This is a genomic window from Bacillus sp. 3a, from assembly GCF_017161885.1.
Classification (GTDB): Bacteria; Bacillota; Bacilli; order Bacillales; family Bacillaceae; genus Bacillus; species Bacillus safensis.
The window spans coordinates 1,899,358-2,013,195 of the sequence record NZ_CP067376.1; the positions used below are offsets into that span (position 1 = coordinate 1,899,358).

Sequence of the window (113,838 nt, forward strand, 5' to 3'; positions counted from 1 at the left end):
CCGATATCTGCTTCACGCGCTTCACCTGGACCATTTACAGCGCAGCCGAGAACTGCTACTTTAATCGGAGCTTTGATTTTAGAAATATATTCTTCGACTTCATTTGCAATGCTGATAAGGTCAATTTCAATTCGTCCACAAGTTGGGCAGGAGATTAGTGTTGCTGCATTTGATGCAAGACCAAATGATTTCAACAATTCACGTGCTACTTTTACTTCTTCAACTGGGTCAGCACTTAATGAGATACGGAGTGTGTTCCCAATCCCCATATTCAAAATAGCGCCAAGTCCAGCTGCACTTTTGACTGTACCTGCAAATAACGTACCTGATTCTGTAATCCCAAGATGAAGAGGATAATCAAAGGCTTTCGCCGCTTTTTCGTATGCCTCAATTGCAAGGTTTACATCAGATGCTTTCATACTGACGATGATGTCATGAAAGTCTAGGTCTTCTAGAATTTTAATGTGATGCAGTGCACTTTCGACCATACCATCTGCAGTTGGGTAGCCGTATTTATCAAGAATCTTTTTCTCTAATGAACCAGCGTTTACCCCAATACGAATTGGAATGCCTTTTTCTTTTGCTGCTTTGACAACAGCTTCAACTTTTTCTCTTCTTCCAATGTTTCCTGGATTGATTCGGATTTTGTCTGCGCCTGCTTCAATCGCTTTCAGTGCAAGCTTGTAGTCAAAATGAATATCCACAACAAGCGGGATGTTAATTTGTTTTTTAATGTCCGCAATTGCATTTGCTGCACGCTCATCTGGACATGCGACACGCACGATTTGACAGCCTGCCTCTTCTAAACGTTTAATTTCAGCGACTGTCGCTTCGACATCATGTGTTTTGGTTGTTGCCATACTTTGAATGACAACCTCATTATTTCCACCTATAGTTAAAGGTCCCACTTTGACGGGACGCGTTTTAGTACGATGTGTGACTTCACTCACTTGTCAATCGCTCCTTAGTGTACAAGCAATTCTTTGCCGTGTACGTCGTGTTTTACAGTTCATATTGTAACAGTCTCTTCGTATGAATGACAAGGAATTAACGTTTTATCTCTTATAGACAGGAAACTTATATGTACTGCCTGCTCTGATTTCGTTCGCTTTCACACCTTGATTCAGCTCCTCGAAATCTTTAATGACATCATCAAGTGGCTTGCTTGTATGTACGATGGAGAGGACCGTTTCACCTTGTTTTACCGTAACGTTCTTATATGTCTTTTTCTCAGCTGTTTGAAGGGCACTTGCTGGAACGGCTGGGTTTTCCTCAACAGGAATGGTTCCATTTTTTAAATCAAAAAAGATAATAAAGAGGACAAATAAACTGATTAGTAAAAAAAGAATTCGCCGCATTTTACTCACCGCTTTTAAGAGTTTACTTCAGTCTATGCATGTCCTGAAATGATAGAACCAAAAAAGAGGAGAAAAGCTGGAAAGGATGGTTCTAGTTCGTTCTAGTATGTCTTGTAATAAAACTGCTTGGGTCGTTGGTGTAAATAGGAGAGCAATCTCATATGGCGATTATGATAAAATAAGAAAGGGGGAGATTTTATGAAGAAAGTTAGTCAGCATATATATGTGAGAACACTGACAGAAAATGATGCAGAATCACTGTTAACATTAGAACTTGAGAATCGCTCATATTTTCAGGAATTTACACCTTTGATCAAAGATGATTTCTTCACGTTACCTCGTCAAATTGAACGAATTCAGCGGAGTAGGCAAAGAAGAGAACAAGATGAATCATACATGCATGGTATCTTCTTAAATGAAACAGGTGACTTAATTGGGACGATCTCTTTAAGTTCTGTCGTAAGAGGTCCGATAGAAGGAGTTTGACTCGGGTATGTACTCGATCAAAGGCAGGGCGGAAAAGGATATATGACAGAAGCCATTCGTTTAATCATTGACTATGCCTTTTTTGAGTTGAATCTCCACCGGATTGAGGCTGGAGTAAAGCCGAGTAACAGGGGTTCCATTCGTGTGCTTGAAAAGACAGGTTTTGAAAATGAGGGACTAAATCGTAAAAAAGTAAAGATTAACGGAGTGTGGGAGGATCATTATTTATTTGCGATCATCCATCCAGATGAGTCCTAGCGTATGAACATACATAAAAAGCTCCTCCGAGACGGGGGAGCTTTCATTGTGTAGACAAATCCTTGTTGGATGGATCATTTGCTTTTTTTTGCAGGTATTTCTTTTACAACAAGATATAAAAAGATAAAGTTAATGACCCAATTCAATAAAAATGAGTTTGCAACAGGTGTGTTTAATGCACTCATGATGGCGAAAAAGACCGTGGTTAATGTGAGTGAATAAGCGGAGAGCTTCCAAAGCATTTGGAAAGACAGCTCTTTTTGCTGCATTCGTTTAATAAATGTACCAAGCATTGCAAGGAATGTTGCGCTAATAAACATGAGCGCCGCAGTTGATAAATATAGCAGTACACAGATGACAGGGATAATAATCGCTTGGTTCTGATTTGTGACGCGAGCAAGTTCGTCTTTTGTCAGCGTTCCGCCTAGGAGCTGGTATGGAATATCTGTCATTTGCCCATCAATCGCAATCACTGCTTTTTCCTTTAATAAAGCAATGGCTGTTTGCTTTGATTCAAGTTCACTTGCTTTTATTTTTTCAGCAGGATCAAAGATGATCGTAATGCCGTTTTCTTCTTTTTCTATTGGTGCACTTTGATTCGCTTGAAGCTTTCCTTTTTCAATTGAAAAGTCGGGTAAATCTTTTTTGATCACGTGCTGAAATCCTGACATCGCATTCGAGATCTCTTGACTCATGTGATATCCCTGAGGAACTGCTGCGATAATTGAAAGGATAAAAATGAATAAAATCGCTTTACCGATCCCTGTAAAACGTGCTTTGGCAACATCTTTTGGTGAATAAATTCCTTTTAACAATAGATTAAATACGTTCAATACCCATTCACTTCCTACATTCTTTTCTATTTCTCATATTGTATCAATGTCTATCCATCAAGTACAAGTATGGCCTCATCACTGGTTAAGATAGAAGGAATGAGGCATAATGTATACAGCATATAAAAAGGAGGCGGCAGGGTCTTGGACGTGCTTTATTGGATACTGATTGGCTGTGCATTTATCATTGCGTTTGTTGGACTGGTTTATCCAATTATTCCGAGTGTGGTCTTTATGGTACTCGGATTTATTCTATATGGCTTCTTCTTTAGTTTCGAGCCGCTTACACTGACGTTCTGGCTCATTCAAGCGATGTTTACTGCCGTCTTATTTGCGGCGGATTATGTTTCAAATCTTATAGGGGTCAAGCGCTTTGGCGGCAGCAAGGCAGCTATTTGGGGAAGCACCATTGGGTTATTAGCTGGTCCTTTTGTGATCCCCATTGCAGGAATTATTATTGGTCCATTTCTCGGGAGTGTCATTGCAGAGCTCCTTGTTCATCAAAAAGATTTGAAGACGAGTGTGAAAGTCGGATTAGGCTCATTAATTGGATTTGTATCAGGTGTTTTTGCAAAAGGATTGATTCAGGCGCTAATGCTGGGCATCTTTTTATTTTATGTCCTTCGCTAAGTTGAAAAAGGGTGTTTAAAACTTTTTCTAAAGGGCTAAATACAAAATAAACACTGAAATGTTTCAGAACATGAGCAATAACGTTGAAACAAGCTGTTTCTTTTGATACTCTTTGAGTAGGGTGAATTGCTGACTTACAAAGGAAGCATTTCAGTACATACATTTTAAGGAGGAAATTAACCATGGCTTTTAAACTTCCAGAATTACCATATGCTTACGATGCATTAGAACCACATATCGACAAGGAAACAATGACGATTCACCACACAAAACACCACAACACATATGTAACAAACTTAAACAAAGCAATCGAAGGTGTATCAGCTCTTGAAGATCAATCAATTGAAGAGCTAGTGGCTAACTTAAACTCAGTGCCTGAAAACATTCGTACAGCTGTACGTAACAATGGCGGAGGACATGCGAACCACTCATTATTCTGGACGCTTCTTTCACCAAACGGTGGCGGCGCACCAACTGGTGAACTTGCAGATGCAATCGAAAAAGAATTAGGCGGATTTGAAAAATTCAAATCTGATTTCGCTGCAGCAGCTGCAGGACGCTTTGGTTCTGGTTGGGCATGGCTTGTTGTGAACAATGGAAAACTTGAAATCACAAGCACGCCAAACCAAGATTCTCCTTTAACTGAAGGAAAAACGCCAATTCTAGGACTAGACGTTTGGGAGCATGCTTACTACCTAAACTACCAAAACCGTCGTCCTGATTACATTTCAGCATTCTGGAATGTTGTGAACTGGGATGAAGTAGCTCGCCTTTACAGCGAAGCAAAATAATGATTTGATTCTAAAAGACCTGCTTTCAAGAGAAGCAGGTCTTTTTATATTTTCCCTCCTTTTTTTACATATCTGCCTTTTGATGAGACAGACTATTGTGTAGAAAAGGAGAATGAATGGTATGAGCAGATTAAAGAAAATGTTCGGGGACATGGATGTTACAAAAGATTTATTGCTCCTCCTCACGATTGGCGGGTTATATGCACTTGCCATTGCGCTTTCAAATACGTTTGTAAATGTGTACTTATGGAAACAGTCTGGGAAATTCACGGATCTTGCGATTTATAACTTGGCCATTGTGGTGCTTCAGCCCATTACGTTTTTATTCGCTGGCCGGCTCGCAAAAAAAATAGACCGGGCGTTTGTCCTTCGTTTCGGTGTCATCTTTTTAGCCGCTTTTTATTTAATTGTCTTAATGGCAGGAGAACAAGCGGCCGCACGGCTAGTTTTATTGGGAAGTGTCCTTGGGATCGGCTATGGTTTTTACTGGCTTGCTTTTAATGTACTCACCTTTGAGATCACCGAGCCTGAAACAAGAGACTTCTTTAATGGATTTCTCGGGGTGCTTTCCTCAACTGCCGGCATGATCGGTCCTCTCATTGCGGGGATTGTCATTTCTCAGTTAACGGATGATACAGGCTACACAGTCATTTTCACATTATCGCTTTTTTTGTTTTCACTAGCGGTTGTGATGAGCTTTTTCCTCAAAAGAAGGCAGTCTAAAGGCAAATTTATGATCAAACAAATTTGGAAAGAACGTCATGCAGACGAGAATTGGCGTAGGATTACAACAGCTCATTTTTTTCAAGGGCTTCGTGAAGGGGTCTTTGTCTTCTTAATCAGTGTCTTTGTGTTTATTGCAACAAATAGTGAGCTTGCTCTCGGGACGTTTGGTTTAGTGAATTCAGGTGTTGCCTTTTTTGCTTATTTCTTCGCTACCCGTTTGATTAAGAAAAAGTGGCGGAAGAAGGCCATCATGCTTGGCGGGCTGATTTTATACGGCGCCTTGTTTTTAATCGTTTTCCACTTGTCCTATGTATCACTTCTGATGTATGCGGTAGCCATTGCAATAGGATATCCGCTCCTGCTTGTTCCTTATGTATCCTTAACATATGATGTCATTGGCCATGCAAGGTATGCCAGAAAGGCCCGAATTGAATATATTGTGGTCAGAGAGCTATTTTTAAATGCCGGCCGTATTTGTTCGATTGTTTTGTTCCTGCTGTCTGTCACCTTACTAGGTGATGAGCTCGGAATCCCGGCATCACTTGTTGTGCTCGGAGCGGGGCACACCCTCATTTATTACTTTGTAAAAGATATTCATTTGAAAGAAAAAACAGCTGATATGAAAGAGGCTGACGGTCAAAAGCCAGTTTCTCAAACGAACCTTATTAAGGGAGAAAGGTAAAATTTCTTACCTATGGAACATCAAATTTCTAGATAAATGATAGAAAAACGGCTAAAATGATGATGGCACCTTTTATACACAAAAAGGGGTGCCATTTCTTTCTTGATAGAAAAGGTGATGTGATGAGAAACAAGAAAAACAAAAAAGACGCGAAGGAAGGGCGTAAAACACTTCCGATCCGGCTGAATTTATTATTTTTAGCTGCCTTTATTATTTTTACCGGCGTTGTCGTTAGACTCGGATTTGTGCAAATTGTCAATGGAGAAGATTATAAAAAGCAGGCAGAAAAACAAGAGGATGTGAATGTCAGCTCATCTGCTCCGCGCGGAAAAATTTATGATCGAAACTACAATACGATTGTCAGCAATAAAGCGCTAAATGCCATTACATATACGAGAACCTCGACGACTTCACAAGAAGAGCGGCTCAAAGTGGCATCAAAATTAGCGGATATGATTCATGTGAGTACGAAAAAAATCACAGATCGTGACAAAAAAGATTTCTGGATCTTAACGCATCCAAATGAAGCGAAAAAGCTTGTTCAAAAGGAATCAGAATTAAAGGGTGACGATAAGGTCTCTGATGATAAACTATATGAGCTTCAGCTAAAACGCATCACAGACAAGGAATTAAATCAACTGACGAAAAAAGATTTACAAGTGCTTGCCATTAAAAGGCAGATGGATGGAGGCTATGCACTTACGCCTCAATTTATTAAAAATGAAGATGTAAAGCCAAGCGAAATTGCTTACGTCTCTGAGCATTTGGACGAGCTGCCAGGTGTTGATGTGACGACAGACTGGTCACGCAGCTATCCGTATAAAGGACTGCTCCGCAGTATGCTCGGCAGTGTTTCTTCGAGTGATGAAGGTCTTCCGCAGTCACTTCTTGAGCATTATCTATCACTCGGCTACAGCCGAAATGACCGTGTAGGAAAAAGCTATCTCGAATATCAATATGAAGATGTCCTGCAGGGCCAAAAGGAAAAAGAACAGAGCACAACTGATAAACAGGGCAATGTCACAAGCTCTAAAGTGTTAACAGAAGGTAAGAGCGGGAAAGACCTTGTGCTTACAATTGATATTCAGCTGCAAAAAGCGGTTGAAAAAATTATTGAAAAGAACTTGAAAAGTGCGAAACAAAGAGGGGGAACTGAGCTTCTTGACCGCGCATTTGTTGTCATGATGGACCCGAGAAATGGAGAGGTTCTCTCTGTTGCGGGTAAGCAGATTTCAAACAAAAACGGAAAATACAAATTCGATGACTACGCATTAGGAACGATGACCTCCTCATATGCGATGGGATCAGCCGTAAAAGGGGCAACGGTACTGACTGGATATAAAACAGGCGCTATTCATATTGGAAGTACCCAATACGATGAACCTCTTTATATCGCCAATTCACCGCCGAAGAAATCCTATCAAAATATGGGACTTATTAATGATTTAACAGCACTAGAGCGTTCATCAAACGTATATATGTTCAAAACAGCGATCGCCATTGGGAAAAGCGAATATCGTAAAAAGCAGCCGCTCCCAATTGATCCGAAAGCATTTGATACGTTCCGCTACAATTTCAGTAAATTTGGCCTTGGCGTCAAAACCGGTATTGACCTGCCAAACGAAGCAACGGGCTACAGAGGAACGTCTACACAATCGGGTCTCTTACTTGACTATGCGATTGGACAGTATGATACGTTTACACCGCTGCAAATGGCGCAATACGTTTCAACCATTGCAAATGGCGGGTATCGTTTACGTCCGCAGCTTGTCAAAGAAGTGAGAGAGTCAGACCCGCAGCGAGGCATTGGAGCTGTGACGGAATCCGTCAAACCGGATGTATTGAATAAGCTAGACATGACAAGTGATGAGATCAAACGCGTTCAGCAAGGCTTCAAGCTTGTCATGCAGAACCCAAGAGGGACAGCCTATTCAAACTTTGGCAACAAAAAGTATAATCCAGCCGGCAAAACAGGAACCGCTCAATCATTCTATGACGGTCCAATTAAAAGCAAGCGCGGTACATCGACGTATAACACAACTCTTGTTGCGTATGCGCCAGCTGATAATCCAGAAGTGGCTATTTCCGTTGTCGTGCCATGGGTGTATCAAGACTACAACCAGCGCTATCCAATTACAAATGATATTGGTGAACAAGTATTAGATAAGTATTTTGAACTGAAATCAAAACAGGAAAGCAATGATACACAGGCGAAAAACAAAAACAAAATTGAAAATGAAGCAGAAACAAATAACTAGACCTTTCATAGGTAAAAACGCTCACTTTTTGTGGGCGTTTTTTTACGTTTTCTTCAAAAATTCCGATATAAATTGACAAAATTCATAAAAAACGCCGCAATTTCTCTACAAAACTTCGACATTTACAAAACCTTAACATTCCATTTAAACGAAATTAATAAAGAACCTTTAATGTATTACTCGTAGGACAAATTATTCAGGGGGTATTCTTGAAATGAAAAAGAACAAATTATGGCTGCTTACTTTCCTTACTATCGCATTGTTAGCATTCGTCACAGCATGCGGAAACAGCAGCTCAAGCGGAGATTCAAAAGACAGTAAAGGAAATGCTTCAAACAAAGATGAGGCATCAGGTTCCATTACCATCTCAGGATCATCTGCGATGCAGCCTTTAGTTCTTGCGGCAGCAGAAAAATTCATGGATAAACATCCAAAAGCCGATATTCAAGTACAAGCCGGCGGTTCAGGAACAGGACTTTCTCAAGTTTCAGAAGGATCTGTACAAATTGGTAACTCAGATGTATTCGCTGAAGAGAAAGACGGAGTCGACGCAAAAGCTTTAAAAGACCACAAAGTAGCAGTTGTTGGAATGGCCGCAGCTGTAAACCCTGAAGTGGGTGTCAAAGACATCACAAAGGACGAATTGAAAAAAATCTTCACTGGTAAAATCAAAAACTGGAAAGAGCTTGGCGGGAAAGACCAAAAAATCACGCTTGTTAACAGACCTGATTCTTCAGGAACACGTGCAACATTTGTGAAATATGCACTTGATGGTGCAACACCTGCAGAAGGAATCACAGAAGATTCTTCAAACACAGTGAAAAAGCTGATTGCAGAAACACCAGGTGCGATTGGATACCTAGCATTCTCTTATTTAACAGATGACAAAATTACACCGCTTAGCATTGATGGTGTGAAACCAGAAGAAAGCAATGTAGAAAGCGGTAAATATACAATTTGGGCATACGAGCACTCTTATACAAAAGGTGAGCCGGAAGGTCTAGCAAAACAATTCTTAGATTACCTTATGAGTGATGAAGTACAAAAAGAAATCGTCAAAGACCAAGGCTACATCTCAGTCTCTAATATGAAAGTAGAAAGAGACGCAACAGGCAAACAATCGGATAAGTAAGAGGTCTTGAATTGCTGATGAAGGAAAAGTGGAGCATTTCACTTTTCCTTTTATGACATTCATAGGAGTGTAGAAAAAGATGAAGCAGATAGAACATACAGAAGCGAGCGATCGGCTGATCAGCTCGAAGAAAAATAGGCAAATGGATGAAGTAAGAGGAAGTATTTTGGTGAAATTCTGCGCATTCTTAATGATTGCAGTATCCATCGCCATCACAATATTCCTTGGCATTAAGGGTTTACAATCTTTCATCGTAAATGGTGTAAGCCCAATTGAGTTCTTAACCAGTATCAATTGGAACCCAACAGCAGAAAACCCGGAGTACGGCGCATTTCCTTTTATCTTTGGATCGATCGCCGTCACGCTTCTATCGGCACTTATTGCAGCGCCGCTAGGCATCGCAGGAGCGATCTTTATGACAGAAATTGCACCTGCATGGGGCCGGAAAATTCTCCAGCCAGTCATTGAATTGCTTGTAGGGATTCCATCCGTTGTTTACGGATTCATAGGTCTTACAGTATTGGTGCCGTTTATCGGACATTTCAAGTCAAGCGGCTCAGGGCACAGCGTGTTAGCAGGAACGATTGTCCTGTCTATTATGATTCTGCCAACCGTTACATCTATTGCAACTGATGCAATGGCTTCACTTCCAAAAAGCTTACGTGAGGGATCCTATGCACTTGGCGCTACAAGATGGCAAACGATTAGACGTGTGCTTGTACCGGCAGCTCTTCCAACATTAATGACAGCAGTCGTTCTTGGAATGGCAAGAGCATTTGGTGAAGCCCTTGCCGTTCAGATGGTCATTGGAAACACGCGTAATTTACCAGAGAGCATTATGGATACAGCTGGTACATTAACAACCATTATTACGTTAAACATGGGTCACACAACGTATGGAAGTGTTGAAAACAATACACTTTGGTCAATGGGTCTTGTCCTTCTAGTTGTATCGTTTATGTTCATACTCATTATCAGATACTTGTCGTCTAGGAGGAAGATTTAATGAATAGCAAAATGACCGATCGTTTTGCCACGTTTGTTTTTGGATTATGTGCCGCCATTATTACGGCGATCCTAGTTGGTTTGTTTTCTTATATCATCTTCAACGGTGCAAAAGAATTAAATTTTGACTTTTTGACAACCCGCTCAAGTGCAATTGGCTCTGGCGGCGGTATTAGGGATCAGCTGTTTAACTCATTTTACATTTTGTTTATAACAATGCTGATCACAGTGCCACTTGGTGTCGGCGGTGGAGTGTACATGGCTGAATATGCGCCTCAAAACAAAGTCACTGATTTTATTCGCACATGTATTGAAGTGTTGTCTTCACTTCCTTCTATTGTCATTGGTATGTTTGGTTTACTCATGTTTGTCAATTTAACAGGCTGGGGCTATACGATCATCGGAGGAGCTCTTGCGCTCACGGTGTTTAACTTGCCAGTGATGGTCAGGGTGACAGAAGATGCGCTTCGCTCTGTACCAAAGGATCAAAAGGAAGCATCACTTGCGCTCGGTGTGACGAAATGGCATACAGTGAAGACAGTCCTGATTCCAGGTGCGATTCCTTCTATTATTACCGGTGCGATTTTAGCATCAGGAAGAGTCTTTGGGGAGGCAGCAGCGCTTCTTTTCACAGCAGGTCTCACCACACCGCGTCTTGATTTTACAAACTGGAGTCCATTTTCTGATACGTCACCGCTGAATATTTTTAGACCGGCAGAAACATTAGCCGTTCATATATGGAACGTCAATACACAAGGAATCATTCCAGATGCAGAGGCCATTGCAAATGGTGCATCAGCCGTACTTGTGCTTTCAGTTTTAGTATTTAACTTAGCAGCTAGATGGCTTGGTTCATTTATTCATAAAAAGCTTACGTCAAAATAATGTGAGAGAGGTGTGAAGGGGATATGGTTCAAATGCTAGCAGAAAAAAAAGAGATTGCAGCAAAAAAGGCTCCACTTCAAGCGGAACAGATTTTACAGGTGCAGGATTTAAGCATTTATTATGGTGAAAAAAGAGCGGTCAATCACATTTCATTTGAAATTGAGAAGAACGCAATTACCGCATTAATCGGCCCATCTGGCTGCGGGAAATCAACCTTTTTACGCAGCATTAACCGCATGAACGACTTGATCCCAGGTGCGAGAAGTGAAGGGGCGATCATGTACGAAGGACTCAATATTTTGGATGACCGCATTAATGTGGTGAATTTAAGAAGAGAAATCGGCATGGTTTTCCAAAAACCAAACCCATTTCCTAAATCGATCTACAATAACATTACCCATGCGTTAAAGTATGCGGGTGAAAAAAGAAAATCAGTGCTTGATGATGCAGTAGAGGAAAGCTTAACAAAAGCAGCGCTGTGGGATGAAGTCAAAGATCGTCTTCACCGCTCGGCTTTGTCATTATCCGGCGGTCAGCAGCAGCGCCTTTGTATTGCGCGTACACTTGCGATGAAGCCCAGCGTTCTTTTGTTAGATGAACCCGCTTCTGCCCTAGACCCGATCTCAAATGCAAAAATTGAAGAGCTATTATCAGATTTGAAAAATGATTATTCGATCGTCATTGTGACACACAACATGCAGCAAGCGTTACGTGTATCTGATCATACGGCCTTTTTCCTGAACGGTGATCTAGTAGAATATGATGCCACTGAACGTATCTTTACACGTCCTGCGCAGCAAAAAACAGAAGACTATATCAATGGTCGATTTGGATAAGGCGGGTGGATTTTGATGAATGCAGTAGCAACTGAAACAGCAAAAAAAGAAGTGTTTCGTGTGAATGATATGAACCTTTGGTATGGACAGCATCACGCACTGAAGCATATTGATTTAGACATTAAAGAGCATGAAGTCACAGCAATTATCGGTCCGTCAGGCTGCGGAAAGTCAACGTTTATCAAGACCTTAAATCTTATGGTCAAAACAGTGCCAGGTGTGAAAATCACCGGAGATATGATGTATAACGGCGACAATATTTTAAAAGGCCGCGTTGATCTAGTGGAACTGCGTAAAAACGTCGGGATGGTCTTTCAAAAAGGAAACCCATTCCCTCAGTCTATCTTTGATAATGTCGTCTACGGACCAAGAATTCACGGCGTGAAGAGCAAGCAGCAATTGAAAGAAATCGCTGAAAAAGCGCTTCGTGATGTTGCCCTTTGGGATGAAGTGAAAGATCGATTAAATGCACCAGCATTAGGTCTTTCCGGCGGTCAGCAGCAGCGTCTTTGTATCGCAAGAGCTATTGCTACAAGCCCAGACATTTTACTAATGGATGAACCAACATCAGCGCTTGATCCTGTCTCAACATTAAAGATTGAAGAATTAATTATGAAATTAAAAGAGAAATACACGATTGCCATTGTGACACATAACATGCAGCAAGCGGCGAGGGTATCAGATAGAACAGCCTTCTTTTTAATGGGAGAGCTTGTTGAGGTCAATGATACGAATGTGATGTTCTCAGAGCCAAATGATCAAAGAACAAATGATTATATATCTGGTCGATTTGGATAATAAAACCCCCTGGAGGTCAGCGCCGCCAGGGGGTATTGTTGTTATTTTGTTAAGGCTTTGACGATTTGTTTGAACGTCATCCCTGTTTTTAAATTGAACTTGCCTGCACGAATTTCTTTATGGTAGCCGGCGTCAATCACGTAATCATTAAAATCTTTAGACGAGTTGATGATTCCGTCCTTTTCAAGCATGTCTGACACATCACTTGTGCTCATCCCGTTTTTAATAACAAATTTGACCGATTTGCCTTTAGGCTTGTCCGATGTTTCTTTATCATTTTTAGAATCGCCGTCTTCATTTGCTTTCAGTGCTTTTTCTTTATAATCAAGAAGCTGCTGATATGTTTCACGGCTGACAGAGACTTCTTTTTTAGAGTCTAAATAGTTTTTCACATCGGTGTCTGTTACTTTCGCTGCAAGCGTTTCTTTTGTGGTTGTATCAGCCGCCGCTTCATCTTTTCCAGTGAGGAAAAAAACGATCGCCAGAACACCAGTTGCAAGAATCATACCTGCCGCAAACGTTTGGATGCTTTTTTTCGTCATACAAGCACCTTCTCATTGTCTTTAATGATCATGTTGACCTCATCTACAGATACATGTTCAGCGCGCGCAATGGCCTCAGGAGACATGCCATTTTGATGCTTTGAAATGATTTGTCTTGCGATAGATGGATCAATTTCTGAATGTTTGCGGACGACAATGTTTGTTTCAAGCAATTCTTCTTCAAGAACCTTCATTTTCTTTTTCAGTTTATAGATTTCTTGCATTGCAGATAGTTGAAGTGTTTCAAGTTCCTGCTCGACTTCTTTAATCGGCTCTCTTTGAAAATATGAGAATGCGATCAGTACGATACTGACAACAAGCAATCCGATAATTGCAATTTCCATGTTTCATCACCTTTTATTCATATTTTAATGCTGAAAGCCATAAAAGGCTTTCATGATTGTTTCAGACAGTTTTCGACCCTTCTTTTTTATACCATAAAAAAGCTAGTTTCAAAAGGAATTGCTGAAAAAATCACCTTTTTTTCATCTTTTTTCTTTTTATATGAAAAACGAGTATGAAAATCTTGCTCGCTGTCAAAATAAAAGAGGGTTTCTCATGTATACAGTACGACAAAGATTGAGGTTTTATAGGGGAGCAGGCTATTTTTCATGAAATGATCGTGCGATATGGATCAGAACGCGGATGGATTGCACTGAAATTCAAATTGGTGAAAAAACATTCTAGCATTCCTAAGCTAGAAGTGGTATTATAGTTAGGTCTGAATGTGAATTGATTTTAGTTTGGAGGGAAAAACATGCGCGTAAATATTACTCTAGCTTGCACTGAATGCGGTGAGCGTAACTATATTACTAAAAAGAATAAGCGAAACAATCCAGATCGCGTTGAATTCAAAAAGTATTGCTCACGTGATAAAAAACAAACTTTACATCGTGAAACAAAGTAAGCAGCAGGGAATTTTCCTGCTGTTTTTTTATGATGGGAGATGATCTGTGTGAAAAAGGAACTTCGCCTTCAAACATTAGCCAAGCTGGACCAGATGAGTGCCGAAGAATTCAAGCGAAGCACCGCTTTACTTCATGAGCGCTTGTTTCAACTGCCAGCATGGAAACAAGCGAATACGGTTGCACTTACCATGTCTAGAGGAAAAGAGGTACCGACAATGCCTCTCATTGAAAAAGCATGGCGGGAGGGGAAAACAGTATGTGTACCCACCTGTTTTCCGGAAACAAAAGAGATGACGTTTTATGAATATACACCAGAAACGAAAATGATCTCCCGCTACTTTGGGCTATTGGAGCCAGATCCTCTGACGTCGGCCACTGCATCTAAAGAATCAATCGATTTGATCATTGTGCCTGGTGTGTGCTTCGATCGAAAAGGCTACCGTATCGGATATGGGGGCGGCTATTATGACCGCTACTTAGCTGACTATCACGGCGAAACGCTTGCCCTTTGTTTAACAGTACAGCAAACCGAGCATATTCCGGCTGAAACGCACGACATCCCGGTCTCAATCATGGTCAGTGAGAAGGGTACCATATATCTAAAATAAAGTCCGCTGCATATACATATGAACGGGCTTTTTTTGTTGAGCGAAGGTGCTTGCTTATGATCAAAAGTCACATGCACGATAGCGATCAACATTCTTCATTAAAAGGCATTTTAGCTGACGGGGGATATGTTTTGAAAAAATTTCGTGGAAAGAAAAGATACTTCCGTAATATGTGGGAGGAAGTGAATACTTGTGACTTAAAACTTGATCGTGATTTATGGTATTTTGGCATACGCACCTTGATTTTTTTGGAGTCGGGGAAATAGCTTAAAAATAAGAAGAGAGCATATCAAAGCTCATATCGCTTTATATCATAGGCGGCTAAAACAGCTTGAAAGCTTTGAAAAGCCATACCAAACTTGGATTTGTATTCACGAACATGCCCCTGGTTTAGACGCTGTATATGTTCATACACCAAATCCATACGACAGTTACTTCCCGCACAAGGTGAAGGAGTTATAGCCGAATTGTAAGCTGCCTCATACCTTCAAGGATTTAATCGACCTTCATCCATTTGATGTTTCTTATGATCAATCAGAGTGCGGAGAGGTCTATTATATTCAATCAAAAGAACAAGGGATTAGATTGTGAAGGCCTCTTTATGAAAGGAACCTTTTAAGCGATAAAAACGATGGTTCATGCATAAACAAATCCTATTTAAGCCACGATACGAACATAGGAGGGAATATGATGAATAAAATGATTTGGAGCATTGTGTTCACACTGTTTGCATTCGTTCTCGTGCAAAATCGTTATCGGCTCATGAATTTGGTTTTAGGGCAAAATCAAGTCCGGCACTTTTTGATTAAATGGCTGATGAAAATCCCATATTTTCGGACGAAATTTATTCGCCAAGCATTCTAATCCCGCAAAAGCCGGGATTTTTTTGTTTAGAAATGCGGATAAGAACGATTCTTGCTATAATAATGTAAAAAATGGAGCGCGAATGTATGAATGTCATAGATAGTTTATTTTGGCGAGTTGTTGATGAACTTAGACAAAAAGGATACGAGATGATTCAAAGTCCGTACCCAGAAGATGAAATATTTTTTGAAGCACCACGAAACTCAGGTTATGATCTCATCCGTCTATATAGAAAAGATGTGAATTTCAGGCAGGAGATCGTTCGAGATATCGAGGAGCAAACATATCGGATCAATCAGCTGAGAGAAGCTATGCGTAAACGATCTCTTCATCTCCTGCAGCTGCAATTTACAACTGATGTTCCAGTAGATGATTGGGAAGACCTAAACGGTCAGCCGCAAAAAGAGAATAAGGTGACAGTTACTCCTGTATTACTCAATGCAGACACGCTTCAAAACGATGTAAACGAACTGCAAAAATGGCTGAATACATCGCTTGCAGTAGATGTAGAAGAAGCGAAGAAAGATACAGCTGAGGATGCAATGCAGCTGAAAAGGAACGTGCTTCAGGCATTTGATGATCAGGAAAAGCAGCGAGAACGAGAACGGGCCGTGTTTCAAAATGGGAGACCCATTTTTACCTACTTGCTGATCGCTGTCCAAGTGGTGATGTTTCTTTTACTTGAGCTGTCAGGCGGAAGTACCAATACCGCAACTTTAACAGCATTTGGTGCTAAAAATAATGTGCTGATTTTAGAGGGTGAATGGTGGCGCCTGATGACACCAATGTTTTTACATATTGGCTTGACGCACTTACTCTTTAATACTTTTGCTCTTTGGTCCGTTGGAGCGGCTGTTGAGAGAATTTATGGGTCGGGAAGATTTTTGCTCATCTATTTGATTTCCGGCATTTTTGGCTCTATAGCGAGCTTTGTGTTTAATACGGCAATTGCAGCCGGTGCATCTGGCGCGATCTTTGGCTGCTTAGGCGCACTGTTATATTTAGCCATCTCAAACCGAAAGCTTTTCTTTCGGACGATGGGGACAAATATTATTGTCATTATCCTCATCAACCTAGGAATAGGCTTCACTGTATCAGGTATTGATAACGCAGGGCATCTTGGCGGCCTGGTTGGCGGTTTTTTCACCGCATTAGCTGTCCGTCTGCCTAAACAGATCCAGCCTGTCAAAATGCTTCTTGCGAGTGCTGCTTTGCTCTTTATTGGCGGTTTTGGATTGTATACAGGGTTTCATTCTGACGATCAAAAGGAAGCAGCGGCAACAAGTGAGGCAGCAAGTTTATTTGATGAGAAAAAGTATAGCGAAGCAAGTGAACGACTAGAGGAATATGTGCACGATAAAGATGCATCAGCTGAAGCACTTCATATCTATGCACTATCGGAAGCGCAGCAGGGCCAACTTGATAAGGCTATTCAATTTTTACAAAAGTCGCTTGAAAAAGATCCAGATGATCCAAATAAACTGTATCATTTATCGCTTTTATACGTAGAAAAAGGAGAGACAGCGAAAGCAGAGGATCTATTAGCGAAAGCGTTAAAACAAGATCCTCAAAATGATCAATTTTTAAAGCTGAAACAATATATCGAAAATAGTCAAACACGTTGAATGACTTGACTGAAAGCGCATTTATGAATACGCTTATCCTATCTGTTGATGAAAAGAAATGGTGGAAACAATGAAAACGTTATATGATGTACAGCAGCTGCTCATGAGATTTGGAAATTATGTGTATTTCGGAGATCGTGAAGTAGAATTAGAATTTATGGCAGACGAATTGAAGGAAATGTATACATCGGGCATCATTGACCGGACCGAATGGTCAAACGCAATGACGATTCTTCAAATGGAGCTAGCCAAATTAAATCGAAAAACAATGTGAAGGTGGAGGGCATATGACAGGGGATTGGTTTGTAGGTATTGATCTTGGCGGTACGACAATTAAGCTTGCGTTCATTAATCTATATGGTGAAATTCAGCATAAGTGGGAGATTCCTACGGATAAATCCGGGCAGACGATCACAGTCGATATTGCCAAATCAATTGACCATAAACTGGTTGAGATCAGTATGCCGAAATCAGCACTTATTGGGATCGGAATGGGTGCACCTGGACCTGTAGATAAAGTATCTGGCATTGTCTATAAAACAACGAATCTGGGCTGGACAAACTACCCCTTGAAAGATCACCTAGAGGCAGAGACGGGACTTCCATCTGTCATTGAAAATGATGCGAATATTGCTGCACTCGGTGAAATGTGGAAGGGTGCAGGCGATGGCGCAAAAAATATCCTGATGGTCACACTTGGAACAGGGGTTGGCGGCGGCATCATCGTCAACGGTGAAGTTGTTCAAGGGGAGACAGGTGCTGGCGGAGAAATTGGCCATATTTGTGCCGTTCCATTTCAAGGAGCACCGTGTAACTGCGGAAGAACCGGCTGTATTGAAACGATCGCATCTGCAACTGGCATCGTCCGGATTGCAAAGGATAAATTAGAAACCGAGCAGCATACATCTTCACTTGGCAAGCTCGCTTCGCTATCGGCAAAGAATGTATTTGAAGCGGCAGAAAATGGAGATGATCTTGCAATGCGTGTCGTAGAAGAAGTGACGACACATCTTGGACTTGTCCTAGCAAATCTTGCTAGTGCTTTAAACCCAACAAAAATTGTAATTGGCGGCGGTGTTTCAAAAGCAGGTGAGCTTCTTCGCAGTAAAGTAGAGCGCATTGTGAAACAACATGCTTTCCCGCCTTGCGCTGACGATGTTGAAGTGGTAATTGCATCACTCGGAAACGATGCGGGTGTTATCGGCGGTGCATGGATGGCAAAAACCAAATGGCTGTCTTGAACAAAAAAGTCATAATGATGTCATTTTTATTAAAAAAAGCGATAGATAGGCATGAAATTGGATGTTTAGCATATTCATAAGTTTGTCATGAGGAAAAAGACATTGATTTTCCATCATATACAGGATAAGATATACTTTAGTTATTTTTCTAGAAGCACCAATAATTAGGGTATATCTAGAGCCTGGGTGCGCGCTTAGCATAAGGAGGTTACAATGCGAAAGAATAGATTAAAGGCGATTTCATTTTTACTGATTGCGACATTGCTGATGTGGGTCAAAACCTATGTTATCTATAAATCTAGCTTCAATATTAAAATTGAAAATTTCATGCAGGAGTTTATCCTGTTTATTAATCCGCTTAGCTTTCTCTTGTTTATCTTCGGTATCGGTTTATTTTTCAAAGAAAAAAATCGCAATCGATATATCATCGTGACAAGCTTTATCCTAACATTCGTTTTGTTAGCCAACATTGTGTTTTATCGATTCTATAGTGATTTTCTAACCATCCCCGTCCTATTTCAAACAAACAATATGGGTGACCTCGGGTCCAGTATTACCTCTTTAATTGAACCAGTCGATTTACTGATGTTTGTTGATATCATCATTTTAATTTGGCTCTATAAAAAACAGCCTTCCTTTAGAACAGATGTCACCGTTTCACGAAAAGAACGAGCAGCATATTACTTATTTGTGGCAGCTACATTTTTCTTTAACCTTGGTTTAGCTGAAACAGAAAGACCAGAACTGCTTACTCGCTCATTTGACCGTGAGATGCTGGTGAAAAATATCAGCTTATATAACTTCCATATTTATGATGGGGTATTGCAATCGAAGCAGTCCGCCCAGCGGGCTCTTGCTGACAGCAATAGCTTAACTGAAATTGAAAACTATGTAAGCGCAAATCAAACGGACCGTAATGAAAAGACATTTGGTCAAGCAAAAGGACGAAATGTCATTCTTGTATCACTTGAATCTACACAGAGTTTCGTGATCAATGAAAAATTAAACGGGAAAGAAATTACTCCGTTTTTAAACAAATTGATCAAGAAGAGCTATAACTTTACTAATTTTTATCATCAAACAGGTCAAGGGAAAACATCTGATTCAGAGTTTATTGTAGATAATTCTCTTTATCCACTTGGAAGAGGGGCTGTGTTCTTCACAAATCCAAGTAATGAGTTTACAGCGACACCTGATCTGTTAAAGGATGAGGGCTACCACTCTTCTGTTATTCATGCGAATAACAAAAGCTTCTGGAACCGTGACCTTATCTACGATAGCTTTGGCTACGATAAGTTCTTTGATATTAAATCATTTGATGTGAATGAAGAAAACTCAGTTGGCTGGGGACTGAAAGATGGTCCGTTTTTTGAGCAGTCCGCTGAATTAATGAAATCGATCCCGCAGCCTTTCTATACGAGATTGATTACATTAACGAACCATTTCCCTTTTGATTTAGATGAAGAAGATAAGCTCATTGATGAATATGATTCAAAGAGCAAAACACTGAACAAGTACTTCCCTACAGTGCGTTATCAAGATGAAGCCCTTAAGCTTTTCTTTAAGAAGATGAAGGAAGCTGGGTTATACGATAACTCCATTTTTGTTTTGTATGGGGATCACTACGGAATTTCTGAAAACCATAACGAAGCCATGGGACAATTCTTAAATAAAGAGATTACGCCATTTGAAGAAGTGCAGCTTCAAAAAGTCCCGTTTGTTGTACACATTCCAGGGGTAACGGATCAACATCCAAAAGAAATTGATACGGTAGGCGGTCAGGTCGATATCCGTCCAACTGTACTCAATCTTCTAGGGATTGATACAAGTAAACAAATTCAATTTGGTCATGACCTTTTATCAAAAGATACGAATGACTTTACAGTACTCCGTGATGGAAGCTTTATTACGAAGGACAGCATTTTTACAGATGGTGTTTGCTACAATAAAGAGACAGGCGAGCCAGCAGATGATAAAAATGTGTGTCAGTCTTATGAAGAGAAAGCGAAGCAGGAGCTTCAATTCTCTGATCAAATCATCTACGGAGATCTCCTTAGATTTTATGATCGAAACAGCCCGGACCATTCACCATCCAAAAAAGAAGGTGAAACGGAGCTGAAAAAGGCGTCCTAATAGATGAAAAAACCTCTGGTATTTTAGAAGCAGAGGTTTTCTTTTTTTGTCTGACGGCTCATATAGTATGAGAGGAGGGATGTAAATGAAGACAACGTCGTTTGGAAAAATTGAATGGCAGCTGGATGAAGCAGGGAGGGATGCTGTGGCAAAGCAGCTTGGTATTGGTAAAGCTGCTTTTCATTTATCTAATCAATCAAGCACTGATAACCTTCTTTTACCGGGATATAGACTTCCAGAAGGAGTCCATGTATTTGATTCGATAGGTGATGTGCAGAGATTTATTGCACCTTACAGACTGCAGCAATCCGATGATTGGATTAATGGAACATTTGAATATGATAGCGCTCGATTAGAAGAAGAGCTGAGCCGCTTGAAAGCCGTATTTCCTTTTCTTCATATCAGCGTCATTGGCCATTCAGTGCTTGATACACCTATTTATGAGATCCGAACAGAGCCTGTTCAGCATTTACATTCTATTCATCTCAATGCCTCATTTCATGCAAATGAATGGATCACGACGTCTGTTTTATTAAAATGGTTGAAATCGCTTTGTTTAGCAGCGTCAGATCCGGTACAGGCAAGACATTATGAAGCGGTTCATATCCTGCAGACCACCGCTTTATCCATCGTGCCAATGGTCAATCCAGATGGAGTGGATTTGGTTCGTAATGGACCGGAGTCACTAGGTCTTCATCGTGAAGAATTCACACTGCTAAACGAGGGATATTCCGATTACCGGGAATGGAAAGCAAATATTCGAGGGGTGGATTTAAACAATCAATTCCCTGCTTATTGGGAGATCGAGTACTATCGTCATCAGTCGAAGGCACCATCCTACCGGGATTATCCTGGGCGCGAGCCATTAACAGAACCAGAAGCGAAAGCGATGGCCAATCTTGCGTTGCGAAAACGATTTGACCGGCTGATTGCCCTTCATACACAAGGAGAAGAGATCTATTGGGGGTTTCTTGGCCATGAGCCAGCCATCTCAAAAGAAACGGTCAAACGATTCGAACGAGTGAGCGGCTACAAACCGATCCAATATCTCGACAGCTATGCAGGCTATCGCGATTGGTTTATTTATCAATTTCATAGTGAGGGCTATACAGTCGAGCTTGGTCTAGGGAAAAATCCTCTTTCCATGGATCAATTTGATTCGATCTATGAAAAAACAAAGCGGCTTTTGTGGGAAGCGTGTAAGTGTTAAAAGCACCTGTCTGGTGCTTTTTCATATTTTGAGAAAATCAATTGCTTATAGTCAATAAAAACAATGTTGAAGCAATTGACGAAGGCCTCCTTGTAAGCTATTGTGAAAGATATGGATGTAAAAAAAAGGATATGATTTAGGGAGATGTCGACCATTGAGTGCTCAAAGCCTGTGGAAAAGAAATTTTACTTATTTATTTGTTTCTAAAATGTGCAAAATTACGGCTGATAGTTTATCTTTCAACACCATCTTGTGGCTTTTAGTACTAGGAGGGAAAGGGGCCATAGGGACAGCTTTTTTTATTGCAGTCAGCTTTGTTCCTCAAGCGATTGTTGGACCATTTATTACGCCTATGATGAAGCCGCATCAATTGAAATTTTGGATGTGTTTTGCTGATTTAACACGAGGAGCAATTATCCTTGTGATCGTGGTTAGTTACTTTTATGGTTTCACACCATTAGTCCTCATCATTGGCTGTATGCTGCTGCATTCGGCGACAGGAGGCTCCTATGAACCGGCATCTGTATCGATTATCCCAAAGCTTGTTCATGAGGACCTCATACAAAAAGCGAATGCAACGATCCAATCAGCAAGTCATGTAGTAAGACTTGTGACGGTCACGATTTGTGGTGTCATGATTGCGTTTGTAGGCGTAGGTTATACAATGCTTGTGATCATTCCTCTTTACCTTTTGTCCGCTTTATTGGTGTTCATGATTTCATATCAAACAGAATTCATCATCGATAAAGCCAAAAAAGGGTTATCTTACGGCAAAAGATTAATTCGAGGTTTTTCACTTGTTAGAAGCCATCATATTTTGTTTCCATTAGCGATTTTTTGTGTCTGCTCAAACTTTGCTGCGGCACCATGGGAAGCATTGTCTGTTATTTATTTAACGGAAGACTTACATAGTGGACCGGTCGTCTATTCATTCATCAAAGTCACAACCGCACTAGGCGCATTTTTGATGGGGTTTGTTTTGACAAAGATAAAAGTGAATCGGTATGGATTGCTGTTTATAGGTGCTGGGATTGTTGATGGAATTGCCTTCTTTATCACAGGTATGAACGCATTGTTACCACTTGTGTTTATATCAGCTTTTGCTTTAGGAGCAGCCATTAGTGCAGTTAACGTACCCGAACATACGATGATTCAATTGTCAGTTAAGGCAGAGGATCAGCCGCAAGTGTATGCAATTATCAATATGATTTCTTACTTAATGATTCCGTTAGGCGCCCTCATTGGCGGTTATATGGCAACCCTGTTTGGATCTGGGTATGTCATTGCGGCTGGCGGTATCATTGAAGCTGTTTCAGGTATATGCCTGCTTCTGTTTACAAAGATCGGGAAGGTAGAGAGAGCGGATTTGACGATAGAACGAGACAAACCTGCCGTAAACGCAACGTAAGCATGGCATGATTGAATGAGGATAGGTTACAATGAGGACGAGAAAACATGAGAATTTAATGGAAAGGGGAAAAATTATGGCTATAGCAGACGTCACCATCATTCCAATAGGCACTGAAACACCAAGTGTCAGTGCTTACGTAGCAGATGTACAAAGAATTTTAGAAGGTTTTCAACAAGAAGGAAAAATCAAATATCAATTAACACCGATGAATACGTTAATTGAAGGCGAATTATCCGTTTTATTTGAGGTCATTCAGCGCATTCATGAAGCCCCTTTTGAAAAGGGATTGCACCGAGTAGCGACCAATATTCGCATCGATGACAGACGGGATCAAACCACAACACTTACAAGCAAATTAGAAAGCGTGAATAAGCATTTAAATCAATAAAAAAAAGCCTGCTATAAGCAGGCTTTCAGCGTGTAGACAAACCCTCGCATTCTTTGTCAGGTCTGCGCTCCGGTGCTCACGAATGTTTCAATTCGCTCCGCTCCGGTGCTCGTCCTTCCTAGACTGCAAAGGTTTTCTATCACGCTGAAAAGAAGACAAAGGGCTAAAATCAAGACCATTTTAGCCCTTTGTCAACAATCTGAAGCCTGCTAAATGCAGGCTTTTTAATGTGCAGTTGGATAACCGCTATAGATGATGGTCATGACAGTGAACCATCCAAAAACCAAAAATGTAGCGCCTGCAAAAGCGATGGCAAGTACGTTCACTTTTTTTAGTGAGCGATAGATACCGAGCGCAGCTAAAATCGTGACTAGACCAAAAATAATGACGAGCATCATGTGAAAGTCCCCCTTTGTCATCAATCCCCTTGATTTCCTTTCTTTTCATTTTAACCGTTTTCATATAGCTTGTCGAGTAGATTCCAGTTGACGATTGTTTGAATTTTTATTGAATAGCCTTCATAATAAAAAAGAATGAATAAAGTAGGTGATGAAAATGAATTGGAGAAGAATGCCACTAGGCTATGTACAAGCGAACGCATATATTTGGAAAAATGAGCAGGGAGAATGCTTAATTTTTGATCCAGGCGGTGAAGCGCAAAAGCTGATTTCCTATGTAAAAGAAAAACAGCTTACACCGCTTGCTGTCTTATTGACACATGCTCATTTTGATCATATTGGCGCGGCAGATGAGGTGCGCGAAGAGTGGGGAGTGCCGCTGTATGTACACGAAAATGAAAAAGAATGGCTCACGAACGCTGAATTAAACGGTTCAGCTCGATTGATTGGGAATGGAATTACGGTCAAAGAAGCTGAAAAATTGATTACGTCAGAAGGAACGCTTCAAATTGGATCGTTTACATTAGAAATGTTCCATACACCAGGGCATTCACCAGGCAGTGTGTCTTACTATTCGGCGGAAGAGGGCTTTGTTATTTCTGGTGACACGCTATTTGAAGGCGGCATCGGGAGAACAGATTTAGTAGGCGGCAGTCAGGAAGTGCTGCTACAATCAATCCATCAAAAATTATTGTCATTGCCAGAATCAACTCTTGTTTTAAGCGGACATGGCGGGGAAACGACTGTGCTGACGGAGCAGGAGCAAAATCCGTTTATTAATGGTTTTTCTCTTTAATTGCAGGCATGAAAAAAGCATCTCTTTAAAAGAGATGCTTTTTTCAATTAATGTCCGGTACCGGGAACCATGATGAAAATCGAATAATAAGTAAATCCGGCAAAGAAAATCGTCAAGTACGCTCCGAAAATGTAAATATACATTCTTTCGGATAAATTCAAGTAGGATAAAAATACAAAAAGAACGGTTTGACCGAAGAACAGCAGCGATGCATCTTTCATATGTCCTAAATAGAACATGACAGCAAAAATACCCGTCCAAAAGCCAAGCACGCGGAACATGCGATTCATTTCTTTCCCTCCCCTTAAAAACCCCTTTGATTCATATTATAGCTGATCATCACTTGTTATGTAAACATTTACATTTTTGACATCATGTGAACAATTTATTTTGAATGTAGAAAAAATTTTTTTGAAAAAATGATGAAAAAGTGTTTATGCTGAAAAACATGAGGGTACTTACTCCATAAGAGAAAAGGTTAACGACCTAAGGAGGAAGACTAATGAGTGACATTACTTTTTATTCATACCCGAGCTGCACGTCTTGCCGCAAAACAAAACATTGGTTAAAGGCGAATCAAATTGATTTTAAAGAGCGTCACCTTTTCAGAGAAACGCCAACACTAGATGAATTAAAAAAGATTCTTTCTTTAACAACTGAAGGAATGGATGAAATTTTAGCCACACGAAGTCAGGCTTTTAAAAGCTTAAATTTAAATATTAATGACTTAAAAGTAAACGAGGTCTTACAGCTTCTCATTGAAAAACCAAAGCTGCTACGGAGACCAATCATTATTGATGGAAATAAACTGGTAGTAGGTTATAATCCAGGAGAACTCATGAAAATATCAAAAAAGAAAGCGATTCATCAATCAGTTTCCTAATAAAAAACGAAGATCAGCTGAAACATGCTTCAGCCGTCTTCGTTTTTGTGCTGAACTGGGCTAGCTGGGTTCGAACCAACGATCACGGAGTCAAAGTCCATTGCCTTACCACTTGGCTATAGCCCAATATCAAACGTGTAATGATATTGTTCACCATCTGCGGTCATTTATACATAAAAGTTGTATGTCACGAATTTTAGTGAAAAAGGAGCGAAAGAAGTAAATGAAAAATGAAAAATCTAAGCAATTATATGAATTTATCCTAAAAGAAGCCCCTGTCATGACCGAAGAATGGCTAAAAACAAGAACAGAAGAAGGCTCATTATATTCTAAACATGCTTCAGAGGAAACGGAAAAGAAGCTGAAGGAACAGAACACAGCGTTTATTCAAACCATTGCAGCCACGCTTGTGACACTGTCTGACAAAGTAGAAAACCATTTGAAAAAGTGGTCTGTTGATATTGCACGTGATCGAGCAGTGCACGAGGTGCCGCTATATGAAATCATTGGACAGTTTAAGATTTTCCGCCACATTTTCTGTTCGAGAATTGAGACATTCACCCAAGAAACCGAGCTTGAAGTGACGCTGCAAGATGTGTGTCAGTGGAATCAGCACTTTCACGCCACATTTGATGACATGATTGAGCGTTTATCAGAAGAATATGACCGCGTGACACTTAGTCAGCTGAATGCACAAAGAGAGATGATTCAAGAACTAAGTGCCCCAGTTATTCCAGTATCAAAGGAAATTGGGATTTTGCCGCTGATTGGAGAGATCGATACGTACCGGGCCAAAATCATTCTGGAATCCGTACTAGAACAGGCTTCAAGACTGCGTCTAACGCACTTATTTATTGATATTTCTGGTGTTCCCGTTGTTGATACGATGGTGGCTTATCAGCTGTTTAAAGTGGTCGATAGTGCGAAACTGCTAGGAATTGAGACGATTATTTCAGGCATCCGACCAGAGATCGCTCAAACTGTAGTGAAACTGGGCATTGATTTCTCAAAAGTAAATACTGAGCATAGCCTTGCAAAAGCGTTAGAAAAAAGAGGATTTCGTATCTTTGAAGAGCAGCCGCAAGAAGCCACATCATGACCAAAAAACCTGTACTTGTAAAAGTCAGGTTTTTTTATATGCTCTTTTCTAAAAAATGATGTAATGCATCGTGAGTTGAGGGTTTTCATCATTTATTAGTCATGAAAATCATAAATTGCTCTTTTGTCATTCACGTTCCGCCATTCTACAATGTGATCACAGAAAGGAGTGATCCACTTGTATGGGATTGAATATTTAAGGCAAGAGCTGCTAGAAGAAGCATGCCGCATGAGGGCTTCTGATGTGCATATTGTGCCAAAAGAAAAGGAAGCTTCGGTGTCATTTCGTGTTGATTCAGATTTAATCCAGCAGCGAATGATTGATAAAAAAAGCGGAGAGCGGCTTATTGCACATTTTAAGTTTTTATCTTCTATGGATATCGGTGAAAAAAGGAGGCCGCAAAATGGCTCACTAGCTGTGATGCTAAGAAAAGGTCAAGTATTTATTCGGATGTCTACCTTGCCGACAGTGAATGATGAGAGCTTAGTGATTAGGATTTTACCGCAGGATCATGTTCCGAAAATAAAACATCTATCATTATTTCCGAAAGCCTCAGCCAGATTATTATCCTTTTTAAACCACTCGCATGGACTCATTTTATTTACTGGGCCAACAAATTCAGGGAAAACGACAACACTATATTCATTGATCCAGTTTGCAAAAAAGAATTTTAACCGAAATATTATTACACTTGAAGATCCTGTGGAAACAAGAAATGAAGAAGTATTACAGGTTCAAGTAAATGAAAAAGCCGGCATCACGTATGCCGCTGGGTTACGCGCTATTTTAAGACATGATCCAGATGTGATTGTGCTAGGAGAAATAAGAGATGCTGAAACGGCTAGAACGGCGATTAGAGCAGCACTGACAGGCCATTTAGTATTGAGTACGCTCCATGCAAAAAACGCAAAAGGAGCCCTTTATCGTATGCTTGAATTTGGTGTCACGATGAATGAACTTGAGCAAACGATGGTTGCGATTGCTGCGCAGCGATTAATCGAGCTCACCTGTCCTTTTTGCGGAGAAAGATGTCAGCTTTACTGTAAATTAAATCGACCGATCAGACGAACAAATGTATTTGAACTGCTGTTCGGAAAAGAGCTTGGTGAGTGTATCAAGGAGGCTAAAGGAGAATATGCTCACTCGTCATATGAAACACTGCAAAGATTAATTCGTAAAGGAGTGGCACTCGGCTATTTATCAAAAAACACTTACCATCGCTGGGTTTATGAAGAAGCGAGCCTCTAAAGTATGGTCTAAAAAGGATCAAGCTGAATGCCTATCAAAACTGGCTCAATTAATTCAGGCTGGATATACATTGATTGAGGCATTAGTGATGGTGAATATCCAGTTATCAAAACAACAGCGGCAGCAATTAAAACTAGGTATTCAGTGGCTTCACGAAGGCGAGCCTTTTTATGTAGTGCTGGAGAGACTCCATTTTCAGCGGGAAGTCATCGCTATACTATGTTTTTCTGAGAAGCATGGCAGTCTAGCCCGTGCTTTAGAACAAAGCGCCCGTTTTTTAGAGAAAAAAATCAAACAGTTAGACACGTTTAAACGTATGTTACGTTACCCGCTTTTCCTCATCTTCACGGTTTTGGTCGTGCTGGTACTCGTTCAGCAAATGATCATTCCTCAATTTTCTGTTTTGTACTCATCGATGGATACCCGCATGTCTTGGCTGATTCAAGGGATGTTTGGACTATTTCAATTCCTTCATGCTTTTCTGCTCATCACTAGTTGTCTGTGTATCTGTCTTATTGGATATTATGCTGTTTTTTTTAGGAAAAAGTCGACCCTTGAGAAATTGAGGGTGATGAGTAAGCTGCCTTTTTTATATAAAGGGATGCAGCTGATGCATACGTACCTTTTTTCTCTTCAGCTCAGCGGACTGCTTCAAGCTGGATTATCGATGTACGAAGGTTTGCAAGCTTTTAAACAGCAAAGCTACCTGCCTTTTCTTCAAGAAATAGGTGAACAAATGATGGAAGAGTTAAGAAAAGGAGAAAGCATGGCCCATCAAGTAAGCGTGTCTCCTTTTTTCGAAAAACATTTTGCAGCCATTATCAAGCATGGTGAAGCCAGCGGAATGCTTGCGAGAGAAATGTACACGTACAGCCAATTTCTATTAGAGAATGCAGAGCTAAAAATTGAAAAATGGATGTCTTGGCTGCAGCCAGTTATTTATGGGGTAACAGCACTTCTTATACTCATCGTGTATTTATCTATTCTTTTACCAATGTATCAACTAATGGAGCAAGTGTAAGAAGGAGGACAGAGATATGAATGATAAAGGATTTACCCTGTTAGAAATGTTAATAGTTATGCTCGTAATATCCATTCTTTTACTCATTACCATACCGAATATCACACGTCATCACCAAGCGATTCAGGCAAAGGGCTGTGAAGGGCTTAAATCAATGGTCAGCACACAAGTGATGGCATATGAATTGGAGCATGATGGGAAGACGCCATCTTTAGCTGAATTAGAAAAAGAAGGTTATGTCAAAAAGGGGTTAACTTGTCCTAATGGAAAAGCGATTGTCATTCAAAACGGCAACGTGAAGCATGAATAAATTATTTTTACATGAGAAGGGTTTTACCCTGATTGAACAGCTGATGATCTTACTTGTTTTATCGATTGTATTGTCGATCATGGGAGGGAAAATCCCAAATATAATAGAAAACGCTGAAGCCAAAAGACAAGTAAACATCATGAAACAAGATCTTCAAATGGCATCATATACTGCATTTATCAAAAAAACACGTGTACATGTTGGGATCCATCCGCCGCATGTATCTTATCAGGTAATAGATCAAAAGAGTAACGAAGTCATTGCTTCTTATCAACATAAAAAGGGCAGCATCAAAACTTCTACATTCTCGCAAGGTATCTATTTTAATGCAAACGGACATCCAAGCAGCGGTGGATCTTTCATTGTCGAATTTGGCAGTCAAACGTATAAACTCACGATTTATTTAGGAAGCGGGCGAATCCATGTTCAAAAACAATAGAGGATTTAGTACGTTTGAAACACTTTTTGCCTGTCATCTCTTTCTATTTGCTGCCCTAGTGCTCATGCCAGCCTATGAAAAACTCATGATGGGGAAAAAGGAAGTGAGAGCCAAGCTTGAAGCTTATCAGGTTTTACATGAACAGATGAATGAAGCGTTCATAAATGGGACAACATCTTCCATCAAAAAGAAGAGAGGCGAGATCACGTATGTTTTCAATTGGCGTAAACAGAAGGGATGTGTTTCATACAAAGTACAAAAAAAAGAGACCATATGCTTTCAGCATGTGGAGCGATGACAAAGCTTTTACCCTTTTACAAGCTTTGTGGCAATTGAAGCTCTTTCTATTTCTTTCTTTTGGCTGTGGACTGATCTTTTCAGCAGCGGAGAAAGCTCGTCCATTTGAAGACATCAACGGATTTTCTCAAATGGAGTGGAAACAGACTGTCCTGCAATTAGATGAGGAATTAAGTCGTGCCGATGCTGTGAAATCAGTGAAAGGTGGAAAAGCGTTAGAGTATATTTCTGATCAAGGGAGAGTGGTAACAATTGAGCCATATCAAGAGATGCTTCGAAAACGAACGGATCAAGCTGGACATCTTCCTTTATTGCATAAGGTGAAACAATTTCAAGTGAGAACGAGTCAGCATAGAGCCATCCTGAAAGTCACAGATGGATCTGGTAAGGTTCATGAAGCCGTTATTTTCACATATAAAGGGGTGGTTCCTAAATCGTGAAAAGAGAGGAAGGGTTTATCTATCCGCATGTGCTTGCGGCGATTTTATTTTTTCTCTTGATCCTAGGGGCGATAACGATGGGGTTTCAAAAAGAGCTGAGAAGTGCAGAGCTGACGATTTCTTTTTATAAAAAACAGCAGCTTTTTAGGGTGGGTGTGAGTGAAGCTGCCAGCACAGTAGAACGTATTTGTGCGAAACAGAAAACCCATATTGATACTGAAGAAGGCCGTGTGACACTGAAGCGGATGAAATGCGATCTTAAGAAAAAACTTGTCCTTGTTTTGGTGAAGGTGAAAACAAAGGATGGTTTATCTGATGAGCGGGAACTAATGCTGGATGGGCAGACCGATGTAATCATGAGATGGGCAAATCCTGATTAGCCAGTGTATAAAATCATCCTCTTCCTGGTAAGACTTGAAGGAAGAAGAGGTGAAAGTGCTTGAAAACAAATGACTATGTAAAATATATGACGCAGGAAATCATTAAATATATGAATACACCACGTGACGAACGGAAGGAACACAAACAAGAAAAAATAGAAACGAAACCGCCGTTTTCACAGCGTTTATTTGGGGTTCTACCGTTTGGCTTATCCATGATGCTTAAAAAACGTCAGCGCCATCGACGAAAGTAAAAAGCCGCCCAGCAGGCGGTTTTTTTATGCCACTTTAGCTGTATTCCTCCACAACAATCACTTTATTCACCTTGTTTGAGTAAGGGTTATAGGAAATGGTGACGAATACCCCAAATTCCTTTGTATGGTCTTTTAACGTAATATGATACTGTTTCACAGATTCCTTATCCCGGTGGCGGTCCCATACTTTTTGTTTAAATAATACTTGCGTTAGCGGGTATCTTTTTTTTGCTTCTTTGACTGCCCGCGTTTCCCATTGATCTGCGGCGGCAGTCAAACCTCTCGCATCAACGGGTTTGACCTCTAGAATCATAGAACTCAGCAGTAAACTGAGCATGATTATGATTTTTCCATATTTCACTTAACATCACCTCACCTCTTCATATCCTGACCAAATCCTACATTTTTATGTAAGTTTTAAGAAGTACAAATGTCACACAAAAAAATATTGAATATGGTGAAAAAATGAGAAAATGGGAGAATTTTCTCGTAATGGTTCTTGTTTAAGAACAAAATGGACTAATTTGACGTTTTGGGTTTTATAGGTATTTCCTTATACTGTATATAATCGTTCTTTTTAAAGAACAGTTGTTCAAGGAGTTGAAGGAATGAATGAAACAGTCGCTCTTTGTACTCTTTTGTGCCATTTGTTTGATTTTGACGTCTTCCCTCATGACACCAACGAATGCTTCTTTTAACGATGTTGAGCACAAAAACTTTGTCATGAAAACATGTGAAAATTTTGAACAGACAGATCAGCATTGTCAGCCTAAAAAATGGGATGAAAGTCAATTGGAGCTTATCGATCAAACGATGATCGAAGGAACAGTCTGCGCACCTCAAAAGCTGAGCATGACACTAAAAAATAGTGGACAGCCTATTGCGTACTCTGAATGGAAGTGGGAATTACATAAAATAGGAAATGGTCAGAAGCCATTACAAGATGGTCATATTCTTGAAAAGGGCTCCATAAAGTCCCTGTTATCGCAAGAAACAGCGACTGTCACGACAGATAAAGCAAAAACAAATGGAAGCTATGCATTTAAAATCTATTATCCTAAAGGGTTTAGCGCATCTGATCAGGCGTACTTTTGGTCTAAACCGATGGTGCTCTCAAAGTGTCAAGAAAAGGCGTCCTAAATGGAGCTGTCGTTTAAAGTGAAAAAATGATAGGCGAAGGGGAGAAGGGGTTATGAAAAAATGGATGAAGATGTCTGGGAGTATTCTTTATGTGATGGTGTTCACGGTGATGATAGCCTCTATTATTGTCGTGTTGTCATCAAGAACAACAGGGGGAGAACCTCAGATCTTTGGTTATCAATTGAAGCAAGTATTATCAGGTTCGATGGAACCAGAATTTTCAGCTGGGTCACTGATTGTTGTAAAACAGGTCGCCTCACCTGAGACGCTCAAAAAAGGAGATATTATTACGTTTCAAACAAAGCAGGATCAGTCCTTTGTGACCCACCGAATTGTTGGGGTGAAGGGAAAGGGTGCAAATAAAGCGTTTGAGACGAAGGGTGACAATAATATGTATCAGGACGGTACGCTGGTAAAAGCGGATCAGGTAACTGCGCAGTATATGGGAGTGAACATTCCTTATGCAGGAAAGCTTCTTTCGTATGCAGGGACATCAGCTGGAACTGCTTTGCTCCTTATTATACCAGGTGTCATGCTGCTCGTTTATTCAACCATTCATTTTGTGGGCGCAGCAAAACATCGTAGACACACGGCTGATGTACATATCTCAGAGGAACAAGCTTAAATCGTTTGTAACCTAATCAGGTTTCAATAAAACAATATATTAGGGGGTTTATTCATGGCAATGAAGAAATCAATTCGTTTAGGTGTATTATCAGGGGCTTTAGGTCTTGCATTAATTGGCGGGGGAACATGGGCGGCGTTTAATGATATTGAAAAGGCAAACGCGGTCTACTCGACAGGAGAGCTGGATTTATCTGCTAAAGAGAACTCCGGCGCCATCAACCTTTCGAACTTAAAACCTGGTGATCGGATCAAGAAAGAATTTCATTTTGATAATAAGGGATCACTAGCAATAAACCAAGTGCTGATGAGTCTTGATTATAGCCAGTTTACAGATGGATCTTCCGCGAAGAATGGCGGTAAAAATACAGCTGAAGAGTTTCTCAGCCAGTTTCAGGTGAGTGTTCTTACGGTTGGAGCCGAAGGTGGAAATGGTTATCCGAAAAATATTATTTTAGACCATGCAAACCTGCTTGACTTGCATCAATTAACGTCAAAACAGGATCAGACCGCATTTGAAAAGCTTCGTCATGCCGTCGATGAGAAGTTTTTACATGAAAGTGGGAAAATTAATGTAGCAACTGTTGATGGAACAGTGGCTCCAGAGTATGACGGCATTCCAAAGAATCCGTTTGATTACGATAAAATGGAAATGATCATTGAATTTATCAATGACCAGACGAAGGATAAAGCTGGTCACTATATCCAAAATAAATACCAAGGCGATGCGATTCAAATTGATCTTTCCTTCGAAGCGACTCAGTGGAATGGTTTAACGATCAATCCAAAAAAGCATACGGATGAAAAAGGCTACGTGAAAGAAAACGAAAAAGCACACAGCGAAGATAAAAAATAAAGCCAGTCTTTAGGCTGATATCAAGGTCTGCATAGCAATTGGAGGAGTATGCGCTAAAACGTGCGCTTTACTCCTCTTCTTGCTTTTTTCTCCAGATTTGATAATCTAAAAATTCACGAAATTGCTTTTTCGAAACCCCTGATGTCATTGCATCTCGAACTAGTTTTTCCCATTCACTATCTAATTGACCATCGTATTCGGTTTCATCTTTTTCGTTTAAAAGTGTATGAACCGAGACGTCCAGAACAGCGGAGACTTTTTCAAGAAATTGAATGGAGGGGTTTGTTTGCAAGTTTCTTTCTATTGAGCTTAAATAAGACTTCGCTACCCCAGCCTTTTCGGCCAGTTCTGATAGTGAGTAGCCTTTTTCATTGCGGTATTGTTTAATACGCTGGCCAATCAATGTCATCACCTTCCTTTCGATATTATAGCACATTCAGAAAGGTTTGATAGAATGACTTCTTACCAGAGGGGGAGACTCAGAGGACTTTTCATTTGATTTGAGGAAATGACGGACTTCTTCAACTGTTAGTCCTGCCTTGCGAGCTTCGCGTAATAATTGAACCCATTCACTGTCTAATTTGTTCGTTTTCTTTTCCATACAAATACCCTCCTAAAATACTGAATCATGTATTTCAGGCACTTAACGCATGAAATGGAAAGACATAGGTGGTAAGACCTCATAGTTTGCTTGCGTCATGTTTCCGCCCAATACAAACAGACAAACTTAGCTTTAGACTGATCGAAAATCGTATGTCACATAAAAGGGAGGGGACCATGAGTCAACCTCCTCTTTTTTGCTGTAAGTAAAAAAGTCCGCCATTTTCAATCGTAAGACTGATTTTTGGTTCGTATAAAGTTTTGAGTGCTTGTCTTTCTATTTCATATTCTACAGATGTGTCTGAAGTCCCTTCATAAAATTGGTTTAAAAGTTCGAAGTCTTCCTTCCATTTTTGAACGGCGCGCACTGCCCAGTCGTCCGGTTCCTCATGGGCATAATGCTCCATAAGGCTGTAGAGCCGTTTGATTCCGCTCTCTGGCTTAATCATTGTGCTCATCGTAAAGCAATAATCGGGAATTTGAGACGACAGCTCACGAGCTTCCAGCTTCTCTTGAAATTGTTCAATGACTTCTCCGCGAATGAGATGAAGGCCTAATGATAAAAGCTTATCCTTCTTCCGGTCTGCAAGGTAAGAAATTTTTACATTGAGACCAAGCCATGGCTCAAGGGCGATCTGGTTGTTCGTGAGCGGGCTGACTCGTTCATAAAGCCTGATAAAACGGCCCTGCTCTTTGACCGCCTCAAATATTTGAAATAACCGGGGGGAGCCGAAATGGATAAATTCACCACTGATCGTATCACCCGCTTTTTTTTGATCTGTGATCAAAGTCAATTGCCGCGGTTCAGGTACACCGCCAGTTTTTTCAAGCCAGTGCCAATAAAAAGGACGGTTCATAATCAATTTATCCATTTCAATTGTCAACTGTACGGTCATATGTCCTGCACTTTCTTCTAATATGCTGCATTGATTCGCCTTGAAAAAACGGAGAAGAAAGGTGTGAATGTCATGCTGCTCCATTGATCAACTCTCCTTTATGAGCCTTGCTGTCTTTTTTCTAAAAGTGGTGTTTGTGCTTCAGTTAAATAAGAAGCAAACTGGGTTAATTTCTTTTTCATGTCTCCGCCTGGTTCATGCTGGAAGAGGATTTGATGCAATTCTGTTTCGACATCTTTAATATCAATTCTTGTTAAAATATCATCTAAATCGCCTATGACGTTTTCAAACAGCTGAATTTTTTCATATAAAAGCTTTAAAATATGCTCTTCAACTGTTCCGCTCGTTGCCATATTGTAAATGTGGACATCTCGCTCTTGGCCAAGGCGGTGGATACGTCCAATTCTCTGTTCTAAACGCATCGGGTTCCAAGGGAGGTCGTAGTTAATGATTTGGTTACAAAACTGAAGGTTGATCCCTTCGCCGCCAGCTTCTGTCGCAATTAACACTTGCGCCCGTTCTCTGAATAAATCTTTCATCCAATCTTTTTTGCCCCGCTTAAAGCCGCCCCGAAATGGCACAGAGCTGATGCCATTTTGCTGTAGAAACCATTGTAAATAAATTTGTGTGGCGCGGTATTCGGTGAAAATAATGACCTTCTCATTTAACTGCTGAATGAGTTTGACCACTTCAAGCGCCTTTGAGTTTTGCTCCACTTGATTGATTTTCTCCATGATTTGTGTTATTGCAGAAGATCCGAGAATATGCTTTTCTTCTTCCTGCATTTTCTTAATCGTCATATAAACTGCTTCACGGCTTGAACAGCATTCTCGTTCCAAAGTCATAATGGAAAACATATGCTTTGTATAAGAAGGATTCTCTTTCAGCTTGCAGATTTCATCATACAATGCTTGTTCTGTCGGAGAGAAATCAATGGAAATCGTTTTGACATGCCGCTTTGTCCACTCGATGCCTGTGTCTTGTCTTCGGTTTCGAATCATCACTTTATTGACGAGCTGTTTTAATCGGTCATGGTCTTCAAGCTGCAAGTCCTTTTTGGCAAAGATATCTTTAAATTGATGTTCATTTCCTAGGTGGCCTGGCTTCAGAAGAGAAACAAGATTAAATATTTCTCCGATCCGGTTTTGAATAGGTGTGGCTGTCAGCAGCAGGCAGAACTTCTTATTCAGGTTTCTCACAAATTCATAGTTTTTCGTTTTATTGTTTTTCAGTTTGTGTGCTTCATCGATAATGACCATATCGTAGGCAATCGATAAAATCGTGTCTCGATGCGGCTGTCTTTTGGCTGTGTCAATAGAGGAAACGACAACGTCACACTGTTCCCACACATAGCTCTTTTTTTGTTCAACAGCATCAATATAAAATTTCGTCCGCAGCTCCTGTACCCACTGAGACACAAGGGAGGCGGGGACGAGAATGAGAATCTTTTTGGCAAGTCCACGAATCATGTATTCTTTGATAATGAGTCCTGCTTCTACGGTTTTTCCAAGTCCCACTTCATCTGCTAGAATGGCTTTCCCATTCATTTCTTCTACGACTCTTCTGGCTACTTCGAGCTGGTGCTTTAAAGGTGTGAATGCAGGCAGGTGCGCGGGAGCTTGCAGTCCCTCGAATGAATCAATGGCTGTGACTTTTTGAACCTGCGTCGCTAAACGATACATATCCCAGTTCGCCCAGGGGCCGTCTGCTGAAAGCCGCTGCTGAAATTCATTTGCCCATTCCTGATCAAAAATCGTTTGAATATTCAATGTGGTCGCCTGCCTTTCTTTCTAGTAGGATCTGATAAAATTGTTCTGTTTTTAAACGCTTCATTTTTTTGGAGGTCTCTAAAAGACTAGATATATGAATAAAAGCGAACGATATCGAAGGGTTATTTTAAAAATGTTAATGATTTTTCTGTTGCTCTTCATCCATTTCTAATGGTAGGATGTTGATAAGTGATCTAGAAAATAAGTCACCCATTTTGATAGTATGTCCAATAAATGTGAAAAATATGAGCGGATGATGGTATGGGGAGAGACTTGGCGGTTATTTTGCACTGGCAGGCGCCGAAGGAGCAAGCTGAATGATTCAGTGAATCTCTCAGGCAAAAGTACTCTTACCGGACGCAACTCTGGAGAGTGTTTGCTTAAGGGTTTTAGCAAACCACCAAAGGGGAAAACGCACAATGATATTGTGCTGTAAACTTTCAGGTGCAAGGACAGAGACTTCTTTTTGATAAAAGGGAGCGCTCTGTCCTTTTTTGCTGTGATTTTTTTCTGAAAATTCAGCTTGTATTTGCACTGTGAGAAAAAAGGGGGAAACGATTGATGTTGAAACGAACACCGCTTTTTCATGCGTATGAAACGTTTGGCGCAAAAACCATTGACTTCGGGGGCTGGGAATTACCTGTCCAATTTTCTTCCATTAAAGAAGAACATGAAGCTGTTCGAACAAAAGCAGGGCTTTTTGATGTGTCTCACATGGGTGAGGTGGAGGTCAAAGGTCAAGGTGCCCTTCCATTTTTACAAAGGTTATTAACCAATGATGTGTCTAAGCTGACAGACGGTAAGGCACTATATACAGCCATGTGTTATGAAGATGGCGGAACGGTAGATGACCTGCTCGTCTACCAAAAAGAAAAGAATCACTATTTGCTTGTCATCAATGCATCAAATATCGATAAAGACGTGGATTGGCTTTTGAAGCACCAAGAGAAGGATGATGTATTGATCAAAAATATGTCTGATCAAACCGCCTTGCTAGCGCTTCAAGGACCTCTTGCAGCTGACATCATCAAAGAGGTGGCGGGTGAAGAGGTGACATCGCTTAAACCATTTACGTTTTTATCAAAAGCTGAGGTCGCAAATAAAGAAGTGCTCGTTTCCAGAACAGGCTACACAGGGGAAGATGGCTTTGAAATCTACTGCCAGTCAGAAGATGCGGTTCACCTTTGGTCAGCTTTATTAGAAGCGGGGCAGCCAAAAGGACTCATTCCATGCGGACTCGGTGCACGTGACACCTTGAGATTTGAAGCGAGACTCCCGCTTTATGGCCAGGAGCTGACAAAGGATATCTCTCCATTAGAAGGCGGCATTGGTTTTGCTGTGAAAACGGATAAAGAAGCTGATTTTATCGGAAAAGCAGCACTTAAAAAACAAAAAGAAGAGGGACTGAAGCGAAAGCTTGTCGGCATTGAAATGATTGATAAAGGGATTCCGCGTACAGATTATCCAGTCTTTTCAGGAGAAAAGCAGGTTGGGATTGTCACAACGGGCACCCAATCCCCAACATTAAAGAAAAATGTCGGGCTTGCTTTGATCGAAACCTCAGTGGCGGAGCTTGGGGCAGAGGTGGAAGTACAAGTTCGCAAAAAAAGTCTAAAAGCCAAAATTGTCGCAACACCATTTTATAAAAGAGCCAAATAACGAGGGGGAACAGAGGATGAAGCACAGGTATTTGCCGCAAACAGAGCAAGATCAAAAAGAAATGCTGGATGTCATCGGCGTTCAGTCGATTGATGAGCTTTTTTCAGATATCCCAGAGAAAGTTCGATTCAAAGGAGCATACAACATCAAAGAAGCCGCATCTGAAACAGCGCTTGTCAGGGAATTATCCCGACTAGCTGCAAAGAATAAAGATACAGTTTCCTATGCATCGTTTCTTGGTGCAGGTGTATATGATCATTATCAGCCTGTCATTGTCGATCATGTGATCTCACGCTCTGAATTTTATACAGCGTATACACCTTATCAGCCGGAAATTTCGCAAGGTGAATTGCAAGCGATCTTTGAATTTCAAACAATGATTGCTGAGCTGACTGGTATGGACCTTGCCAACTCCTCGATGTATGATGGCGGGACGGCACTGGCTGAAGCGGCAATGCTCGCTGCGGGACACACAAAGAAGAAAAAAGTGGTTGTTTCTGAAACGGTTCACCCTGAATCAAGAGCGGTGCTGAAAACATACGCCAAAGGACAAAACATTGAAGTTGTTGAAGTGCCAGCGAAAAAAGGGCAGACAGATCTAGCTGCATTGGAAAAAGCGGTCTGCGATGATACAGCAGCAGTTCTCGTGCAATATCCAAACTTTTTTGGTGTAGTCGAGCCGTTAAAAGACATTGAACCTATTGCACATAAAGGAAAAAGCCTATTCATTGTCTCTAGCAATCCCCTCGCACTCGGACTATTGACGCCGCCTGGAAAACTCGGGGCAGATATTGTCGTTGGTGATGCGCAGCCGTTCGGCATCCCGGCTGCATTTGGCGGACCTCACTGCGGATATTTTGCTGTGACGAAAAAGTTGATGAGAAAAGTGCCAGGTCGTTTAGTCGGGCAGACAGAAGATGAAAATGGTGTTCGTGGATTTGTCCTGACCCTTCAAGCGCGTGAGCAGCACATTCGAAGAGATAAAGCGACGTCAAATATTTGCTCAAACCAAGCATTAAATGCATTAGCTGCTTCTGTTGCCATGACGGCACTAGGGAAAACAGGCATAAAAGATATCGCCTATCAAAACGTGCAAAAAGCCCATTATGCCAAGACGCAGGCAGAAAAATATGGACTGCAGGCGGATGTAGAAGGGGCGCATTTTAATGAATTTGTGATCAAGTTACAGGAGCCTGTAAAAGAAGCCAATAAACGATTGCTTGAAAAAGGAATCATCGGCGGCTACGACTTGGGGCTAGACTACCCAGAGCTTCAGCAGCACATGCTTGTAGCCGTGACAGAGCTAAGAACAAAAGAAGAAATTGATACGTTTATCAAGGAATTGGGGGATCGCCATGAATAAACAAGATCAGCCGCTTATTTTTGAATTATCTAAAGAAGGAAGAATAGGGTACAGCCTGCCTGATTTAGATGTACCTGAACAGGAGATCCCGTCTTTATTTGATGAGACGTACATCCGTGATGAGGATGCTGAGCTTCCTGAAGTATCTGAGCTTGATATTATGCGTCATTATACAGCATTATCAAGACGCAATCATGGGGTTGATTCCGGATTTTATCCTCTTGGCTCATGCACGATGAAATATAATCCAAAGATTAATGAAAAGGTTGCACGCCTTGCGGGGTTCTCGCAGGTTCATCCGCTACAAGAGGCAGACACTGTGCAAGGTGCATTAGAATTACTATACGATCTAGGTGAACATCTTGAAGAAATTACGGGAATGGACGCTGTGACATTACAGCCGGCGGCAGGAGCACATGGCGAGTGGACGGGACTCATGATGATCCGTGCGTATCATGAAGCAAGGGGAGATCATCAGCGTACAAAAGTCATTGTGCCTGATTCTGCTCATGGAACGAACCCGGCATCTGCGACAGTCGCTGGATTTGAAACCATTACCGTCGCATCTGACGAAAATGGGCTTGTTGATTTAGAAGATTTACGCCGCGTTGTTAATGAAGAAACAGCTGCTTTAATGCTTACAAACCCGAATACACTAGGCCTCTTTGAAGAAAATATTTTAGAAATGGCTGAAATCGTTCACGGAGCGGGCGGTAAGCTTTATTATGACGGAGCCAACTTGAACGCTGTTTTAAGCAGAGCAAGACCAGGAGATATGGGATTTGATGTTGTCCACTTAAATCTTCATAAAACCTTTACAGGCCCGCACGGAGGCGGAGGTCCTGGCTCAGGTCCTGTTGGCGTTAAAAAGGAATTAATTCCTTATTTGCCAAAGCCAGTGCTTGTGAAGAAGGAAGGCCGTTTTTACTTTGATCATGACCGTCCAGAATCAATTGGGCGCGTGAAGCCATTCTATGGCAACTTTGGCATTAACGTCAGAGCCTATGCGTACATCCGCTCTATGGGGCCAGACGGCTTAAAGGCTGTAACCGATAATGCCGTGTTAAATGCGAACTATATGATGCGCCGCTTAAGTGCTCATTATGATTTGCCGTTTGATCGTCACTGTAAGCATGAATTTGTGCTATCAGGTAAACGTCAGAAAAAATTAGGTGTGCGGACACTGGATATTGCCAAACGATTACTTGATTTCGGCTACCATCCGCCAACGATCTACTTCCCGCTCAATGTAGAGGAATGTATTATGATTGAACCGACTGAAACAGAATCAAAAGAAACACTTGATGCATTCATCGAAGCAATGATTCAAATTGCGAAAGAAGCAGAAGAGAATCCTGAAGTGGTGCAGGAAGCGCCGCATACAACGGTCGTGAAACGTATGGACGAAACAAAGGCCGCACGGAATCCAGTTCTCGTTTTTGAAAGAAAATAAAGAAAAAAGACTCAGGGGGAATCATGCTCCCAGAGTCTTTTTAGTTAGTTCTTCGTTTTAATGCGGCCGCCCCATTTTTTAAAGCCGCCTTTTAAATTATAAATCTCACGGCAGCCGTTTTTACGTAAAGTTTGGGCTGCTTTTCCGCTTCTAAAATTATTTTGACAATAGAGATAAACAGGCTTGTCAGGACGTATTTCATTTTTGCGCTGCTTTAGTTGGGAAAGGGGGATATTTCTTGCCCCTAAAATATGTCCGCCTTCAAACTCATTTGGCTCTCTTACATCAATGAGCTGGGCTTTGCGGTAACCTTTAATAAATTCTTCTTCCGTCAGCGTTTTCATAATGCGCTGCTGATAAATGTAGCTGCCGATGGAATAAAGAACGAAAAGTCCACAAAGTGCGAGGACGATATAGTTGAATATTGACAATACAACTCGACTCCTTCTTGAGCATCAGCACAGTAGCCTGTCTGATGGTACGTTTTAGACAAATACTATTATAGTAAAGCATAAGAAACTTGTCATCATAAATGGTAAGAATTATTTTCAATTCCGTCCCTATTTGATAGACTGATGAAGAGAGAAAACCGGTGGTCACCACCATCATCTAACATTGACTACGTAAAAGAGAAGGGATTTTATATGCAAAAAGAGAAATGGTGTTTCATTGATTCAGGAAACCAAGACCCTGCCTTTAACATGGCAATGGACGAAGCCTTGCTTTATTGGCATAGCGAGAAGCTCATTCCGCCTGTTATCCGCTTTTATGGATGGAATCCGGCGACATTATCTGTTGGGTATTTTCAGAACGTTGAAAAAGAAATCAACCTAGAAGCCGTCAAGCGATATGGTCTTGGATTTGTCCGCAGACCAACCGGAGGACGGGGAGTACTTCATGACCAGGAGCTGACCTACAGCGTGATTGTGTCAGAGGAACATCCAGAAATGCCAGCGACGGTGACAGAGGCGTACCGCGTTATTTCAGAAGGCATTTTAGAGGGCTTTAAAGAGCTGGGACTCGATGCGTATTTTGCCATTCCTCGTACAGATAAAGAAAAGGAAAGCTTAAAGAACCCAAGATCATCTGTATGCTTTGATGCCCCTTCTTGGTACGAGCTTGTTGTAGAAGGAAGAAAGGTAGCGGGCAGTGCTCAGACGAGACAAAAAGGTGTCATTCTCCAGCATGGATCTATTTTAATTGACCTTGATGAGGACAAATTGTTCGATTTGTTCCTTTATCCAAACGACCGGGTGAGAGAGCGGATGCAGCGAAGCTTTAAAAACAAAGCGGTTGCCATCAATGAAATCTCAGACCGAACATGTACAATAGACGATGCGCGTGCTGCGTTTAAAAGAGGGTTTGAAAAAGGATTAAATATTGAGCTTGAACCTTATGAGCTGACAGATGAAGAATTAGCGTTTGTCCATCATCTCGCAAAAACGAAATATGCCTCAGATGATTGGAATTACAAGCGTTAAGCCGAAGGACACTCCTTGTTTTTTAATGAACGATGGTGTAGAATTGGGTTGATTATTAAGTAAAGGTGCATTATGGAGGGGTTTTATGACTACACCTAGTATGGAAGATTACATTGAACAAATTTATATGCTGATAGAAGATAAAGGATATGCCAGAGTCTCTGATATTGCAGAAGCACTCGCTGTCCATCCCTCCTCTGTAACAAAAATGGTTCAGAAGCTAGATAAAGATGAATACCTCATTTATGAGAAGTATCGTGGTCTAATTTTAACCCCGAAAGGCAAAAAAATTGGAAAACGTCTCGTATACAGACATGAACTGCTAGAGCAATTTTTAAGAATCATTGGTGTAGATGAAGAGAAAATTTATGATGATGTAGAAGGCATTGAACATCATCTCAGCTGGAACAGCATTGACCGCATCGGCGATCTCGTTCAATTTTTTGAAGAAAACGATGAGCGATCTGTTCAGCTGAAAGCGATTCAAAAGAAAAACGAACAAACAAATCAAGAATCTTAATCAAAAAGGACACCCTCAGCATGGGTGTCCTTTTTGATTAAAGTTCTAATTGAAAGCAAAAGCTCCTACACTATTATTAGCGTGAAATCAAAGGGGGCTCCTTGATGAAGATAGATGGTGTGTTCTCAGGTGGAGGCATTAAGGGGGCAGCGCTTGCAGGTGCCTATGAAGCGCTTGAAGCGAGAGGATTTCAATTTGTCCGTCTTGCTGGTACAAGTGCTGGAGCAATCATTGCTTCACTCATCGCAGCAGGTTTTACAAGCCAGGAAATTCGCACGCTTTTAGATGAAATGGATGAGCATCAATTGCTTGATAGGAGATGTCAATTCATCCCCTTTAAAATGCTCAGGTGGGTATCCATTTACTGGCGTCTCGGTCTTTATAAAGGAGACCGGCTGGAAAAATGGCTGACTGATGTGCTAAAACGAAAGGGGGTCACCGTGTTTGGAGACCTCAAAAAAGATTCACTGAAAATCGTTGCGTCCGATTTAACGAATGGAAAAATCCTTGTGCTGCCAGACGACCTTCCTTCATATGGCTTAAATCCAGAGCGGTTTTCCGTGGCGAGGGCTATTCGAATGAGCTGCAGCCTGCCGTATTTTTTCGAACCTGTCAAACTGAAGTCATCAAAAGGCATTTGTACCATTGTAGATGGAGGAGTGCTGAGCAATTTTCCAATTTGGCTGTTTGCTGAAGAGAAAAAAAGACCGTTCGTCGGTGTCACATTAACGCCAAACGAAAAAGAACGCCCTCAACACTCCATCCGCAATGCGTTTGAACTGTTTGGCGCTCTTTTTGAAACGATGCGTGGTGCTCATGACGAAAGACATATCGCCACAAAACACGAACGTCATATTATTTTTATTCCTGTAGAACACGTCATTGCCACTGATTTTCAACTCATGACAGAAAAGAAAAAGGCGCTCGTCGATCTAGGCAGACAGAAGGCCGAGCAATTTTTAAAAAGCTGGACATTTTAAAATAAGGCGCGATTCTTCTTTTTGTTTTTCTTGCCTTCAATCACAGTCAAATGTGTTTGGCTTTTCTTTTTGAGAAGGACGGGCTTAGACTTGTGGTCAGTCGGCACGCTTCGCAAATGAGTGACCCGATTTTTCATCTGGCTTTTCGTTTTTGGTTTAGGCTGCTGGTAGCGACGTTTTGATTGTTTGACTGCTTTACGATAAAGATTGCCCTCTGTTCCAGTTCTTCGATTCATCAGCCATCTAAATAGGAAAAACAAAACCGCTCCAATGATCACAACAGACAGCAGCATGGTAAAAAGTCTGCCTGGGTTCGTTGTGAGTAAGTACACAAATCCCAAAACACCTAAAGCGAAAATAATGGTAAAAGCAGGATGTACTCGGCGATTCATAACTGTCCACCTCCGAAGGAATTTACCGGATTTATAAGTTAGATCACTTGATGAGCAGAATCTGACGCTTGTTTCAGAGATACTTCCTCTAAACGAAGAAGTTCATTAAAACTTGCAATGGCTACCTCGACTTGATCGTCAGAAGGTTCTTTTGTTGTGAGCAATTGCAGCCAAAGGCCAGGATAGCCAAGCGCTTTAAGCACAGGCACTTCTCGGAGTTTGTTCGTGAATTGAAGCACTTCAAATGAAATGCCCAGAACAACCGGAATAAGTGCCAAGCGGTTCAGAACTCTCACCCATAAAGGATCTGTCGGTACGAGTAAATAGACGAACATCCCGACAATGACAGTGAATAAAATAAAGCTGCTGCCGCATCGATAATGCAGACGGGATTGCTTTTGGACATTTTCCACTGTGATGTCAAGGTTCTGTTCATAGCAGTTTATGACTTTATGTTCTGCCCCATGATATTGAAATACTCTTTTAATTAAAGGGGTCATGGAAATAAAGTAAATATAGCCTAATAAAAGGACCAATTTGAAGAATGTTTCCACTGCGATTTGTGCGAAATTCCCTGAAAAGATGGGACGCACAAGCTCTGCTAAAAAGACAGGTACCAAGGTAAAGACAAATTTACTAAAGAGTAGAGAGAGAACTCCGATCACAGCAATGCCGAAGATCATGGATAATTTCGAGCTTTTTTGTTCTTTTTCAAGAGTATGATCTTCAGAAGGATCTAAGTCATATCGCTCACTGGAGAAGTTTAAGTGCTTACTGCCGTTTGCGCTTGCTTCAACAAGTGCAGCAACACCCCTGACAAAGGGGATTTTCTTGAGAAAGGCGGTTCGTTTATTGGAGGTCCGGGGAAGCTTCAAAAACTCAATGGACTGGTCCTTCCGCCGAATCGCTGTCACATAGTTCTTCCTACCTCCGAACATGACACCTTCGACAACTGCCTGCCCTCCATAAGCTGGAGGTTTTGTTTGATTGGACATATTTCATCAACCTGCCTGTTTCCTGTAATTTACATGCATTTCCTTATACCTTTATTGTACAGGAAATGAGGGGAAATCACTAGCTCACAGGTCGATTATCTACTAGAATTCTATCTACCTCTTTTTAGCCAGTATACCCTGTTTTAAAAATTTTACACTCATGCATGGAAATCCTTTTTTTTATGACATTTTGGACATACTACTTGCTGGAGGTGTTCACAAATGAAACGTGATGAAAAGAAAAACCAAGAAGAAAAAAATCAGTCCGTGCAAACGACATCACTTGTGGCAAGAGCAGCTGCTACAGGTTTTGTCGGCGGTGTTTTTTGGGGCTTTATCGGGTTTCTGGCCTATGTGTTTCATTTTTCAGAGGTGAGTCCCAATATGCTGCTTCAGCCATTTGTGCTTGGAGAATGGAAAAAGGGAGGACTTGGTACTTTTATCAGTATTGTGCTGTTAGGAGTTTTATCGATTGGAGCCGCCTTTATTTATTTTGGGCTTTTAAAAAGGATTAAAGGCTTTTGGATGGGTTTAGTATATGGCGGGCTTTTATGGCTGCTCGTTTTTTACGTATTTAATCCCATTTTCCCAGATGTAAAGCAAGTACAAGAGTTGCAGCAAAGCACCATTGTTACGACATTTTGCCTATATATTTTATATGGCATGTTTGTCGGGTACAGCATTTCGTTTGAATATAATGAATTGACGAGTCAGAAGCTTGCGAGGGCACTCGGGAAAAAGCCAGAATAAAGTGTAAATCACCTATTCATATGATAAAATATTTTTGGAAACGAAAGGTTTCTAAGGAAAAAGAAACAGATCTCGATATAGATTGAATTAGGGTGAAGGAGTGGTCATATGCCTCATTTTCTTGTACTGAATGGACCCAATTTAAATAGGCTTGGCAAAAGAGAGCCTGCTGTTTATGGAAGTAAGACGCTGACAGATTTAGAGACGGATTTGTTCCAGTTCGCAGAACGAGCAAACATCCAACTAACGTTCTTTCAATCAAATCACGAAGGGGATTTGATTGATGCGCTCCATGAAGCAGAAGATCAATACGATGGTGTCGTGTTTAACCCGGGTGCATTTACCCACTACAGCTATGCGCTGAGAGATGCCATTGCAAGTATTTCTTTATCAGTCATTGAAGTACATATCACAAATGTTCATAAGAGAGAGGAATTCCGCCATCATTCTGTACTTGCGCCAGTATGCCAAGGACAAATCGTTGGGCTTGGCTTAGAAGGGTATAAATTGGCGATTCGTTATTTAGTCAGTGAAGGGGGAGCAGTATCATGAAACTTGAAAAACTAAGAGCACTTTTAAGTGAATTAGAGATCGATGGCCTTGTCATTACGAGCAGTTTTAATTTACAGTATATGACCAGCTTTACCGGATCAGCCGGTCTTGCTGTCGTTTCAAAGGACCGGGCAGCTTTTATCACGGACTTCCGCTATACAGAGCAAGCGAAGGATCAAGTCAAAGGCTATGACATCATTGAACATAAAGGAAACATTGCGGAAACGGCTGCCCAAACGGCAAAGGAATTTGGGGTGAAACGCCTTGGGTTCGAACAAAACCATATGACATTTGCCACGTATCAGCAATACGCAGCCAAAGCAGACGGTATAGAGCTTGTTCCAGTCTCTGAATCAGTTGAAAAGTTGCGCTTGATTAAGTCTAGTGAAGAGATTAAGATATTAGAGGAAGCTGCGAAGATTGCAGATCACGCCTTTGATCATATTCTCACTTACATCAAGCCGGGCCTGACGGAAATTGCTGTCATGAACGAGCTTGAATTTTTCATGAGAAAAGAAGGGGCTGAAGGATCTTCATTCGATACGATTATTGCCTCAGGTGTTCGTTCAAGCCTGCCGCACGGAAGAGCGAGTGAAAAGGTGATCGAATCTGGAGATTTAGTGACACTCGATTTCGGTGCTTACTATAAAGGCTATTGTTCTGATATGACAAGAACGATTGCTGTCGGAACACCAAGCGACAAGCTAAAGGAAATTTATCATATCGTATTAGAAGCAGAGAACGCTGGTGTGGATAGAATCAAGCCAGGCTTAACAGGAAAAGAAGCTGATCGCATCACACGAGACATCATTGAAAAGTATGGCTATGGTCAATACTTTGGGCATTCAACCGGGCACGGGCTAGGTATGGAAGTACATGAAGCGCCAGGCCTTTCCTTACGATCAGAGGTCGTTTTAGAAGAGGGAATGGTCGTCACAGTTGAGCCGGGGATTTACTTGCCAGATGTCGGCGGCGTGAGAATTGAGGATGATATTGTCCTGACAGCTGACGGCAATAAACGATTGACCCACTCACCGAAAGAACTTATCATATTATGATGGTGAAATGTAGGAGGATGACAAAATGATTTCAGTAAACGATTTTCGTACTGGCCTGACAATTGAAGTAGACGGCGGTATTTGGCGAGTAGTGGATTTTCAGCACGTAAAACCAGGGAAAGGCGCAGCGTTTGTTCGTTCGAAACTGCGTAACCTGCGTACAGGTGCCATTCAAGAAAAAACATTCCGCGCAGGTGAAAAAGTAGCGAAAGCACAAATCGAAACAAAAACAATGCAATACTTGTATGCAAATGGCGATCAGCATGTCTTCATGGATACAAGTTCTTATGAGCAGCTTGAACTAAGTGAAGCACAAATTAAAGATGAGCTGAAATATTTGCTTGAAAATATGTCTGTTCAAATCGTGATGTATGGTGCTGAAACTCTTGGAGTAGAACTTCCAAACACAGTAGAACTAGAAGTAGTAGAAACAGAGCCTGGTATTAAAGGTGACACAACATCAGGCGGCTCAAAACCTGCAAAAACTGAAACTGGTTTAATCGTCAACGTTCCTTTCTTTGTGAACCAAGGAGATAAACTAGTGATTAATACATCTGACGGCTCATACGTTTCAAGAGCGTAATGAACGAAAAAAGACTGTAAACCTCGTGTTTACAGTCTTTTTTTATTGGAAAAATGACTCCTCAAGGCAGGCCTTCTCTCAATTCTCTCATTCATCTCTCTTCCTTCCTGAAAAACAAGACTACTTCCAGCTGGTCAAGCATATAGTGTAAAAAAAGCTGGAGGTTCTATATGAAACAATTTCTCCCAGGTCTACACCCGTCAGTCGCTGCAATGGCAGGCATGAGGTTCTTATCTGCCGCCATTGAACTGACGGCAGCCATCCTTATTTTAATTACAAATGATGTACGGAAAGCGGTAGTCATCAATAGTATATTGGCGATCATTGGACCGCTCATTTTTATTATCACGATGACGATTGGAATCTATCAAATTGCCGGGCAGCTATCCTATGCAAAGCTCGTGTTCATTTTCATTGGTGTCGTGTTTATTCTTGTTGGGATCTATAAGTGAAACGGCTTGGCATAATTAACGGCTCACATCATACATTTTAGAGAAGAAAAAAAGGAGGGGAATTCGTTGCGGAGTTTGCTGGATATTCTCCCGCACTCGATTGGACAAGAACTCAGGCTGCTAAAAGAGGCAGAATGGGCGCAAATAGAAGAAATCCGCATTCGCACGGATCGTCCTATTGAATTAATGCAGGGAGGAAAACCACGTTTCCTTTCTTATCGCACCACCTGGGAAGATGCGTCTCAGCTATTAGGCAGACTGAGCAATTACAGCATGTACACACTTGAGGAAGAGCTAAAACAGGGCTATATCACGATATCTGGCGGACACCGGGTAGGACTTGCTGGAAAGGTGATCGTTGAAAACGGATTTGTCAAAGGGTTAAGAGATATCTCTTCATTTAATATCCGCATTGCCAAAGAAAAAATCGGGATTGCGCTTCCTTTTCTTCCTTATTTATATGAAGAGCACTGGCACAATACACTCATCATCGGTCCCCCGCAAACGGGGAAAACCACATTGCTCCGGGATATAGCACGTCTTGCTAGTACAGGCACAAAAACTATTCCTCCTAGAAAAACAGGCATTATTGATGAGCGTTCTGAAATCGCCGGATGTATCAGAGGAGTGCCGCAGCATCATTTTGGCCACCGGATTGATGTACTCGATGCGTGTCCAAAGGCTGAAGGATTGATGATGATGATTCGGTCTATGAGCCCAGAGGTCATGATTGTCGATGAAATCGGAAAAAGTGAGGATGTCGAGGCACTTTTAGAAGCGATTCATGCCGGAGTCAACATCATCGTCTCAGCTCATGGCTATTCACTTGAAGATGTATATAAACGACCTTCTTTTAAACCGTTATGGGAGCTTCGTGTGTTTGAACGATATGTTGAATTAAATCGAAACAATGGGCCTGGCACGATCGGGCGAATGTACGGCGGGGACGGCCAAGAGATGAAATGGAGGCGGGGAATGGACGTATGTTAAAGCTCATTGGCGCTATTTTCATTGTCGCGGCCACGACTTGGGGAGGCTTCGAGTTTGCCAAACGATATAGCGACAGACCTAAACAAATTCGGCAGCTGCGGTTTGCTCTCCAGTCTCTTGAAGCTGAAATTATGTATGGTCAAACCCCTTTAGCACGGGCGGCAGAGCAAATTGCAGCGCAGGTAGGTCCACCTGTGAATCAGCTGTTTGAACAATTTGCAGAAAAGCTGAAAGTGGGGACTTTTTCTGCACGCCATGCATGGAACGAAAGTCTTGAAGATGTTTGGAAAAAAACCGTATTGAAAAAAGGCGAATATGAGGCGTTGAAGCACTTTGGAGAAACACTTGGCCAGCATGATGTCACTTCTCAGCAAAAGTATATCAAGCTTGCTTTAGGCCATTTGGAATCAGAGGAGAAAGAAGCTGAAATCGCCCAAGCGAAAAATGAAAAAATGGTCAGAAGCCTCGGATTTTTAAGCGGATTACTACTGATTCTTTTATTGATGTGAGAGGAAGGGAGTCGAGAGCATGGGCGTTGATGTAAACGTCATTTTTCAAATTGCCGGAGTAGGCATCGTCGTGGCCTTTCTCCATACGATTTTAGACCAAATGGGGAAGAAAGAGTACGCTCAGTGGGTGACGCTGCTTGGGTTTATCTACATTTTGTTTATGGTGGCAACTATTGTAGACGATTTGTTTAAAAAGATTAAAGCCGTATTTCTATTTCAAGGATAGGGGAGGGCTTACAAATCGAAATCATACAAATTGTTGGACTTGGTTTAATCGCTACTTTTTTAGCATTAATCGTCAAAGAACAAAAGCCAACCTTCGCCTTTATGCTTGTTGTTTTTACCGGATGTGTCATTTTTCTTTATTTAATTGATCAAATCTATGCCATTATCTCGATGATTGAAAAAATTGCAGCAAGTGCCGGCGTCAATATGAAGTATGTTGAAACCATATTGAAGATTATTGGCATTGCCTATATTGCGGAATTTGGCGCTCAGCTGACGAAGGATGCTGGACAAGGCGCCATTGCATCCAAAATAGAGCTAGGCGGCAAGATTCTCATCTTGGTGATGGCAGTCCCGATTTTAACAGTCATCATTGAGACGATCTTAGGAATGATCCCGTCCATGACGTAAATGAAAAGAGGTGATGACAATGAAACGGGTGACCGCTGTAATGGGATTGATGCTTTTCTTTTGGCTGATTGCTCCGCATGCAGGGGCAGAAGAAAAAGAACCTTTATCTAATGAACAGCCAGCAGCACAGGAAGTGGCGAATGGACAGGCTGATGCACTTGAGCTTCATTCCATCAGTGACTTTTGGGAAACCATTTTGGACGAGTATGGCGGCTTTTTGCCAGAAAGCCAAAAGGGCACAGTGAAGGAAATGATTGACGGCGATAAAGAGCTGTCTCCCCAAACATGGCTGAAAGCCTTTGTACATTATCTGTTTCACGAGGTCATTGCAAACGGAAAGCTTCTAGGTACTCTGATTTTACTCACCATCTTTTGTTCGCTTTTGCAGCTTTTACAAAATGCCTTTGAACAAAGCACCGTCAGCAAAGTCGCATATGCTCTTGTTTATATGGTGCTGATTATTATTGCACTTAACAGCTTTCATGTGGCGATTTCCTATGCTACAGAAGCCATTCAAACGATGACCAGTTTTATTCTTGCTCTTATTCCTCTTTTACTAGCGCTTATTGCTTCATCAGGCGGGCTTGTCTCAGCTGGATTCTTTCATCCCGTTATTATATTTTTAATGAACACGAGCGGTGTTTTCATTCAGTATGTCGTTCTCCCGCTCATCTTTTTATCTGCAATATTGAGCATTATCAGTACGCTGACCGAACAATACAAGGTCACCCAGCTGGCCCAGCTGTTAAGAAATGTGGCAATTGGCGGGCTTGCCGTTTTTTTAACCGTTTTTCTCGGCGTCATTTCCGTTCAGGGTGCATCTGCGGCGGTTACTGATGGAATTGCCCTTCGTACAGCCAAATTCATTACCGGAAACTTCATCCCTGTCCTAGGCAGAATGTTTACAGATGCGACCGATACCGTGATCAGCGCCTCTGTTTTACTCAAAAATACAGTCGGACTAGTTGGGGTCGCCATTTTGATTTCAATTGCCGCTTTCCCGGCGATTAAAGTGCTTTCGTTAGCGCTTATCTATAAGCTTGCTGCTGCCATCCTTCAGCCGTTAGGGGGCGGACCCATCATCAGCTGTCTTGATGTCATTTCAAAAAGTGTGCTGTATATATTTGCCGCACTTGCTGTAGTGTCGCTTATGTTCTTTTTAAGCATTACCGTCATCATCACTGCGGGTAACCTGACCATGATGATGAAGTAAGGAGGGGACACCTTTTGAGTTTTCTCACGGAATGGATCACAAGTATTATTCTTTTTATCTTATTTGCGATTGTTATTGATCTTCTGCTTCCCAATTCGAGCATGCAAAAGTATGCAAAAATGGTCGTCAGCCTGCTGCTAATCGTGGTCATGCTCAATCCGATTTTTGCTTTATTTCGAGCAGATCCTGATCAAATTTTTTCAGAATTGATGAAAGGGAAGGAAGAAGCGCAGTCAGAAGAAATAAAAAATCAGATGAATTTAGAAAAAAAAGAAATACAAGCCTCTCAGCGTGCATATATTTTAAAGCAAATGGCTGTCCAACTAGAAAAAAGCGCAAAGGAGCCACTGGAGAAGGAGAGCTATGTAATGAAACACGTAGAAGTGCTGGCTGATGAGGAGCATCTGGATCAGAATATGGAGGCGGATCAATTTCGCATCAAAGCAGTTCTTTCCCCGCTCACAGGTGATGCTGTAGAAACGGTGGCAAAGGTGGACATTGATCTCTCCAAGCAAAAGGAGGAAAGCGCTGGATCTTCTAGCAAAGAGATCACGAGGGTGAAAGAGACACTTGCTGATGTTTGGAATACGAGTCCTGAGCACATCGCGCTGAACATTGAGGGAGGTGACGCAGCAGATCATGAATAACAAGGACTGGAAACAAAAGCTGAAATCATTCTTCCAGCCGCCCGAAAAAGGTGAAGGAAAACCCAAATTAACGAAGCACCATTACTTGCTGCTTGTATTCATTATCGGCGTATCTTTCATGTTAGTCAGTCAGATCTTGTCACCGCCATCAAGCAAACAACAAGCTGCGGTTCCTGCTTCTAAAAAAACATCCTCAGAAGAGCAGGAGGTATTCAAACCGGCATCCTCAGGTAAACCAAAAAATTCAATTGAGGATGTGGAGCAAGAATACGAAAATCAGCTGAAAGAAATTTTAGAGACCATCATCGGCGTTGAGGATGTATCCATTGTGGTCAATGTAGATGCAACGTCTTTAAAAGTGTTTGAAAAAAACAAATCCAATAAAAGTACAACGACCGAGGAAACAGATAAAGAAGGCGGCGTACGAAGTGTCACCGATCAAACAAAAGAAGAAGAAGTCGTCATCATCAAAAATGGCAATGAAGAAACACCAGTCGTTGTTCAAACGAAAAAACCAGAAATCCGAGGTGTCCTCGTTGTTGCTCAAGGAGTAGACAACGTTCAAATAAAGAAAACCATCATTGAAGCGGTTACACGAGTGCTTGATGTACCGAGCCATAGAGTGGCTGTTGCCCCTAAAAAAATCAAGGAGGATTCGGAATGATGTTAAAAAAACAAACGGTTTGGCTATTAACGATGCTAAGTTTAGTTGTCGTATTAAGTGTGTACTATATCATGTCTCCACAGGGTGAAAATGCAGTGACAGTAGAAGATACGAAATCAAAAGGCACTGAAGAGAAAAAAGTTGAAACAGAAAAAGGGACGGACAAAGGCATGGAAAAAGGCGCTGATAAGAAATCCACTGACAAAGAAACAAACGGCAAACAAGAGGATATCGAAACAAGCGGTGAAGAAGGAAAGGCTGTGTCAGAGCAAACAGACGATGAGCTTTTTACAACATACAGACTAGAGCTTGAAGATAAACGAAGCAAGCAGCGCGAAGAATATAACGAAATTGTCTCCAGTGACGATGCAACAGCACAAGAAAAAAGTGAAGCATACGATCAAATGACAGCGCTCAGTGAAGCAGAAGGAACTGAGCGTCAGCTTGAGACCTTAATCAAAACAAAAGGCTATAAAGATGCGCTCGTAAGTGCTGAAGGGGATAAAGTGAGCATTACGGTTCGTTCTGATAAAAAATCAAAATCTCAAGCGGCCGATATTATTGATATGGTCACAAAAGAAATGAGAGGTCTTGATAACGTAGCTGTCACTTTTGAGCCCACTAATCAATAAAAAATGAACTGGCGCCCTTTGCGGAAAAGGGCGTTTTTTGATGCGGCTTGACGCCCTCTCCAAGGTGCTTACGCGAGGCGCTTCACCACAATAGTAGTTGAATTCATCGAAATCCTCCTGTAAGATGGTTATAGTATGTACTTTTAGTACTAGCCTATAATAAAAAGATAAATCCATACATAGGGGTGCAAATCCATGTTAAAAATCGAAGAAATTCATGAACTGATTAAATTAATTGACGACTCTACTATCGATGAGTTTACGTACGAAAACGAAGGTGCAAAAATCAAACTGAAGAAAAATAAAGAAGTCGTTCAGCAAGTTGCGGCACAAGCACCAGTGGCTCCAGTCCAAGCAGCTCCAGCTCAACAAGCTCCTACAGCACAAGCTCCAGCTCAGACCGAAGCCCCTGCACAAGAGGCAGCTGCGTCTGAAAATCTGCATAAAATCACATCCCCAATGGTTGGCACATTTTATGCTTCATCTTCACCAGAAGCAGATCCATACGTGACAACAGGCTCTAAGGTGAAGGAAAATTCAGTTGTATGTATCGTGGAAGCGATGAAACTGTTTAATGAAATCGAAGCAGAAGTAAAAGGTGAAATCGTCGAAGTATTAGCTGAAAACGGTCAGCTTGTAGAATTCGGACAACCCCTCTTTCTAGTGAAAGCAGAGTAAGGAGTACGATCATGATTAAAAAGCTATTAATTGCAAACAGAGGAGAAATCGCAGTTAGAATTATCCGCGCTTGTAAAGAGCTTGGAATTGAAACTGTTGCGGTATTTTCTGAAGCGGATCGTGATGCGCTGCATGTACAAATGGCTGATGAAGCATATTGCATCGGACCGACTGCTTCTAAAGATAGTTATTTAAATGTCACGAATATTGTCAGCGTAGCAAAATTAACAGGGACAGATGCCATCCATCCAGGATACGGCTTTTTAGCAGAAAATGCAGACTTTGCAGAGCTTTGCGAGGAATGTAATGTGATCTTTGTTGGACCAACTGCGTCAGCGATTTCCAAAATGGGAACGAAAGATGTCGCGCGAGAAACTATGAAGAATGCAGGCGTTCCGATCGTCCCTGGTTCTCAAGGAATTGTAAAAGATCTTGATGATGCTGTTTCAACAGCAGCTAGTATTGGGTATCCTGTGATTATTAAAGCAACTGCAGGCGGAGGCGGTAAAGGGATCCGTGTGGCTCGTACAGAAGAAGAGCTTATTAACGGAGTCACCATCACGCAGCAGGAAGCAGCGCAAAACTTTGGGAACCCTGGTGTCTATTTAGAAAAGTTCATTGAAGACTTTAGACATGTGGAAATTCAAGTGCTTGCAGATCAGCATGGCAATACGATTCATTTAGGAGAGCGTGATTGCTCGATCCAAAGAAGAATGCAAAAGCTTCTTGAAGAAACACCATCACCAGCACTAAATGCAGACATCCGTGAGCAAATGGGTGAAGCAGCTGTAAAAGCAGCAGAAGCTGTTGAATACACAGGTGCTGGAACAGTCGAATTCATTTATGATTATAATGAAGAGAAGTTCTACTTCATGGAAATGAATACTCGTATTCAAGTAGAGCATCCTGTGACAGAAATGGTCACAGGTGTAGACCTGATCAAAGAACAGATCAAGGTTGCATCAGGTGAGAAGCTTTCTCTTACACAAGAGGATGTCGTATATGAAGGCTGGGCGATCGAATGCCGCATCAATGCAGAGAACCCAGAGAAAAACTTCATGCCTTCAGCTGGTGAAATTAAAATGTATCTTCCGCCAGGCGGTTTAGGTGTGCGTGTTGATTCTGCCGCTTATCCGGGCTATGTGATTCCGCCATATTATGACAGCATGATTGCAAAAGTGATCACATATGGTAAGACGAGAGAAGAAGCGATTGCGAAAATGAAACGTGCGCTTCAAGAATTCGTCATTGAAGGAGTCTACACAACGATTCCATTCCACCTTAGATTGCTCGAGCATGAAACATTTGTGAGCGGTAACTTTAATACGAAGTTTTTAGAAACATACCAAATCATGAAATAATCACAGCTTTCGGAGGTGAATGATCGTGTCAGAAAACAATTTGCTTGAAATGAACCTTGATGAGGATCAATTGGGAAAAGTGCAAATTGCACCAGAAGTGATTGAAGTCATTGCTGGGATCGCCGCTTCAGAAGTCGAAGGCATTGCCGAAATGCGCGGCAATTTCGCTGCTGATGTAGCAGAACGCTTTGGTAAGAAAAATCACCGTAAAGGTGTAAAAGTAGATGTCTCTGATGAAGGCATCACAATCGATGTGTATTGTGTGGTTGAATTTGGCCTTTCCATTCCAAAGGTATCCACTGCTGTACAAGAAAATATCCGTCAAACCCTTTTGAACATGACTGCCTTAACGATTAATGAAATTAACATTCATGTCGTTGGCATTCAATTTGAAACAAAAGCACCTGAGGCTGAAGTAGATCAAGAAATGTAAAGAAGGGTTCAAGTGAAACCAAGGAGGCATTGCCTCTTTGGTTTTTTAAAGCCCATTTTTGAGTAATTTCCGAATATTGATAACGTGACGCGTGGATTGATTCGTTTTTCGTCACAGCTCGCATGGATCTTGGTGCGACCACGGTCAAAATATGTTATGATCTCTGTATGGCTTAACGACAAGCGGATAAAGTGGTTAAAGGAGTAAATAATGAAAAGAAGAACTGCAAGAGAAAAGGCGCTACAAACATTATTTCAAATTGATGTGAGCAATATTGATCCGAAAGAGGCCATTACACATGCGCTGGATGAACAAGAATCAGATCCTTTTTTCGAGGAACTGGTTTTCGGTGTGCTTGAACAAAAGGACAAGCTTGATGACATGATCTCACAGCATCTAGTGAATTGGAAACTCGATCGTATTGCAAACGTAGACAGAGCCATTTTAAGGCTGTCTGTGTACGAGATGGTGTATCAAGAAGACATCCCAGTTAGTGTCTCAATGAATGAAGCGATTGAACTCGCCAAATTATTCGGCGATGATAAAGCACCGAAATTTGTAAATGGTGTACTTTCGAACATTAAAAACGACCTAAAGCAGCAATAGGAGGATTCGACATGACAGCAACAATCATCGATGGGAAAGAAACAGCAAAAGAAAAACGTGAACAATTAGCAAAAGAAGTAGAAGAGCTCAAACAAAAAGGAGTCACACCTGGTCTTGCCGTTATTCTAATCGGTGATGATCCGGCTTCACTTTCTTACGTAAGCGGGAAGAAAAAAGCAGCAGAAGCAATGGGCATGCACTTTCAGCTTGATCATTTAGATGCTTCTTTAACAGAAGAAGAATTGCTTCAGCTGATTGATCAGTACAATGCGAACGATCAATTCCACGGGATTCTTGTTCAACTTCCACTGCCAAAACATATTTCTGAAAAAGCCGTCATTGAACGTATTTCACCTGAGAAAGATGTAGATGGTTTCCATCCATTAAATATCGGGAAAATGCTGCTTGGAGAAGATACATTCCTACCTTGTACACCAGCAGGCATTGTTGAATTACTGAATAAAACGGGTGTCAGTCTTTCTGGAAAAGAAGTGGTTGTTGTAGGGCGCAGCAATATTGTCGGCAAACCAGTGGGACAATTGCTGTTAAACGAAAACGCAACGGTTACTTACTGCCATTCAAGAACGGCGAATATTTCAGAACATACGTTAAAAGCGGACATTTTAGTTGTTGCCGTCGGTCGAGCAAACTTTATAAAAGCTGACCAAATCAAAGAAGGCGCAATTGTCATCGATGTAGGAGTCAATCGTTTGGATACTGGGAAGCTTGTTGGGGATGTTGATTTTGAAGAAGCGAAAGAAAAAGCTTCTTACATCACACCAGTCCCTGGCGGAGTCGGGCCAATGACGATTACGATGCTTGCACACAATACGGTTAAATCAGCAAAACGTACATTAGCATAAGCTTTATCCATTCATCCACCTGCATGCTGCCGGTGGATGAATGTGCGTTTTTGAAGAGGAGGAATACGTCATGAGTGAAAAAGCCTTTGTGACGGTCACAGCCCTTACAAAATACATAAAAAGAAAATTTGATGTTGATCCGCATTTAGAAGATATTTGGATCAAAGGTGAGTTATCCAATGTGAAGATTCATTCAAGAGGTCATGTGTACTTCACCTTAAAAGACGAAAACGCACGCATGCAAGCCGTCATGTTCCAGCGTTCCGCAGCAAAGCTGCCTTTTTCACCAAAAAGCGGAATGAAAGTGTTTGTACGCGGCGGGATTCAAGTATATGAACCAAGCGGCAACTATCAATTATATGCAAAAGAAATGCAGCCTGATGGTGTTGGTGCTCTTCATCTAGCTTATGAAGAGCTGAAGAAAAAGCTGGCAAGTGAAGGCTTATTTGATGCGCGCTATAAAAAACCAATTCCTGAATATCCAGAGGTTGTTGGTGTCATTACATCCCCAACAGGAGCGGCTGTTCGAGATGTCATCACAACGATTAACCGGCGTTATCAGCAGGCGAAAATCATTGTGCTTCCGGCGCTTGTCCAAGGTGAAAATGCCGTCCGTTCAATCGTAGAGCGGATCAAAGAAGCAAATGAAAAACAGCTCTGTGATGTCTTGATTGTCGGAAGAGGAGGCGGTTCGATCGAAGAACTTTGGGCCTTTAATGAAGAAGCTGTCGCAAGAGCAATCTTCGCATCAGACATTCCAATCATTTCTGCAGTGGGGCATGAAACGGACTTTACGATCAGTGATTTCACTGCAGACATGAGAGCACCCACACCAACAGGAGCAGCCGAGCTCGCTGTTCCAAGCACAGCCGATTTAATAGAACGAATCAAATCCATCGACATTCGGCTTACAAGGGCCGTGAAGAATCGAACATCACAAGCGAAAGACCGTCTTGTGGCGCTGCAATCCTCTTATGCCTTCCGTTTTCCAAAACGATTGCAGGAGCAAAAAGAGCAGCAATTCGATTTGGTATTTGACCGTTTTCAAAAACAGCTGACGAGACAAATAGAACAAAAACGCAGTCAACTAGACCGCCAGACATACAGGCTGAAGCCGCTTCATCCAAAAGAGCAGCTGCTTCAGGCGAAAAAACGCCATGCCAATGAAACAGAACAGCTCATCCGCAGCATGAATGTGCAAATGAAAACAATTCATTCGCAGTTCCAATCTGTTCTTGGTAAACTAAATGCATTAAATCCACTTCAAGTGATGGAAAGAGGCTACAGTTTAGCCTATAAAGACGATGAACTGATTAAAAGTGTGAACCAAGTCGATACGAAGGATCAATTGGCTATCACCATGAAGGATGGACGTCTGATTTGTGAGGTTATTGAGAAGGAGGGGCAATCATCATGACAGAATCAAATAAACAAAAAGAAGAACAAATGACATTTGAAGAAGCGATGAAAGGTCTTGAGGAGATCGTTGGGAAGCTCGAAGAAGGAGATGTACCACTTGAGCAAGCCATTCATTATTTCCAAGAAGGCATGACACTTTCAAAGCTTTGCCATGAAAAATTACAGCACGTTGAAAAGCAGATGGATTTCATTTTAAAAGAGGACGGTGAGCTGGCTCCTTTCTCAGTGAAGGAGGCAGATGCTGGTGACAAGTAATTTGCAGGATTTTTTAACAACACGAAAACAGGCCATTGAAGAGTATTTATTTACATATGTTCAGGAATTGAAGATTCCAGAAGAACTAAAATCTTCGATGCTTTACTCTCTTGAAGCTGGAGGGAAAAGACTTCGCCCTGTTCTCGTTCTTGCTTTATTACATGCTTACGGAAAAAACGAAGAAGATGGCATACCGGTTGGCTGTGCTGTAGAAATGATTCATACGTATTCATTGATACATGACGACCTTCCTTGCATGGACGATGATGACCTTCGCAGAGGAAAGCCGACCAACCATAAAGTATACGGGGAAGCAACAGCGGTTCTCGCTGGTGATGCACTTTTAACGGAAAGCTTTCGCCTGATTACATCGCAGCTATCTAGCAGCGTCTCTCCTGACCAAAAGCTTAGAATCGTAGATGAGCTTGTGCGGTCAGCAGGTGCACTAGGAATGGTTGGCGGTCAATTTGATGACATGGAAGCAGAGCAAAAACAAGTCCCGCTTGCTGAACTAGAATCCATTCATGCCCGGAAAACAGGAAAGCTTCTCACATTCAGCGTCACAGCAGGTGCAATGCTGGCAGGAGCATCAGATGACGATATCGAAAAACTAAGAGAATTCAGCTATCATATTGGCATTGCTTTTCAAATTCGTGATGACATTTTAGACCTCGAAGGAAGCGAAGAAAAAATAGGAAAACGGGTCGGCTCTGATACAGCGAATGAAAAGTCGACATATCCTTCTTTATTAACGCTTTCAGGAGCAAAAGAAAAGCTGCAAGAGCACATCACACGTGCAAAAGAAATTGTCTCAAATCTTGAATTAGAGCAGCAATTGCTGCATGAGTTATGTGATCTGATCGCCTCAAGAGATCATTAAAAACAGCCTAGATTTGAGGGTCTTCGAGCAATTGTGGTAAACTGTAAACAGTTTATCATGATGAGACAACTCTTATTCCCGCTTGGTTTTCATAGGAATAAGGCATTATATATGTAGATAGAAATTTTGTTGAAAGCGAGTTGATCCTGATTGGATCTTTTATCAATAAAAAATCCAACGTTTCTAAAAGGAATGTCAAATGCAGAATTAGAGGAGCTTAGTGCTGACATTCGCATGTTTTTAATTGAGTCCTTGGCTAACTCTGGCGGGCATATCGGTCCGAACCTGGGTGTCGTTGAACTCACGGTTGCCCTTCATAAAGTATTTGACAGCCCGAAAGACAAATTCCTTTGGGATGTTGGACATCAGTCTTATGTTCACAAGCTGTTAACTGGAAGAGGGGCGGAGTTTGATACACTTCGTCAATATAAAGGACTTTGCGGTTTTCCTAAACGAAATGAAAGTGAGCATGATGTTTGGGAAACAGGCCACAGCTCAACGTCATTATCTGGCGCGATGGGTATGGCGGCCGCGCGGGATATTAAAGGGACAGATGAATATATCCTGCCGATTATCGGAGATGGTGCATTAACCGGAGGTATGGCGCTTGAAGCTCTGAATCATATCGGTGATGAAAAGAAAGACATGATCGTTATCTTAAACGATAATGAAATGAGTATTGCACCAAACGTCGGTGCAATTCACACCATGCTTGGCAGACTGCGCACAGCAGGCAAGTACCAATGGGTAAAGGACGAGCTCGAATATTTATTTAAGCGGATCCCAGCTGTAGGCGGAAAGCTTGCTGCCACAGCAGAGCGTATTAAAGACAGCCTCAAGTATTTACTAGTGTCTGGCATGTTCTTTGAGGAAATGGGATTCACTTACTTAGGTCCTGTTGATGGACATTCTTATGAAGATCTTTTTGAAAACCTTGAATATGCAAAGAAAACAAAAGGTCCTGTCCTGCTGCATGTCATCACGAAAAAAGGAAAAGGCTATCAGCCGGCAGAATCCGATAAAATCGGGACTTGGCACGGCACAGGTCCATACAAAATTGATACAGGTGATTTTGTAAAACCAGCAGCTGCTGCACCGTCATGGAGTGGTCTTGTCAGTGAAACAGTCAGAAAGCTTGCGCGGAAAGATGAGCGAATTGTGGCCATCACGCCTGCGATGCCTGTTGGCTCAAAACTTGAAGGCTTTGCAAAGGAATTTCCAGAGCGAATGTTTGATGTAGGAATTGCTGAGCAGCATGCAGCCACAATGGCAGCTGGGCTTGCGACGCAGGAAATGAAGCCATTTTTAGCGATCTATTCAACATTCCTGCAAAGAGCTTATGATCAAGTGCTACATGATATTTGCCGCCAAAACCTCAATGTATTTATCGGAATTGACCGTGCGGGTCTTGTCGGTGCAGATGGAGAAACGCATCAAGGTGTGTTTGATATTGCCTTCATGCGTCATATGCCGAATATGGTGCTCATGATGCCGAAGGATGAAAATGAAGGCCAGCACATGGTCAATACAGCCATTCAGTATGATGACGGTCCTATTGCCATGCGTTTCCCGCGCGGAAATGGTCTTGGCGTGAAAATGGATGAACAGCTGAAAACAATTCCGATTGGGTCCTGGGAGGTTCTTCGTCCAGGGAAGGATGCCGTCATCTTAACATTCGGTACGACGATTAAAATGGCGCTGCAAGCAGCTGAGGAGCTTCAAAAAGAAGGGAAATCAATTCGTGTCGTCAACGCTCGGTTTATTAAGCCGCTTGATGAAGCGATGCTACATGATATTCTTTCTGAAGGGATTCCGATTTTAACGATTGAAGAAGCTGTGCTTCAAGGCGGGTTTGGCAGCAGCGTATTAGAATATCTACACGACAAGAAAGCATCACATATCAAAGTAGAACGTATGGGTATCCCAGATCAATTTATTGAGCATGGAAGTGTTGATGCCCTGCTTGAAGAAATTGGACTGACGAAAGCACAGGTTGCTGAGACTTTACGTGACCTGCTTCCAGCAGCACCAAGAAAAGGAATTGGATCATGACATCAAAGAAAGAACGACTTGACGTTTTATTAGTCGAACAAGGACTAATGGAAACAAGAGAGAAAGCAAAGCGTGCCATCATGGCAGGGATCGTTTACTCAAATGAAACCCGTTTGGATAAACCAGGTGAGAAAATTGCTCGTGATACGCCGCTTACAGTGAAGGGGAACCCTCTCAAATACGTAAGCCGCGGCGGGTTAAAGCTTGAAAAAGCGCTTAAAGAATTTGATCTGACAGTTGAAGGGAAATTGCTGATTGATATTGGCTCATCAACAGGCGGATTTACAGATTGTGCTCTTCAAAATGGAGCAGTCAAATCATATGCTGTAGACGTTGGCTACAATCAGCTTGCGTGGAAATTAAGGCAGGATGACAGGGTCATCGTTATGGAGCGCACCAATTTCCGCCATTCCGTCCCAGCTGATTTTACTGAAGGATTGCCAGAAGTGGCATCGATTGATGTATCTTTTATTTCACTTAAACTCATTCTTCCGGCTTTAAAGCATATTCTTGTTCCGGGTGGTGACTGTATTGCACTCGTCAAGCCTCAATTTGAAGCAGGCAGAGAGCTTGTTGGGAAAAAAGGCATCGTGCGTGAGCCGTCTGTCCACCTTGGTGTACTAGAAGAGATGAATCAATTTGCTGCAAAAGAAGGCTATGATGTAAAGGATGTATCATTTTCGCCTATCACTGGTGGAGATGGAAATATTGAATTTCTGCTTCATTTAGTGCTTCATCCTGATCAACAAGAAAATGCGGCACTTCCTGCTTCAGAACTTGAGAAGGTCGTGAAGGAAGCCCATTCCGTATTGAAAGAAAAGAAAAACAGCCCTGAGCCGGCTGACACATGAAATCATTGAAACAAAAGGAATAATAGCTCGCTATTATTCCTTTTTACATGTGCAAAAGACAAGAATTGGCCGTATCTCACGTAATGCTTGTTTTTTGAAGTGTGCATCATATAACATAGAACGTAAAGACAAACTGAGAATGAAACGCCTAGGGGGGTCAAATATGAATAAAGGTCAAAGGCATATTAAAATAAGAGAAATCATTGCAAGCCAAGAAATTGAAACACAAGATGAATTGGTCGATATTTTGAAAGCCGATGGATATAACATCACACAAGCGACCGTTTCTAGGGATATTAAAGAGTTGCATTTAGTGAAAGTTCCGACGAACAATGGAACATATAAATACAGTCTTCCTGCAGATCAGCGGTTTAACCCGCTGTCAAAGCTGAAGCGGTCCCTAATGGATGCATTTATTAAAATGGATGCTGCCAGTCATTTAATTGTTCTGAAAACAATGCCGGGTAATGCTCAGGCGATTGGTGCTTTAATGGATAATTTAGATTGGGAAGAAATTATGGGAACGATTTGCGGGGATGATACGATTTTAATCATTTGCCGCACCCCAGATGATACAGAGACAGTTTCGAGCAAAATTTTAGAGCTTCTATAAAGAATCAGGTTTACTAAAAGAGGTGTCAAATGAGTGTTAGCAGAACTAACCATTAAAAACTTTGCAATCATTGAAGAGTTAACGGTTTCATTTGAAAAAGGACTCACGGTTCTAACGGGGGAAACAGGTGCCGGAAAATCCATCATGATTGACGCTGTCTCACTTCTCGTGGGAGGAAGAGGATCCTCTGAATTTGTCCGCTACGGTGAAAAAAAGGCAGAGCTGGAAGGGCTTTTTCTTGTACCAGCCGATCACCCTGTATTTGCTCTATGCGAAGAGCAGGGAATTGACGCATCAGATGAAATGATGATCCTCCGCCGTGATATTAATAACAGCGGGAAAAGCATTTGCCGGATTAATGGAAAGCTTGTCACCATCTCACTTTTACGGGAAGTAGGACGGCTTTTGCTTGATATACATGGACAGCACGATAACCAGCTGCTCATGGAAGATGAAAATCATCTGCATTTGCTCGATCAATTTGGAGCAGAAGACATTGCACCGGCTCTCTTGCAGTATCAAGAAGCATATGATCAATATATGAAGACGGCCCAAAAGCTAAGGCAGCTGTCTGAGAATGAGCAGGAAATGGTGCACCGCTTAGATTTACTGCAATTTCAGCTAGAGGAGATTGAGGCGGCACAATTAGAGCCGGGAGAAGATGAGAAGCTTCAGGAAGAACGTCATCAAATCAGCAACTACGAAAAAATCTATTCCTCACTCCAAAACGCGTATAACGCCTTGCGTAATGAGCAAGGAGGGCTAGATTGGGTTGGTATGTCCTCAAGCGAGCTTGATCAGGTGTCTGAGATCAACGATGATTTGAAAAAGCTATCTGAACAAGTGTCGAACTCCTACTACTTATTAGAGGATTCAACCTTCCAAATGCGGAGCATGCTGGATCAATTAGAATTCGATCCGGCTCGTCTTGATTTTATTGAATCCAGGCTGAATGAAATGAAGCAGCTAAAACGAAAATACGGCACAACCGTTGAGGAAATTTTGGAGTATGCGGCGAAGATTGAAGAAGAAATAGATCAAATCCAAAATCGAGACAGCCATCTGCAGACGCTCAAAAATAAATTAGATGCGATGAGCCGTGATGCCCTGCTCGAAGCACTTAACGTTTCGGAGCTGCGTAAAAAATGGGCCAAAAAGCTAGCGAAGCAAATTCAAACAGAGCTCAAGGATTTGTATATGGAGAAGTCATCATTTGACACAGCTTTTTCTGTTCGATATGCGCCATTTGGCAGCACCGATTGTCCGCTATTAGACGGAAAACCTGTGCAGCTCGGGAAAAATGGAATCGACCAAGCCCAATTTGTCATTTCTACAAATACAGGCGAACCGATGAAATCTTTATCGAAAGTAGCCTCAGGTGGAGAAATTTCACGTGTCATGCTCGCTGTGAAGAGTATTTTCTCAGCTAAACAAGACGTCACATCCATTATTTTCGATGAAGTTGATACAGGCGTCAGCGGCAGAGTGGCACAAGCCATTGCTGAGAAAATTTACAAAGTTGCGTCTGGATCACAAGTGCTCTGTATTACACACCTGCCTCAAGTAGCCGCAATGGCTGACACACATCTCTTCATTTCGAAACGCTCGAAAGCGGGCAGAACACTGACGAGTGTCAAACCATTAAGTCATGAAGAAAAAGTGAGTGAAATTGGCCGGATGATTGCAGGTGTGGAAGTGACTGAGCTGACAAAACAACATGCAAAAGAACTATTGCACCAAGCAAATGATGTCAAAACAACAGGGTAGCTGAATCATCAGCTGCCTTTTTTTATGTTGTGTAAAAGTCGGCGTATATACCCATAAAATCGTCTTTTTCTTTTATCAATTTATCCAATCATTTTCTAAAGCTGCCGGTTATAAATCCTCTAGAAGAAGGCAAAAGTAAAGATGTAGCCAAAACATGAGTGTTCTGGTGTGGGTAAGGAGCGAGGAGAGTGAAAAATGAATGCCCGAAAAGATGAGAAAAGCCATTGGTGTGATTCTCCTTGTTTCTTTAATAAGTACAGGGTTTATGAGCATAGTGAAGGAATACATCAGCATTCCAACAAATGTTGCTGTATTTGAAAAACAGAAGCACTCAATTGACACATCGATTGAAGCGTCAGCCAATGCTTCTTCACCAGCCTTTAGCCTTTCAGAGAAAAAGAATCAGCTGGATATTACAGGACAAAAGGCGGGAAAAGCCGAAATTGTTTATGATTTTAAAGGATTTCCTATTAAGAAAACAAAAGTTGACGTTCTCCCTGAATTAAAAGTCATTCCTGGAGGTCAATCCATTGGCGTCAAGCTCCACTCTGTAGGAGTTCTCGTTGTAGGTTTTCATCAAATCACAACAGCAGACGGCAAAAAATCACCAGGTGAAGCCGCAGGCATTCAATCAGGGGATATGATCATTGAAATCAATGGTCAAAAAATGGAGAAAATGAATGACCTCACCCCATTTATTCAGAAAGCAGGGAAAACGGGTGAAACGCTTCGTTTGCTCATAAAGAGAGATCATAAAACCTTTCAAACAACATTAACACCCGCAAAAGATGCAAGTGAAGGCATCTATCGAATTGGTCTTTACATTCGTGATTCTGCAGCAGGAATCGGCACGATGACCTTTTTCGAACCTTCATCTAAAAAATATGGTGCCCTTGGGCATGTGATTTCTGACATGGATACAAAAAAACCAATTGTTGTCGACAATGGTGAAATTGTTAGATCAACCGTGACATCGATTGAAAAAGGCACAGGAGGCAATCCTGGAGAAAAATTGGCGAGATTCTCTTCCGAAAGAAAAACAATAGGAGATATCTCCCGCAACAGCCCTTTTGGTATCTTTGGTACGTTAACCGAAAAGCTTGAAAATCATGTAGCAGATAAACCACTTCCAGTCGCTTTATCAAATGAAGTAAAAGAAGGCCCAGCAGAAATTTTAACCGTTGTGGATCATGATAAAGTGGAGAAGTTTGATATTAAAATCGTCAGCACAACACCGCAGAAATTCCCAGCAACTAAAGGAATGGTATTGAAGGTAACAGATGAGCGGCTCTTAAGCAAAACGGGCGGAATCGTCCAAGGAATGAGCGGAAGCCCCATCATCCAAAATGGCAAAGTCATTGGAGCTGTCACACACGTATTCGTCAATGATCCGACTAGCGGGTACGGCGTACACATTGAATGGATGCTGTCAGAAGCAGGAATCGACCTTTATCAAAAAAACAAAAAAGCAAGCTGATCATCAAACTGCCGTGAATCTTCCGGCAGTTTTTTTCTACCCTTTCTTTCTCTTCCATCATGTTATAAAATAAGGAAAAAGAGATTTTTCGACAAAATGGAAAAAAGCATGTTGTCAAATTGCAATAATCGTCGATTCGTTAAGAAAAACGTAGAAAAAGCTAGATAATGCTCTATTATTCGGAAAATTAAAGTTTTTTAAAGGGGATAGCATGGTTTTGTCGAATTGAACACTCAGAAGAGAAATGCAAAAGACTAAAGGAATCGACATTGGGGAGGAAAGAACGTGGAGAAAATTAAAGTGTGTGTAGCTGATGACAATCGAGAGCTTGTTGGCCTTTTGACAGAGTATATTGAGGGACAGGAAGATATGGAAGTACTTGGCGTGGCGTATAATGGTCAGGAATGCCTGACATTATTTAAAGATAAAGAGCCCGACGTTCTCCTCTTAGACATTATTATGCCTCATTTAGACGGTCTTGCTGTACTAGAACGCCTCCGTGAAAACAATGAAATGACAAAACAGCCAAGTGTGATTATGCTAACGGCATTTGGACAAGAAGATGTCACGAAAAAAGCAGTTGATTTGGGCGCATCCTATTTCATTTTAAAGCCATTTGATATGGAAAACCTAGTAGGTCATATTCGTCAAGTCAGTGGAAACGGCACACAAGTTACCCATCGCTCTTCATCAATCCAAAACAGTGTTCTTCGTAACAAACCTGAACCGAAACGTAAAAACTTAGATGCGAGCATTACGACCATTATTCATGAAATTGGCGTGCCCGCTCATATTAAAGGCTATTTATACTTAAGAGAAGCCATTTCTATGGTGTACAATGACATTGAGCTTCTCGGAAGCATCACTAAAGTGTTGTACCCAGACATTGCAAAGAAATTTAACACGACTGCCAGCAGGGTAGAACGAGCGATTCGTCATGCCATTGAAGTCGCTTGGAGCAGAGGAAACATTGATTCCATTTCCTCACTCTTTGGTTATACTGTCAGCATGTCAAAAGCGAAACCAACCAATTCAGAATTTATTGCCATGGTAGCTGATCGTCTGCGTTTAGAGCATAGAGCAAGCTAGTATCTTTTTCATGAAAAAACGTTTCTTCATTGAGACGTTTTTTTATTTTGAAACATGTTGTCAAAAATTGGTTAGGTTGATAAAATCATCTTAATGTTTAAATTGGACAAACGGGCTGCTTTATTTTCAGAATAAAATGAAAAATAAAGCATGAAAAAAATAAAAAAGACATAAAGTAGTGGTAATCAGCTGCGCCAATCGATCATGAATTCTTCAAAATAGAAGAAGAAAACGCTCATTCGTAAGAAAAAGGATGAGAGGAAAAGGTCTCATGGATTTGGTAATTAAAGTAAACGAGATCGAAAGTTCTATTTCTATTGACCTGATTGGTTGGCGTTTTAAAGTCACTGGCTTCTTAGAGATTGTGCCATTTGAACTGAATATTCCCATTGTCGAATTTAATAATTTTCACATTCTTTTACTATGCTATAATAATGAAAAGAAGAGGGTGAGGTTATGGGAAAGCTGAAAATCCACTCTGCTGAGGTTGCGAACGAAATTAGCAAGTGGACGAGGGTCATTTCTCAGAATGACTTAGAAAAATCTGCTGTCTATAAAGAGAAAATTCAGAATTTGCTAAAAAATACAGATGAAGACCGTGAAGTTCTCCTTTATTATCAGCTTGTTGACGGCAGACATGAAATGTTACTTGGAAATATCGAAAAAGCCAATCAAATTATGAAAAGTGTCGGAACGCTCGATGAGAAGGCAGATGACATTATTAATTTTTATTTTTACTTTTACAAAGGCCAATATGCTGCATATGTGAAAAAGTATGATGAAGCCATTAGCTTTTATAAAATTGCAGAACAGCGGCTAAAACGTGTGAATGAAGACCTGGAAGTAGGAACTTTTCACCATAAGGTTGCTTCGATCTATTACGAACTGAAACAAAATTTCATATCCATTAATCATATTAAAAAAGCCATCGATACATTCAAAGCGCATGAAGAGTACACAGCGCAGGCGATTGACAGCTTAATTTTACATGCAAGTAATTGCATTGATTTGTTCCAATTCGATGAAGCAGAGAAAAAGTATAAAGAAGCTCTTGAGAAAAGTAAGCGCATTAACAATGAAGTGCTGATTGGGAAATGCTATCACAATTTAGCGGTTCTTTATTATGCAAAGCATGATTATGAAAAAAGCGCACATTATGCCAAAAAAGGAATGGGCATTCAAATTCATCGTGACAATAGCCATTATTACATCCAATCTTTATATGTTCTGGCCAATGCCTTGGTTCATTTAGGAGATCAAGAGGCGAGGGAATATATTAAAGAGGGTATTTTGTATAGTTGCGATATCCAAAATAATGAATATATAGTAAAATTTGAAATTTTGGATTTGATGTGCGAGAATAGTGGGGCAGCAGACGTATTCTCAGAAAAATTAGACTACATAGAAAAAAATAGATTATATGTGGAGCTTGAGGATTTGTCTGAACAAATATCGAAATACTTCAAGGAACGAAATGATTATCAAAATGCCATTCGTTTTCTTGAAAAGAAATTCGATGCACAAATACTTCAAAAGAAAGTGGAGGTTATCTTATGAAAAAGTTGTTGTTAGGTGTAACCGTTGTTACAGCAGTCGCAGTTGTTTCTTCCCTTTTTGCTCTTGACGCAGAGACGACAGAGCAAGCCATCAGAGCGATTACGTGATCGAATTTATCTGTCAACCTCTTCGTATGAATCAGAAGAGGTTTTTTTTATGCGCTCAAAACTGGAAAAACGAAAAAAGACACGTCATAATGTAAGGAAGCATCATATTTAGAGGTGACCTATGACGAAAATTTTTGCACACAGAGGCTTTAAAGGCATTTATCCTGAAAACACCATGATTGCCTTCGAGCATGCACTCCATTCGGGAGCTGACGGAATTGAGCTGGATGTTCAGCTGACAAAAGACGGCAGACTTGCTGTCATTCACGATGAGAAATTGAACAGAACAACGAACATGAAAGGTTTAGTGAAAGAACATACATATGAAGAATTAAAAGCGGGAGATGCGAGTCATTCTTTCTACGAAGAAACCGGTGCTGTATCCATTCCTCTTTTGGAGGAAGTATTAGAGCTAGTGACGCAGCAATCATCATTGATTATCAATATTGAATTAAAAAACTCCATTTATCGATATCCGGGGATCGAAGAGAAAGTAAAAAAACAAATCGAGCATTTTCAAATAGAAGACCGTGTACTTGTTTCATCGTTTCATCACGGCAGTTTAGCTCTTTTTCACAAACTGATGCCACATGTTGAACTTGCGGTTCTCACAATGGATGTGATTCATCAGCCGGAGATGTATATAAAAACAGTACCAGCAAGGGGCTACCATCCAAATATCAAGGGTGCCGGCGTGACCAAAGAGGTTGTGGCAGCTCTCCATGCATCTCAGCAAGTGATCAGGCCGTTTACAGTAAATAGTGAAAAGCAAATGAAAAACATGTTTTCCTTAGGTGTCGATGGCATTTTTACTGATTTTCCTGACCGAGCCGTGAAAATAAGAGAAGAAATGAAATAAAGACCTGCTCTAAATCAGCGGGTCTTTTTTCACGTTTTATCTCTGCTTAAAGCGAGCAGTCACTTTATTTCGTTTACGGTCTCTATATAAAATAAAGCCAGCCACTACATAAAGACCTCCCCCTAAAAATAACAACCCTGCAATTCCTTGCAGCCATAAATATGGAAATGGTGCAATGATGATGCCGAAAACAGTGTCACGCAGCAGCTTAATCCCAAGTGCTGCAAGCGCGCCAGGTATTAAAATAATCACTAGTGCAAGTATTCTCCCCATCAAATGTCCCCTTAAACGTCATTTACTTCCATTGTCTAATTCAAAAAATATTTTGTCAAGAAAGGAAAACGTGGTAATATAAGAGTTGTGCAATTTTTTGCAACGGAAAAATATGGTGTGCAAATTTTTTCATATAAAGGGGTAACGGGATGCAGAGAGTCTTGATTGTCGGTGCAGGACAGGGTGGATCAGCATTGCTTGAAACATTGCTGAAAACAAATATGATTCAAATCATTGCGATCGCCGACCTTGATCTTGAGGCACCGGGGATGGTAGAAGCGAAAAAGAATGGAATTGATACGACAACGGATTGGAAAGAATACATAAAAGATGACATTGATATCATCATTGAAACAACAGGCAGTTCAGCAGTGCTGAAAGAACTAATTGAAAAAAAGCCAGAGCACGCAGTCATTGTTCCAAGTTCAATGGCTTACGTGATATCAGAATTAATGTCAGAAAAACAGCAGCTGATCCAAATATTAAAGGAACAAACCTATAAGCATGACCGCATTTTTAATGCAACGAACGACGGGATGATTTTTATAAACATGAATGAAGAAGTCGTCCTGTTTAATCGATCAGCGGCCAAAATGGTTGGATGTTCGCAAAAAGATGCGATTGGCCGTCATATACGAGAAGTGATCCCAAATACAAAGCTTCCCGACATTTTAAGATCGAGAGAGCCAGAATTTAATCAAAAACAATTTTTGAATCAGCAAATACAAATTGTTACAACGCGTTTGCCGATTATTGATGACGCGGGGAGAATGCTAGGTGCTTTATCCATCTTTAAAGATATTACAGATGCCGTTGAGCTTGCGGAGGAAGTAACCAATCTTAAAGAAGTGCGAACGATGCTGGAGGCGATCATTCAATCGTCGGATGAAGCCATATCAGTTGTTGATGAGCAGGGAAAAGGGATCTTAATCAACCGGGCTTATACGAAAATGACTGGATTAACAGATAAAGAAGTTGTGGGGAAACCAGCAGGTGCAGATATTTCTGAAGGAGAAAGCATGCATTTGAAGGTACTTGAAACAAGAAGACCCGTTCGAGGCGTCAGAATGAAAGTCGGACCGAATAAAAAAGATGTGATTGTCAACGTAGCGCCAGTCATTGTTGATGGCATTTTAAAAGGCAGTGTCGGGGTCATTCATGACGTATCAGAAATTCAATCACTCACAAATGAATTAAATAAAGCAAGGCAGCTCATCCGTACACTTGAAGCAAAGTACACATTTGAAGACATCATTGGAGAGAGTGAGCAAATGCTTGTGGCGCTAGAGCAGGCGAAGCTAGGCGCGAAAACGCCAGCCACCATTTTACTCCGGGGAGAATCAGGTACTGGAAAAGAGCTGTTTGCGCACGCCATTCATAATGAAAGTGACCGGAAATATAATCGCTTTGTACGGGTCAACTGTGCAGCCTTATCTGAGACCCTTTTAGAGTCAGAGCTTTTTGGCTATGAAGAAGGAGCATTTTCTGGTGCAAGGCGAGGCGGGAAAAAAGGGCTGTTTGAAGAGGCGAATCAAGGCAGCATTTTTTTAGATGAAATTGGCGAAATGACGCCAAGTACACAGGCGAAGCTGCTTCGTGTGATGCAGGAGAAAGAAATAGTAAGGGTAGGCGGAACAAAGGCTATACCAGTCGATGTTCGTGTGATCACGGCGACAAATGTCAATATTGAAAAAGCGATGGCGGAAGGAAAGTTCAGAGAAGATTTATATTATCGAATGAACAGATACCCGATCTCCATCCCGCCGCTAAGGCAGCGCCTTGAGGATATTGACTCGTTAAGCAAACGTCTCATCCAAAAGATCAATTTAGACTATGGACGGAACGTGAGCGGGTTAACGGAACAGGCACTTAATAGACTGCGATCATATAAGTGGCCAGGAAACGTAAGAGAGCTTGAAAATGTACTTGGACGAGCCATGATCTTTTTGAACCCGCAAGAAGAATGGATTGATGAAGGGCATATTTCTTTCATGGAGTCAGAAGATCAGGAAGAAAAAGAGCAGCAGGAACTGACTGTCAGTCAATTTGAGGGAGAGACGCTTTCGGATGCTGTTGAGGCATTTGAAGCGCAGCTGATTAAACAAACCCTTGAAAAGCATCAATTCAATCGCACGAAAACAGCGAAAACGTTAGGGATCAGTATTCGGAACCTTTACTATAAAATGGACAAATATCAACTTGCAAAAGATAGCATGCAATAAAATGCATGTAATCTGCAAAAGATTGCACGAATGTCATGCGAATTGCCTCATATTCACTGCATTTCAAACTGGCACGGAACTTGCATATAAAACATGAACCGAGCACAAGGAAAGGTGGGCATATATGAAGCTTGACGATCTGATTATGAAAGCCGCCCAGCTGCAGAACAAAACGGCGGCTGTGGCTCATGCAGAAGACGAAGAAGTGCTTCATGCCATCAAGATGGCAATTAAGCGAAAGGTCGCTCGCTTTCTCCTGGTTGGGAACAAACGCAACCTGAAGGAGCTAGTGAAGCAGCATGAAATCAATGAGGACTGGATAGATATTATTCATTCAGATTCTCCCGAAGAATCTGCCAAAATTGCCGTTCAGGCAGTGAGCGAGAAGCATGCAGATATTTTGATGAAGGGGCATGTCCCGACAGCCGTTCTTTTAAAAGCGGTACTGAATAAAGAATATGGGCTCAGGACGACAAGTGTCCTATCACATGTTGCGGCATTTGAAGTACCGGGCTTTGACCGCTTTATTTATGTCACGGATTCTGCGATGAACATCGCGCCCGATTTAAATATGCTGAAAGAGATTACGATCAACTCTGTTCAAGTAGCACAAGCTGTCGGAAACGACATGCCAAAGGTTGCAGTGCTCTCTGCGGTGGAGGTCGTGAATCCGGCAATGGATTCAACTTTGACTGCGGCAAGTCTTGCGCAAATGAATCGGCGGGGGCAAATTTCTGGATGCCTGATTGATGGGCCTCTTGCTTTAGATAATGCCATTTCTCAAACGGCAGCTTCTCATAAAAATATTACAAGTGATGTAGCCGGCCATGCAGATATTTTGCTTGTGCCAACAATTGAGGCAGGAAACATTCTTTATAAATCTCTCATCTACTTTGCACATGCGAAGGTGGGAGCTGTGGTGGCAGGAGCGAAGGCGCCGATTGCTTTAACAAGCCGGTCTGATTCAGCCGAAAGTAAGCTTTATTCAATTGCGCTTGCCATCTGTACATCAAATTAAGCGGAAGTAATAGGAGGAATAACACGATGGAACTTTTTAAATATATGGAACGATACGATTATGAACAGCTTGTATTTTGTCAGGATGAGCAGTCTGGTTTAAAAGCCATTATTGCGATTCATGATACAACACTTGGGCCGGCACTAGGCGGAACGAGAATGTGGACGTATGAAAACGAAGAAGCAGCCATTGAGGATGCACTGCGTCTAGCGAGAGGAATGACTTATAAAAACGCGGCAGCAGGACTTAATCTTGGCGGCGGAAAAACGGTCATCATCGGTGATCCGAGAAAAGACAAAAATGAAGAAATGTTCCGTGCATTTGGACGTTATATTCAAGGGCTGAATGGCCGCTATATTACAGCAGAAGATGTCGGTACAACGGTAGAAGACATGGATCTCATTCATGAAGAAACCGATTTTGTTACAGGGATCTCTCCTGCATTTGGTTCTTCTGGAAATCCGTCTCCGGTCACTGCTTACGGTGTATACAAAGGGATGAAAGCCGCTGCCAAAGCTGCATTTGGGACCGATTCATTAGAAGGAAAAACAATTGCCGTCCAAGGCGTAGGAAATGTCGCTTACAACTTGTGTAAACATCTGCATGAAGAAGGCGCGCAGCTCATTGTCACAGATATTAACAAAGACTCTGTCAAACGTGCTGTTGAAGACTTTGGCGCAAAAGCAGTCGACCCTGACGATATTTATGATCAAGCATGTGATATTTATGCACCGTGCGCACTTGGTGCAACCATTAACGATGTGACCATTCCTAAGTTAAAAGCAAAGGTAATTGCAGGTGCTGCAAATAACCAGCTAAGAGAAACGCATCACGGAGACCTTATCCATGAGATGGGTATTGTATATGCTCCTGACTATGTGATCAATGCAGGCGGTGTGATTAACGTTGCTGATGAGCTTTATGGCTATAATGCAGATCGTGCGATGAAAAAAGTCGAAGGCATTTATCAAAATATTGAACGTGTAATTGAAATTTCAAACCGTGATGCCATTCCAACTTATAAAGCGGCAGACCGATTGGCTGAAGAGCGAATTGAAAGAATGCGCAAATCAAGAAGTCAATTCTTGCAAAATGGTCAACATATTTTAAGCCGTCGCTAATTTGAAGAATGAGTTGAAACGGAGGTTTTGTTTTTGCTGACAAAAGAATGGCGTATTCTCACGATTAATCCTGGCTCTACTTCAACAAAAATCGGTGTGTTTCATAATGAACGGTCTATTTTTGAAACGACACTTAGACATACAGATGAGGAATTAAAGCAGTTTCCTCATATCATTGATCAATTTTCTTTCCGCAAAGAAACCATTTTGAAAACACTGCATGAACAGGGGATGAATATCTCAAAGTTTGATGCAGTCTGTGCGCGCGGCGGTCTCCTTCGTCCGATTGAAGGAGGCACATATGAAGTCAATGAGCAAATGGTGGAAGACCTAAAAGAAGGATATGCCGGCCAGCACGCATCCAATCTCGGTGGAATCATCGCGAGAGAAATTGCACTTGGCCTGAATATCCCGGCTTTTATTGTCGATCCAGTTGTAGTGGATGAACTAAAACCAATTGCTCGTATTTCAGGGCTGCCAACGATCGAAAGAAAAAGCATTTTTCATGCATTAAATCAAAAAGCAGTCGCAAGAAAAACAGCGGCTTCTTTTGGAAAAAGTTACGAAGATTTGAACATGATTATTACTCATATGGGCGGTGGTATCACCATTGGTGTTCATGAAAAAGGAAAAGTCATCGATGTCAATAACGGTCTGCATGGCGAAGGTCCTTTCAGCCCAGAGCGTGCGGGAACCTTGCCGACAGGTGATCTTGTGAATCTTTGTTTTTCGGGGGAGTATACCCAAGAAGAAATGCTCAAACGCATTATTGGTGAAGGCGGGCTTGCGGGCTATCTTGGCACGACAGACGCTGTGAAAGTGGAACGCATGATTGAAGCGGGTGATGAGCGGGCGGCGCTCATTTATGAAGCGATGTGCTATCAGATTGCCAAGGAAATTGGTGCGGCTAGCGCTGTCTTAAAAGGAGCAGTTGACGTCATTGTATTAACAGGCGGACTTGCATACAGCAAACAAATTACGTCAAGTATTCGCGGCTATATTGACTGGATTTCAGATGTTGTTGTGTTTCCGGGTGAAAATGAGCTGCAATCGTTAGCAGAAGGTGCGCTTCGTATTTTAAAAGAAGAAGAATCACCCAAAGAATACCCAAATGATCAACAGGAAAAGAAAGGAGTGACAAGTCATGGCAACTGAATATGACCTCGTCATTCTTGGTGGAGGCACAGGCGGCTATGTAGCGGCCATCCGTGCCTCACAGCTTGGATTGAAAACAGCAGTTGTAGAAAAAGAAAAGCTCGGCGGAACATGTCTTCATAAAGGCTGCATCCCGTCTAAAGCGCTGCTCAGAAGTGCAGAAGTTTATCAAACCGTCAAACGCGCAGCTGATTTTGGTGTTGAGGCAGGAGGCGTTGCCTTGCAATTTGCCAATGTGCAGAAAAGAAAAACAGAGATCGTTGAAAAACTAGCAGGCGGCGTCAAACATTTAATGAAACAAGGAAAAATTGATGTATATGAAGGGATCGGCCGTATTCTTGGCCCATCTATCTTTTCGCCAATGCCAGGAACGATCTCCGTAGAAATGGCAAATGGAGAGGAAAATGAAATGCTCATTCCAAAGCAGGTCATTATCGCGACAGGATCAAGACCGCATGTGCTTCCAGGGCTTGAAGCAGATGGAACACACATCCTCACTTCAGATGATGCACTTGAACTGCCAGAGCTTCCGCAGTCAATGCTAATTGTGGGGGGCGGAGTGATCGGAATCGAGTGGGCTTCCATGCTCAATGATTTTGGTGTGAACGTCACTGTGCTTGAGTTTGCAGACCGCATTTTGCCAACAGAGGATCATGACATTTCTAAAGAAATGGAAAAGCTATTATCTAAAAAAGGCATCACTTTTGTGACTAATGCGAAGGTACTGCCAGATAGCGTAGAAAAGCAGGAAAATCTCGTGACAATTCAAGCGGAAAAGGATGGAGACATTCAGACGTTTGAAGCGGAAAAACTCCTTCTTTCAGTCGGCAGAGTACCTAATATCGAAGGCATAGGTCTTGAAAACACGGACATCCAAACCGAAAAACAAGGCATTGTCGTGAATGAACATTATCAAACGAAAGAATCGCATATTTACGCAATAGGAGATGTCATTGGCGGGCTTCAGCTGGCACACGTCGCTTCACACGAAGGTATGATTGCTGTAGAACATATGGCTGGAAAAGATCCAAAGCCGCTCGATGAAACGCTCGTATCTAAATGTGTTTACTCTCACCCAGAAACTGCAAGTGTTGGACTCACTGAACAGGCCGCAAAAGAGCAGGGCTTTGAAGTCAAAATAGGGAAATTTCCATTTATGGCGATTGGAAAAGCGCTTGTGTACGGGGAGTCTGATGGATTCGTCAAAATCATTGCCGATCAAAAGACAGATGATATTTTAGGAATTCATATGATTGGTCCTCATGTAACAGATATGATATCTGAAGCTGGATTAGCCAAAGTACTTGATGCAACCCCGTGGGAAGTGGGGCAGACGATACACCCGCATCCGACCTTATCAGAGGCGATTGGCGAGGCAGCCCTTGCTGTTGACGGGAAGGCGATCCATTTTTAATCAAGGAGGGAAACATGATGAGTAACATGCGTCATCAGGAATTAGGATTATCAGATGAACAAGCAATTGATATATATAGAACAATGCTTCTAGCGAGAAAAATCGATGAACGGATGTGGCTTTTAAACCGTTCCGGGAAAATTCCATTCGTCATTTCTTGTCAAGGACAGGAAGCGCAGCAAGTAGGCGCTGCATTTGCTCTTAATAGAGAAGAAGATTACGTCTTACCTTACTATCGTGATATGGGGGTTGTCCTTGCTTTTGGGATGACAGCAAAAGATTTAATGATGTCTGGTTTCGCAAAACAAGACGATCCAAACTCAGGCGGAAGACAAATGCCAGGGCATTTTGGGCAAAGAGCAAATCGAATTGTGACCGGATCTTCACCTGTAACAACGCAGGTTCCTCACGCGGTGGGAATTGCCCTTGCTGGACGATTAGAGCAGAAAAACTTTGTCAGCTTTGTCACGTTCGGTGAAGGCTCATCAAACCAAGGTGATTTTCACGAAGGCGCTAACTTCGCTGCTGTGCATAAACTGCCTGTTATTTTCATGTGTGAAAACAATAAGTATGCGATTTCCGTGCCATATGATAAACAAGTAGCCTGCGAACGCATTTCAGATCGTGCGGTTGGATATGGGATGCCTGGTGTCACTGTAGATGGAAATGATCCGCTTGAAGTATATGCTGCTGTCAAAGAGGCGAGAGACCGTGCGGCTAGAGGCGAAGGCCCGACATTGATTGAAACAATCTCTTACCGTTTAACTGCGCATTCAAGTGATGACGATGATTCAAGCTATCGAGAAAAAGAAGAAGTGCTCGAAGCAAGAAAGAAAGATCCGCTCATCCAATATGAAACGTATTTAATCGAAGGAAACGTCATGACTTCTGAAATGAAAGAAGAGATGACAAAAGAAATCATGCAAATCGTAAACGAAGCTACTGATGAAGCGGAAAACGCGGCTTATGCTGATGCAGAAAGCGCACTTCGTTACGTGTATGCGGAGTAAGGGGGAAGAAAAATGCCTGTTATGTCATATATAGACGCTATTACACTGGCGATGAAAGAAGAAATGGAGCGAGATCCGAAAGTGTTTGTGCTCGGAGAGGATGTCGGGAAAAAAGGCGGCGTATTTAAAGCGACAGCGGGTCTTTACGAGCAATTCGGAGAAGCGCGCGTCATGGATACACCTCTTGCAGAATCAGCCATTGCGGGTGTAGGTATTGGGGCAGCGATGTATGGAATGCGCCCAATTGCAGAAATGCAATTTGCGGATTTTATTATGCCTGCAATCAACCAAATCATTTCAGAGGCTGCAAAAATTAGATACCGATCAAATAATGATTGGAGCTGTCCAATGGTCATCCGCGCACCTTACGGGGGCGGAGTACACGGGGCACTTTATCATTCACAATCGGTCGAAGCCATTTTTGCTAACCAGCCTGGTTTGAAGATTGTGATGCCTTCTACACCTTATGATGTCAAAGGTCTTTTAAAGGCTGCAGTGCGTGATCCAGATCCTGTATTGTTCTTTGAACATAAACGTGCATACCGTCTGATTAAAGGAGAAGTGCCTGAAGAGGATTACACTCTTCCGATTGGAAAAGCAGATGTGAAGCGTGAAGGCGATGATATCACGGTCATTACATATGGCCTTTGTGTCCATTTTGCGCTACAAGCAGCAGACCGCCTTGCAAAAGACGGCATTTCCGCTCATATTCTCGATTTGAGAACAGTGTACCCGCTTGATCAGGAAGCGATTATAGAAGCGGCTTCTAAAACAGGTAAAGTGCTTCTGTTAACAGAAGATACAAAAGAAGGCAGCATTATGAGTGAGGTTGCGGCGATCATTTCGGAGCATTGCTTATTTGATTTAGACGCACCAATCAAACGTCTTGCTGGACCAGATATTCCGGCAATGCCTTATGCGCCGACAATGGAGAAATTCTTCATGGTCAACCCGGATAAGGTAGAAGCTGAAATGAGAGAGCTGGCGGCGTTTTAAGAAAGAGGAGGGTTTCAAAGTGGCAATTGAACAAATGAAAATGCCTCAGCTAGGTGAAAGTGTAACAGAAGGAACCATTAGCAAATGGCTCGTTTCACCTGGCGATCATGTGAATAAATACGATCCGATTGCGGAAGTCATGACGGATAAAGTGAACGCAGAAGTCCCGTCATCTTTTACAGGAACGATTACAAAGCTATCGGCTGAGGAAGGCGAAACGCTGCAAGTAGGAGAAGTGTTCTGTGAAATTGAGATAGAAGGAAGCGAGCAGCAGAGTGTGAAAGAAGAAGCAGCACCTGAGCAAAGCGAAGCGCCTGAAGCAGATCAAACAAATGAGAATCAAAGTCAAAAGAAACGTTATTCTCCAGCCGTTCTTCGTTTAGCAGATGAGCATAGCATTGATTTAGCGGCTGTTCAAGGTACGGGAGCAGGCGGCCGAATCACTAGAAAAGATTTGCTGCAGCTCATTGAAAACGGCGGCGTTAAAGAGAAGACAGCACCTGTCAATGAACGTGCCGTTCAACCGGAGCCTGCGCAGTCTTCTCAAGCAAAAGCGGCCCCTGCCGTCCCTTCTATGCCTGGTGATGTTGAGCTGCCAGTCACGCCGATCCGTCAGGCAATTGCGGCCAATATGCTGAGAAGCAAACATGAAATTCCGCATGCTTGGACGATGATGGAAGTCGATGTGACAAATCTAGTGACAAGAAGAAATCAGCTGAAGGATCAGTTTAAAGCAAAAGAAGGCTTTAACTTGACGTTCTTTGCGTTCTTTGTCAAAGCAGTGGCTCAGGCCTTAAAGGAATTCCCTGAAATGAACAGCATGTGGGCCGGAGATAAAATTGTGCAAAAGAAAGCAATCAATGTTTCGATTGCTGTCGCTACAGATGACGCGCTTTTTGTTCCAGTCATTAAGGATGCGGATGAAAAGACCATTAAGGGCATCGCCAAAGAAATTCATGAGCTGGCGTCTAAGGTGAGACAAGGAACGCTCAAGCAAAGTGATATGGAAGGCGGTACATTCACTGTCAACAACACGGGATCATTTGGTTCAGTACAATCTATGGGAATCATTAATTATCCGCAAGCGGCGATTTTACAAGTAGAATCGATCGTGAAGCGTCCAATGATAGTAAACGGAATGATTGCGGCAAGGGACATGGTCAATCTTTGTCTTTCATTAGATCACAGAGTACTAGATGGTCTTGTATGCGGCAGATTCCTTCAGCGAATTAAACAAATCCTTGAAGGCATCGACGAGCAGACATCTGTTTATTAAAACAATATTTTCCCCCTCCCGGTATGAGAGGGGGATTTCCACATCTAGGAGAAAGGAGCGATGATATGTCTGGACTAGATTTTTTTGCTTTTCTAACGATTGGTCTCATGTTTATCACAGCGATTGCCTTCGCTTTTCTGCGGTACATTTCTAAAGCACGCAATCATCCTGAACGATTACTGCTTATCATATCGATCGTTTCAATCATTCAAATCGTGTACTGTCTGCTGATTGTCGGCGGGTTTAAGGGAGTAGCCAATAGCTTTTTAGGAATATCACTTCTCGCCGGGACATTTCTCGGATATGCACTTGAATATTTATACAGACGCTATATCAAAAAAACGCCCGAATCAAAATGATGTCGGGCATTTTTTTATTCTGCTGGAACAATAAAGGTCAAATGTTGTTTTAACACTTCTAAAGAAGAGGGGGCCGTCATATAAACTTCACCATCTGTATCAGCATCCATTTCCTCTTTTGTGTGGATATGAATACTGGACGATTGAATGAGAGACAGATCGCCGGTGAAATCCTCAAGCTCTTCCCGGTTCATTGAGAAGATTTCTTTTAAAGCAGAGAAACTCGTATTTCTGCAAATTAAGATTTCTGCTTTTCCATCATCAATGGCTGCATGAGGCAAATCAATTTTATTTGTACCGATAAAATGTCCATTCATGACAAGAACGATGACGGCTTCCTCTTCCCAGCTTTCCTCTTCTGTCTCAATACGTACGTGAAAAGGATCTGTTTGCTGCAAGGTGCGCAGCGCACTTGTGAAGTAGCTGATTTTGCCGAGTACGGCTTTTTCCTTGTCGTTAATATTGTTGGACGTGTCTGCGATCAGTCCAATTCCCCAAAAGTTTAACACGTATCGATCTTCTGCTTTGATTAAGTCGACCTTTTTCTCTTTGCCGTCTACAATCATTTGAGCGGCTTTCTGCATTTGTTGAGGAATACCTAGTGTTCTAGAAAAATCATTGCATGTCCCGCCTGGTAATATCGCTACAGTGGGCCTTTTTTCTAAACCGCCAATGCCGTTCATGCATTCATGCACGGTACCATCTCCGCCTAATATGATGAGCAATTCCACCGTCTCATCAATTTGGCGGCAGAAATCATAAGCATCATTTGGCTGCTTTGTTGGTTTCAAAATGAGTTCATCAATATGTAGAGAAAGAAGAGGCACTGTTTGACAGAGTGTTTTTTCCATGTTTTTTTGTCCAGCATTTCCATTATAAATGAGCATCGCTTTTTTGAATTGTGCCATCACGCAGTTCTCCCTTTCATCTCTTTATCATCACTTTTCCCCAATTTGACAGCTCATAAACGATGTTTGGAAAAAGAGGCGGAGGAAAAGACAACACATTTGCCCGCTGGCGTTTTCCTTGATATGATGGAGTTAAAATGGTTTTGGTACGCAAAAGGAGTGGACGGACATGAATATTGATTTTAATTTATTTATGAATGATATTGTGAAACAAGCGAGAGAAGAAATTAAGCAGGCAGGCTACACTGAGCTCACGTCAGCTGAAGAAGTAGACGAAGCACTGACTAAAAAAGGAACGGCACTTGTCATGGTGAATTCAGTATGCGGCTGTGCAGGCGGTATTGCAAGACCAGCTGCCGGCTATTCTGTTCATTACGATAAGCGTCCAGATCAATTGCTGACAGTGTTTGCTGGGCAGGACAAAGAGGCAACAGCAAGAGCCCGTGAATACTTTGAAGGCTTCCCGCCATCTTCACCATCTTTTGCCTTATTAAAAGATGGAAAAATCATTAAAATGGTCGAGCGTCATGAAATTGAAGGGCACGAGCCAATGGAAGTCGTGTCAAAACTACAAGCCGCTTTTGATGAGCATTGCGAAGAAATCTAACATATGACTTTTGGTTGAATAAATATAAAGCAGTCCGGTCTTTAGATCGGTCTGCTTTTTGTTTTATAAGACAAAAGAATCAAAATAATTTTAGCAAAATACTATTGCATCTTAAAAAGAAAGTGTTTAAAATACATTATAGTGAATAAATATTCAAATCAATACATGATTTTAAATACTGGGAGGCATCATCATATGAAAAAGTGGTTATTATTACTTATGACAGCTGGTCTTGCAGCTGCACTCGCAGCATGCGGAACTTCTTCTAATAATTCAAACGCATCAGGAGATGACAAGACACTCGTTATGGCGACATCAGCAGATTATCCGCCATTTGAATCAAAAGACGGAGATAAAATTGTCGGTTTTGATGTAGATCTTGCAACAGCATTAGCGAAAAAGAACGGCTACAAGCTAGAAATTCAAGATATGGACTTTGCTAGCCTTGTATCAGCCCTCAAAACAAACAAAGCTGATATTGTCCTTGCAGGAATGACACCTACAGAAAAACGTAAAAAGCAAGTTGATTTCTCTGATGTTTATTACAATGCTAAAAACTTGGTTGTATCAAAGAAATCTAGCGGTATTAAGGCAGAGAAAGATTTAAAAGACAAAACAGTCGGCGTTCAATTAGGTTCTATTCAACAGGATGAAGCGAATGGACTGCAAAAGAAATATAACCTAACAGTTGAAGACCGCAATAAAATTTCTGATATCATTCAAGAGATTAAAGCAGGCCGTTTTGATGCAGCAATTATTGAAGATAAAGTAGCTGCTGGTTACTTAAAAAAGGAAAAAGACTTCCAAGCATTTGGATTGAACAGCTCAAACGAAGGTTCAGCCATTGCATTCAAGAAAAATAGCGACTTAACAGCGAAATTTAATAAATCATTAAAAGAAATGAAAGATAATGGCGAACTTGATAAATTAATTAAAAAATGGTTTGCTGATGAAAAGTAAGTCAGGAAAAGGATCAGCGTCATTCCAGAAAATCAAGTAGAAAAGCGCTGAAAAGTTCAACTCATGTTGAACTTTTTTCCTGTTTTGTATGAAGGCAGAAAAAAGGAGAATGTCATGTTTGATTTTAAAGATGTAATACCTCAGATGCCCTTTATTCTAGAAGGACTTAAGGTCACGCTTTCTATAGTAGTGGTATCCCTTTTACTTGGATTTATTTTAGGAATTTTATTAACGCTTTGTAAAATTAGTGTGTTTAAACCGCTCATTTGGCTTGCAGATTTTTATACGTCAATTTTCCGAGGCACACCGCTTGTGCTTCAATTGCTCATTATTTATTTTGGTCTGCCTCAGCTTCTTGGGTTTCAAATCGACCAATACTGGGCTGCTGTAGCGGCATTTTCACTCAACTCGGCGGCATACGTATCTGAAATTATTCGTGCGGGTATTAATGCCATTGATAAAGGTCAAAAAGAAGCAGCCGTTGCTTTAGGCATCCCTTATGCTAAAATGATGAAGGACTTATTGCTTCCGCAGGCGTTTAAAAATATTTCACCTGCACTTGTGAATGAGACGATTACACTGACAAAAGAATCAGCGATTGTAACAGTCATCGGACTGGGTGATGTCATGAGACGAGCCTATCAAGCAGGGGCCGTCACGTATAATTATCTTGAACCGCTTATTTTTGCGGGTCTTATCTATTATGTCATCGTGCTTGTTCTCACCTTTGTCGGCAAATCGGTGGAAAGGAAGTTAAAATCAAATGATTAAAATAGAGAAACTCACAAAATCTTTTGGTAAAAACGAAGTTTTAAAGGGGATCGACACCACCATTAAAGAAGGGGAAGTTGTTGCGGTTATTGGACCATCTGGTTCAGGAAAATCGACGTTCCTCCGCTGCATGAATTTACTTGAAAAGCCGACTTCTGGTGTCATTACGATTAAGGACACCGAAATCACCAATCCAAAAACGAATGCACTAAAAGTGCGTGAGAACATCGGAATGGTGTTTCAGCATTTCCATCTCTTCCCGCATAAAACGGTGCTGGAAAATATCACGTATGCGCCAATGAATGTGAAGAATCAATCGAAGGAAGACAGCATCAAACAAGCTGAAGAGCTGCTCAAAAAGGTAGGGCTTTTAGAGAAAAAAGATGATTTCCCTAACCGTCTGTCAGGCGGTCAAAAGCAGCGTGTAGCGATTGCGCGTGCGCTTGCGATGACACCAGACATTATGCTGTTTGACGAACCAACGTCTGCTCTAGATCCAGAAATGGTCAAAGAAGTATTAGAGGTCATGAAAGAGCTGGCTCAATCTGGAATGACACTCGTCATCGTCACACATGAAATGGGCTTTGCAAAAGAAGTGGCTGACCGCGTGATCTTTATGGATGATGGGAAAATTGTAGAGGATGCAAACCCTGTACAATTTTTTGAATCACCGTCTTCACAGCGCGCAAAAGACTTTTTACAAAAAATATTATAAAGAAATAAGAGAAGGAGACTTAACATCTCCTTCTTTTTTTGATTATAATGGGGAAAGTAAAAAAAGTTCATCATTTCACAAAAGTGAATGGAAACAAGACAGAAAAGAGTGAATCACATCATGTTTAAAATCGGCTACCGAACGCTGAAAACAGCATTAGGAACAGCGATCGCTATTTATATTGCACAATTGCTTGGCTTGCAAAATTATTCAGCTGCCGGGATTATTACGATCCTGTGTATTCAGGTGACAAAGAAAAGATCCCTCTTAGCATCGGGAGCCCGCTTTGCAGCATGCAGTCTTGCTATTTTATTTTCTTATTTATTTTTCGATCTGATTGGGTATCATCCTTTCGTGATCGGTTTGATGCTGCTTGTCTTTATTCCGACAACGGTTTTGCTTCGAATTAAAGAAGGGATTGTCACAAGTTCAGTCATCATTCTCCATTTATACATGTCTGGCGGGATTACCCTGCACCTCATCTGGAATGAACTGCTGCTGATTACCATTGGTGTTGGGGTAGCGCTGATTATGAACCTCTATATGCCAAGTGTTGATAAAAAACTTAAACGCTACAGCGAACAGATTGAAGCCAACTTTGCTAAAATCTTTGAGGAAATCGAGCAATATTTAATGACAGGGAAACAAGACTGGACAGGAAAAGAAATACCAGAGACACATCAATTGATCAAAGAAGCGAAAGCTCTTGCATATCGTGATGTTGAAAACCATGTATTAAGACATGAAAACCTGTATTACCATTATTTCAACATGAGACAAAAGCAATTTGAAATCATTGAGCGTGTGCTGCCCAAAATTACGTCGATTTCCGTCACAACGGAGCATGGACAAATCATTGCAGAATACATTAGAGACTTACGCGAACATATTCACCCAGGGAACACAGCGCATAAGTTTTTAAGACGTCTCATTGATATGAAAGAAGAGTTCGATGCACTTCCGCTCCCGCAAACAAGAGAAGAATTTGAGGCAAGAGCGGCACTTTTTCATTTCCTCGGTGAAATGGAACAATATTTAGTACTGAAAAGCTATTTTAAAGGGATGAAAGAATAGAGACGCATGAGTTCCTCCTTCATTGGTCAATCTAATGAAAAAGGAGGAGCCTATGCGTCTTTTATTTTATACCGTACTGACCATGTCCCTTTCACCTATCTGGCCGCTTGGACAAAACCCGCTTCCAGGTGACCCGTTTGTCATTATTAATAAACAAACGAATGAACTTGCCTTTATTGATCAAGGAAAAATCCAAAAAGTATATCCTGCTTCAACAGGAAAAACAACCGATTTAACGCCAGAAGGTGAATTTACGATTATGATCAAAGCGAAAGATCCCTATTATAGAAGAAAGAATATTGAAGGGGGTGCAAAGAATAACCCTCTTGGGCGAAGATGGATTGGATTTGATGCACGAGGAACAGATGGCAGAACCTACGGAATTCACGGAACGAGTGACGAAACATCGATTGGGAAATTTATCACAGCAGGCTGTGTAAGGCTTCATAATCAAGATGTAGAGCTTTTGTTTGATCAGCTTCCAATTGGCACCAAGGTATGGATTACAACATCAAGCGATTCCTTTGAAAAGCTTGCCAAAGACAAACAGGCCATTCGTTGATATCGCGAATCACCTGCTTGTCTGCCTTTATTCAAACCTTATAAAAAGGCTGCTGCTCCTGCTAAAAGTGAAGAAACTAACAGCAGGCTAATCATAAGCAATACCATAAATTTCATGAATTTTTGAGACATATCGCACCCCTATAACCGAAGATTTTTGCGACAAGCGCACTTGTCTTTATTTTATCTGGTTTTTTCATATGCGACAAGTGATCAGCAAAGGAAGTGAACGGATGAACCAAATCGATCATATTGCCATTGCCGTCTTTTCTATTAAAGAAACATCTCAAACGCTTCATCAGCTATTTAACTGGCATTTTTCAGACATACAAGAGATTCCTGAGCAGGAGATTAAAGCGTCTTTCGCTTCACTTGATGATCTGCACATTGAATTAATTGAGCCCATCTCAGTCCGCAGTAAACTACATACCTTTTTAACAAAAAGAGGAGAGGGCCTTCATCATATTGCGTTAAAGTCAAATGACATTCAAACGGATCTTAGCCGTCTCGATCACCTTGGCGTGCAGCTTCTCCAAAAAACAGCACAGATGGGCGCCAGCGGAAAGCAGATTGCCTTTATTTCACCTAAAGAAACGTCAGGTGTGTTATTTGAATTGTGCGGGTCCTTGAAAGGAGAGAAATATTGCGATGAATGAATCGTTCAATGACTTGTCTGAATGGCGGAATAAAGCGTTAATAGGCGGCGGCGAAAAACGAGCAGCGGCTCACAGAAGCAAAGGAAAGCTGACGGTTCGAGAGCGGCTGCATGAACTTCTTGACGAGGGCAGCTTGATGGAAATTCAGTCATTTGCAACAGGCGGTCTGTCAGAGCATGTTGGTGACGGCGTCGTCATTGGAACGGGACTCATTCACGGTAAGCCTGTCTGTGTTTATGCACAAGATGCAACCGTATATGGGGGCTCATTAGGCGAAATGCATGCGAAAAAAATTGCCTCTTTAATGGATCTGGCAGCTAAAAATCAAATGCCGGTCATCGGTCTAAAAGACTCAGGTGGTGCGAGAATTCAAGAGGGTGTGGTATCATTAGAAGGATACGGACAGATTTTTAAACGGAATGTGCTGTACTCTGGTCGAATCCCGCAAATATCTGTTATTTTAGGTTCATGTGCTGGAGGTGCAGTTTATTCTCCTGCATTGACTGATTTTGTCTTCATGACAGAGCAAACAGCTCATATGTTTTTAACTGGTCCGAAAGTAATAGAAAAGGCAACAGGAGAAACGGTCTGTCCTGACCGTCTTGGCGGTGCAAGTGTTCAGCATCAGACGAGCGGGAATGTGCACTATACTGGGAAAGATGAGAAGGACGTGTTAGAAGCGGTTCGAACTCTTTTAACGTACATACAAACGAAACAGCAGGCTGTCACACGCGCTGGGACGCGAAAGCATGATACCGCCGATCCAGGCAGCATCTTGCCAAAGGATCCATCACGCACTTATGATGTCAAACAAGTGGTGACAGCGATAACCGATCCAGACTCATTCTTTGAAACGCAGCCTTGTTTCTCAAAAAATATTGTCACAGGTTTTGCCAGATTACAAGGAGCCTCCATTGGTGTTGTTGCCAATCAGCCAAAGGTGCTGGCAGGCAGCCTTGATCTTGACGCTGCCGATAAAGCGGCCAGATTTATTCGATTTTGCGATGCGTTTCATATTCCGATCTTAACCCTTGTGGACGTTCCTGGTTTTTTACCAGGAGAAAAAGCCGAGCATGCGGGAATTATCCGCCATGGGGCAAAGCTTTTATATGCGTACGCTGAAGCAACTGTTCCAAAAATCACTGTGATTTTAAGAAAGGCGTTTGGCGGTGCATATGTCGCGATGAATAGCAAGGGCTTAGGCGCTGACTTTGTTTATGCATGGCCAGAAGCCGAAATTGATGTCATGGGGAAAACGTTCGCAGACGAAATCGTTCATCCTGCTTCGCGCAAGTCTGAAAACAAACCAAGTGTATGGAAAGCGGCTCAGGCAGGTCTGATAGACGATATTTTTATGCCAGCTGAAACGAGAGAGCGATTGATCCGCTCATTTGATGTGCTTCGCAGTAAGGAAGTAGATAGACCGTTAAAAAAGCATGGCAACATGCCGCTATAAGAGGAGGAGCATCATCATGATCAATGAAAAACGCTTACTAGACGAATTTTTAGAATTAGTTCAGATTGATTCAGAAACAAAACACGAAGAGAAAATTGTTGAAGTATTAAAAGAAAAATTCTCGCAGCTTGGTCTAAAAGTGATTGAAGACGATTCAAAAGCGGCAACAGGCCACGGTGCAGGCAATCTTGTCTGTACTTTAGAAGGGAATCAAGAGGCAGATACAATTTATTTCACTTCTCATATGGATACAGTTGTACCAGGGAATGGTGTAAAACCAGTCATTGAGGACGGCTATGTGAAAACAGATGGAACAACAATTCTTGGTGCCGACGATAAAACAGGACTTGCTGCTATGTTTGAGGCGATCCGCGTGCTGAAAGAGAAAAATTTACCGCATGGAACAATTGAATTTGTGATCACAGCAGGCGAGGAATCAGGACTTGTTGGAGCAAAAGCGTTAGATCCGAATTTGATGACAGCGAAATACGGCTATGCCCTTGATTCAGATGGCAAGGTTGGTACGATTATTGTAGCTGCACCAACACAGGCAAAAGTACGCGCAACGATTTACGGAAAAACCGCTCACGCAGGTGTCGCGCCAGAAAAAGGTGTGTCTGCGATTACCATTGCATCAAAAGCAATTGCCAGCATGCCGCTTGGCCGGATTGATGAAGAAACAACGGCGAATATCGGCCGTTTTGAAGGCGGAACACAAACGAATATTGTGTGCGATCAAGTCGATATTTTGGCGGAAGCACGCTCTTTAGAACCAGCAAAAATGGAAGCTCAAGTAGCGAAGATGAAAGAAGCCTTTGAAAAAACCGCTAAAGAAATGGGCGGAAGTGCCGATGTACAAATTGACATCATGTATCCAGGCTTCAAATTCTCACACGGCGATCAAGTCGTAGAAGTGGCGAAAAAAGCGGCAGCAAAAATTGGCCGTCCTTCAGAACTGCAGACGAGCGGCGGAGGCAGTGATGCAAACGTCATTGCAGGCAACGGCGTCCCAACTGTCAACCTAGCTGTTGGATATGAAGATATTCATACGAAAAATGAGAAAATGCCGATTGAAGAATTAGTCAAAACAGCTGAAATGGTTCTCGCCATTATCGAAGAAACGACAAATCCATCGTAAAGGCAGGAGACTCTGTGAGCACGCAAAAGATTATTATTTTTCAGGTGGGGCAAGAGGAGTTTGGCATCAGTGTAGAGCATATTCGTTCGATTGAGAAGGTCCCTTACTTACAAGAAGTATCGAACCTTCCAAAAGAAATTAAAGGGCTGATGTCATTAAGAGGAGAGGTCATTCCTGTTAGTGACACAGGCGTGATGCTTCACGGAAAGCCTCTTGATGTGAACGAGCAGTCCAAGGTGCTGCTATTTGAAGTAAACGATCAAATGATTGGCTGTCTTGTCTCAGATGCAAAAGATATCATCGATATCGAGCAAAGCGAGATCAAGCCATTTCATATGAACACGAAGGCCTCTGAATATTTCTTCGGCGTTGTGGAGAGAGAAAACAAAATGATTTTACAAGTGGACCCAAATAAGTTCCTTGGGAAAATTGAGGACCTTGATCAATTGCCAGACCGGTTGAAAGAAGAATTGGCATAATGAAAAGCCCCTTATCTAAAGATAAGGGGCTTATTTTTATTCAGCAGCTGGTTTGGCTTGTTCGTTAGCCGCAGCTTTCGATTTTGATTTTTGGTACATGACATTTAAAATAATCGTTTGAATCGTGAGTAATAGTCCGCTTGTCATCCAGTATAAAGGAAGAGCAGCGGGTGCATTGATTGAAAGAAACAGCATCATGATTGGGAAAATCATGCCCATTACTTTCGCTTGCTTCAGCGCAGCCTCTGTCTGAGTGCCCGATTGCTTCGCATATTTTTGTGTGACATAAAATTGCAAGAAATACATAGCCCCTGCAAAGACTGCCACCAATAAATCGGTTTGTCCCAAGTTAAACCATAAGAACGTATGAGTTGCGATCTCAGGTGTTGAGCGGATCGCTGAGTAAAAGCCAAGAACAATTGGAATTTGAATCAGCATAGGCAGACAGCCCATTGCCAGCGGGTTTACATTGTTCTCTTTATATACTTTCATCATTTCCATTTGCAGTTCTTTTTGTTTTTCAGGATCTTTTGTTTTCTTCAGTTTGCTTTGTATTTGGTCAATCTGAGGTTTCACCAGTGCCATTTTTTCCTGCATGACTCGTTGCTTCTTAAATTGGTTCGCAAAAAGCGGGAAAATCAGCAGGCGGACAATCAAGGTGACAAACATAATGGATAAACCATAATCATCATGGAAAAAGTTCGCAAGCCAAATGATCAGCTCAGAAAAAGGCTGAACAAAATAATGATGGAAAAACCCATCAGAGCTCGTATTCGTTTGCGCACTCGCTGCAAATGCAGGTGACGCAATCATCATCAAACAAAAAGTCGTAAAAACAGTCAATAAACGTTTCAATTCGTTTCCTCCTCATGATTAAAAAAATTTAATTAGTGAGAGGAAGCGAATGGTCTTCATCATCATTAGATGATCGTTTCATTCGAATGACTTTACTAATCCAAGTTGTAATGCGATCATATATGATAAACAGAAAGTCTGTTCGATTCAAGCAAGATGCGTCCAACTCTTCCAAACGATGTCCACCAAGATGTTCGTTCATACGGCAGTCTTTTAGCAAAAACGCAATGCCGATGGCCGTCAGCGCTGGAAGAATAATCGTAAAGAATTCAACAAGGAAAAAGACTTCATTGAATGTATCAATAATCATGATTATCACATCCATTTCATTACTCACAGTGTACTATACACATGGTTAAATGTCTAACACAACCACGTGTTTTCTCTATTAAATAAAATTCCTTATTTTGTATAAAATAGTAAATGTCATCCAAACTTCATATTTCCTATCCTATAATGAGGTGGATAAAAGAAATGGAGGTTTTGAATATGACAAGTATTTACCCAAAGTTTCGAGCAGCTGCCGTGCAAGCAGCACCTGTCTACTTAAATTTGGAAGCAAGCGTTGAGAAATCATGTGAACTGATCGACGAGGCAGCTTCAAATGGTGCAAAGCTTGTGGCATTCCCAGAAGCATTTTTACCTGGTTATCCTTGGTTTGCTTTTATTGGTCATCCAGAATATACGAGAAAGTTCTATCATGAATTATATAAAAATGCCGTTGAAATCCCTAGCTTAGCCATTCAAAAAATCAGTGAGGCTGCAAAAAGAAATGAAACGTACGTTTGTATATCATGCAGTGAAAAAGATGGCGGCTCTCTCTATTTAGCTCAGCTTTGGTTTAATCCAAATGGGGATTTAATAGGAAAACACCGGAAAATGAGAGCTTCTGTAGCAGAAAGACTCATTTGGGGGGATGGAAATGGAAGTATGATGCCGGTTTTTCAAACTGACATTGGAAACCTTGGCGGATTGATGTGCTGGGAGCATCAAGTCCCGCTTGATCTTATGGCGATGAATGCTCAAAATGAGCAAGTACATGTAGCCTCTTGGCCAGGTTATTTTGACGATGAAATTTCAAGCAGATATTATGCCATCGCGACACAGACATTTGTGCTGATGACATCATCTATATATACGGAAGAAATGAAAGAGATGATTTGTTTAACGCAGGAGCAAAGAGATTACTTTGAAACATTTAAAAGCGGGCATACGTGCATTTACGGGCCGGACGGAGAACCGATCAGTGATATGGTTCCTGCTGAAACGGAAGGAATTGCTTACGCTGAAATTGATGTAGAAAGAGTCATTGATTACAAGTATTATATTGATCCGGCTGGACACTACTCCAATCAAAGTTTGAGTATGAATTTTCATCAGCAGCCCAATCCGGTTGTGAAACATTTACATCATCAAAAAAATGAAGTGTTCACATATGAGGACATTCAATATCAACATGGTATACTTGAAGAAAAAGTGTAAATGAACGTGGAACCCAGCGCGCAGACAAACCCTCGCATTCGGCTAGACTGCAAAGGTTTTTGATCACGCTGAAAAGAAGACAAAGGGCTAAAATCAAGAACATTTTAGCCCTTTGTCAACAGTCTGACCTTCTCTTTTTTGGAGAAGGTCTTTTTGAGGAAAGATGAAATAAATCAATGTATAATTGAGCATAAAAGGAATCCATCATGTTTGATATATAAGGAAACAGCTGATCAAAATACAGGTAGACAAGAAAATGGGGTTATGCCAATGTCAAATATTATTTTTCATATAGACATGAATGCTTTTTATGCCAATGTAGAAATGGCGTATGATCCTTCTTTGCGAGGGAAACCTTTAGCCATCAGCGGAAATGCAAAAGAGCGTAAAGGGATTGTTGTGACGTGTAGCTACGAGGCAAGAGCACTAGGTGTGAAGCCCCCGATGCCCTTGTGGGAGGCGAAGCGGCTATGTCCGGGACTCATTGTCCGCACACCGAACTTTGACCGGTACCGCAGCTCCTCACAAGAGATGTTTACAATACTAAGAGAATACAGTGATTTAGTCGAACCTGTATCGATTGATGAGGGCTATATTGATTTAACACATACGCCATATGCCGAGCATGCGGTAAAAACGGCTCATGATATTCAAACAAGGCTTGTAGAGGAGCTGATGCTTCCTTCAAGTATCGGCATTGCACCGAATAAATTTTTAGCGAAAATGGCGTCTAATTGGAAAAAGCCAATGGGCATCACCATATTGCGTAAACGAGATGTTCCGAACATGCTCTGGCCGCTCCCTGCTGGTGATATGCACGGGGTTGGACAAAAAACGGCAGAGAAATTAAAAAAAATCGGAATTCATACCATTGAAGACTTAGCGAAAGCGAATGAGTATACGCTAAAAGAATTGCTTGGCATTAATGGACCGAGATTAAAGCAAAAGGCGAATGGTGAACATGACGGCATCGTAGACCCAGAAAGAATATACGAATTTAAATCCGTCGGCAATTCATCTACTCTTCCTCATGATTCGGATGATTCAGATGAACTTGTCACGTTAATTGATAAGCTGTCACAATCTGTGAGTGCAAGGTTAAGGAGAAAAGAAGTGATGGCGAACCGGCTGCTCATCATGATTCGGTATGCAAGCTGGAAAAATATCACGCGAAGTGTCATGCTCACAAATCCAACGGATCGAAAAGAAGACATATTTGAAGCGGCAAAGCAGTTATTCCTTAAACATTGGAATGACCAGCCAGTAAGGCTCTTAGGTGTGACGGGGACAGACCTTGTCGAACGAAAAGCAGCTGTTAAACAGCTTGATTTATTTTCATATACAGAAGATGCAAAAGAAGAGCCTCTCCAAACCATTTTAGATGGACTGAAAGAAAAATATGGAAAGTCATTGGTGCAAAGAGGGATCACTATTAAGGAAAAAGAGAGCAAAACAAGCGGGACAAGTTTTAATAAAGATTTTTTTCAGGACGAAAGAGGAAATGACTAGCCTGAAAACTTGATAAAAGAGGTGATGTTGTGGTAATTTCAAAGGGTACATCATTTCAGCAGTAATCAATATAGTGTGTTAGAAGGGACGTCAGAATTATGTCAAAACAACAAATCGGTGTGGTTGGACTAGCCGTTATGGGGAAAAACCTTGCCCTCAATATTGAAAGCCGCGGTTTCTCCGTATCCGTTTATAACAGATCTAGCAGCAAAACAGAAGAGTTTCTTCAAGAAGCAGAAGGAAAAAACGTTGTTGGCACATACAGCATCGAAGAATTTGTTCAGTCGCTTGAAACACCGCGTAAAATTCTTTTAATGGTAAAAGCTGGTGCAGCAACAGATGCAACCATTCAATCATTACTTCCTCACCTAGAGAAAGGTGACATTTTAATTGATGGTGGAAATACATATTACAAGGATACACAAAGACGTAACCAAGAGCTTGCAGAAAGTGGTATTCACTTCATTGGTACAGGTGTTTCCGGCGGTGAAGAAGGCGCGCTAAAAGGTCCTTCCATCATGCCAGGCGGTCAAAAAGAAGCGCATGAGCTAGTGAAACCAATTTTAGAAGCGATCTCTGCGAAAGTAGATGGCGAGCCTTGTACAACGTATATCGGCCCAGATGGAGCAGGACATTATGTCAAAATGGTTCATAACGGTATCGAGTACGGAGATATGCAATTGATCTCTGAATCATACTTTATCTTGAAGCATGTTGCTGGATTATCAGCAGGGGAGCTTCATGAAGTATTCTCAGAGTGGAATAAAGGCGAGCTTGACAGCTATTTAATCGAAATTACAGCTGACATTTTCACAAAAGTGGATGAGGAAACAAACCAGCCGCTTGTGGATGTGATCTTAGATAAAGCTGGTCAAAAAGGAACTGGAAAATGGACAAGCAAAAGCTCACTTGATCTAGGTGTCCCGCTTCCAATCATTACTGAGTCTGTTTTTGCGCGCTACATTTCAGCAATGAAAGATGAACGTGTGGAAGCAAGTCAATTGATCGAAGGTCCAGAGCCAGCACAATCAGCTGAGAATAAACAAGAGCTGATCGAAGCAGTTAGAAAAGCCCTATTCATGAGTAAAATCTGCTCTTACGCACAAGGCTTTGCGCAAATGAAAGCAGCGTCTGATGAATATAACTGGGATTTGAAATACGGTGAAATTGCGATGATCTTCCGCGGTGGATGTATCATTCGTGCAGCCTTCTTACAACAAATTAAAGAAGCGTATGACCGTAATCCTGAACTGAAAAACCTATTGCTTGATCCATACTTTAAGGATATTGCTCAAAACTATCAATCATCACTTCGTAAAGTCATTTCACTTGCAGTGGAACAAGGAGTTCCTGTTCCTTCATTCTCAAGTGCACTTGCTTACTTTGATAGCTATCGCACAGCTGTCCTTCCAGCGAATTTAATTCAAGCACAGCGTGACTATTTCGGTGCACATACGTATGAGCGTACAGATAAAGAAGGCGTATTCCATACTGAATGGATGAAATAAATAGAGAACGACTGAAAAACCTTACCTTTGGTAAGGTTTTTTTGTTTGCATCTTTTCGGCTAAAAATGTGAAAAAGAGGGATGCTATGTAAAAAAGACAAGAAAGTAGGGATAGAAGTGGGCATCTTATATGCACTTCTCCCAGCGATATTTTGGGGAAGTATTGTTCTCATCAGTGTCAAACTAGGCGGGAATGCGTATCAGCAAACCCTTGGCATTACGCTCGGCGCGTTTTTATTTTCGATTGCAGCCTTTTTCATCAAAATGCCAGAGCTGACACCGCTTATTTTTGCGGTTTCCGTCATTTCAGGCATCTTCTGGAGTATTGGACAAATGAATCAGCTTTCAAGTGTTGCTTTTCTCGGTGTGTCTAAAGCGGTTCCCTTATCAACGGGCATGCAGCTTGTGAGCACAACGCTATTTGGCGTCATGGTCTTCAAAGAATGGCAGACGATGACGGTCATACTCATTGGTTCTTGCGCCATTTTACTGATCATTGCAGGTGTTGTGATGACATCGCTCGGCCAAAAAAAGAATGGCGGCGGGAATGGCAGAGGCAATTTTAAAAAAGGGATCATTATTCTGCTCATCTCAACCGTTGGTTACGTCGGATATGTCGTCATTTTAAGATGGTTTGATATTGATGGCTGGTCTGCACTTGTCCCGCAATCCGTCGGTATGCTGCTTTCATCCTTAGCGATTAGTTTAAAACAGGACCCATTTAGTAAATATACGTTTAGAAATATCATTGCCGGTCTTGTTTGGTCAACAGGAAATCTTGGTCTGCTTTTGGCCATTCCATTAATCGGCGTAGCCGTAAGCTTTTCGATGTCACAAACAGGGATTGTCATCTCAACACTAGGCGGCATTTATTTATTAAAAGAGAAAGCATCTAGAACAAGCTTTGTCATTGCAGGCTGCTTGATGATTATTGCAGGCGGTGTGCTGCTAGGCTTTACAAAATAGGAGGTTACACGAATGTATCCAGATTTAGAAGGAAAAACAGTTCTGATTACAGGTGCAGGTACAGGGATTGGCCAAGCGATGGCCCGCCGATTTGGACAAGAAAAAGCCAATGTGGTGATTAATTACTTCTCTGATAAAGAAAATCCGGATGATACCATTGCAGAAATTCAAAAACATGGCGGACAGGCTGTGAAAATCAAGGGAGACGTATCAAAGGAAGAGGATATGCAGGCGATGATTGATAAAGCCGTTGATACATTCGGCAGTCTTGATGTGATGATCAATAACGCAGGCATTGAAAATGAAGTACCCTCTACAGAAATGACGCTGGATAATTGGAACAAAGTAATGTCTACCAATTTAACAGGCATGTTTCTAGGGTGCCGTGATGCACTGAAGTATATGACAGATCATGGGATAGAAGGCTCGATCATTAATATGTCGTCGGTTCATCAGCAAATTCCTTGGCCTCATTTCGTGCATTATGCAGCCAGTAAAGGAGGCGCAAAGCTTTTGACAGAAACATTGGCGCTTGAATATGCCCCTAAAAAAATCCGTGTAAACAGCATTGCACCAGGCGCCATTGATACCCCGATTAATGCGGAGAAATTCGATGATCCAGCATTGAAAAAAGGCGTGATTGAGCTGATTCCAATCGGCTATATTGGAAAGCCGGAAGAAGTGGCAGCATGTGCTGTCTGGCTGGCATCAAAAGAGGCGAGCTATGTTACCGGCTTGACGTTATATGTAGACGGCGGCATGACAAAGTATCCGGGGTTCCAGGCAGGAAAAGGATAAGACAATGAAGACAAATCAGCGTGTAGACAAACCCTCGCATTCGGTGTCAGGTCTGCGCTCCGGTGCTCACGAATGTCAAATTCGCTCCGCTCCTGTGCTCGCCCTTCCTAGACTTCAAAGGTTTTCTATCAGGCTGAAAAGAAGACAAAGGGCTAAAATCAAGCATTTTAGCCCTTTGTCAACAATCTGAACGAGCGTAAAATACGCTCTTTTTTTATATTAAATACATACAAATGAAATTAAATGTCTAGACATTTAAAAATAAAAATATATAATATTAATTGGAAGCGCTTTTATTACAACAATGGGGTGAGAGAAATGAAACGTATTTTATTAGCATGCAGTTCGGGAATGTCTACGAGTTTACTAGTGACAAAGATGAAAGCACATGCCGATTCAATTGGGGACGAAGCAGAAATTTGGGCAGTTGGTCAAGATCAAGCAAAAAAAGAAATGGCGAATGCAGATGTTGTGTTAATCGGACCGCAAATGAGCTTTTTAAAAGGAGACCTCCAAAAAGAAGCAACAAAATACGGGATTGAGGTAGAGGTCATTGATATGCAGGCATACGGGCTTGCCGATGGACAAAAAGCATATGAACAGGCACTTACATTGATGGGGGAATCTTAAAGGATGGAAAAGAAAACACTGGAAGGGCTCACGGAGGAACAAGTGAGCTTTCAATTGATCTTACACAGCGGGAATGCACGCAGCAAATTGCTTCAGGCTCTGAAACAATATCGAGAAGGTCTAGAAGAAGAAGCTTTTAGTCATATGAAAGAAGCGGAAGAGGATTTACGGCTTGCACATGACATCCATTTTCAACTCGTGCAGAAAGAGGCAGGAGGAGAAACAACATCCTTTTCCTTATTGCTCATGCACGCTGAAGATCATTTAATGTCGACCATTACCATCAAGGAGCTTGTGGGAGAGCTTCTGCCGATATTCCAATCGCTTAAACAATAAAGGGTGTAAACAAGGGGGGAAACCAATGTTTGATAAAATAAGTGCCATTTTGGTTCCGATTGCTGGGAGATTGAACAACAACCGATATTTAGGCGTATTACGTGATGCCTTTATGCTTGCGTTCCCGCTCACCATCTTTGGTTCCATTATGGTTGTGCTGATGAATTTGCCATTTTTAGATAGAATCATGAGTAAAACCGTACTGGAGGGCGTCCAGTCTGCACTGAATATCGCACCAAGTGCGACCATCAGCATTATGAGTGTGTTTGTTGTATTTGGGATTGGCTACTATTTATCAAAAAGCTATGATGTAGAAGCTGTCTTTGGCGGCGTGATTGCTTTAGCCTCTTTCTTGCTTCTAACTCCGTTTTTACTAGAACAAGAAGGCGGTGCAACGATTGCAGGCGTTATCCCAGTTGATCGTTTAGGTGCAAAGGGGATGTTCCTAGGAATGATCACAGGCTTTTTGTCTGCTGAAATTTATCGTTATTTTGTCCAAAAGAAATTTGTGATCAATATGCCGCAAGGGGTTCCGCCAGCTGTTTCCAAGTCTTTTGCTGCACTGATCCCGGCTACTTTGACACTTACAACCTTTTTGCTCATTAATATCATCATTACACAAGGCTTCAAAACAAATATGCATGATTTGATTTATCATGCCATTCAGGCGCCGCTTGTCGGTCTTGGAAGCGGTATTATTCCGACGTTGATCGCTGTTTTCTTTATACAAATTCTTTGGTTCTTTGGGCTTCATGGCCAAATTATTATCAACTCTGTCATGGATCCGATTTGGAATACATTGTCCATTCAAAACCTAGAGAGCTACACAAAAACAGGTGAGGTTCCTAATATCATCAGCAAGCAGTTTATTGAAATCTATACGGTTGGAATGGGTGGAACCGGTATGACGCTTGCTGTTGTGTTTACGATTTTAATTTTCCTGAAAAGTAAGCAATTAAAACAAGTAGCCAAGCTTGGCTTAGGACCAGGATTATTTAACGTCAATGAACCGATTATCTTCGGTTTACCGATTGTCATGAATCCGCTTATTCTCATTCCGTGGATTTTGGCGCCAATGGTCATTACATGTATTACTTATTTTGCGATGGCATCAGGGATTGTACCGCCGCCGACAGGCGTGAATATCCCATGGACAGTGCCGATCTTTATTAGCGGAATGATGGCAACAAATTCACTAGCGGGCGGACTGCTTCAGTTGTTTAACCTGATGATTGTGTTTGTCATTTGGTTCCCGTTCCTGAAATTTATTGACCGTATGAATGTGAAAAATGAAAAAATAACGACAACAGAAAAAACGAAGGCAGCAAACATCAAAGGTGAAGGAGACTCAATACATGTCGATGGAAACTAATAAGCAATCATATACATTTCCAGAAGGTTTCTGGTGGGGATCTTCTGCTTCTGCGACGCAAACAGAAGGCAGCGTCCCTGGCGATGGAAAGGGACCGAACATTTGGGATCATTGGTTTGAACAAGAGCCAACTCGTTTTTTTGATGGCGTAGGACCAGACGTGACATCTCAATTTTATCGAAAATATAAAGAGGATATCCGTCTCATGAAAGAAATTGGCCACAATTCATTTCGGCTGTCGATTTCATGGTCACGCCTTTTACCAGAAGGAACAGGTGCTGTGAATGAAGAAGCGGTGTCTTTTTATAATGATGTGATCAATGAACTGATTGCACATGATATCGAGCCATTTGTGAACCTATACCATTTCGATATGCCAATGGCACTGCAGGAGAAAGGCGGCTGGGTGAACAGACAGGTGGTTGACGACTATGTGAGCTATGCAACATTATGCTTCCAATTATTTGGCGACCGGGTGAAAAAATGGTTTACCCATAACGAACCGATTGTTCCTGTAGAAGGCGGATATATGTATAGCTTTCATTATCCAAACGAAGTTGATTTCCAAAAGGCTGTACAGGTCGGTTTTCATGAACTTTTATCAAATGCGAAGGCGATTGCGGCTTATAAAAAGCTGCAGCAAGGCGGTAAGATTGGCATCATCCTAAACCTGACTCCTTCGTACCCGCGAAGCCAGCATCCGCGCGATGTAGAAGCAGCAGAGATGGCCGATGCTTTCTTTAACCGTTCCTTCTTAGATCCTGCGGTGAAGGGGCATTTCCCGGAAAAGCTAGTAGAAGTCTTAAAGAAAGAAGGCTTTATGCCAAGTATGGAAGAAGGGGACCTTGAGCTCATTCGAGAGAATACGATTGATCTTCTTGGCATCAACTATTATCAGCCAAGAAGAGTGAAAGCGAAAGAGCATATGCCGCATCCTCAAGCACCATTTATGCCGAACCATTATTTTGATTCTTTTGAGATGCCGGGAAGAAAAATGAATGTGTACCGAGGCTGGGAAATCTATGAAAAGGGCATTTACGACATATTGAAAAAAGTTCAAACAGACTATGATAATATTGAATGCTTTATTTCTGAAAATGGAATGGGCGTCGAAGGAGAAGAGCGGTTTAAGGATGAAGAAGGAATGATTCATGACGATTACCGCATTGACTTTATTTCTGAGCATCTCAAATGGGTGCATCAAGCCATTCAAGAAGGAAGCAATGTGAAAGGCTATCATCTATGGACCTTTATGGACAACTGGTCCTGGTCGAATGCATATAAAAATCGTTATGGATTTGTCTCAGTTGATCTTCAAAAAGACGGGAAACGAACGATTAAGAAAAGCGGATACTGGTTTCAATCCGTTTCAAAGAATAACGGTTTTTAATCAAAATACTTGCTCTTTCCTTGAAAAGAGCAAGTATTTTTCTTATGTGACGGTAAGTGGATGAAACAAAAATGGCTGGCACCTTTTAAGCTCACATCCCTTAGTGTAAAATGAGAGGAAGGCTAAAAAACGCCATATTTCCTTCTAGAATAAAGCGCTATGAAAAAACAAGTCAGTTGGTGGTGTGAGATGAAGAAGTACGAACTCATTTCAGAAGAAATCAGAAAACGAATAGGAACAGCCTATTATCCAGAAGATCAACCCATTCCAGATGAAAACTCGCTTGCCGCCGAATTTCAATGCAGCAGAATGACAATGAAACGTGCGCTTGATCTTCTCGTTGCAGAAGGTCTGCTCTTTAGAAAAAGAGGCCACGGTACATTTATTGTAAAGGCAGCGCTCAATCAAGGAGCAATCAATGTATCAGGCCATGAAAATAAAGGGTTCACAAAGGTCATGGCGGATAAAAACGTCACGACTCAAATCATTCATTTTGATGTCCATTTTCCAAGCGAAGAGGTGGCAGCCCATCTATCTATTGACTCAACCACACCTGTTTATGATATCATCCGGCTCCGTCTTGTGGATGAAGAGCCTTACGTATTAGAAAAAACGTTTATGCCTGTCAATCTCATTAAGGGCATAGATGAAGAAGTTCTACTGGGTTCTATCTATGGCTACATTTCAAATCAGCTTCATTTAAAAATAGCAGGTGCGCACAAGAAAATTAGGGCGGCTAAATCAGATCAGCTGGATCAGCAGTATTTAGGGTGTGACCCAACAGATCCTGTGCTTGAAGTCGAGCAGGTTGCTTATTTAAACGCAGGGCAGCCGTTTGAATACTCATTTAGCCATCATCGCTATGATAAATTTGACTTTTCAACGGTTGAAATCACGAAAACAGGACGTTAAAAAAAGAGCAGAACCCCAAAGGGAGACTGCTCTTTTTTCATTTGATTTTATATATTCCACCAATGGTATCCATCTTTTTCTAGAAGCTCATCAGCTTCTTTCGGTCCCATAGAACCAGCAGGATAGTTTGGTTTTAATGTTTTGCTTTCTGCCCATTTCTCAGAAATCGGATCAACGAAGTTCCAAGAAAGTGCCACCTCGTCCCAGTGAGCAAAGTTTGTTGCATCGCCTAGCAAGCAGTCATGAATCAGCTTTTCATATGCTTCTGGTGTATTCATGATGTCGTTATAGTTTGTTTGGTAGTCAAGCTTAATCGGTTTCGCATACGTGCCGCCATCGAGCTTGCGAGCATTCAGGTGAAGGGTGATGCCTTCATCTGGCTGAATATGAATGACGAGTAAGTTTGGATGCATGGCATTTCCGTTTCCATAGTATAGGTTCATTGGAATGTCTTTAAATTGAACTACGATTTGAGTAGATTTCTTTTCTAACCGTTTTCCTGTCCGAATGTAAAATGGCACCCCGGCCCATCTAAAGTTATCAATCAGCAGTTTCCCTGCCACAAATGTTTCTGTGTTTGAGTTCGGGTCAACATTTTGCTCTTTCAGATAAGAAGGAACCTCGCTGCCATCAATCGTACCAGTATCATACTGTCCGCGGACAAAGAATTGATCGACCTCATCTTTAGAAAAAGGACGAAGAGCGCGCAATACTTTCCGTTTTTCGCTGCGGATTTCCTCTGTATTGAGTTTAATTGGCGGCTCCATTGCTAAAAGGGCAACCATTTGAAGCATATGGTTTTGGACCATATCTCTTAGTGCACCAGAATTTTCGTAATATCGAGCCCGGTCTTCAACCCCTAAGGATTCACTGGATGTAATTTGAATGTTTGAGATATAGCGGTTTGTCCAAAGCGGTTCAAAGATAGCATTCGCAAAGCGGATGACCTCAATGTTTTGAACCATTTGTTTACCAAGGTAGTGGTCAATACGATAAATTTGATCTTCTGTGAATGCATCACGAATTTCTTCATTTAATGTTTTGGCACTTGGCAGATCATGCCCAAATGGCTTTTCAATGACAAGTCGTGACCAGCCGGTTGTTTCTGATACGCCCTCACTCTTTAGGAACTTCGCAATCGTTCCGAAGAATTCCGGTGCCATAGCTAAATAGAACATGCGGTTATTTGGAATACTGTACGTATCTTCAAGACCTGTTAGAAGCGTGTTAAGCGATTGATAGGAAGCAGGGCTTGATACGTCAAAATCGTGATAATAGAAATGTGAAATGAATTCTTCTGTTTTCGCTTCTGCATCATCAGAAGAAACAGATTCCTTTACCACAGCTCTGAGGTCCTCATGAGACCATGGACGGCGTCCAACTCCGACAACAGCGAATTGATCACCTAGCTTTCCGCTATGATAAAGTCTATGTATAGAAGGGTAGAGCTTGCGTTTGGCAAGGTCTCCTGTTGCGCCAAAAATGACAATGACTGCTTTAGGGTTGTTAGTTTCTGTATTCACGAGAAGTACCTCACTTTATTCGTAGCATTGTTGTAAAAACCGAGAATGTATGTACATTTTCTTTATTTTAAAGCTTCATTGTTCGTAAAGCAAACATTTGATTCGACTTTTTCTGCTCTCGTTTCACTTTTTTCAAAAATTCCGCTGAATTCACATTTACCTTGTCTTCATGTATTCTATATGAATGAAGATATTGTATACCGGCTTTAGGAGGAAAAGTAATGGAACTGCTCTTTTTAGGAACAGGTGCAGGCATTCCTGCAAAAACAAGAAACGTCACTTGCACAGCGCTAAAGCTTTTAGAAGAAAGAAATGCAGTGTGGCTTTTTGATTGCGGAGAAGCAACGCAGCACCAAATCTTACATACAACGATTAAACCGAGAAAGATCGAGAAAATATTTATCACACATATGCACGGTGATCATGTATATGGCCTTCCGGGACTCCTTGGCAGCAGATCCTTTCAAGGCGGGGAGGATGAATTGACGATCTATGGACCAAAGGGCATTAAGGCCTTTGTGAACGCAGCACTTTCAGCCTCGCAAACGCATTTGACATATCCGCTGCATATCATAGAAATAGATGAAGGGGTCGTGTTTGAAGACGATACCTTTCAAGTAGAAGCAAGAAGAGTCTCTCACGGGATTCCAGCTTACGGCTATCGGGTTGTGGAAAAAGATATGCCTGGTTCATTAAAAGCCGAAGACCTAAAAGAAATCGGTGTAAAACCTGGACCTTTGTATCAGAAGTTGAAAAATGGGGAAACCGTGACACTCGAAGATGGAAGAACCATTGATGGAACCGATTATTTGGAACCCCCTAAAAAAGGGAGAATCGTTGCATTTTCAGGAGATACCCGTTTGTGCGAGAATATAACAAGGCTTGCCAAAAATGCGGATGTGTTAGTCCATGAAGCAACATTCGGTAAAGAAGATGCAGATTTAGCCTACAATTATTATCACAGTACAACAGAACAAGCAGCGAAAACAGCAGAGGAAGCAGGCGCAAAAAGGCTCATTTTGACCCATATAAGTGCACGTTACCAAGGAGAAGAGGCACTGAAACAACTGTTGAAAGAAGCCCGCGATATATTCCCGCTGACAGAAGCTGCACATGATTTCTCTTCTTTCCCCATTGAACGCACCCTGTAAAAATTGGATGAATCGTCAAAAAAAGTTGTGTGATTTTTTTGATATTTATGATGACGCTCTTTTTCAGGTAGTGGTAAAATGGTGAAGAAAAACAAATGACGAATCAAACTATGAAGAATACGGGAGGCACAATCAAAGATGAGCGGTTTTACAGCATTAAGTGAAGCAGAATTGAATGACTTATATGTGGCACTACAAAATGAGTATGAAACTTACAAAAGTAAAAACTTGCACTTAGACATGTCTAGAGGGAAGCCTTCACCAAAACAGCTCGATTTGTCTATGGGCATGCTCGATGTTGTGACATCAAAGGATGCAATGACAGCTGAAGATGGCACAGATGTGCGAAACTATGGCGGCTTGACAGGCCTTCCTGAAACGAAGAAATTTTTTGCAGAAGTACTCAATTTAAAGCCAGAACAAATCATCATCGGCGGTAACTCAAGCCTGAATATGATGCATGATACCATTGCACGTGCGATGACTCACGGCGTATGTGACAGCAAAACACCTTGGGGAGAGCTGCCAAAGGTAAAATTCCTTGCACCAAGCCCAGGGTATGATCGTCATTTTGCCATTTGTGAGCTATTTAACATAGAGATGATCACGGTCGATATGAAGGCTGATGGACCTGATATGGATCAGGTAGAAAAATTGGTCGCAGAAGATGAAGCGATTAAAGGCATTTGGTGTGTACCTAAATATAGCAATCCAGACGGTATTACGTATTCAGATGAAGTCGTTGACCGCCTAGCTTCAATGAAAACAAAAGCAGACGACTTCCGCATTTTTTGGGATGATGCATATGCAGTCCACCATCTAACGGATACACCTGATACGTTAAAAGATATTTTTCAAGCAATTGAAGAGGCAGGATACCCGAACCGTGTGTTTATGTTTGCGTCTACGTCTAAAATTACATTCCCAGGCTCAGGTGTTGCACTGATGGCGTCTAGCCCTGACAATGTAAGCTTCACTCAAAAGCAATTATCGATTCAAACGATCGGACCAGACAAAATTAATCAACTAAGACATCTTCGTTTCTTCCAAAATCCAGAAGGTTTGAAGGAACATATGAAAAAGCATGCAGCGATCATTAAGCCAAAATTTGACCTCGTTCTTTCCATTCTTGACGAAAAACTTGGCGGAAAAGATATCGCTGAATGGCACAAGCCAAATGGCGGATATTTCATTAGTTTAAATACACTTGATCATTGTGCAAAAGCTGTTGTGCAAAAAGCAAAAGAAGCAGGTGTCACAATGACAGGTGCAGGTGCAACATACCCATATGGAAAAGATCCGCTTGATCGTAACATTCGCATTGCACCAACATTCCCGGCTCTTGAAGAACTAGAGCAAGCGATTGACATCTTTACATTATGTGTTCAGCTTGTCAGTATTGAAAAGCTGCTTTCAGAAAAAAGTCAATCTGCTCCAACGGCATAAATAAAAGAAACTCCTTGACTCATAACGGGTCAAGGAGTTTTTTATTTTAATTAGCAGTTTGATAATAGGAGACAGGTTGTTTGGCTGCGCACCATACATCATAGATAGCAAGCTGTACAATATGCGGTTCATCATGATGAATATAGTGCGAGCTGTTTTGCGCCTGAATCCATCCGCTTTGGGATGACAAAGACAGCATGCGTTTATGAAGTCTGAGCCAAGCTTCATGAGCTGGGTGAAACAATCGGCTCTTACCTGATGAAATGACAAGAAGCGGCATCATTCCATAATGGGTTTGCTCCTCTTTGATTGTGCTTAGCATTTGCTGAAAGTCCTCATGCGTACATTCTGCTGTAAACTGCGCCATATATGAAGTGCGTTCTTCCTTTGATAAAAGCGGCAGGATCACCTGCTCTTGCTCCTCACTTGCCGGGTCTAACAGCACCATACCAATGACATCATCTCCTCTGCGGCTTGCCCATAACCGGCTGACAAGAGAGCCAAATGAGTGAGCGACAATAAGAAATGGCGGCTGAATATTGGCTTCTTTCAGCAGTGCATCTAAATCATCAGCGAGGTCATGCAAGGTTCTTCCTTCACCGCTCTCACTGCTCTTTCCATTTCCTAAACGGTCGTATAAGAAAACCCCAAGTTCTGGGTCAATATCACGTGCCATATTCGACCACGTATCACTAGAAATGCCGTAGCCTGCTTCAAAGATAATCGTGGCTTGCCTTTTGCCTTGACGATGTTTTGTATAAAAGTGGTGTCCATCTATATGATACATTTTTTCAATCATTGCCGAATTCATTCTTCCATCTCCTCTAAGTGGTTCTTTAGCTAAAAGACGGCACAAAAGGCAGATATGTTTCTCTTAAAAACAAAAAAGATGCCTATTTCGAAAAATAGACACCTTTTTTCCTAAGAGCTTTTACCAAGCGCGATCATATTGACGCGGGCTTTCGATGGATGTACGGAGCTCTTGAGCAGCTGTTTTCGGGAAGTATGGATCCCGTAAAAATTCTCTGCCAATAAAGATCAAATCCGCACGCTGATTTTGTAAAATCTCCTCTGCCTGTACACCAGATACAATCAGACCGACAGCTGCTGTTTGAATGCCGGCTCCTTCTTTTATTTTCTCTGCAAATGTTACTTGGTAGCCGGGGAATGTGTTGATTTTCGCCTGTACGACAGCACCTGAGCTGACATCAATTAAGTCGACACCTTGCTCTTTGAGCCAAGTGGCAATCCCAATATAATCTGCAATATCAAGTCCTTTTGTCGTGTAATCAGAAGCCGACACACGGACAAATAAAGGTCCGTCCCATACGGCGTTGACTGCGTCTACGACTTCTCTTAAGAAACGATAACGGTTCTCTGGTGAACCGCCATAATCGTCTGTTCGGTGGTTCGCCAGCGGTGAAAGAAATTCATTGATCAAATAGCCATGTGCACCATGAATTTCAATGATGTCAAAACCCGCTTTTTTTGCCCGTACAGCTGCATCCTGAAACGCCTGAACGGTATCTTTGATTTGATCAACAGACATCTCGACAGGGGTTTTAGATGTTTCATCAAATGGGATGCTTGATGGTGCAAGAATGTCTCCATCAAGTTCAGCCTTACGTCCTGCATGGGCTAGCTGGATGGCTGTCTTCGTTCCGTATGCTTTGATTTGTTCGTTTAATGAAGCGAATCCTTCGATGTGCTCATCGCTCCAAATACCGAGGTCTTGATCACTAATTCTTCCCTCAGGAGATACAGCACTTGCTTCCACCATGATGAGACCAGCCTGACCTTGTGCACGGGAAATATAATGTGTGAAGTGGAAAGGCTGTAATTTCCCATCACGGTCATAGGATGAATACATACACATCGGGGACATCACGATGCGGTTTTTCAGTGTAACACCTTTTAATGTCCAAGGTGAAAAGAGTTTTGTTTCCAAATACCTTCGCCTCCTCATGGAATTGTATAGCCGATTATAACAGCCATTCAAACTTTCGTCATAAAAGGTGCTCAAAGAATATAGCTTTTATACACGTTTTTGTATAATGGAGAGATAGAGACATCAAAGGGGGAGAACGGATGAAATGGCAAACAGAGAGTGAACTAAGGGAGCTCCTGACAGCTCTTATGCAGTATGAAAGCATATCAGGTACAACAGGAGAAGTCGCGTTAGCGGAATATTTATATTATTTGCTAAGGGAGCGGCCTTATTTTGAGCAGAACCCTCATCATTTGGCTTTGCATCCGATGAAAGATGGCCGGTATTATTTAACGGCACTTGTGAAGCGTAGTACGCTGCGGCGTACCGTGCTGCTTCTTAGTCACTTTGATGTAGTCGATACAGAAGATTACGGCGAATTTCAAAACATGGCATGCAAGCCTGAAGAGTTAATGGCTTCCTTTTCGCAAAAAAGTGAGCTTCTTCCAAAGAGGGCAAGAGAGGACCTTGCTTCAGGCGACTGGTTGTTTGGAAGAGGGGCCATGGATATGAAAGCAGGTCTCACCGTACAGCTTTCTATGCTGGAAAGAGCGATGACAGAAACATTTGATGGAAATATCCTGCTCGTCACAGTTCCTGATGAGGAAGTCAATTCACAAGGAATGCTTGAGGCTGTGCCGAAATTAAAAGAGCTTAAAGAAAAACATGATCTTGACTATAGCGCGTGTTTAAACAGTGAGCCGATGTTTGAAAAGTATCCAGGGGATGAACATCATTATATGTATACAGGCAGTATAGGAAAGGTATTAGCCGGATTTTTCTGTAAAGGGATTGAAACACATGTAGGAGAGCCTTTCTCAGGCTTAAATGCGAATTTTATGGTATCTGAACTAAACAGGCTGTTAGAGCTCAATAGTGATTATTGTGAGGAAGTAGATGGTGAAGTAACACCGCCTCCAACGAACTTAATGCAAAAGGACTTGAAAGAAGCCTATTCCGTTCAAACACCTCACACAGCCGTATCTTTATTTAATGTGCTCATGATGAAACGTTCAAGTGAAGAACTGCACGGACTTCTCTATGAAACTGCGAAACAAGCAGCAGACCAAATCGAGGCCAATCTTCAGCAAAAAACAGCTGACTTTCAGCGCTTTAAACACTTTACTCCAATTGACACTCAGGTGACGGTTCTTACGTATCACGAGCTGTATCAAAAAGCCGCAGAACGCTCTGGTGAACAGGAAGTCGAGCGCATTGTCAATTATGCATTCGCCAACCGAGGTGAACTTGGAGATCGTGATTTTTCAACGAAAATTGTCTCGGAGCTGACGACGCTATGTAAGGAAGAAGGGCCGCTGATTGTGCTATTTTATAGTCCGCCATTTTACCCTTCTGTGTCCTCAACAGAAGATCCGCATATTCAGACGACATTCAAGAAGGTTCAAAAAGAGGCAAAAGAGGTATATGGACTTGAAGTAGAGGAAGTGAAATATTTCCCGGGATTGTCTGATTTAAGTTACTTACAGCTCGAAAAGCAGGAAGTAGGTCATTATACAACCAATATGCCGCTTTACCAAAAAGGCTATTCTTTACCGCAAGGAGAAAAGGAAGCCCTTTACGTTCCAGTCATCAACGTAGGTCCACTAGGAAAGGACCCGCACAAATGGACAGAACGGCTGCACGTCCCGTTCTCTTTTGGCATTTTGCCAGAATTGCTAGAATCAACGATTCATGCTTTATTAGAGAAAAAATAAGTAGATGTAATGAAGAGCTCTATCTTGATGATAGGGCTTCTATTTAATAAATAGAAGCTGCTATTAAAGAAGAATTACATTTATTTGAAGGGGGGGAGAAAATTAAATGGAAACTGGGAAATTAACAAAATCAGACATCATCACATCGCTTCAGGAAAGTATGCGTGAACTAGAGAAGCTAGTGGAGGCTTGTGATGATTATACACTGGATCAATCTTTGGGGGAGGAGAAATGGTCAATCAAGCAGCTCACCGGGCATTTGTATGACACAGAAGAAGTCTGGTCAGAGCGGATAGAGCAGGCGATATCAAATCATCACACGCCCTTTCAATCATATGATCCTGAAATGTATGTGAAAGAAAGAGCGTATGAATGGTATAACGCAGAAGAGATCAAAGCATTGATCAAACGGATGAAAGAGAGAAGAAACAACACGCTTCGGCTATTAGAAAAAGATATATGGGAACAATCAGGTCTGCATCCGGAAGAAGGAGTGATGACCGTCCAAGTATTAGCTGAAACCATCGCTTTACATGAACAACATCATCTGGATCAAATCAAAGCCATCATGTCAATGAGGCAGTGAAAAAGCACCTGGATCAAAACAGGTGCTTTTCACATTCATTTATACGTGCTTGCTGAAAACATTTCGTTTAATTCTGTTGCGCGTTTAGTGGCTGTTTTGACACAATCGACAACTGCCTCTTCAAATTGATAGGCAGCCAGTGTATTCAGGCCGGCTTCTGTTGTTCCGCCTTCACTTGTGATTTCTTTGCGCAGTTCGGCCGGCTCTTTTCCGCTGTCTTGAAGCATATTAGCGGCGCCCGCAATCATTTGGCAAATGAGTAATTTCGCAGTTGCTTGGTCCATTCCAAGTTCTGAAGCACCTCGCTCCATTCCTTCAATCAAATGATAAATGAAGGCAGGGCCGCTGCCTGCGATGGCTGTCACAGCATTTAGCTGCGATTCATCTAATACTGTGACATGCCCGATCGTTTCAAACAGCTCGACGGCCTTTTTCTTTTGCTCCTCTGTCACTTCATGACTTACGGCAATACCAGTTGCTGACTGCTGAATCGCCGCTGATGTATTTGGCATCGCACGAACGACTGCACTCTTTCCGCCAGCATAGTGTTGAATCGTTTCAATAGAAATACCCGCTAAAATAGAAATGATCAGCTGTCCATGTAAATGAGGACGGACTTCAGAAATTCCGCTTTCTGCATCCTTCGGTTTTAAGGCAAAAACGAGAATATCCGCTTCTTCATAAATAAAGGACCGAGCGAAATCCGTTTTGACCCCATAACGCGCCTGTAATTCCTCTAATCGTTTTTCATTCGTTTTGTTTGTCACAATGATATCTTCATTCGACATCATGCCGCTTTTTAATAAACCTTTGATCATAGACTCTGCCATTGAGCCTGCACCGATAAATCCAATTTTACTCATAAGCTGCTCCTCCTTGTAGAAAATAAAAAAACCTCTCGCCTGAAAAGGACGAAAGGTTTTTCGCGGTACCACCCTCAATTAGCATGCAAACATGCATACTCAGCTCTAGTCCCTTAACGCGGGAAACGTTTAGGTTTGCCTAACAGCTCAAAGGGCAGGTTCAGCAAATAAGAGGATGGTGAAGTCTTTCAGCCGGCGGACCTCACTCTCTTGCATCATTATTTTGCTTACTAATCCTTGTCATCGCACATCATATATTTGTTGTTCATTATGCAACGATGGACAAGTTTATGTCAATAGGGGCAGTTAAAAAAATTGCCCGTCTAAACCGCATGACAGTCTGCCTTTTGCAAGATACAATGAAGTAAGAAGGCTTAAGTACCCACAATCATGAGTCAAAAAGCAGGAGATGACGTATAAAAGTGAAAGAAGACATCATTCAATTATCCATCCCGACGCCGTTTGCTGTTGGGGATGTGTATGCATATGTATTAAAAGGAGAGGCCGTAACCTTAGTAGATTGCGGGCCGATGACAGAAGAGGCAGAGCATGCTTTTGTCACGCAATTAAAGGAACATCGTTTATCGATAGACGATATTGATCAGGTGGTGCTGACCCATCATCATGCAGATCATGTCGGTCTGTTAAATCTGATGAAACCTCATGTCCGTGTGATCGGACACCAGCTAAATGAACCGTATATTAGTCAGGATCCAGTGTTTAAGCAGCGCCAAGTGGACTTTATGATTCCTTTTTTTCAGCAGTTAGGTGTCCCGCTTCGGCAAAATGAGTGTGAAAAAATGGTGAAGCAATCTTATACATATTCTTGTACTTCACATGTAGATGAGATCATAAAAGAAGGTGATCGTTTAAGCGGGCATGAACACTTCTTTGTGATGGAAACACCCGGACACGCACAATCTCATCTCTCTTTTTTAGATGAAAGAACGGGGAATTTTATTGGCGGCGACCTGCTTTTGACGACCATTTCTTCAAATCCGTTAATGGAAGCACCGTATGAGGGCGAGGAACGTCAAAAATCACTGCTTCAATATAAAGCATCACTCAATCGGTTATTGCGTCTGCCAATCAAGACGATTTATCCAGGACACGGTCAGCTCATCACGTCCCATCATGAATTGATTGAAGAAAGATTTAAAAAACAAGAGAAACGAGCAAATACGATG

The 113,838-nt window shown here is 41.7% G+C and carries 126 protein-coding genes, 1 tRNA gene, 1 pseudogene, 2 riboswitches and 1 other annotated feature (2 of these 131 cut by a window edge); of the genes and pseudogenes, 103 read left to right on the top strand and 25 right to left on the bottom strand.

Going from position 1 to position 113,838, the window contains the following annotated elements; genetic code table 11:
• Positions 1 to 950: the 5' portion of a flavodoxin-dependent (E)-4-hydroxy-3-methylbut-2-enyl-diphosphate synthase gene (gene ispG / locus JJ692_RS09575; protein ID WP_024423001.1), read on the bottom strand. Its footprint begins 166 nt before the window's first position; only the first 950 of its 1,116 coding nucleotides appear in the window; the start codon lies at positions 948 to 950; its stop codon lies beyond the left edge, outside the window.
• 105 nt (positions 951 to 1,055) lie between these two features.
• Entirely contained in the window at positions 1,056 to 1,358 is a 303-nt protein-coding gene (locus JJ692_RS09580; RefSeq protein WP_039180007.1) for a hypothetical protein, read from the bottom strand.
• Positions 1,359 to 1,556: 198 nt separating this feature from the next.
• Here JJ692_RS09580 and JJ692_RS09585 point away from each other — a divergent pair.
• A pseudogene (locus JJ692_RS09585) lies at positions 1,557 to 2,102 on the top strand (GNAT family N-acetyltransferase).
• Positions 2,103 to 2,176: 74 nt separating this feature from the next.
• On the opposite strand, the gene JJ692_RS09590 reads toward JJ692_RS09585, so the two are convergent.
• Entirely contained in the window at positions 2,177 to 2,935 is a 759-nt protein-coding gene (locus JJ692_RS09590) for a DUF1189 domain-containing protein (RefSeq protein ID WP_144490317.1), read from the bottom strand.
• A gap of 144 nt (positions 2,936 to 3,079) precedes the next feature.
• Here JJ692_RS09590 and JJ692_RS09595 point away from each other — a divergent pair, with 144 nt between their 5' ends.
• The 9 genes from JJ692_RS09595 (at position 3,080) to pstB (JJ692_RS09635) (ending at position 12,678) form a co-directional block, all read left to right on the top strand.
• The gene (locus JJ692_RS09595; RefSeq protein ID WP_039180001.1) at positions 3,080 to 3,565 is read left to right on the top strand and encodes a DUF456 domain-containing protein; all 486 of its coding nucleotides are present in this window, start codon (positions 3,080 to 3,082) and stop codon (positions 3,563 to 3,565) included.
• Positions 3,566 to 3,747: 182 nt separating this feature from the next.
• Positions 3,748 to 4,356, top strand: coding sequence for a superoxide dismutase SodA (gene sodA, locus JJ692_RS09600; protein ID WP_007501264.1), 609 nt, complete (start codon positions 3,748 to 3,750; stop codon positions 4,354 to 4,356).
• A 121-nt stretch (positions 4,357 to 4,477) separates the two neighbouring features.
• Positions 4,478 to 5,764 carry an MFS transporter gene (locus JJ692_RS09605; RefSeq protein WP_024422996.1) on the top strand — a complete coding sequence of 429 codons (1,287 nt, stop codon included), beginning with the start codon at positions 4,478 to 4,480 and terminating at the stop codon, positions 5,762 to 5,764.
• 122 nt (positions 5,765 to 5,886) lie between these two features.
• Positions 5,887 to 8,022, top strand: coding sequence for a peptidoglycan D,D-transpeptidase FtsI family protein (locus JJ692_RS09610; protein WP_041106887.1), 2,136 nt, complete (start codon positions 5,887 to 5,889; stop codon positions 8,020 to 8,022).
• Positions 8,023 to 8,236: 214 nt separating this feature from the next.
• Positions 8,237 to 9,154 carry a phosphate ABC transporter substrate-binding protein gene (locus JJ692_RS09615; protein ID WP_024422995.1) on the top strand — a complete coding sequence of 306 codons (918 nt, stop codon included), beginning with the start codon at positions 8,237 to 8,239 and terminating at the stop codon, positions 9,152 to 9,154.
• A 79-nt stretch (positions 9,155 to 9,233) separates the two neighbouring features.
• Positions 9,234 to 10,160, top strand: a complete 927-nt coding sequence (gene pstC, locus JJ692_RS09620; RefSeq protein ID WP_024422994.1) for a phosphate ABC transporter permease subunit PstC — start codon at positions 9,234 to 9,236, stop codon at positions 10,158 to 10,160.
• Positions 10,160 to 11,044, top strand: coding sequence for a phosphate ABC transporter permease PstA (gene pstA, locus JJ692_RS09625; RefSeq protein ID WP_025092964.1), 885 nt, complete (start codon positions 10,160 to 10,162; stop codon positions 11,042 to 11,044). The genes pstC and pstA overlap by 1 nt, the downstream gene beginning before the upstream one ends.
• Positions 11,045 to 11,067: 23 nt before the next feature.
• Positions 11,068 to 11,880: a phosphate ABC transporter ATP-binding protein PstB gene (gene pstB / locus JJ692_RS09630; protein WP_024422992.1), complete on the top strand. Its 813-nt coding sequence runs from the start codon at positions 11,068 to 11,070 to the stop codon at positions 11,878 to 11,880.
• Positions 11,881 to 11,895: 15 nt separating this feature from the next.
• Positions 11,896 to 12,678 (top strand): phosphate ABC transporter ATP-binding protein PstB, encoded by a 783-nt coding sequence (gene pstB, locus JJ692_RS09635; RefSeq protein ID WP_024422991.1) that lies wholly within the window; start codon positions 11,896 to 11,898, stop codon positions 12,676 to 12,678.
• Between the two features lie 41 nt (positions 12,679 to 12,719).
• Here the strand turns inward: pstB (JJ692_RS09635) and JJ692_RS09640 are convergent, their stop codons facing one another.
• The gene (locus JJ692_RS09640) at positions 12,720 to 13,220 is read right to left on the bottom strand and encodes an endolytic transglycosylase MltG (protein WP_024422990.1); all 501 of its coding nucleotides are present in this window, start codon (positions 13,218 to 13,220) and stop codon (positions 12,720 to 12,722) included.
• The gene (locus tag JJ692_RS09645; protein WP_024422989.1) at positions 13,217 to 13,564 is read right to left on the bottom strand and encodes a hypothetical protein; all 348 of its coding nucleotides are present in this window, start codon (positions 13,562 to 13,564) and stop codon (positions 13,217 to 13,219) included. The genes JJ692_RS09640 and JJ692_RS09645 overlap by 4 nt, the downstream gene beginning before the upstream one ends.
• Positions 13,565 to 13,977: 413 nt before the next feature.
• On the opposite strand from JJ692_RS09645, the gene rpmG reads away from it, so the two are divergent.
• The 10 genes from rpmG (at position 13,978) to JJ692_RS09695 (ending at position 23,608) form a co-directional block, all read left to right on the top strand.
• On the top strand, positions 13,978 to 14,127 hold the full coding sequence (gene rpmG / locus JJ692_RS09650; RefSeq protein ID WP_008360061.1) for a 50S ribosomal protein L33: 150 nt from the start codon (positions 13,978 to 13,980) through the stop codon (positions 14,125 to 14,127).
• Between the two features lie 48 nt (positions 14,128 to 14,175).
• On the top strand, positions 14,176 to 14,736 hold the full coding sequence (locus JJ692_RS09655) for a 5-formyltetrahydrofolate cyclo-ligase (protein ID WP_073206301.1): 561 nt from the start codon (positions 14,176 to 14,178) through the stop codon (positions 14,734 to 14,736).
• Positions 14,737 to 15,426: 690 nt separating this feature from the next.
• A complete protein-coding gene (locus JJ692_RS09660; RefSeq protein ID WP_162176177.1) occupies positions 15,427 to 15,600 on the top strand; it encodes a hypothetical protein in 174 nt (57 codons plus the stop codon).
• An 86-nt stretch (positions 15,601 to 15,686) separates the two neighbouring features.
• Entirely contained in the window at positions 15,687 to 17,225 is a 1,539-nt protein-coding gene (locus tag JJ692_RS09665) for a rhomboid family intramembrane serine protease (protein WP_024427979.1), read from the top strand.
• Positions 17,226 to 17,295: 70 nt separating this feature from the next.
• Complete coding sequence (locus JJ692_RS09670) at positions 17,296 to 17,499, top strand: YqgQ family protein (RefSeq protein ID WP_008342322.1); 204 nt, start codon at positions 17,296 to 17,298, stop codon at positions 17,497 to 17,499.
• Positions 17,500 to 17,512: 13 nt separating this feature from the next.
• On the top strand, positions 17,513 to 18,466 hold the full coding sequence (locus tag JJ692_RS09675; RefSeq protein ID WP_025092968.1) for an ROK family glucokinase: 954 nt from the start codon (positions 17,513 to 17,515) through the stop codon (positions 18,464 to 18,466).
• 213 nt (positions 18,467 to 18,679) lie between these two features.
• Complete coding sequence (locus tag JJ692_RS09680; protein ID WP_206533697.1) at positions 18,680 to 20,599, top strand: LTA synthase family protein; 1,920 nt, start codon at positions 18,680 to 18,682, stop codon at positions 20,597 to 20,599.
• An 85-nt stretch (positions 20,600 to 20,684) separates the two neighbouring features.
• A complete protein-coding gene (locus JJ692_RS09685; protein WP_151040073.1) occupies positions 20,685 to 21,809 on the top strand; it encodes a M14 family metallopeptidase in 1,125 nt (374 codons plus the stop codon).
• Between the two features lie 154 nt (positions 21,810 to 21,963).
• A complete protein-coding gene (locus tag JJ692_RS09690; protein WP_206533698.1) occupies positions 21,964 to 23,217 on the top strand; it encodes an MFS transporter in 1,254 nt (417 codons plus the stop codon).
• A gap of 76 nt (positions 23,218 to 23,293) precedes the next feature.
• A complete protein-coding gene (locus JJ692_RS09695; protein ID WP_024427984.1) occupies positions 23,294 to 23,608 on the top strand; it encodes an MTH1187 family thiamine-binding protein in 315 nt (104 codons plus the stop codon).
• Positions 23,609 to 23,832: 224 nt separating this feature from the next.
• Here the strand turns inward: JJ692_RS09695 and JJ692_RS09700 are convergent, their stop codons facing one another.
• Positions 23,833 to 24,006 (bottom strand): DUF2759 domain-containing protein, encoded by a 174-nt coding sequence (locus JJ692_RS09700; RefSeq protein ID WP_003217333.1) that lies wholly within the window; start codon positions 24,004 to 24,006, stop codon positions 23,833 to 23,835.
• A gap of 157 nt (positions 24,007 to 24,163) precedes the next feature.
• Here JJ692_RS09700 and JJ692_RS09705 point away from each other — a divergent pair, with 157 nt between their 5' ends.
• On the top strand, positions 24,164 to 24,802 hold the full coding sequence (locus tag JJ692_RS09705) for an MBL fold metallo-hydrolase (RefSeq protein WP_024422981.1): 639 nt from the start codon (positions 24,164 to 24,166) through the stop codon (positions 24,800 to 24,802).
• Between the two features lie 47 nt (positions 24,803 to 24,849).
• On the opposite strand, the gene JJ692_RS09710 is transcribed toward JJ692_RS09705, so the two are convergent.
• Positions 24,850 to 25,092 carry a DUF2626 domain-containing protein gene (locus JJ692_RS09710; protein WP_003217440.1) on the bottom strand — a complete coding sequence of 81 codons (243 nt, stop codon included), beginning with the start codon at positions 25,090 to 25,092 and terminating at the stop codon, positions 24,850 to 24,852.
• Between the two features lie 212 nt (positions 25,093 to 25,304).
• On the opposite strand from JJ692_RS09710, the gene JJ692_RS09715 reads away from it, so the two are divergent.
• The gene (locus JJ692_RS09715; RefSeq protein WP_007501232.1) at positions 25,305 to 25,685 is read left to right on the top strand and encodes a Spx/MgsR family RNA polymerase-binding regulatory protein; all 381 of its coding nucleotides are present in this window, start codon (positions 25,305 to 25,307) and stop codon (positions 25,683 to 25,685) included.
• 55 nt (positions 25,686 to 25,740) lie between these two features.
• Here the strand turns inward: JJ692_RS09715 and JJ692_RS09720 are convergent.
• Positions 25,741 to 25,811: transfer RNA gene (locus tag JJ692_RS09720), tRNA-Gln, on the bottom strand.
• Positions 25,812 to 25,908: 97 nt separating this feature from the next.
• Here JJ692_RS09720 and JJ692_RS09725 point away from each other — a divergent pair.
• The 9 genes from JJ692_RS09725 (at position 25,909) to JJ692_RS09760 (ending at position 31,173) form a co-directional block, all read left to right on the top strand.
• The gene (locus JJ692_RS09725; protein ID WP_024422979.1) at positions 25,909 to 26,784 is read left to right on the top strand and encodes an STAS domain-containing protein; all 876 of its coding nucleotides are present in this window, start codon (positions 25,909 to 25,911) and stop codon (positions 26,782 to 26,784) included.
• A gap of 177 nt (positions 26,785 to 26,961) precedes the next feature.
• Positions 26,962 to 28,032, top strand: a complete 1,071-nt coding sequence (gene comGA, locus JJ692_RS09730; RefSeq protein WP_103131947.1) for a competence type IV pilus ATPase ComGA — start codon at positions 26,962 to 26,964, stop codon at positions 28,030 to 28,032.
• On the top strand, positions 28,013 to 29,053 hold the full coding sequence (gene comGB, locus JJ692_RS09735) for a competence type IV pilus assembly protein ComGB (protein ID WP_103131948.1): 1,041 nt from the start codon (positions 28,013 to 28,015) through the stop codon (positions 29,051 to 29,053). The genes comGA and comGB overlap by 20 nt, the downstream gene beginning before the upstream one ends.
• A 16-nt stretch (positions 29,054 to 29,069) precedes the next feature.
• The gene (gene comGC / locus JJ692_RS09740; protein ID WP_024422977.1) at positions 29,070 to 29,363 is read left to right on the top strand and encodes a competence type IV pilus major pilin ComGC; all 294 of its coding nucleotides are present in this window, start codon (positions 29,070 to 29,072) and stop codon (positions 29,361 to 29,363) included.
• Positions 29,356 to 29,802, top strand: a complete 447-nt coding sequence (comGD, locus tag JJ692_RS09745; protein WP_103131949.1) for a competence type IV pilus minor pilin ComGD — start codon at positions 29,356 to 29,358, stop codon at positions 29,800 to 29,802. Before comGC ends, comGD begins: the two co-directional genes overlap by 8 nt.
• Entirely contained in the window at positions 29,786 to 30,100 is a 315-nt protein-coding gene (gene comGE, locus JJ692_RS19140; protein ID WP_087978326.1) for a competence type IV pilus minor pilin ComGE, read from the top strand. Before comGD ends, comGE begins: the two co-directional genes overlap by 17 nt.
• Positions 30,087 to 30,539, top strand: a complete 453-nt coding sequence (gene comGF / locus JJ692_RS09750) for a competence type IV pilus minor pilin ComGF (protein WP_206534463.1) — start codon at positions 30,087 to 30,089, stop codon at positions 30,537 to 30,539. Before comGE ends, comGF begins: the two co-directional genes overlap by 14 nt.
• Entirely contained in the window at positions 30,536 to 30,919 is a 384-nt protein-coding gene (locus JJ692_RS09755; protein ID WP_073206276.1) for a competence type IV pilus minor pilin ComGG, read from the top strand. The genes comGF and JJ692_RS09755 overlap by 4 nt, the downstream gene beginning before the upstream one ends.
• 59 nt (positions 30,920 to 30,978) lie before the next feature.
• Positions 30,979 to 31,173 (top strand): YqzE family protein, encoded by a 195-nt coding sequence (locus JJ692_RS09760; RefSeq protein ID WP_024422974.1) that lies wholly within the window; start codon positions 30,979 to 30,981, stop codon positions 31,171 to 31,173.
• A gap of 34 nt (positions 31,174 to 31,207) precedes the next feature.
• Here the strand turns inward: JJ692_RS09760 and JJ692_RS09765 are convergent, their stop codons facing one another.
• Positions 31,208 to 31,486, bottom strand: a complete 279-nt coding sequence (locus JJ692_RS09765) for a DUF3889 domain-containing protein (RefSeq protein WP_171464609.1) — start codon at positions 31,484 to 31,486, stop codon at positions 31,208 to 31,210.
• Positions 31,487 to 31,785: 299 nt separating this feature from the next.
• Here JJ692_RS09765 and tapA point away from each other — a divergent pair, with 299 nt between their 5' ends.
• Genes tapA through tasA form a run of 3 tightly spaced genes read left to right on the top strand, consistent with a single transcriptional unit; the run spans position 31,786 to position 33,793 of the window.
• Complete coding sequence (gene tapA / locus JJ692_RS09770) at positions 31,786 to 32,313, top strand: amyloid fiber anchoring/assembly protein TapA (protein ID WP_073206271.1); 528 nt, start codon at positions 31,786 to 31,788, stop codon at positions 32,311 to 32,313.
• A 52-nt stretch (positions 32,314 to 32,365) separates the two neighbouring features.
• Entirely contained in the window at positions 32,366 to 32,938 is a 573-nt protein-coding gene (gene sipW, locus JJ692_RS09775) for a signal peptidase I SipW (RefSeq protein ID WP_024422971.1), read from the top strand.
• Between the two features lie 54 nt (positions 32,939 to 32,992).
• Positions 32,993 to 33,793, top strand: coding sequence for a biofilm matrix protein TasA (tasA, locus tag JJ692_RS09780; RefSeq protein ID WP_024422970.1), 801 nt, complete (start codon positions 32,993 to 32,995; stop codon positions 33,791 to 33,793).
• 67 nt (positions 33,794 to 33,860) lie between these two features.
• Here tasA and sinR read toward each other — a convergent pair whose 3' ends face one another.
• From sinR to JJ692_RS09800, 4 genes are all read right to left on the bottom strand, one after another.
• Positions 33,861 to 34,196, bottom strand: coding sequence for a transcriptional regulator SinR (sinR, locus tag JJ692_RS09785; RefSeq protein ID WP_024422969.1), 336 nt, complete (start codon positions 34,194 to 34,196; stop codon positions 33,861 to 33,863).
• Positions 34,197 to 34,229: 33 nt separating this feature from the next.
• Positions 34,230 to 34,394, bottom strand: a complete 165-nt coding sequence (locus JJ692_RS09790) for an anti-repressor SinI family protein (RefSeq protein ID WP_073206269.1) — start codon at positions 34,392 to 34,394, stop codon at positions 34,230 to 34,232.
• A gap of 181 nt (positions 34,395 to 34,575) precedes the next feature.
• On the bottom strand, positions 34,576 to 35,373 hold the full coding sequence (locus JJ692_RS09795) for a YqhG family protein (protein WP_024427993.1): 798 nt from the start codon (positions 35,371 to 35,373) through the stop codon (positions 34,576 to 34,578).
• A 14-nt stretch (positions 35,374 to 35,387) separates the two neighbouring features.
• Positions 35,388 to 37,058 (bottom strand): DEAD/DEAH box helicase, encoded by a 1,671-nt coding sequence (locus JJ692_RS09800; RefSeq protein ID WP_024427994.1) that lies wholly within the window; start codon positions 37,056 to 37,058, stop codon positions 35,388 to 35,390.
• Positions 37,059 to 37,311: 253 nt separating this feature from the next.
• Positions 37,312 to 37,418, top strand: a riboswitch (glycine riboswitch).
• Positions 37,419 to 37,421: 3 nt separating this feature from the next.
• A riboswitch (glycine riboswitch) is annotated at positions 37,422 to 37,516 on the top strand.
• Positions 37,517 to 37,619: 103 nt separating this feature from the next.
• Between JJ692_RS09800 and gcvT the strand changes: the two genes are divergently transcribed.
• Genes gcvT through gcvPB form a run of 3 tightly spaced genes read left to right on the top strand, consistent with a single transcriptional unit; the run spans position 37,620 to position 41,533 of the window.
• The gene (gene gcvT, locus JJ692_RS09805) at positions 37,620 to 38,717 is read left to right on the top strand and encodes a glycine cleavage system aminomethyltransferase GcvT (protein WP_073206266.1); all 1,098 of its coding nucleotides are present in this window, start codon (positions 37,620 to 37,622) and stop codon (positions 38,715 to 38,717) included.
• Between the two features lie 16 nt (positions 38,718 to 38,733).
• A complete protein-coding gene (gene gcvPA, locus JJ692_RS09810) occupies positions 38,734 to 40,080 on the top strand; it encodes an aminomethyl-transferring glycine dehydrogenase subunit GcvPA (protein WP_024427996.1) in 1,347 nt (448 codons plus the stop codon).
• Positions 40,073 to 41,533, top strand: a complete 1,461-nt coding sequence (gene gcvPB / locus JJ692_RS09815) for an aminomethyl-transferring glycine dehydrogenase subunit GcvPB (protein ID WP_041106844.1) — start codon at positions 40,073 to 40,075, stop codon at positions 41,531 to 41,533. The genes gcvPA and gcvPB overlap by 8 nt, the downstream gene beginning before the upstream one ends.
• Positions 41,534 to 41,577: 44 nt before the next feature.
• Here gcvPB and JJ692_RS09820 read toward each other — a convergent pair whose 3' ends face one another.
• Positions 41,578 to 41,958, bottom strand: coding sequence for a rhodanese-like domain-containing protein (locus tag JJ692_RS09820; protein ID WP_087978357.1), 381 nt, complete (start codon positions 41,956 to 41,958; stop codon positions 41,578 to 41,580).
• A gap of 219 nt (positions 41,959 to 42,177) precedes the next feature.
• On the opposite strand from JJ692_RS09820, the gene JJ692_RS09825 reads away from it, so the two are divergent.
• From JJ692_RS09825 to JJ692_RS09835, 3 genes are all read left to right on the top strand, one after another.
• On the top strand, positions 42,178 to 43,014 hold the full coding sequence (locus JJ692_RS09825; RefSeq protein ID WP_024422962.1) for a lipoate--protein ligase family protein: 837 nt from the start codon (positions 42,178 to 42,180) through the stop codon (positions 43,012 to 43,014).
• Positions 43,015 to 43,099: 85 nt separating this feature from the next.
• Complete coding sequence (mntR, locus tag JJ692_RS09830) at positions 43,100 to 43,534, top strand: transcriptional regulator MntR (protein ID WP_024422961.1); 435 nt, start codon at positions 43,100 to 43,102, stop codon at positions 43,532 to 43,534.
• A 104-nt stretch (positions 43,535 to 43,638) separates the two neighbouring features.
• On the top strand, positions 43,639 to 44,514 hold the full coding sequence (locus tag JJ692_RS09835; RefSeq protein ID WP_024422960.1) for a patatin-like phospholipase family protein: 876 nt from the start codon (positions 43,639 to 43,641) through the stop codon (positions 44,512 to 44,514).
• On the opposite strand, the gene JJ692_RS09840 is transcribed toward JJ692_RS09835, so the two are convergent.
• Together JJ692_RS09840 and JJ692_RS09845 are read right to left on the bottom strand one after the other, a co-directional pair.
• On the bottom strand, positions 44,511 to 44,906 hold the full coding sequence (locus JJ692_RS09840; protein ID WP_024422959.1) for an SA1362 family protein: 396 nt from the start codon (positions 44,904 to 44,906) through the stop codon (positions 44,511 to 44,513). The two genes, JJ692_RS09835 and JJ692_RS09840, sit on opposite strands and share 4 nt — an antisense overlap.
• Before the next feature lie 38 nt (positions 44,907 to 44,944).
• Entirely contained in the window at positions 44,945 to 45,901 is a 957-nt protein-coding gene (locus JJ692_RS09845; protein WP_073206263.1) for a DUF1385 domain-containing protein, read from the bottom strand.
• A gap of 222 nt (positions 45,902 to 46,123) precedes the next feature.
• On the opposite strand from JJ692_RS09845, the gene JJ692_RS09850 reads away from it, so the two are divergent.
• The 29 genes from JJ692_RS09850 to JJ692_RS09990 all read left to right on the top strand — a co-directional run bounded on the left by JJ692_RS09850 (position 46,124) and on the right by JJ692_RS09990 (position 71,454).
• Complete coding sequence (locus tag JJ692_RS09850; protein ID WP_073206260.1) at positions 46,124 to 46,651, top strand: YqhR family membrane protein; 528 nt, start codon at positions 46,124 to 46,126, stop codon at positions 46,649 to 46,651.
• A 108-nt stretch (positions 46,652 to 46,759) separates the two neighbouring features.
• Positions 46,760 to 47,203 (top strand): type II 3-dehydroquinate dehydratase, encoded by a 444-nt coding sequence (gene aroQ / locus JJ692_RS09855; protein ID WP_024422956.1) that lies wholly within the window; start codon positions 46,760 to 46,762, stop codon positions 47,201 to 47,203.
• The gene (locus tag JJ692_RS09860) at positions 47,200 to 48,261 is read left to right on the top strand and encodes a M24 family metallopeptidase (protein ID WP_241257926.1); all 1,062 of its coding nucleotides are present in this window, start codon (positions 47,200 to 47,202) and stop codon (positions 48,259 to 48,261) included. Before aroQ ends, JJ692_RS09860 begins: the two co-directional genes overlap by 4 nt.
• Before the next feature lie 25 nt (positions 48,262 to 48,286).
• Complete coding sequence (efp, locus tag JJ692_RS09865; protein WP_024422954.1) at positions 48,287 to 48,844, top strand: elongation factor P; 558 nt, start codon at positions 48,287 to 48,289, stop codon at positions 48,842 to 48,844.
• A gap of 170 nt (positions 48,845 to 49,014) precedes the next feature.
• On the top strand, positions 49,015 to 49,296 hold the full coding sequence (locus JJ692_RS09870; RefSeq protein ID WP_024422953.1) for a YqhV family protein: 282 nt from the start codon (positions 49,015 to 49,017) through the stop codon (positions 49,294 to 49,296).
• Between the two features lie 66 nt (positions 49,297 to 49,362).
• The gene (spoIIIAA, locus tag JJ692_RS09875) at positions 49,363 to 50,286 is read left to right on the top strand and encodes a stage III sporulation protein AA (RefSeq protein WP_206533699.1); all 924 of its coding nucleotides are present in this window, start codon (positions 49,363 to 49,365) and stop codon (positions 50,284 to 50,286) included.
• Complete coding sequence (gene spoIIIAB, locus JJ692_RS09880) at positions 50,280 to 50,795, top strand: stage III sporulation protein SpoIIIAB (RefSeq protein ID WP_024428003.1); 516 nt, start codon at positions 50,280 to 50,282, stop codon at positions 50,793 to 50,795. Before spoIIIAA ends, spoIIIAB begins: the two co-directional genes overlap by 7 nt.
• 19 nt (positions 50,796 to 50,814) lie before the next feature.
• A complete protein-coding gene (spoIIIAC, locus tag JJ692_RS09885) occupies positions 50,815 to 51,021 on the top strand; it encodes a stage III sporulation protein AC (RefSeq protein ID WP_003153142.1) in 207 nt (68 codons plus the stop codon).
• Positions 51,018 to 51,431 carry a stage III sporulation protein AD gene (gene spoIIIAD / locus JJ692_RS09890; RefSeq protein WP_087978339.1) on the top strand — a complete coding sequence of 138 codons (414 nt, stop codon included), beginning with the start codon at positions 51,018 to 51,020 and terminating at the stop codon, positions 51,429 to 51,431. The genes spoIIIAC and spoIIIAD overlap by 4 nt, the downstream gene beginning before the upstream one ends.
• Before the next feature lie 19 nt (positions 51,432 to 51,450).
• Entirely contained in the window at positions 51,451 to 52,644 is a 1,194-nt protein-coding gene (gene spoIIIAE / locus JJ692_RS09895; protein WP_024422950.1) for a stage III sporulation protein AE, read from the top strand.
• 14 nt (positions 52,645 to 52,658) lie between these two features.
• Positions 52,659 to 53,291, top strand: a complete 633-nt coding sequence (spoIIIAF, locus tag JJ692_RS09900) for a stage III sporulation protein AF (protein ID WP_024422949.1) — start codon at positions 52,659 to 52,661, stop codon at positions 53,289 to 53,291.
• Positions 53,284 to 53,955: a stage III sporulation protein AG gene (spoIIIAG, locus tag JJ692_RS09905; protein WP_024428005.1), complete on the top strand. Its 672-nt coding sequence runs from the start codon at positions 53,284 to 53,286 to the stop codon at positions 53,953 to 53,955. Before spoIIIAF ends, spoIIIAG begins: the two co-directional genes overlap by 8 nt.
• Positions 53,955 to 54,587: a SpoIIIAH-like family protein gene (locus tag JJ692_RS09910; protein ID WP_024428006.1), complete on the top strand. Its 633-nt coding sequence runs from the start codon at positions 53,955 to 53,957 to the stop codon at positions 54,585 to 54,587. Before spoIIIAG ends, JJ692_RS09910 begins: the two co-directional genes overlap by 1 nt.
• A 195-nt stretch (positions 54,588 to 54,782) precedes the next feature.
• Positions 54,783 to 55,265 (top strand): acetyl-CoA carboxylase biotin carboxyl carrier protein, encoded by a 483-nt coding sequence (gene accB / locus JJ692_RS09915; protein WP_061109343.1) that lies wholly within the window; start codon positions 54,783 to 54,785, stop codon positions 55,263 to 55,265.
• Positions 55,266 to 55,276: 11 nt separating this feature from the next.
• Positions 55,277 to 56,626 (top strand): acetyl-CoA carboxylase biotin carboxylase subunit, encoded by a 1,350-nt coding sequence (gene accC, locus JJ692_RS09920; RefSeq protein ID WP_024422945.1) that lies wholly within the window; start codon positions 55,277 to 55,279, stop codon positions 56,624 to 56,626.
• Positions 56,627 to 56,651: 25 nt separating this feature from the next.
• Positions 56,652 to 57,059, top strand: coding sequence for an Asp23/Gls24 family envelope stress response protein (locus JJ692_RS09925; RefSeq protein WP_024422944.1), 408 nt, complete (start codon positions 56,652 to 56,654; stop codon positions 57,057 to 57,059).
• Between the two features lie 210 nt (positions 57,060 to 57,269).
• Positions 57,270 to 57,665 carry a transcription antitermination factor NusB gene (gene nusB / locus JJ692_RS09930; protein WP_012010530.1) on the top strand — a complete coding sequence of 132 codons (396 nt, stop codon included), beginning with the start codon at positions 57,270 to 57,272 and terminating at the stop codon, positions 57,663 to 57,665.
• A gap of 11 nt (positions 57,666 to 57,676) precedes the next feature.
• A complete protein-coding gene (gene folD, locus JJ692_RS09935) occupies positions 57,677 to 58,528 on the top strand; it encodes a bifunctional methylenetetrahydrofolate dehydrogenase/methenyltetrahydrofolate cyclohydrolase FolD (RefSeq protein WP_073206252.1) in 852 nt (283 codons plus the stop codon).
• Between the two features lie 70 nt (positions 58,529 to 58,598).
• Complete coding sequence (gene xseA / locus JJ692_RS09940; protein WP_103131958.1) at positions 58,599 to 59,945, top strand: exodeoxyribonuclease VII large subunit; 1,347 nt, start codon at positions 58,599 to 58,601, stop codon at positions 59,943 to 59,945.
• Positions 59,942 to 60,202, top strand: a complete 261-nt coding sequence (locus JJ692_RS09945) for an exodeoxyribonuclease VII small subunit (RefSeq protein ID WP_003215880.1) — start codon at positions 59,942 to 59,944, stop codon at positions 60,200 to 60,202. Before xseA ends, JJ692_RS09945 begins: the two co-directional genes overlap by 4 nt.
• On the top strand, positions 60,186 to 61,082 hold the full coding sequence (locus tag JJ692_RS09950; RefSeq protein ID WP_423231204.1) for a polyprenyl synthetase family protein: 897 nt from the start codon (positions 60,186 to 60,188) through the stop codon (positions 61,080 to 61,082). The genes JJ692_RS09945 and JJ692_RS09950 overlap by 17 nt, the downstream gene beginning before the upstream one ends.
• Positions 61,083 to 61,232: 150 nt before the next feature.
• Positions 61,233 to 63,134, top strand: coding sequence for a 1-deoxy-D-xylulose-5-phosphate synthase (gene dxs / locus JJ692_RS09955; RefSeq protein WP_073206247.1), 1,902 nt, complete (start codon positions 61,233 to 61,235; stop codon positions 63,132 to 63,134).
• Positions 63,131 to 63,985: a TlyA family RNA methyltransferase gene (locus JJ692_RS09960; protein WP_073206245.1), complete on the top strand. Its 855-nt coding sequence runs from the start codon at positions 63,131 to 63,133 to the stop codon at positions 63,983 to 63,985. The genes dxs and JJ692_RS09960 overlap by 4 nt, the downstream gene beginning before the upstream one ends.
• Before the next feature lie 163 nt (positions 63,986 to 64,148).
• On the top strand, positions 64,149 to 64,598 hold the full coding sequence (ahrC, locus tag JJ692_RS09965; protein WP_024422938.1) for a transcriptional regulator AhrC/ArgR: 450 nt from the start codon (positions 64,149 to 64,151) through the stop codon (positions 64,596 to 64,598).
• Positions 64,599 to 64,631: 33 nt separating this feature from the next.
• Positions 64,632 to 66,365, top strand: coding sequence for a DNA repair protein RecN (gene recN, locus JJ692_RS09970; protein WP_024428012.1), 1,734 nt, complete (start codon positions 64,632 to 64,634; stop codon positions 66,363 to 66,365).
• Between the two features lie 199 nt (positions 66,366 to 66,564).
• Positions 66,565 to 67,842 (top strand): SpoIVB peptidase, encoded by a 1,278-nt coding sequence (spoIVB, locus tag JJ692_RS09975; RefSeq protein ID WP_025092993.1) that lies wholly within the window; start codon positions 66,565 to 66,567, stop codon positions 67,840 to 67,842.
• A 285-nt stretch (positions 67,843 to 68,127) separates the two neighbouring features.
• Positions 68,128 to 68,931 (top strand): sporulation transcription factor Spo0A, encoded by an 804-nt coding sequence (spo0A, locus tag JJ692_RS09980; protein WP_024422935.1) that lies wholly within the window; start codon positions 68,128 to 68,130, stop codon positions 68,929 to 68,931.
• Between the two features lie 456 nt (positions 68,932 to 69,387).
• Positions 69,388 to 70,488, top strand: a complete 1,101-nt coding sequence (locus JJ692_RS09985; protein WP_024422933.1) for a Rap family tetratricopeptide repeat protein — start codon at positions 69,388 to 69,390, stop codon at positions 70,486 to 70,488.
• Between the two features lie 228 nt (positions 70,489 to 70,716).
• Positions 70,717 to 71,454, top strand: coding sequence for a glycerophosphodiester phosphodiesterase (locus JJ692_RS09990; RefSeq protein ID WP_206533700.1), 738 nt, complete (start codon positions 70,717 to 70,719; stop codon positions 71,452 to 71,454).
• A gap of 36 nt (positions 71,455 to 71,490) precedes the next feature.
• Here JJ692_RS09990 and JJ692_RS09995 read toward each other — a convergent pair whose 3' ends face one another.
• On the bottom strand, positions 71,491 to 71,727 hold the full coding sequence (locus JJ692_RS09995; RefSeq protein WP_024422931.1) for a DUF2627 domain-containing protein: 237 nt from the start codon (positions 71,725 to 71,727) through the stop codon (positions 71,491 to 71,493).
• A 149-nt stretch (positions 71,728 to 71,876) separates the two neighbouring features.
• Here JJ692_RS09995 and JJ692_RS10000 point away from each other — a divergent pair, with 149 nt between their 5' ends.
• The 9 genes from JJ692_RS10000 to JJ692_RS10040 all read left to right on the top strand — a co-directional run bounded on the left by JJ692_RS10000 (position 71,877) and on the right by JJ692_RS10040 (position 82,298).
• Complete coding sequence (locus JJ692_RS10000) at positions 71,877 to 73,949, top strand: sigma-54 interaction domain-containing protein (RefSeq protein ID WP_024428014.1); 2,073 nt, start codon at positions 71,877 to 71,879, stop codon at positions 73,947 to 73,949.
• A gap of 124 nt (positions 73,950 to 74,073) precedes the next feature.
• Positions 74,074 to 74,967, top strand: a complete 894-nt coding sequence (yqiS, locus tag JJ692_RS10005) for a phosphate butyryltransferase (protein ID WP_024422929.1) — start codon at positions 74,074 to 74,076, stop codon at positions 74,965 to 74,967.
• 26 nt (positions 74,968 to 74,993) lie between these two features.
• Positions 74,994 to 76,088: a branched-chain amino acid dehydrogenase gene (gene bcd, locus JJ692_RS10010; protein WP_003215658.1), complete on the top strand. Its 1,095-nt coding sequence runs from the start codon at positions 74,994 to 74,996 to the stop codon at positions 76,086 to 76,088.
• 33 nt (positions 76,089 to 76,121) lie between these two features.
• Positions 76,122 to 77,243 carry a butyrate kinase gene (gene buk, locus JJ692_RS10015; RefSeq protein ID WP_024428016.1) on the top strand — a complete coding sequence of 374 codons (1,122 nt, stop codon included), beginning with the start codon at positions 76,122 to 76,124 and terminating at the stop codon, positions 77,241 to 77,243.
• Positions 77,233 to 78,657: a dihydrolipoyl dehydrogenase gene (lpdA, locus tag JJ692_RS10020; protein ID WP_151040057.1), complete on the top strand. Its 1,425-nt coding sequence runs from the start codon at positions 77,233 to 77,235 to the stop codon at positions 78,655 to 78,657. Before buk ends, lpdA begins: the two co-directional genes overlap by 11 nt.
• Before the next feature lie 17 nt (positions 78,658 to 78,674).
• On the top strand, positions 78,675 to 79,667 hold the full coding sequence (locus tag JJ692_RS10025; RefSeq protein WP_024422926.1) for a thiamine pyrophosphate-dependent dehydrogenase E1 component subunit alpha: 993 nt from the start codon (positions 78,675 to 78,677) through the stop codon (positions 79,665 to 79,667).
• A gap of 12 nt (positions 79,668 to 79,679) precedes the next feature.
• Positions 79,680 to 80,663: an alpha-ketoacid dehydrogenase subunit beta gene (locus JJ692_RS10030; protein WP_024422925.1), complete on the top strand. Its 984-nt coding sequence runs from the start codon at positions 79,680 to 79,682 to the stop codon at positions 80,661 to 80,663.
• A gap of 19 nt (positions 80,664 to 80,682) precedes the next feature.
• Positions 80,683 to 81,939, top strand: a complete 1,257-nt coding sequence (locus JJ692_RS10035; RefSeq protein WP_073206235.1) for a dihydrolipoamide acetyltransferase family protein — start codon at positions 80,683 to 80,685, stop codon at positions 81,937 to 81,939.
• Positions 81,940 to 82,004: 65 nt separating this feature from the next.
• Positions 82,005 to 82,298 carry a YesK family protein gene (locus tag JJ692_RS10040; protein ID WP_073206233.1) on the top strand — a complete coding sequence of 98 codons (294 nt, stop codon included), beginning with the start codon at positions 82,005 to 82,007 and terminating at the stop codon, positions 82,296 to 82,298.
• Positions 82,299 to 82,312: 14 nt separating this feature from the next.
• On the opposite strand, the gene JJ692_RS10045 is transcribed toward JJ692_RS10040, so the two are convergent.
• The gene (locus JJ692_RS10045) at positions 82,313 to 83,206 is read right to left on the bottom strand and encodes a YegS/Rv2252/BmrU family lipid kinase (RefSeq protein ID WP_073206230.1); all 894 of its coding nucleotides are present in this window, start codon (positions 83,204 to 83,206) and stop codon (positions 82,313 to 82,315) included.
• A gap of 169 nt (positions 83,207 to 83,375) precedes the next feature.
• Here JJ692_RS10045 and JJ692_RS10050 point away from each other — a divergent pair, with 169 nt between their 5' ends.
• The 6 genes from JJ692_RS10050 to JJ692_RS10075 all read left to right on the top strand — a co-directional run bounded on the left by JJ692_RS10050 (position 83,376) and on the right by JJ692_RS10075 (position 87,895).
• Positions 83,376 to 83,813, top strand: coding sequence for a BrxA/BrxB family bacilliredoxin (locus JJ692_RS10050; RefSeq protein ID WP_024428021.1), 438 nt, complete (start codon positions 83,376 to 83,378; stop codon positions 83,811 to 83,813).
• A 195-nt stretch (positions 83,814 to 84,008) separates the two neighbouring features.
• Complete coding sequence (locus tag JJ692_RS10055) at positions 84,009 to 84,773, top strand: transporter substrate-binding domain-containing protein (protein WP_024422920.1); 765 nt, start codon at positions 84,009 to 84,011, stop codon at positions 84,771 to 84,773.
• Positions 84,774 to 84,887: 114 nt separating this feature from the next.
• A complete protein-coding gene (artQ, locus tag JJ692_RS10060) occupies positions 84,888 to 85,544 on the top strand; it encodes an arginine ABC transporter permease ArtQ (RefSeq protein WP_024422919.1) in 657 nt (218 codons plus the stop codon).
• Positions 85,537 to 86,259: an arginine ABC transporter ATP-binding protein ArtM gene (gene artM, locus JJ692_RS10065; RefSeq protein WP_024428022.1), complete on the top strand. Its 723-nt coding sequence runs from the start codon at positions 85,537 to 85,539 to the stop codon at positions 86,257 to 86,259. Before artQ ends, artM begins: the two co-directional genes overlap by 8 nt.
• Before the next feature lie 120 nt (positions 86,260 to 86,379).
• Positions 86,380 to 87,333, top strand: coding sequence for an aromatic acid exporter family protein (locus JJ692_RS10070; RefSeq protein ID WP_024422917.1), 954 nt, complete (start codon positions 86,380 to 86,382; stop codon positions 87,331 to 87,333).
• A gap of 52 nt (positions 87,334 to 87,385) precedes the next feature.
• Entirely contained in the window at positions 87,386 to 87,895 is a 510-nt protein-coding gene (locus JJ692_RS10075; RefSeq protein WP_073206227.1) for a L,D-transpeptidase, read from the top strand.
• A gap of 38 nt (positions 87,896 to 87,933) precedes the next feature.
• On the opposite strand, the gene prli42 is transcribed toward JJ692_RS10075, so the two are convergent.
• Positions 87,934 to 88,026 (bottom strand): stressosome-associated protein Prli42, encoded by a 93-nt coding sequence (gene prli42 / locus JJ692_RS19145; protein ID WP_149126490.1) that lies wholly within the window; start codon positions 88,024 to 88,026, stop codon positions 87,934 to 87,936.
• Positions 88,027 to 88,127: 101 nt separating this feature from the next.
• On the opposite strand from prli42, the gene mce reads away from it, so the two are divergent.
• The 4 genes from mce to JJ692_RS10100 are packed head-to-tail and all read left to right on the top strand — an operon-like array spanning position 88,128 to position 91,623.
• On the top strand, positions 88,128 to 88,550 hold the full coding sequence (gene mce, locus JJ692_RS10085; RefSeq protein WP_073206225.1) for a methylmalonyl-CoA epimerase: 423 nt from the start codon (positions 88,128 to 88,130) through the stop codon (positions 88,548 to 88,550).
• Positions 88,543 to 90,006: an acyl-CoA carboxylase subunit beta gene (locus tag JJ692_RS10090; protein WP_206533701.1), complete on the top strand. Its 1,464-nt coding sequence runs from the start codon at positions 88,543 to 88,545 to the stop codon at positions 90,004 to 90,006. The genes mce and JJ692_RS10090 overlap by 8 nt, the downstream gene beginning before the upstream one ends.
• A gap of 16 nt (positions 90,007 to 90,022) precedes the next feature.
• Positions 90,023 to 91,144: a M20/M25/M40 family metallo-hydrolase gene (locus JJ692_RS10095; RefSeq protein ID WP_044332749.1), complete on the top strand. Its 1,122-nt coding sequence runs from the start codon at positions 90,023 to 90,025 to the stop codon at positions 91,142 to 91,144.
• A 14-nt stretch (positions 91,145 to 91,158) separates the two neighbouring features.
• On the top strand, positions 91,159 to 91,623 hold the full coding sequence (locus JJ692_RS10100; RefSeq protein WP_024422912.1) for a chemotaxis protein CheW: 465 nt from the start codon (positions 91,159 to 91,161) through the stop codon (positions 91,621 to 91,623).
• 36 nt (positions 91,624 to 91,659) lie between these two features.
• Here the strand turns inward: JJ692_RS10100 and JJ692_RS10105 are convergent, their stop codons facing one another.
• Together JJ692_RS10105 and JJ692_RS10110 are read right to left on the bottom strand one after the other, a co-directional pair.
• Positions 91,660 to 92,478 carry a membrane protein insertase YidC gene (locus JJ692_RS10105; RefSeq protein ID WP_206533702.1) on the bottom strand — a complete coding sequence of 273 codons (819 nt, stop codon included), beginning with the start codon at positions 92,476 to 92,478 and terminating at the stop codon, positions 91,660 to 91,662.
• Between the two features lie 28 nt (positions 92,479 to 92,506).
• Positions 92,507 to 92,788 (bottom strand): hypothetical protein, encoded by a 282-nt coding sequence (locus tag JJ692_RS10110; RefSeq protein ID WP_024422910.1) that lies wholly within the window; start codon positions 92,786 to 92,788, stop codon positions 92,507 to 92,509.
• 179 nt (positions 92,789 to 92,967) lie between these two features.
• On the opposite strand from JJ692_RS10110, the gene JJ692_RS10115 reads away from it, so the two are divergent.
• From JJ692_RS10115 to JJ692_RS10160, 10 genes are all read left to right on the top strand, one after another.
• Complete coding sequence (locus JJ692_RS10115) at positions 92,968 to 93,960, top strand: carbon-nitrogen hydrolase family protein (protein WP_241257928.1); 993 nt, start codon at positions 92,968 to 92,970, stop codon at positions 93,958 to 93,960.
• Positions 93,961 to 94,224: 264 nt separating this feature from the next.
• Positions 94,225 to 95,469, top strand: a complete 1,245-nt coding sequence (locus JJ692_RS10120) for a DNA polymerase IV (RefSeq protein ID WP_024422908.1) — start codon at positions 94,225 to 94,227, stop codon at positions 95,467 to 95,469.
• A 98-nt stretch (positions 95,470 to 95,567) separates the two neighbouring features.
• Positions 95,568 to 96,977, top strand: a complete 1,410-nt coding sequence (gene gndA, locus JJ692_RS10125; protein WP_024428028.1) for an NADP-dependent phosphogluconate dehydrogenase — start codon at positions 95,568 to 95,570, stop codon at positions 96,975 to 96,977.
• Positions 96,978 to 97,093: 116 nt separating this feature from the next.
• Positions 97,094 to 97,942, top strand: a complete 849-nt coding sequence (locus tag JJ692_RS10130) for a GRP family sugar transporter (RefSeq protein ID WP_025093008.1) — start codon at positions 97,094 to 97,096, stop codon at positions 97,940 to 97,942.
• Positions 97,943 to 97,954: 12 nt separating this feature from the next.
• The gene (locus JJ692_RS10135; RefSeq protein WP_034622353.1) at positions 97,955 to 98,740 is read left to right on the top strand and encodes a glucose 1-dehydrogenase; all 786 of its coding nucleotides are present in this window, start codon (positions 97,955 to 97,957) and stop codon (positions 98,738 to 98,740) included.
• A 318-nt stretch (positions 98,741 to 99,058) separates the two neighbouring features.
• Positions 99,059 to 99,370 carry a PTS sugar transporter subunit IIB gene (locus tag JJ692_RS10140; RefSeq protein ID WP_024422905.1) on the top strand — a complete coding sequence of 104 codons (312 nt, stop codon included), beginning with the start codon at positions 99,059 to 99,061 and terminating at the stop codon, positions 99,368 to 99,370.
• A 3-nt stretch (positions 99,371 to 99,373) separates the two neighbouring features.
• Positions 99,374 to 99,706 carry a PTS sugar transporter subunit IIA gene (locus JJ692_RS10145; RefSeq protein ID WP_024422904.1) on the top strand — a complete coding sequence of 111 codons (333 nt, stop codon included), beginning with the start codon at positions 99,374 to 99,376 and terminating at the stop codon, positions 99,704 to 99,706.
• 25 nt (positions 99,707 to 99,731) lie between these two features.
• Complete coding sequence (celB, locus tag JJ692_RS10150) at positions 99,732 to 101,078, top strand: PTS cellobiose transporter subunit IIC (RefSeq protein WP_024428031.1); 1,347 nt, start codon at positions 99,732 to 99,734, stop codon at positions 101,076 to 101,078.
• Positions 101,062 to 102,468, top strand: a complete 1,407-nt coding sequence (locus JJ692_RS10155; RefSeq protein WP_029706057.1) for a glycoside hydrolase family 1 protein — start codon at positions 101,062 to 101,064, stop codon at positions 102,466 to 102,468. Before celB ends, JJ692_RS10155 begins: the two co-directional genes overlap by 17 nt.
• Before the next feature lie 189 nt (positions 102,469 to 102,657).
• Complete coding sequence (locus tag JJ692_RS10160) at positions 102,658 to 103,380, top strand: GntR family transcriptional regulator (protein WP_024422902.1); 723 nt, start codon at positions 102,658 to 102,660, stop codon at positions 103,378 to 103,380.
• A gap of 47 nt (positions 103,381 to 103,427) precedes the next feature.
• Here the strand turns inward: JJ692_RS10160 and zwf are convergent, their stop codons facing one another.
• Positions 103,428 to 104,903 carry a glucose-6-phosphate dehydrogenase gene (gene zwf / locus JJ692_RS10165; RefSeq protein ID WP_024428033.1) on the bottom strand — a complete coding sequence of 492 codons (1,476 nt, stop codon included), beginning with the start codon at positions 104,901 to 104,903 and terminating at the stop codon, positions 103,428 to 103,430.
• A gap of 221 nt (positions 104,904 to 105,124) precedes the next feature.
• Here zwf and rnz point away from each other — a divergent pair, with 221 nt between their 5' ends.
• Together rnz and JJ692_RS10175 are read left to right on the top strand one after the other, a co-directional pair.
• Entirely contained in the window at positions 105,125 to 106,054 is a 930-nt protein-coding gene (gene rnz, locus JJ692_RS10170; RefSeq protein ID WP_056767266.1) for a ribonuclease Z, read from the top strand.
• Positions 106,055 to 106,192: 138 nt separating this feature from the next.
• A complete protein-coding gene (locus tag JJ692_RS10175) occupies positions 106,193 to 107,500 on the top strand; it encodes an aspartate aminotransferase type Ic (RefSeq protein ID WP_056767262.1) in 1,308 nt (435 codons plus the stop codon).
• Positions 107,501 to 107,546: 46 nt separating this feature from the next.
• Here the strand turns inward: JJ692_RS10175 and JJ692_RS10180 are convergent, their stop codons facing one another.
• On the bottom strand, positions 107,547 to 108,311 hold the full coding sequence (locus tag JJ692_RS10180) for an alpha/beta fold hydrolase (RefSeq protein ID WP_024422899.1): 765 nt from the start codon (positions 108,309 to 108,311) through the stop codon (positions 107,547 to 107,549).
• Between the two features lie 120 nt (positions 108,312 to 108,431).
• Complete coding sequence (gene namA / locus JJ692_RS10185; protein ID WP_024422898.1) at positions 108,432 to 109,448, bottom strand: NADPH dehydrogenase NamA; 1,017 nt, start codon at positions 109,446 to 109,448, stop codon at positions 108,432 to 108,434.
• Positions 109,449 to 109,588: 140 nt separating this feature from the next.
• Here namA and JJ692_RS10190 point away from each other — a divergent pair, with 140 nt between their 5' ends.
• Positions 109,589 to 111,202, top strand: a complete 1,614-nt coding sequence (locus tag JJ692_RS10190; protein ID WP_172880468.1) for a M20/M25/M40 family metallo-hydrolase — start codon at positions 109,589 to 109,591, stop codon at positions 111,200 to 111,202.
• A gap of 106 nt (positions 111,203 to 111,308) precedes the next feature.
• Positions 111,309 to 111,788: a DinB family protein gene (locus JJ692_RS10195; protein ID WP_206533704.1), complete on the top strand. Its 480-nt coding sequence runs from the start codon at positions 111,309 to 111,311 to the stop codon at positions 111,786 to 111,788.
• A gap of 35 nt (positions 111,789 to 111,823) precedes the next feature.
• Here the strand turns inward: JJ692_RS10195 and proC are convergent, their stop codons facing one another.
• A complete protein-coding gene (proC, locus tag JJ692_RS10200; protein ID WP_172880472.1) occupies positions 111,824 to 112,651 on the bottom strand; it encodes a pyrroline-5-carboxylate reductase in 828 nt (275 codons plus the stop codon).
• Between the two features lie 41 nt (positions 112,652 to 112,692).
• Positions 112,693 to 112,904: a binding site (T-box leader), on the bottom strand.
• 169 nt (positions 112,905 to 113,073) lie between these two features.
• Here proC and JJ692_RS10205 point away from each other — a divergent pair.
• Positions 113,074 to 113,838 carry the 5' portion of an MBL fold metallo-hydrolase gene (locus tag JJ692_RS10205; RefSeq protein WP_025093016.1) on the top strand. It continues 186 nt past the right edge of the window, so 765 of the gene's 951 nt are visible here — the first part of the coding sequence; the start codon lies at positions 113,074 to 113,076; the stop codon falls past the right edge of the window.

Coding starts and splice junctions, on each gene's coding strand:
- JJ692_RS09580 (WP_039180007.1), bottom strand. CDS start 1,358: ATGCGGCGAATTCTTTTTTTACTAATCAGTTTATTTGTCCTCTTTATT.
- sodA (WP_007501264.1), top strand. CDS start 3,748: ATGGCTTTTAAACTTCCAGAATTACCATATGCTTACGATGCATTAGAA.
- JJ692_RS09605 (WP_024422996.1), top strand. CDS start 4,478: ATGAGCAGATTAAAGAAAATGTTCGGGGACATGGATGTTACAAAAGAT.
- JJ692_RS09610 (WP_041106887.1), top strand. CDS start 5,887: ATGAGAAACAAGAAAAACAAAAAAGACGCGAAGGAAGGGCGTAAAACA.
- JJ692_RS09615 (WP_024422995.1), top strand. CDS start 8,237: ATGAAAAAGAACAAATTATGGCTGCTTACTTTCCTTACTATCGCATTG.
- pstC (WP_024422994.1), top strand. CDS start 9,234: ATGAAGCAGATAGAACATACAGAAGCGAGCGATCGGCTGATCAGCTCG.
- pstA (WP_025092964.1), top strand. CDS start 10,160: ATGAATAGCAAAATGACCGATCGTTTTGCCACGTTTGTTTTTGGATTA.
- pstB (WP_024422992.1), top strand. CDS start 11,068: ATGGTTCAAATGCTAGCAGAAAAAAAAGAGATTGCAGCAAAAAAGGCT.
- pstB (WP_024422991.1), top strand. CDS start 11,896: ATGAATGCAGTAGCAACTGAAACAGCAAAAAAAGAAGTGTTTCGTGTG.
- JJ692_RS09640 (WP_024422990.1), bottom strand. CDS start 13,220: ATGACGAAAAAAAGCATCCAAACGTTTGCGGCAGGTATGATTCTTGCA.
- JJ692_RS09645 (WP_024422989.1), bottom strand. CDS start 13,564: ATGGAAATTGCAATTATCGGATTGCTTGTTGTCAGTATCGTACTGATC.
- rpmG (WP_008360061.1), top strand. CDS start 13,978: ATGCGCGTAAATATTACTCTAGCTTGCACTGAATGCGGTGAGCGTAAC.
- JJ692_RS09660 (WP_162176177.1), top strand. CDS start 15,427: ATGAATAAAATGATTTGGAGCATTGTGTTCACACTGTTTGCATTCGTT.
- JJ692_RS09665 (WP_024427979.1), top strand. CDS start 15,687: ATGAATGTCATAGATAGTTTATTTTGGCGAGTTGTTGATGAACTTAGA.
- JJ692_RS09670 (WP_008342322.1), top strand. CDS start 17,296: ATGAAAACGTTATATGATGTACAGCAGCTGCTCATGAGATTTGGAAAT.
- JJ692_RS09675 (WP_025092968.1), top strand. CDS start 17,513: ATGACAGGGGATTGGTTTGTAGGTATTGATCTTGGCGGTACGACAATT.
- JJ692_RS09680 (WP_206533697.1), top strand. CDS start 18,680: ATGCGAAAGAATAGATTAAAGGCGATTTCATTTTTACTGATTGCGACA.
- JJ692_RS09685 (WP_151040073.1), top strand. CDS start 20,685: ATGAAGACAACGTCGTTTGGAAAAATTGAATGGCAGCTGGATGAAGCA.
- JJ692_RS09695 (WP_024427984.1), top strand. CDS start 23,294: ATGGCTATAGCAGACGTCACCATCATTCCAATAGGCACTGAAACACCA.
- JJ692_RS09700 (WP_003217333.1), bottom strand. CDS start 24,006: ATGATGCTCGTCATTATTTTTGGTCTAGTCACGATTTTAGCTGCGCTC.
- JJ692_RS09705 (WP_024422981.1), top strand. CDS start 24,164: ATGAATTGGAGAAGAATGCCACTAGGCTATGTACAAGCGAACGCATAT.
- JJ692_RS09710 (WP_003217440.1), bottom strand. CDS start 25,092: ATGAATCGCATGTTCCGCGTGCTTGGCTTTTGGACGGGTATTTTTGCT.
- JJ692_RS09715 (WP_007501232.1), top strand. CDS start 25,305: ATGAGTGACATTACTTTTTATTCATACCCGAGCTGCACGTCTTGCCGC.
- JJ692_RS09725 (WP_024422979.1), top strand. CDS start 25,909: ATGAAAAATGAAAAATCTAAGCAATTATATGAATTTATCCTAAAAGAA.
- comGB (WP_103131948.1), top strand. CDS start 28,013: ATGAAGAAGCGAGCCTCTAAAGTATGGTCTAAAAAGGATCAAGCTGAA.
- comGC (WP_024422977.1), top strand. CDS start 29,070: ATGAATGATAAAGGATTTACCCTGTTAGAAATGTTAATAGTTATGCTC.
- comGD (WP_103131949.1), top strand. CDS start 29,356: ATGAATAAATTATTTTTACATGAGAAGGGTTTTACCCTGATTGAACAG.
- comGE (WP_087978326.1), top strand. CDS start 29,786: ATGTTCAAAAACAATAGAGGATTTAGTACGTTTGAAACACTTTTTGCC.
- comGF (WP_206534463.1), top strand. CDS start 30,087: ATGTGGAGCGATGACAAAGCTTTTACCCTTTTACAAGCTTTGTGGCAA.
- JJ692_RS09765 (WP_171464609.1), bottom strand. CDS start 31,486: ATGATTCTAGAGGTCAAACCCGTTGATGCGAGAGGTTTGACTGCCGCC.
- tapA (WP_073206271.1), top strand. CDS start 31,786: ATGAAACAGTCGCTCTTTGTACTCTTTTGTGCCATTTGTTTGATTTTG.
- sipW (WP_024422971.1), top strand. CDS start 32,366: ATGAAAAAATGGATGAAGATGTCTGGGAGTATTCTTTATGTGATGGTG.
- tasA (WP_024422970.1), top strand. CDS start 32,993: ATGGCAATGAAGAAATCAATTCGTTTAGGTGTATTATCAGGGGCTTTA.
- JJ692_RS09790 (WP_073206269.1), bottom strand. CDS start 34,394: ATGGAAAAGAAAACGAACAAATTAGACAGTGAATGGGTTCAATTATTA.
- JJ692_RS09795 (WP_024427993.1), bottom strand. CDS start 35,373: ATGGAGCAGCATGACATTCACACCTTTCTTCTCCGTTTTTTCAAGGCG.
- gcvT (WP_073206266.1), top strand. CDS start 37,620: ATGTTGAAACGAACACCGCTTTTTCATGCGTATGAAACGTTTGGCGCA.
- gcvPA (WP_024427996.1), top strand. CDS start 38,734: ATGAAGCACAGGTATTTGCCGCAAACAGAGCAAGATCAAAAAGAAATG.
- gcvPB (WP_041106844.1), top strand. CDS start 40,073: ATGAATAAACAAGATCAGCCGCTTATTTTTGAATTATCTAAAGAAGGA.
- JJ692_RS09825 (WP_024422962.1), top strand. CDS start 42,178: ATGCAAAAAGAGAAATGGTGTTTCATTGATTCAGGAAACCAAGACCCT.
- mntR (WP_024422961.1), top strand. CDS start 43,100: ATGACTACACCTAGTATGGAAGATTACATTGAACAAATTTATATGCTG.
- JJ692_RS09835 (WP_024422960.1), top strand. CDS start 43,639: ATGAAGATAGATGGTGTGTTCTCAGGTGGAGGCATTAAGGGGGCAGCG.
- JJ692_RS09840 (WP_024422959.1), bottom strand. CDS start 44,906: ATGAATCGCCGAGTACATCCTGCTTTTACCATTATTTTCGCTTTAGGT.
- JJ692_RS09845 (WP_073206263.1), bottom strand. CDS start 45,901: ATGTCCAATCAAACAAAACCTCCAGCTTATGGAGGGCAGGCAGTTGTC.
- JJ692_RS09850 (WP_073206260.1), top strand. CDS start 46,124: ATGAAACGTGATGAAAAGAAAAACCAAGAAGAAAAAAATCAGTCCGTG.
- aroQ (WP_024422956.1), top strand. CDS start 46,760: ATGCCTCATTTTCTTGTACTGAATGGACCCAATTTAAATAGGCTTGGC.
- JJ692_RS09860 (WP_241257926.1), top strand. CDS start 47,200: ATGAAACTTGAAAAACTAAGAGCACTTTTAAGTGAATTAGAGATCGAT.
- efp (WP_024422954.1), top strand. CDS start 48,287: ATGATTTCAGTAAACGATTTTCGTACTGGCCTGACAATTGAAGTAGAC.
- JJ692_RS09870 (WP_024422953.1), top strand. CDS start 49,015: ATGAAACAATTTCTCCCAGGTCTACACCCGTCAGTCGCTGCAATGGCA.
- spoIIIAB (WP_024428003.1), top strand. CDS start 50,280: ATGTTAAAGCTCATTGGCGCTATTTTCATTGTCGCGGCCACGACTTGG.
- spoIIIAC (WP_003153142.1), top strand. CDS start 50,815: ATGGGCGTTGATGTAAACGTCATTTTTCAAATTGCCGGAGTAGGCATC.
- spoIIIAE (WP_024422950.1), top strand. CDS start 51,451: ATGAAACGGGTGACCGCTGTAATGGGATTGATGCTTTTCTTTTGGCTG.
- spoIIIAG (WP_024428005.1), top strand. CDS start 53,284: ATGAATAACAAGGACTGGAAACAAAAGCTGAAATCATTCTTCCAGCCG.
- JJ692_RS09910 (WP_024428006.1), top strand. CDS start 53,955: ATGTTAAAAAAACAAACGGTTTGGCTATTAACGATGCTAAGTTTAGTT.
- accB (WP_061109343.1), top strand. CDS start 54,783: ATGTTAAAAATCGAAGAAATTCATGAACTGATTAAATTAATTGACGAC.
- accC (WP_024422945.1), top strand. CDS start 55,277: ATGATTAAAAAGCTATTAATTGCAAACAGAGGAGAAATCGCAGTTAGA.
- nusB (WP_012010530.1), top strand. CDS start 57,270: ATGAAAAGAAGAACTGCAAGAGAAAAGGCGCTACAAACATTATTTCAA.
- folD (WP_073206252.1), top strand. CDS start 57,677: ATGACAGCAACAATCATCGATGGGAAAGAAACAGCAAAAGAAAAACGT.
- xseA (WP_103131958.1), top strand. CDS start 58,599: ATGAGTGAAAAAGCCTTTGTGACGGTCACAGCCCTTACAAAATACATA.
- JJ692_RS09945 (WP_003215880.1), top strand. CDS start 59,942: ATGACAGAATCAAATAAACAAAAAGAAGAACAAATGACATTTGAAGAA.
- JJ692_RS09950 (WP_423231204.1), top strand. CDS start 60,186: ATGCTGGTGACAAGTAATTTGCAGGATTTTTTAACAACACGAAAACAG.
- JJ692_RS09960 (WP_073206245.1), top strand. CDS start 63,131: ATGACATCAAAGAAAGAACGACTTGACGTTTTATTAGTCGAACAAGGA.
- ahrC (WP_024422938.1), top strand. CDS start 64,149: ATGAATAAAGGTCAAAGGCATATTAAAATAAGAGAAATCATTGCAAGC.
- spoIVB (WP_025092993.1), top strand. CDS start 66,565: ATGCCCGAAAAGATGAGAAAAGCCATTGGTGTGATTCTCCTTGTTTCT.
- JJ692_RS09985 (WP_024422933.1), top strand. CDS start 69,388: ATGGGAAAGCTGAAAATCCACTCTGCTGAGGTTGCGAACGAAATTAGC.
- JJ692_RS09990 (WP_206533700.1), top strand. CDS start 70,717: ATGACGAAAATTTTTGCACACAGAGGCTTTAAAGGCATTTATCCTGAA.
- JJ692_RS09995 (WP_024422931.1), bottom strand. CDS start 71,727: ATGGGGAGAATACTTGCACTAGTGATTATTTTAATACCTGGCGCGCTT.
- JJ692_RS10000 (WP_024428014.1), top strand. CDS start 71,877: ATGCAGAGAGTCTTGATTGTCGGTGCAGGACAGGGTGGATCAGCATTG.
- yqiS (WP_024422929.1), top strand. CDS start 74,074: ATGAAGCTTGACGATCTGATTATGAAAGCCGCCCAGCTGCAGAACAAA.
- bcd (WP_003215658.1), top strand. CDS start 74,994: ATGGAACTTTTTAAATATATGGAACGATACGATTATGAACAGCTTGTA.
- lpdA (WP_151040057.1), top strand. CDS start 77,233: ATGGCAACTGAATATGACCTCGTCATTCTTGGTGGAGGCACAGGCGGC.
- JJ692_RS10025 (WP_024422926.1), top strand. CDS start 78,675: ATGAGTAACATGCGTCATCAGGAATTAGGATTATCAGATGAACAAGCA.
- JJ692_RS10030 (WP_024422925.1), top strand. CDS start 79,680: ATGCCTGTTATGTCATATATAGACGCTATTACACTGGCGATGAAAGAA.
- JJ692_RS10040 (WP_073206233.1), top strand. CDS start 82,005: ATGTCTGGACTAGATTTTTTTGCTTTTCTAACGATTGGTCTCATGTTT.
- JJ692_RS10045 (WP_073206230.1), bottom strand. CDS start 83,206: ATGGCACAATTCAAAAAAGCGATGCTCATTTATAATGGAAATGCTGGA.
- JJ692_RS10050 (WP_024428021.1), top strand. CDS start 83,376: ATGAATATTGATTTTAATTTATTTATGAATGATATTGTGAAACAAGCG.
- JJ692_RS10055 (WP_024422920.1), top strand. CDS start 84,009: ATGAAAAAGTGGTTATTATTACTTATGACAGCTGGTCTTGCAGCTGCA.
- artQ (WP_024422919.1), top strand. CDS start 84,888: ATGTTTGATTTTAAAGATGTAATACCTCAGATGCCCTTTATTCTAGAA.
- artM (WP_024428022.1), top strand. CDS start 85,537: ATGATTAAAATAGAGAAACTCACAAAATCTTTTGGTAAAAACGAAGTT.
- JJ692_RS10070 (WP_024422917.1), top strand. CDS start 86,380: ATGTTTAAAATCGGCTACCGAACGCTGAAAACAGCATTAGGAACAGCG.
- JJ692_RS10075 (WP_073206227.1), top strand. CDS start 87,386: ATGCGTCTTTTATTTTATACCGTACTGACCATGTCCCTTTCACCTATC.
- prli42 (WP_149126490.1), bottom strand. CDS start 88,026: ATGTCTCAAAAATTCATGAAATTTATGGTATTGCTTATGATTAGCCTG.
- mce (WP_073206225.1), top strand. CDS start 88,128: ATGAACCAAATCGATCATATTGCCATTGCCGTCTTTTCTATTAAAGAA.
- JJ692_RS10090 (WP_206533701.1), top strand. CDS start 88,543: ATGAATGAATCGTTCAATGACTTGTCTGAATGGCGGAATAAAGCGTTA.
- JJ692_RS10095 (WP_044332749.1), top strand. CDS start 90,023: ATGATCAATGAAAAACGCTTACTAGACGAATTTTTAGAATTAGTTCAG.
- JJ692_RS10110 (WP_024422910.1), bottom strand. CDS start 92,788: ATGATTATTGATACATTCAATGAAGTCTTTTTCCTTGTTGAATTCTTT.
- JJ692_RS10115 (WP_241257928.1), top strand. CDS start 92,968: ATGACAAGTATTTACCCAAAGTTTCGAGCAGCTGCCGTGCAAGCAGCA.
- JJ692_RS10120 (WP_024422908.1), top strand. CDS start 94,225: ATGCCAATGTCAAATATTATTTTTCATATAGACATGAATGCTTTTTAT.
- gndA (WP_024428028.1), top strand. CDS start 95,568: ATGTCAAAACAACAAATCGGTGTGGTTGGACTAGCCGTTATGGGGAAA.
- JJ692_RS10135 (WP_034622353.1), top strand. CDS start 97,955: ATGTATCCAGATTTAGAAGGAAAAACAGTTCTGATTACAGGTGCAGGT.
- JJ692_RS10140 (WP_024422905.1), top strand. CDS start 99,059: ATGAAACGTATTTTATTAGCATGCAGTTCGGGAATGTCTACGAGTTTA.
- JJ692_RS10145 (WP_024422904.1), top strand. CDS start 99,374: ATGGAAAAGAAAACACTGGAAGGGCTCACGGAGGAACAAGTGAGCTTT.
- celB (WP_024428031.1), top strand. CDS start 99,732: ATGTTTGATAAAATAAGTGCCATTTTGGTTCCGATTGCTGGGAGATTG.
- JJ692_RS10155 (WP_029706057.1), top strand. CDS start 101,062: ATGTCGATGGAAACTAATAAGCAATCATATACATTTCCAGAAGGTTTC.
- JJ692_RS10160 (WP_024422902.1), top strand. CDS start 102,658: ATGAAGAAGTACGAACTCATTTCAGAAGAAATCAGAAAACGAATAGGA.
- rnz (WP_056767266.1), top strand. CDS start 105,125: ATGGAACTGCTCTTTTTAGGAACAGGTGCAGGCATTCCTGCAAAAACA.
- JJ692_RS10175 (WP_056767262.1), top strand. CDS start 106,193: ATGAGCGGTTTTACAGCATTAAGTGAAGCAGAATTGAATGACTTATAT.
- JJ692_RS10180 (WP_024422899.1), bottom strand. CDS start 108,311: ATGAATTCGGCAATGATTGAAAAAATGTATCATATAGATGGACACCAC.
- JJ692_RS10190 (WP_172880468.1), top strand. CDS start 109,589: ATGAAATGGCAAACAGAGAGTGAACTAAGGGAGCTCCTGACAGCTCTT.
- JJ692_RS10195 (WP_206533704.1), top strand. CDS start 111,309: ATGGAAACTGGGAAATTAACAAAATCAGACATCATCACATCGCTTCAG.
- proC (WP_172880472.1), bottom strand. CDS start 112,651: ATGAGTAAAATTGGATTTATCGGTGCAGGCTCAATGGCAGAGTCTATG.